This is a genomic window from Erythrobacter sp. (genome assembly GCA_019739335.1).
Lineage (GTDB): Bacteria > Pseudomonadota > Alphaproteobacteria > Sphingomonadales > Sphingomonadaceae > Alteraurantiacibacter.
In genome coordinates this window covers 2,939,518-3,051,472 of sequence record CP073261.1, presented here as the reverse complement: position 1 = coordinate 3,051,472, position 111,955 = coordinate 2,939,518, and the positions used below count along the sequence as shown (strand labels likewise).

Here is a 111,955-nt window from a genome sequence, read left to right as displayed (position 1 = left end):
TCTCTTGTCCGGCTCTGACGACATCGCGCGTTTTGTGAGGCAGGGCGATCGGGAGAATCTCTCCTTCCTCACCGCCGGACCCATTCCTCCCAATCCCGGCGAACTTATCGCCGGAGAGCGGGCAGGGCGCCTGCTCGACATGCTTGCCGAGCAATACGATCACATCGTCATCGATTCGCCGCCCGTTCTCGGTATGGCAGACGCTTTGGTCCTTTCGCTACTGGCGGATGGCATGGTCTTCGTTATCGAGGCCAACAATGTTCGCCTTCGCCAGCTTTCGAACGCGTTACAGCGCCTACGGGATGTCGATGCCGCAATTTTCGGTGCCATCGTCACCAAGCTCGATCAGCGCAATTCTGACTTCGGCTACGGCTACGGATACGGATACGGATACGGCTACGGGCAAAATTCAGAAAGCGAGAAGGAGTGAGGTTACCTCACGCCGAGCGATTGAGAATGCGATCAATCAGGACATTGTTGCTGGGATTATCCGGACTGGTCGTAGCGGCTGCTGCCTTGGTACATTCGGCTTCCGAAGCGATGCCGCTGGGTGCGGGGCTTGTCCTTCGCACGGATACTGCGCTAAGTGCCACGGCCAATGTGGAGGCTGCCAACCTCTTGTTCCGCGCGGAGCTGGTGGAGGGAGCGGCCAACGGACAAACCGTGCCACAATCGGCGTCGACAGGAGCGCTTGCCGCCGCTCGCATCGCCTTTGCTGTTGACCCGCTGGATTCAGAAGTTCTGCGCATCCTTGCGATCGGTGCGACGGTGGATCGTGCCTCTCGATCCGAGGCTATGTCCCTTGTCTGGGCACTAACAAAGCGCGACGAACTTGTTTCGTTGTGGCTGGCGGAGAATGCGGGTTCGCAAGGTGATCTAGACACGATGGTATCGCGTTTCGACGCAGTTATGCGGACCAATGAACGCGTGCGCGAGCAGGCGATGCCAACCCTGCTGAACGTCCTGACGATTGATGAGGGTATCGACGAAATTGGAAGGCTGATATCACGACAGCCAAATTGGGAGCCCGAATTCTGGCACGCCTTCGTGCGAAACCCGGTCTCTCTTTCAAGAGCAGCCTCGTTTTTTGAACGCAACGATATCGGACTGGATCGCCTGGGACAGGAGAACCGCCGTCGCCTTTACGCCAACCTTCTCGCCGCTAACGAGTATGCAGTCCTATTTTCGGTAGCTGCAAAGGATGAAACCCTTGGTAGTCCGGGATCAATGGCGGATGGGACGTTCGACGCTGCCCGAAATGGGCACCCGCTCGATTGGACGACCTTCGCTGAAGGCCGCTTTTCGGCGAGCATTTCCGCAGAAAACGAATTGGTGATCAATTCCGAGCCTGGCGGTTTCGGCCTTGCGGCGCAACGGATTGTTCCAAACACAGGCCCTGCACAGATTGGGCTTGCTCTTGCCCAACCCGTTCCGGATGGGGCCCAGGTTGTTCTCGAGGCAGTTTGCGCCGGGCAGAGGAATTCGTCCCCGCTGGCGCGCGTAACGCTGGACGCGGGGGGCACCGACGGAGTGGCAGCGATTGAGCGGGCCGATTGCTCGTACATCGAACTCAGACTGTCATTCACCGCCCCGGCCGGCAGGCGCCCTACAGACTTGCGGGTAAGGCAGATACAGCTGAGTTGACTGCTGCACTGGTGTCCTACCGTGGACTACTCGTACCGCGAGATGAACTCGCCGCGATTGTCCTAACCTACTCCAGATCTGCCGGAGATTCCCATTTCTATCCTCCAGGCGTTGTCTTACGCAGGGAGTTGGGCTGATCGCACTGGCAAGGAAGAGATCGAAAAATATAAGGAATTCAATTGCAAATGTGTGCCAGTCAGGGTGTTCTTCTTCACCGAAGAGTCCTGCGTGCACCATAACCGCAGCCCAGTAAGAAGCCGCCAATTCCAATTGAGCTATTGAATTAATTGGTCGGGGAAAGAGGATTCGAACCTCCGGCCCCTGCCTCCCGAAGACAGTGCTCTACCAGGCTGAGCTATTCCCCGACCGATGCTTTGCAAGGGCGAACCCCTGCGAGGCAGAAGCGGGCCTATAGGGAGCGCTGGCCATGCTGGCAAGCCTGACTTGGGCTAATCCTGAAAGTGCCTGTTTTCGCCCCTGACGACCATTGCTTGCACTGGCGGGCGCTGCCATCAGATGTCCAGATTAGGGCGGAGAACGGGTTGCAATGCGGGTTTTGGTGACAGGGGCGGCGGGGTTCATCGGCGCAGCGCTGAGCGAGCATTTGCTGGCGCGCGGCGACGCGGTGATCGGGATCGACAATTGCAACGATTACTACGATCCGGCGCTGAAGGCGGCGAGGATTGAGCGGGTGCAGTCGGCGGGGGGTGACTTTGCTTTTTACGAGATCGATTTTGCCGACATAGGTGCGCTCACTGCTGCGCTGAACGGCCAAAACTTCGACTCGATTGTCCATCTCGGCGCGCAGGCGGGGGTTCGTTATTCGCTGGAGAATCCGGCGGCCTACGTGCAGTCGAACCTCGTCGGCCATGCCAATATGCTTGAAGTCGCCCGCCAGCGAGGCGTGGCGCACATGGTCTATGCGAGTTCCAGCTCGGTCTATGGCGGCAACGACAAGCTGCCCTTCAGTGTGGATGACCGCGCGGATCATCCTGTCAGTCTCTATGCCGCTACCAAGCGCGCCGACGAGATGCTGAGCGAGAGCTACGCGCACCTGTTCCGCATCCCGCTCACCGGGCTGCGGTTTTTCACCGTCTATGGTCCGTGGGGTCGGCCCGACATGGCGATGTGGATCTTCACCCAGAAGATCCTCGCCGGGCAGCCGATCCCGGTGTTCAACAAGGGCGAGATGTGGCGCGACTTTACCTACATCGACGATATCATCGCAGGGGTGGTCGCGGCGCTGGATCATCCGCCCGCCGATGATGGCAATGTGAAGGCGGGCGGCTCCTCCAAGCCGCACGCGCTCTACAACATCGGCAATCACCGCTCGGAAAAGCTGATGCGGGTTATCGAATTGCTGGGGGATGCCTGCGGGCGCGAAGTCGCGATCGACTGGCAGCCGATGCAAGCGGGCGATGTCACCCGCACCTATGCCGATATCGACGCGATCCAGCGGGATCTTGGCTACGCGCCGACGACGAGCATCGATGTGGGGGTGCCGCGCTTTGTTGAGTGGTATCGCGGGTATCATTCCTGACTCGTCATTGCGAGGAGCCCGGAGGGCGACGCGGCAATCCATCTCCTGACGTTGCGACAGAGGGAGATGGCGGGTGATGGATTGCTTCGCCTTCGGCTCGCAATGACGAGGGATGGGTGCTAGCTGAGTTGCATGAGTGACACATCCCGCCACCCCGAATGGCAATACCTTGATCTGATGCGCCACATCTGGGAGCATGGCGACGAGCGGATGGACCGCACCGGCGTGGGTACGCGCTCGGTATTCGGCACCATGCTGCGGTTCGATCTCGCCGATGATCGCGTGCCATTGCTTACCACCAAGCGGGTTTTCTGGAAGGCAGCGGCAAAGGAAATGCTGTGGTTCCTCACCGGCAGCACCAATATCCGCCCGCTGCTGCAAGCGGGGGTGACGATCTGGAGCGACTGGCCGCTGAAGAAATACCGGCAGGCGAGCGGCGAGGACATCGAACAGTCCGATTTCGAAGCACGGATTGTTGCGGATGAAGCTTTCGCCGCCAACTGGGGCGATCTTGGTCCAGTCTATGGGAAGCAGTGGGTGGACTGGCCGACCTACCGCTATGGCCCGGATGGCAAGTACGAGGCTGGCCCCGGCATCAACCAAGTCGCGCAGGTAGTGGACAGCCTCAAGACCAATCCCGGCAGCCGGCGCCACATCATCGAGGGCTGGAACGTCGCCGAGCTTGACCGGATGGCGCTGCCGCCTTGCCACAAGACCTACCAGTTCCATGTTGCCGGGGAAGCGGAGGGCGCGCGGCTCAATTGCCTGCTCTACCAACGCAGCTGTGACGTGGCTCTCGGGCTACCGTTCAACCTGTTCGGAGCGGCGCTGCTGACGCGGATGATGGCGGCGCAGACGGGCCTGCTCCCTGGCGAACTGGTGTGGAGCGGGGGCGATACCCATCTCTATCTCAACCACTCCGAACTGGTCGAAGAGCAATTGCAGCGCGAACCAGAAGGTGCGCCCAAACTGGCCATCATGCGCGTGCCGCCAAGCATTTTCGACTTTCGCTTCGAGGATTTTACGGTGCATGATTATGAACCGCAGGGCGTGCTTCGCGCACCAGTGGCGGTCTGACAGGAGAGAGACTGGGCACCGGATTGACGGTTTCGTGAGAAACTAATATAATTCCGGAGGCGTAAAACATTGTTCCACGCCGAAACGATCATCGGGAGAGCGCGCATGGCATCGGCAAACGACGCGAAAGGGCACAACCGCCCGCCGCTGCGGCTGCATGTGCCCGAGCCGTTCTACCGCCCGGGCGATGCGGTCGATTTCAGCCATGTGACCATTCCCCCCGCCGGTGCGCAGCCGCGCCCGGACGAAGCCTGCCCCGCGCGCGATACCTATCCGCTGTGCGATGACCTGATCCGGGTGCTGGGCGAAGACAATCAGGCGCACGGCCCGTGGGACCCGCGACTCGCTCCGGAAACCTTGCGTCAGATGCTGCGCGAAATGGCCCTGGTGCGCGCCTTCGACAACCGGATGTACCGCGCCCAGCGGCAGGGCAAGACCAGCTTCTACATGAAATGCACCGGCGAAGAGGCGACCAGCGTCTGCGCCACCCACGCGCTCGATGCGGACGACATGATCTTCCCGTCCTACCGCCAGCAGGGCTGCCTGATCGCGCGCGGATACCGGCTGACCGAGATGATCAACCAGATCTACTCGAACCGGGCGGACAAGCTGAAGGGCCGCCAGCTGCCGATCATGTATTGCTCCAAGCGGCTCAACTTCTTCTCGATCAGCGGCAATCTCGCCACCCAGCTGCCGCAGGCGACCGGCTTCGCGATGGCGAGCGCGAGCAAGGGCGATTCGCGCATCGCCGCGACCTGGGTGGGCGAGGGAAGCACGGCGGAAGGCGATTTCCATTCCGCGCTCACTTTCGCCACGGTGTACAATGCGCCGGTCATCTTCAACGTCATCAACAACCAGTGGGCGATTTCCAGCTTCTCCGGATTCGCCGGGGCCGAGCGGGCCAATTTCGCCGCCCGCGCCATCGGCTATGGCGTGGCTGGGCTGCGGGTGGATGGCAACGACCCGCTGGCGGTCTATGCGGCGGAGCGCTGGGCAGCGGACCGGGCGCGTTCCAACGGCGGGCCGACGCTGATCGAGCATTTCACCTACCGCGCCGAGGGGCATTCCACTTCGGACGATCCCTCCGCCTATCGCAGCGCCGATGAAGGCAGCGAATGGCCGCTGGGCGATCCGGTCAACCGGCTGAAAAACCACCTGATTGCGATCGGCGAATGGTCCGAAGCGCAGCAGGATGCGCAGGATGCCGAACTCGATACCATGGTGAAGGAAGCGCAGAAGGAAGCCGAGAAGAACGGCATCCTCGGCCACGGCTTGCACCATCCTTTCGCCACCATGTTCGAGGACGTGTTCGAGGAATTGCCCTGGCACCTCAAGGAACAGAGCGAACAGGCGATCCGCGAGCGGCAAATCAAGTGGCCGGAGGACCCGGCGGAATGAGCGACGTGATCACCCAAACGCAGACCGAAGCGGCCGGCGAGACCCGGCACATGAACATGATCGAGGCGATCAATTCCGCACTCGACGTGATGCTCACGCGCGATCCCGACGTGATCCTGCTGGGGGAGGATATCGGCTATTTCGGCGGCGTGTTCCGCTGCACGGCGGGCCTTCAGGAAAAGCACGGCAAGACCCGCGTGTTCGATACGCCGATTTCCGAATGCGGCATCATCGGCGTGGCGGTGGGGATGGGGGCCTATGGCCTGCGCCCGGTGCCCGAAATCCAGTTCGCCGATTATATCTATCCGGGGCTGGACCAGTTGATCAGCGAAGCGGCGCGGCTGCGCTATCGCTCGGCGGCGGAATTCATTGCCCCGATGACAGTGCGCAGCCCGTTCGGCGGCGGCATTTTCGGCGGGCAGACCCATTCGCAAAGCCCGGAAGCGATTTTCACCCACGTTTCGGGACTGAAGACGGTGGTCCCCGCCACCCCTTACGATGCGAAGGGGCTGCTGATTTCCTGCATCGAGGACAATGACCCGGTCATCTTCTTCGAGCCCAAGCGCATCTACAACGGCCCGTTCGACGGCTATTACGACAAGCCCGCCAAGAGCTGGAAGGGCCGCGACGATGCGCAGGTGCCTGACGGCTATTACAAGATCCCGCTGGGCAAGGCGCGGATGGTGACCGACGGCGATGCGCTGACGATCCTCGCTTATGGCACGATGGTGCACGTGGCGCAGGCGGTGTGCGAGGCGAAGGGCGTCGATGCGCAGATCCTCGACCTGCGCACGCTGGTGCCGCTCGATATCGAAGCCATCGAAGCCTCGGTCAGGCACACCGGCCGCTGCCTGATCGTGCACGAGGCGACCCGCACTTCGGGCTTCGGCGCGGAACTCTCCGCGCTGGTGACCGAACGCTGCTTCTACCACCTCGAAGCTCCGGTCGAACGGGTGACCGGCTTCGACACTCCCTATCCGCACAGCCTCGAATGGGCCTATTTCCCCGGCCCCGTCCGCATCGGCGAGGCTATCGACAAGATTTTGCAGGACTGACGACCATGGCGCGATACACCCACCCCATGCCCGACATCGGTGAAGGCATCACCGAAGCCGAAATCGTGACCTGGAACAAGAAGGTCGGCGACCGGGTCCACGAGGACGAGGAAGTCGTCGACATGATCACTGACAAGGCCACCGTTCCGCTCGAAAGCCCGGTGACCGGCATCATCGTCGAGATTGCGGGCGAGGCGGGCGATATGGTTGCCATCGGCAGCCCGCTGTTCGTCGTCGAAGTTGAGGGCGATGTGCCCGATGACGTGGCGGAGGAAGTGTCTGCGCCGACGGCTGCGGTGGTTGAGGAGCGGATTGAAGCTGAGAACCCCGATGCGGGTGATGTTGACCGGGTTTTGCAGGTGGATAGGGAAGCTCAAGGCGCTTCGACAAGCTCAGCACGAGCGGAACCTGTGCCGGAACCAACCCCCGCTCCGCCTGAGCCTGTCGGAAGCGAAGCTGGGCCGGAGGCCCAACGCCAGCCACAACACCAGCCCAAAGTCCTCGCCAGCCCCGCCGTTCGCGCCCGCGCCAAGGACCTCGGCATCGACCTCGCGCAGGTCAAACCGCAGGAAGACGGCCGCCTCCGCCATGCCGATCTCGACGCCTTCATATCCTATTCCGGCGGCTACGCTGGCGCAGGCAAGGCGCGGGCGGACGAGACGATCAAGGTCATCGGCCTGCGCAAGCGCATTGCCGAGAACATGGCCGCAGCCAAGCGCAACATCCCGCATTTCACCTATGTCGAGGAATGCGACGTCACCGCGCTGGAGGAAACCCGCGCGCAGTTGAACGAGGGCAGGGGTGATCGACCGAAGCTCACCATGTTGCCGCTGCTGATCGCCGCAATCTGCAAGGCTATCCCTGATTTTCCGATGATCAACGCCCGCTTCGATGACGAAGCGCGCGTCGTAACCCGCCACGGCGCAGTACATCTGGGCATGGCGACGATGACCGATGGCGGCCTGATGGTGCCGGTGATCCGCGAGGCGCAGAGCCGCAACCTGTGGCAACTCGCCAGCGAGATCGGGCGACTGGCGCAGGCGGCGCGCGACGGCAGTGCCAGGTCGGACGAGCTTTCCGGCTCCACGCTCACCATCACCTCGCTCGGGCCGCTGGGCGGGATTGCCACCACGCCTGTGATCAACCGCCCCGAAGTCGCCATCATTGGCCCCAACCGGATTGTCGAGCGGCCGATGTTCGTGCGCGGGGCGGGCGGGGTCGAGCGGATCGAAAAGCGCAAGTTGATGAACATTTCGATCAGCTGCGATCACCGGGTTGTGGACGGCTATGACGCGGCGGCTTTCGTGCAGGAAGTGAAGAAGTTGCTGGAAGCTCCGGCGCGGATTCTGGCGGGCTGATCGGGACAAGAAAAACAAGGTTCAAAAAGCCGCGTGCAGTGTGTTGACAGCCTTCCGGCCCTCCACTAGATGCGCGGCTCCCAAGAGGCGCTAGCCGCTCAAATGCGCGGGTGTAGCTCAGTTGGTTAGAGTATCGGCCTGTCACGCCGAGGGTCGCGGGTTCAAGTCCCGTCACTCGCGCCACTTGGGAATTTTTCTTGTTTGCTCCGGGCTTGCCATGCCCCGTTCGATTGCGCACAGCCTCGCGCGTGAGTGATGCTTTCACCTTCCATTACGGCCCGCGCGTCGTTTGCGGCGTGGGTAGCAGCGGCGACCTGCAGCGGCTGTTGCCCGCCGGGTCCGTGCTGTTCGTCACTGATGCGAATCTGCGCAGGCTGGGGCTGTGCGATGCAGCGCTTGCAGGGCTGGCGGCGCGCGACGTGGCCCTCTTTGACGATGTGCAGGAGGACCCCTCCGAAGCCTCCGCGCTGGCGGCAGTGGCGCTCGGCCAGAAAATCGGCGCGACCTGTGTGGTCGGCTTTGGCGGCGGCAGTCCGATGGATGTTGCCAAGGCGGCGGCCTACCTGCTCGGCTCCGGCGAAGAGATCGATGCCATCTACGGCGTGGACAAGGCGCTGGGGCAGGGGCTGCCGCTGGTGCTGGTCCCCACCACCGCCGGGACCGGTTCTGAAGCCACACCGATTTCGATCCTCACCGTGGGCGAGACGAGCAAGAAGGGCATTGTCGCGCCAGCGCTCTACGCCGACTGGGCGGTGCTCGACGCCGCGCTCACCACCGGCCTGCCGCGCCATGTCACCGCCGCCACCGGGATCGACGCGATGGTCCACGCGATCGAGGCCTTTACGACCAGGCGGCTCAAGAACCCGATTTCGGACGCGCTGGCCAAGGAGGCGCTGCGCCTGCTCGCCGCCAATGTGGCCGCCGCCTGTGACGAGCCGGGCAATCTGGCGGCGCGCGAGGCGATGCTGCGCGGGTCCTATCTCGCCGGAGTCGCCTTCGCCAACGCGCCGTGTGCCGGCGTGCATGCGCTGGCCTATCCGCTGGGCGGGCATTTCCACGTGCCGCACGGGCTTTCCAACGCGCTGATGCTGCCGCATGTGTTGGCGCACAACATGCCAGTCGCGCAGGAAATGTATGTCGAACTGGCCGCCGAAATCGCGCCGGGGCTGGACCTGATAGATGCAATGCAAGCGATCATCGCCCGCACCGGCCTCTCCCCGCGCCTCTCCGATGTCGGCATCGCGCACGAACATCTCGATCTGCTGGCGGACGAGGCGATGCTGCAGGAACGACTGCTGGTGAACAACCCGCTGCCGATCACCCGTGCCGATGCCCGCCGGATGTACGAGGCCGCGCTTTGACCCGCGAGCCTCCACGCCCCCGCAGCATGTACCGCGCCTGGCACACGATCCCCACCCGCTGGGCGGACAACGATGTCTACGGTCACGTCAACAACGTGGTCTATTATTCGTGGTTCGATACGGCAGTGAACGGCGAACTGGTTTCGCGCGGGCTGCTCGATATCGAGCATGGAGCGATGATCGGTCTCGTGGTGGAAACACAGTGCCGCTATTATGCTCCACTGGCCTTTCCGCAGGTGGTGGAAGCGGGGGTGAGAGTGGTGAGGCTTGGCACTTCAAGCGTGCGCTACGAAGTCGGGATTTTCGCGCAAGGCTGCGAAGAACCAGCCGCCGAGGGGTATTTCGTCCACGTCTATGTCGATCGCACGACCCGCCGCCCCGTGGCCCTGCCGGAGGATTGGCGCAAGGTGCTGGGCGACCTCGGCTAGCCCCAGCGCCCGGTTTCCATCCAGATCAGGAACCGCCGAAGCGGCAGCAGCCACACCAGTCCCAGCGTGATATAGACCAGCGCCTGCACCAAGCCCGGCCAGCCTCCGATCACATCGGGGGCGTAGCGCGCGATCACCACCGCATAGATGATCAGCCCAGCTAGCAGCCCAAGCACGCCGACCGGAATGCGCCAGGTGGGTTCGGTTCTCATGCGAAAGGTCCGTAAATGCGGGTGGGAGTGATGACTGCTGTCAGGGGCATATCGTGCGCTTCGACCGGCAAGTCGTCGACCATCTGCATATCCCACGCAAGGCCGATAGCGATGGTCGAGGGATGCGCCGCCAGCCAGCGGTCGTAATAGCCGCCGCCTTGGCCGATCCGCTCGCCGCGCTCGGTAAAGCCGACCAGCGGCATGAACAGCACTTCGGGGACCACAAGCGGGGCATCGGCGGCAGGCTGCATCAGCCCCATTACGCCGGGGATCAGATCACCTTCGCCATAGGGATCCGTGTGCAGGTGAAACGCCATCGGCTGATCGAGGGTAGTGACGCGGGGCAGGGCGATGCGGTGCCCGGCTTCCATAAAGAACCGCGCATAGCTGCTGGCAGGAGCCTCGCCCGGATCGGCGCGGTAGAAGCCGATGGTCGCTCCCTCCGGCACCAGTTCCAGCACCGGCGCGGGTGGGCGGCGGAACACCAGCGCGCTCACTTCGGGAGGCAGAGCTGCGGCATATTCGCGCCGCGCCTTGCGCAGGGCGTTGCGGATCGCGGCTTTCTGTTCGGAAATATCGGTCACGCTGGCGCTCTAGCCGGATATGGTGAGTGGCGGAACCACCATGGGTCGTTTTCCGGGAAATCCTCTGACGCCTAACGTCAGGTGGGCGCCGTATATCCAGAACCGCCAGGACGAACCCGTGGCCCCGGTAGGGACAGCTCCCTAGGATTGCTTATAGCCTCAGGGATTTTCGTGCAGCTCGTGCCGGGCAGCCCCGCCAATTTCTATCTAGGCGTTCTCAAGCTGCATTGCGAGACCTTCCAGACGGTCCGCCAGCGATTCAAGCCGAACTGCGACCTTTTCGTCCGGTCCCGACGGTGCGGGAGCGGCCTTGCCCTTCGCTTCATGCAATTCGTCCGCCAGCAGCAGCGCGGCGTAGAGCAGGATGCGTTCGGGCGACTGGCCCGTCAGATTGTCGAGCTGCGCCAGCTTCGTATCGATCGATGCGCCCAGCATCTCGATATGCGCTTCCTCGCCCTCGGCACAGGCGATGGTATATTTGCGTGCGGCGATTTCCAGCGTGACGTTGCTCATCGTTCGAGCGTCCCCAGCAACAGGTCGAGCTGTTGTAGCGCTTCGCCCGCCTCGCGCTGGAGCGCCGCATAACGGGCTTCGAGCTCGGGATCGCTGCCGGGGCCGCCGGCCGCCAATGAACTTAAGGCAGCCGCGCGCGGAGAGGCCGCAGCGGCCTCGATCCGGCCAGCCGCCGCGTCGATCCGGGCCAGTGCCTGCGCGACCCGGTTGGCGATAGGGTTACCCTCCATGAGCGGTGAATTAGCCAGCTTTCGCGCTTTCGCAAAGCGTTGTCGCCGAAAGTTGTGAATAATCCTCGGCTGCGGGGTTCCTGTGCGTCGTGCGCGGGCGGGCGTGTCGCTTGACCTTGCGGGCGGCCATCACCACACAGCCCCCAACCGAATCGCCGCCGGAAAGCGGCGACCGCCTGGAGCAATTGATGAGCGAAGCCGACCCCCGTTTCACCCAGATGGCCAATGCCATCCGTGCGCTGTCGATGGACGCGGTGCAGGCGGCCAATATCGGCCATCCCGGAATGCCGATGGGCATGGCCGATGTGGCCGCGGTGCTGTGGTCGGATTATCTCAAGTTCGATCCCGCCGCGCCGAACTGGCCGGATCGGGACCGGTTTGTGCTTTCCGCCGGGCACGGCTCGATGCTGATCTACGCGCTGCTCCACCTGACGGGCTTTGCCATCCCGACGATGGATGACATCCGCAATTTCCGCCAGCTCGGCAGCCCCTGCGCCGGGCATCCGGAAAATTTCCTGATCGACGGGGTCGAGGCGACTACCGGGCCGCTGGGGCAGGGGCTGGCAATGGCGGTGGGCATGGCGATTGCCGAGCGGCACCTGAATGCCGGCTTCGGTGACGATCTGGTCGATCACCGCACCTGGGTGATCGCCGGTGACGGCTGCCTGATGGAAGGCGTCAACCATGAGGCCATCGGCCTGGCAGGCCACCTGAAGCTGGGTCGCCTGATCGTGCTGTGGGACGACAACCAGATCACCATCGACGGGGCAGTCTCGCTGTCCTCCTCGGAAGACATTCCCGCCCGCTACCGCGCCACGGGCTGGCACACAGTGGAGTGCGACGGGCACGATCCCGCCGACATCCGCCGCGCGCTGGACGAAGCGCTGGCCGATCCGCGCCCCTCGCTGGTCGCGTGCAAGACCATCATCGGCAAGGGCGCACCCAACAAGCAGGGCACCCACAAGGTCCACGGCTCGCCTCTGGGCGCCGACGAAGTGGCCGCAGCGCGTGAGTACCTGAACTGGCCGCACGCGCCGTTTGAGCTGCCTGCTGAAGTGCTGGCTGACTGGCGCGCGTTAGGCGCCAAGGGTGCTGCCGCTCACGCGGCATGGCACGATCGACTGATGGCAAGCGGGCAGCGCGGCGACTTTGAAAGCCGGATGATGCCGGTTGCCGACCTCGCGGCTCCGGCGCTCGAAGCGCATGTGGCCGCGCTCGCCGCCGAGAAGCCTGCCATCGCCAGCCGGGTCGCATCGCAGAGGGCGCTTGTCGCACTCACCGCCGCAATCCCGCAGATGATCGGCGGTTCGGCCGACCTTACCGGATCGAATAACACCGACACGCCCAGCACCCTGCCGTTCACGGCGGAGGATTACAGCGGCCGCTACATCTATTACGGCATCCGCGAATTCGGCATGGCCGCCGCGATGAACGGCATGGCGCTGCACGGCGGGGTGGTTCCTTATGGCGGCACATTCCTGATTTTCAGCGACTATGCCCGCAACGCGGTGCGCTTGTCGGCCTTGCAGCAGGTCGGCGTAGTCTACGTGTTCACGCACGACTCGATCGGCCTTGGCGAAGACGGGCCGACCCACCAGCCCATCGAACAGGTGATGAGCCTGCGGCTAATTCCCAATCTCAACGTGTTCCGCCCGGCTGACGCGATCGAAACCGCAGAATGCTGGGCGCTGGCTTTGCAAACGCCCAAAACGCCCTCGGTGCTGGCACTCTCGCGCCAGAACCTGCCTGCGGTGCGCGGCGAGGGGGACGAGAACTGGAGCGCGGCGGGCAATCGCAGCGCGAAAGGTGCCTATCTGCTCCGCCCCGCCGCCGCCGCGCGCAAGGTGGTGCTGGTGGCGACTGGGTCGGAAGTCTCCGTGGCACTCGCCACCGCCGATGCCTTGGAAGCGCAGGGAATCGGGGCCGATGTCGTCTCGATGCCGTGCATGGAACTGTTCGACGCGCAAAGCGCTGCCTACCGCGCGGAAGTGTTTCCCGCCGATGCTTTGGTGGTCTCCATTGAAGCCGGTGTTACGCTCGGCTGGCAGAAATACACCGGATTGAACGGACTGAATATCGGGCTCGACCGCTTTGGCGCATCCGCCCCCGCGGGAGTTCTATTCAAGCATTTCGGCTTTACTGCGGACGCCATCGTTCCGCAGATCATCAACAAATTGAACGGCTAAGCAGGAGTTATTGCCATGACGACCAAGGTATCGATCAACGGCTTCGGGCGCATCGGACGGCTCGTGGCGCGCGCCCTGCTGGAGCGGCAGGACCATGATTTCGAACTCGTCGCGATCAACGATCTCGCCGATACCAAGTCCAATGCCTTGCTATTCGGTTTCGACAGCACGCATGGCCGATTCCCCGGCACGGTGGAAGTCGACGGCAGCAACCTGGTGGTCAACGGCAAGACCATCGCCGTCACCAGCGAGCGTGAGCCTGGCAAGCTGCCGCACGGCGACATGGGTGTGGACATCGTGCTCGAATGCACGGGCTTCTTCCAGAGCCATGACGCCGCCAAGCCGCACCTCGATGCAGGTGCCAAGCGCGTGCTGATCTCCGCCCCCGCAAGCGGCGTTTCGGCGACGATCGTCTACGGCGTGAACCATGACGTGCTGACGGCGGAGGACGTGATTGTTTCCAACGCCTCCTGCACCACCAATTGCCTCTCGCCGGTGGCCAAGGTCCTGCACGAGACCGTCGGTATCGAGCGTGGGTTCATGACCACGATTCACTCCTACACCAACGACCAGCGGATGCTCGACCAGATGCATTCGGACCTTCGCCGTGCGCGCGGCGGGGCGCAGAACATGATCCCCACTACCACCGGTGCGGCGCGCGCTGTGGGGCTGGTGCTGCCTGAACTGGCGGGCAAGCTGGACGGCTCCTCGGTGCGGGTGCCGACCCCCAACGTCTCACTGATCGACCTGGTTTTCACGCCTTCGCGCGACACCACCAAGGAAGAGCTGAACGCGGCGCTGAAGGCGGCTTCGGAAGGCGCGATGAAGGGCGTCCTCGACTATACCGACCAGCCGCTGGTGAGCAGCGATTTCAACCACTATCCGGCTAGCTCCACCGTGGACTCGCTGGAAACGGCGGTTCTGGAAGGAAAGCTGGCGCGCGTGGTCAGCTGGTACGATAACGAATGGGGCTTCTCCAACCGCATGCTCGATACGGCGGGTGTCATGGCCAAGTTCCTGTAATCGCTATGGCGGCGTTCAAAACCCTCGACGATCTGCCGCAGGACCTGTCCGGCCAGCGCGCGCTGGTACGGGTCGATCTCAACCTGCCGATGAAGGACGGGCGGGCGAGTGATCTGACCCGAGTCACGGCAGTCGCGCCTACGATCATTGAACTGGCGGATCGCGGGGCCAAGGTGCTGCTGTTGGCGCATTACGGGCGGCCCAAGGGAGAGCGGCATTCGACCATGAGCCTGTCGATGGTGCAGGGCGATGTCGAACGAGTGACCGGGCGCGAAGTGATGTACATCCCCGAGCTCTTCGGGCCGGTGGCAGAGCAATCGATAGGCATTCTCGGCAACGGCGACATCGGGCTGATGGAGAACACCCGCTTCTGGCGGGGGGAGGAAGCCAACGATCCGGAGTTTGCCCGCGCCGTTGCCGCCAACGGCGATTTCTACGTCAACGATGCCTTCTCTGCCGCCCACCGTGCCCATGCCAGCACCGAAGGACTGGCGCACCTGCTGCCTGCCTATGCCGGTCGGTCGATGGAAGCCGAAATGAAGGCGCTTGAAGCGGCGCTTGGTACCCCGCAGACCCCTGTTGCTGCCGTGGTGGGCGGGGCCAAGGTTTCGAGCAAGCTGGCGGTGCTGGAGCATCTCGTTGGCAAGGTGCAGCACCTGATTATCGGCGGGGGGATGGCCAACACGTTCCTCGCGGCCAATGGCGTGGATGTCGGCAAGAGCCTTTGCGAGCATGAACTTGCCGATACGGTGCGGGATATCCTGGCGGCGGCGGACACGGCGGGTTGCACCGTTCACCTGCCGTATGACGTTGTTGTGGCGAAAGAATTTGCTGCCAATCCGTCGTCCTTACGCACCTGCAATGTCCACGAAGTCGCGGCGGACGAAATGATCCTCGATGTCGGTCCGCAGGCAGTCGAAGCACTGGGGGACGTGCTCAAGACCTGCGCTACTCTGGTGTGGAACGGTCCGCTCGGCGCCTTCGAAACGCCGCCGTTTGACGAGGCGACCGTGGCGCTGGCCCGGACTGCTGCCGCGCTGACGCAGGCGGGTGCGCTCGTCTCGGTTGCGGGCGGAGGCGACACCGTCGCAGCGCTTGCCCACGCGGGGGCGGCAAACGATTTCACCTATATCTCAACCGCGGGTGGGGCCTTCCTCGAATGGATGGAAGGCAAGGAACTGCCCGGGGTGGCGGCGCTTTCGCGCTGACTTAATCCGCTGCGCCCGCTTCGAAGGTGAAGCGGTAATTCCCCGGCAGCCCCTGTTCTTCGCCCGCCATCAGTCCCGGTTCGGCCGAGGTCAGATTGACAGTACGGCCGCGCACGCTTGCAGGCTCACCCATGGTCAGTGCGACCGTCTCGCGCCACCCGGCGCCATCCACGCGCGTTTGGACCACGATCTGGCCGGGCCAGATGCAGCGTGCATTGATCGGGCAGCGTGAATCTTCCGTCACCTCCATCGGTGTCACGACGAGATTGCTCGCCACTTCGACCGGCTGGCCCAGCGCGACTCCGCTTCCCACCGGGAGGGCAGGACCGTTGGAAACGATTGGCGCATCAGGCAGCGTGGCACAGGCAGAAAGCAGGGCGGCGGCGAGCGCGATTGGCGCATAGGCAAAGGCTGGTTTCATGCCTTTAGCCTGACAGGCAATTCGCTTTCGGGCAACTGAACGATGCGCTCAGCGATGCTCGGGATTGGGCCAACCCGGTTTGCGCCCATCGTCCCATTCCCTGCGGACATTTCCGACGGCGGGGAAGCCACCCACATCCTTCAGCATCCGCGCCGCGTGGAGAAGGTTGAAGGCCATGAAGGTGGTATTCCGCTGGGTGAACTCGTTGTCGAACCCGACCCTACGTTCGCTTCCTTCCTGCTCGTCGCCGTAGGAAGGGCCTGGACCTGCTTCACCAACCCAGCCGCAATCGGCCTGCGGCGGGATGGTGAAGCCGATATGCTGCAACGAATAGAGGACGCCCATGCCGACATGCTTGATGCCGTCCTCGTTCCCGGTGATGACACAGCCGCCGACCTTGCCGTAGAAGCGGTACTGCCCCTTCTCGTTCATTTCTCCTGAATGGGCATAAAGTCTTTCGATAAAAGCTTTGGCAACGCTGCTTTTTTCGCCCAGCCAGATCGGCGTGCCAAGCACCACGATATCGGCATCCCAGACGTCTTCGGCCAGTTTCGGCCAGTCGTCCCGATCCCAACCGTGCTCGGTCATGTCGGGATAGACCCCTGGTGGAAGTGTGTACGATGTCAGCCGGTGGCGCTTGACCGCTACTTTCTGGTTGTCGAAAATTTCCGCCACCACATCCAGCAGCGTATCGGTGTGCGATTGCTCCTCGGGGCGCTTGAGTGTGGCGTTGAAAATCACCGCCTTGAGGTCCGAAAAGTCGATGGTGCTGCCGGTGCAGATGTCCTGCTGCTTCTTGCTGAGAGCCATGGGGCGGGATAATCCTTCGTCTACGGGAATACCCAACCAACACGCGCGCTCCTGAATCGGTCCCGGTTGCCTTCACCGCGACAGCGCAATAGGAGCCTCAGGCATCAATCCAATTCGATAGGGAGCATCGAATGAACGCCGCCGAAATGACCGCCCGCATTGCCACCGGCCAGGGCTTTATCGCCGCGCTCGACCAATCTGGCGGTTCCACTCCCAAGGCCTTGCAGGGCTATGGCGTGGCGGACAGCGAATGGTCCGGCGAAGAGGAAATGTTCTCCAAAATCCACGAGATGCGCAGCCGTGTTATCACCGCGCCAAGCTTCGCCAGCGGCAAGGTGATCGGGGCGATCCTTTTCGAGCGGACGATGGACGGCATGGTGGACGGCAAGACCACGGCAGAGGCGCTGAAGGCGCGCGGCGTGGTGCCGTTCATCAAGGTCGATCAAGGCCTGGCGGACGCCCAGGACGGTGCACAATTGATGCAACCGCTGACCAAGCTGCCCGCGCTGCTGGAAAAGTCGCTGGCCGCCGGAATGTTCGGCACCAAGATGCGTTCGGTCATCAAGTCGGCCAACCCGGCGGGTATCGCCGCCGTGGTCGCGCAGCAGTTCGAAGTGGGCGAGCAGATCATCGATGCCGGGCTGATGCCGATCCTCGAACCTGAATATGATATCACCGCTGCGGACCGCGCCGAGGGTGAGGAGATTCTCAAGTCGGAGATTCGCAAACACCTCGATGCGATGCAGGAAGACCGGCAGGTGATGCTCAAGCTGTCGATCCCGGTGCAGGCAAACCTGTTCAAGGAGCTGGTCGAACACCCGCGCGTGCTGCGGGTGGTGGCGCTGTCGGGCGGCTATTCGACCGAGGAAGCCTGCGCCGAGCTGGCGAAGAACGAAGGCATGATCGCCAGCTTCAGCCGGGGCCTGTTGCAGGACCTGCGCAGCCAGCAGAGCGATGCCGAATTCGATGCCGCGCTGGGCAAGGCGATCGACGCCATCTGCACCGCTTCGGTCGGCTGATCCGGGATGAGCAAGTGCCAGCTTTACCTGATTTCCCCGCTCGACGTGGGCGGGGATTTCCCTGACCGCCTCGACCGCGCGCTGGCGGCCGGGGCTGGGCTGGCAACGGCGTTCCAGTTCCGCGTGAAGGGGTTGGACAACCACGATGCCGCCCGGCTCGCCGCGCCGCTGCAGGAAATATGCGTGGCGCGCGATGTCGGCTTCGTGGTCAATGATTCGGTGACGCTGGCCAAGCGGCTCAAGGCCGATGGCGTGCATCTGGGTCGGGGCGACGGGAGCTTGCGCGAGGCCCGCGAGGAACTGGGGCGCGATGTGCAGATCGGCGTCACCTGCCACGCCAGCCGCCATTTCGCGATGGAAGCGGGCGAGGGCGGGGCCGACTACGTCGCCTTCGGCAGCTTCTTCCCCAGCGAAACGAAAACCGAAGCTTTCAAAGAGGGCGAGCACCGGCCCGGTCTCGACCTGCTTGGATGGTGGAGCGGGCTATTCGAACTTCCCTGCGTTGCGATCGGCGGCATCACGCCCGACAACTGCAAGCCGCTGGTGGCTGCCGGAGCGGATTTCATCGCTGCAAGCCACTCGGTCTGGGGCGGGGATGAAGTGGCGGCGGTCAAGGCGTTCGCCGAGGTATTGAAGTGATCTAGCCGGAAAGGCTTACGTCTTACGGGAAAGAACCACGGCTTCGTGGATTGGGTAGGAAAGGGCGCAAGCCCGTCCCCCAAAAGCGAGACCTTCCCATGCGTTACCAATTCTTCGCCCTTATCGCTGCTCTCCCGCTGATTGCCTGCAGCTTCGAGAATGCGGACGATGACGAGGCCGAGACGGAAACCGTCGAAGCCGAGCCCAGCGAAGATTTTGGATATGAAACAATGGGCGAGGACAATCTTGCCGATTCGATGGCGTCGAACGATGCGGCTCATGGCGGCGACGGGGACATGGCCGGTGCCACCGCACCCGCCGGTGTCGCGGATTCGCAGGAACGCCCCGAAATGCAGTTGCAGGTGGTGCTCGACCGGCTTGGCTTCGGCCCCGGCGTGATCGACGGGCGGATGGGCACTTCCACTGCCAACGCGCTGAAAGGCTTTCAGGAAGCTAACGACCTGACAGTGACCGGCGAACTCGACACGGCGACGGAAGAGGCCCTGGCCGAATGGCAGCGCATTCCCGCCACCCGCGTCGTGACCATCCCGGCAAGCTGGGGCGAGCTGGAATTCGAGACAATTCCGGAGGGTGCCGAAGAGCAGGCGGCGATGGATAGGCTGGGTTACGAAAGCCTCGATGAAAAGATTGCCGAACGATTCCATACGACGGTGGAGGTGTTGCAGCAGCTCAACCCCGGCGGCAGTCCCGCGGGAATGAGCACCCCTTCACGGCGGACCGGCGCCAGTTCCACTCCCGCTCCGTCCGGCAGCGCATCAGCTTCTGGCGATGCGGACTATTTCACCGTCGGCCGGAAAATCCGCGTGCCGAACATCGGTGCGGACAGGATTGCACCCGCCGCTATCGAGAACCGCGAGTGGCAGCAGACACTGGCTTCGCTCGGAGTTGGTTCGGAGCAACCCGATGTCGCGCGGATCGTGGTCGATGAAAGCGAAGGCTGGCTGAAGGGCTACGATGCCGACGACAAGCTGGTCGCCATGTTCACCGTCACCACCGGATCGCAGAACGATCCATTGCCGATCGGCGAATGGGCGGTCAACGGCGTGGGCTACAATCCGACCTTCGCCTACCAGCCCGAACTGTTCTGGGACGTGCCCGACAGCGAGGACGAGCAGATGCTGCCGCCGGGCCCGAACGGGCCTGTCGGTGTAGTCTGGATCGACCTGACCAAGGAGCATTACGGCATCCACGGTACGCCTGAACCGCAAACCATCGGCCGGACGCAAAGCCACGGCTGCGTGCGGCTGACCAACTGGGATGCCGCGCGGCTGGCAGGAATGGTCAGCAATGCCACCGAAGTCATCTTTCAGGCCTGATGAAATCGCCGTTCCTCGAAAAGCTGCAAGTGGCTGTGGTGACTGCGACACTGGTTTCGGCGGGCTGGATCGTGGCCGGGCCGATCCTGCTCGACCGGATCGAGAGCAGTCCTGATGAAGAAAGCAATCCGGGACGGCCTGGAGCGGACGACGCAGGCGCGCCGCTCCATCCGGAAACCATTGTCGTGCCGAACGCCGCGCTACCTCGTGGGGACGCGGAGGCCATCGTGATCCCCGTCCTTGGCGTGCGCCCCGATGATCTGGTGGATTCATTCCGGGACGAACGCGGAGATGGCACCCGCATGCATCAGGGCATCGACATCATGGCGGAAACCGGAACTTCGGTGATCGCAGCCGCGCCGGGCTCGATTGCACGGATTTTCGCGAGCGATGCAGGGGGTAACACCGTCTATATCCGTTCACAGGACGGGCGGACGATGTTCTATTACGCCCATCTCGATGCCTATGCTCCGGGACTGCGCGAGGGGATGGAGGTCCGCCGAGGGCAGATGCTGGGCACCGTCGGATCAAGCGGCAATGCCGATCCCACTGCACCGCATCTGCACTTCGAGATCATGCGGACAGCGCCCGATGCCGAGTGGTCCGATCCAGCAACGTCGATCAACCCTTATCCGGTACTCTCCGGACAGCAGAACTGATCAGTTGCCCTGCCTGATGCAACGCAGACGGCCGGGTTCTCCGTTCTCGATCTTGCGCAGGAAACGGGTTCCGACAATCTCGTAGCTGTCACCGTTACGCGGGCCACTGGTCATCGTGAGCCGGTTCTCGCGACGCAAATAGGTGCCATTGCCCTGCGGCGAGGCATAGCGCGAGGCACTTTCGATCGTGAAGCTCTGCTCCGGCTGCGGCACGCCCACCGCGCCCGCAGCATTTCCAGGCAGTTCGCAAACATAGTGCCCGCGTTCAATGGTCCCGATCCGGTTCTGGGCCATGGCCGGCCCGGCCAGAACAACGCTGGCAGCGACAAGGGAAAGCAAGGTCCGATTCATGCGCGCGCCCTTAGCACGGCTTGTTTGCCGCGTCATGAACCTTGAACCCTTTCCAGCCTCCCACCTTGCCCAAGCCCCGCCTAACGTCTAGGGCGCAGCCATTCTCGCACAACCTGACAGCAAACGAGCATTCCCATGAAGATCAGCGGCGTGGACATCCGTCCCGGCAACATTCTCGAATACGAAGGCGGCATCTGGAAGGTCGCCAAGATCCAGCACACCCAGCCGGGTAAGGGCGGGGCCTATATGCAGGTCGAGATGAAGAACCTCATCGATGGCCGCAAGACCAATGTCCGCTTCCGCAGTGCCGACACGATCGAGAAGGTCCGGCTGGATACGAAGGACTACCAGTTCCTCTACGAAGACGGGGACATGCTGGTGTTCATGGACGGCGATACCTACGAACAGATCACCCTGCCAAGCGACCTGCTCGGCGATGCCCGCCCTTTCCTGCAGGACGGGATGCAGGTGAGCCTCGAACTGTGGGACGAGCGCCCGATCAGCGTGGAACTGCCCGGCCAGATCGAAGCCACGATCGTCCAGGCCGATGCCGTCATTAAGGGGCAGACCGCCAGCTCCAGCTACAAGCCCGCCGTGCTCGACAACGGCGTGCGGATCATGGTGCCGCCGCATATCGAGAGCGGGACGCGGATCGTGGTGGACGTGTACGAACAGGCTTACGTCGGCAAGGCCGGGTAAACGATCATGGCAGCCATTTCAGGCCTCATTCGCGTAATGGAAAAGGCTGCCCGCAAGGCGGGTGGCCGGTTGCGGCGCGATTTCGGGGAGGTCGAGCACCTTCAGGTCAGCCGTAAAGGGCCAAGCGATTTCGTGTCCAAGGCCGATCAGGTGGCCGAACGCATCCTGTGGGACGAGCTGAAAGTCGCGCGCCCAGGCTGGGGTTTCCTGATGGAAGAAGCGGGCGAGTTGGAAGGCGAGGAGGGACAGCCGCGCTGGATCATCGATCCGCTCGATGGCACCAGCAACTTCCTCCACGGCATCCCCCACTTCGCGATTTCGATCGCTGTGCAGGAGCGCAAGCTCGGCAGCGACGAGTGGGGCGATGTGACCGCAGGGCTGGTGTACCAGCCGATCACCGACCAGACCTTTTGGGCAGAGAAAACGCGCGGCGCGTGGCTTCAGGATGCGCGGCTGCGGGTTTCGGGGCGGCGGCAATTGTCCGAAGCGCTGGTCGCTACCGGCACGCCTTATCAGGGGCATGGCAACTTTGCCGAGTGGTCGCGGATTTTCGGTGCGCTCGGGCCGCAGATCGCGGGCGTTCGCCGTTTCGGCGCGGCTTCGCTCGATCTCGCTTGGCTGGCAGCGGGCCGGTATGACGGGTTCTGGGAAAGCGACCTGTCGCCGTGGGATACGGCTGCCGGGTGCCTGCTGGTGCGCGAGGCAGGCGGCTTTGTGACCGATTACCGCGGCCGATCACTGCCGATTTGCGACAGCCAGGTGATCGCCGGAAACGATCCGCTGCACTCGCGCCTGCACAAGGCGATTGCTACCGCGCTCAAGGATAGCTAAGCGCGCTTTCTCTCGCTTTGGGCCTCCGTGGCGGAATTGGTAGACGCGCTCGACTCAAAATCGAGTTTCTTACGAAGTGCCGGTTCGAGTCCGGCCGGAGGTACCACACCGAATGCGTTCGAGAGGGAGGATTTCGCTTGTATTTCCTCCCCTCCTTGTGAACCTTCGTTCCCGACGTGATTGATGTTCCCTCCTTTCACGCCATCGCGGCGATGCTGCTGACGATCGGGGTGTTCGTGGCCTTTGCGCGCGGGCGACCGGGGATCGAGATCGTTTCGCTGCTGACTATCGCGATCATCGCGGTGTTCCTTTATTTCTATCCGCTGCCCGATACTCAGCCGACCGACGGCATCGCGCTGGCTTTCGGCGGTTTCGGCCATCCGGCGCTGATTACCATCTGCGCGCTGATGATCATGGGGCGTGGGCTGGTAGTGACCGGGGCCCTGGAACCTGCGGCGCGGGTGCTGGAGCGGGTCTGGAAGCTCAATACGCGAATGGGGATGCTGGTATCGCTGGTGGTGGCGATGTTCCTGTCCATGCTGGTCAACGATACGCCGGTGCTGGTGTTGCTGATGCCGATCTTTGTGGCGCTGGCCCAGCGGGGAGCGATGCCCGCTTCGAAGACCCTGATCCCGCTCAACGCGGCGGTGCTGATCGGCGGCATGGCGACAACCATCGGCACCTCGACGAACCTGCTGGTGGTGGGGATCGCCGCCGACTTGGGGATGCCGCAGATGTCGGTGTTCCACTTCACCCCCATCGTGCTGGTCGCCGCGCTGGTGGCGCTGCCATACCTGTGGCTGGTCATGCCGCGGCTGCTGCCGGACAATTCTCCCGAAGAGGATCATGGCAAGCGCCGGTTTTTCAGCCATTTGCGCGTCGGACCCGAAAGTACTCTGGTAGGCAAGCATTTCGATGAGATCGTGAACACCCTGCCGGATGACTTCCGCTTCGAGGAACGGCCGAACGGCCCCTTCGACACTGGGCAGCGGCTGTTGATTTCGGGAACGCACGCGGGGCTGGAGAATGCAACACGGCTGCTGCGCGGGCAGGCGGCGCCGCTGTGGGTAGTCGACCGCATTACCGGGCAGTCGCAGATACGCGGTGAAGATATTCAGGTGGTCGAGATGGTGGTCACGGCGGACAGCCGGATCGTCGGGCGCACGCTGGCAAGTTCAGGTATCGCAGATCACTACGGCGTCGCCGTTCTCGGCGTCCACAGGCCCAAGCGCCTGCTGCCGGTTTATGCCGCTGCAGATGATCGCGAATTGCGCATGGCGGAAGGCGATGTGCTGCTGGTGATGGGCCTAGCCGACGGTCTGGAGGCTTTCGCTTCGGGCGACAGTCTGTTGCAACTGGAAGGCGTCCGCGAGATGCCGCGCCGCTCGAAAGCGGTGCTGGCGGCGGCGATCATGTTCGGAGCGGTGGCGCTGGCTTCGGTTGGCCTCCCGTGGTTCGGGTCGCAGGGCATCTACCTCGTCAAGGTGCCGATTGCGATTTCGGCACTGGCGGGGGCAATCGTGATGTTCCTGACCGGCTGCGTGAAGTTCGATCGGGTGGGCCGGGCGCTATCGGGCAAGGTGATCGTGCTGGTGGCGGCGAGCATCGCCATTGGCGAAATTGTCCTGCAAAGCGGTGCGGCGGGCTGGCTGGGTCAATCGCTGGCGGAGGGATTGCAACATTTTCCGCCTGCGGTTGTGCTGGCGGCTGTGATGCTGTTCGTAACCGTGCTCACCAACTTCGCCTCCAACGCCACCGCCGCCACAGTTGGAACACCGATAGCTTTCGCCCTCGCGATCGAACTGGGTATGCCGCCCGAACCATTGATTTTGGCAGTGCTGTTCGGCTGTAACCTCTGCTACGCTACGCCGATTGCCTATCAGACCAATATGCTGATCATGGCGGAGGGGAACTACAAGTTCGGCGACTATGTGAAGACGGGCCTGCCGCTGGTGCTGATCATGACTGTGACGCTCAGCGTTTTGCTGGTCACGACCTACCGAATGTAACTTATCCGGGCCCGTCGGAGCCTGACCCGCTTTGCCCGGCACGACGGGCGGAGGCGGCCTCCACCGCGGCGCGCTGCGCCGCGCGATCCGGAGTCATGTCCCGGCTGCCACGCATTTCCGGGGGCAAGGTCTGAAGGAAGGCGCGGTATTCTTCGTCGGTCAAGCTTTCGATGAAGGCCTGTTCGTAGCCAGGGACTGCGATCCTTCCGGGATTGCTGGCTGCACGCGAGCCGCCACTTGCTCTGCCCCCGCTACCGCCCCCGCTACCGCCCCCGCTACCGCCACCCCAGCCAGCCGAACCGCCATCTTCATCGCCGAACGAGGGCGGCGCTACGGTATCCCGACGCACGAGTTCGGTCGACGAGGCGATCTCCCTGCCAGCCCCGTTCGGTTCCTGCTGCTCCTGCTCGGCGATCTGCCCGGCCGCTGCCGCCCGGTTATCGCTATCGGCAAACATCGCGATGCACGCCGTCAACGCCACCGTGGAGACGGCGAAATGCTTGTACATTTTCAGCGGTATGGGTGGCTTGGAAATTTGCGCCATTCCAATTGCATAGACCGCAAGTTGTTAATCCGGACAGGCGGAAGCTGGTTAATTCCCGCTTACCAATTCGCTTTACCATCAGTGCGGGAACCGGGGCGGGCGCGGGGGATTTCTAGCGCAACCAAGAGGAGGAATATCATGGCCGAAGAACGCATCACCGAAATCAACACACCGGATGGCGATACCCATACGCGCACCACAGTCATCCGCGACGCGGAGCCATCTTCGGGCGGAGGAAAATGGGTTCTCCTCGTCATTCTGCTGGTTCTTGCAGCGGGCGCCCTGTTTATCTTCAGCCAGATGAGCGACGCGGAAGTTGCAAAGGACGGCGCCGTCGCCGGAGCGGCTGAAGATGTCGGTAATGCCGCCAGCCAGGTAGGCGATGCTGCCCAGGAAGCTGCCGACAGCATTTCGGAATAAAGTCGTTACCTGCCTTTGCAGGTGTAAAGTTTACCGACATTTCACTTATCGCCGTTAGCCAGACAGCACAGCGGGAATTTTCCCGCCATGCTTTCTGGCTGGAGCGATGATCCGTCTCTTCAAACATTACGTCCCGCACGCGGTGCTGCTGCTGGGCCTGCTCGATTTCGGGCTGCTGCTGATTGCAGCCGATCTCGCGTGGAGCCTGCGCACCAGCCAGATCGGCATTTCGCCCGGTCCGTGGAGCGAGCGGATCCTGCCGCTCCTGGGGTTCGGCATCGCCACAATGACCGCGATGATCGCGGTGGGTGTGTACGGGACCGAAGCGCTGCGTTCGCTGCGTTTTGCCGGGGCGCGGCTGCTGGTGGCGGTGAGCCTGTCGATCCTCGCGCTAGCGCTGCTCGATTTCCTGTTTCCGGGCTCTACCGTGTGGCGCTCGATCCTGCTCTACGCGATGGTACTGGCGATCGGCCTGCTGGTTGTAAACCGGATGGTCACCGGCGGCATTCTCGGCACTTCGGCCTTCCGCAGGCGGGTGCTTGTCCTGGGGGCGGGCCTGCGGGCGCAGCGGCTGAAAGAATTGGGCAACCGGGCCGACAGCGGCTTTGTAGTTGTAGGCTATATCAGCATGGCCGACAGCGCACCGCAGGTGGCCGAGGCGATTCCGCGTTCCGCAATCGCCGATCTCTCCGCTCATGTCGCCAATCTCGGCGCGACCGAAGTGGTGCTGGCGCTGGAGGAACGGCGCAATGCCCTGCCGCTGAAGGACCTGCTGCGGGTCAAGACTGCGGGAGTCCACGTCAACGATTTCTCCAGCTTTCTTGAGCGTGAGACGGGCCGGGTCGATCTCGATACGCTCAATCCAAGCTGGCTGATCTTCTCCGACGGGTTTTCCTCAGGGCGGGCGATTTCCAGTGTCGCCAAGCGGATTTTCGACATCAGCGCCAGCGGCCTGCTGCTGCTGCTCACTTTTCCGGTAATCGCCCTGTTCGCCGCCGTGGTGAAGCTGGACAGCAAGGGCCCGGCCTTTTTCCGCCAGCAGCGGGTGGGGCTCTATGGCGAGACTTTCGAACTCGTGAAGCTGCGCTCCATGCGCACGGACGCCGAGAAGGATGGCGCGCAATGGGCGCAGGAGCAAGACCCGCGCATTACCCGCGTCGGCGCTTTCATCCGCAAGGTGCGCATCGACGAATTGCCACAGGTCTGGACTGTGCTCACCGGTCACATGAGCTTCGTCGGCCCGCGCCCCGAAGTGCCGCAATTCGTCAATGACCTGGAACAGCACCTGCCTTTCTATGCCGAACGGCACATGGTGAAGCCGGGGATTACCGGTTGGGCGCAGATCAATTATCCCTACGGCGCCAGCATCGAGGATTCACGCCAGAAGCTGGAATACGATCTCTATTACGCGAAGAATTATACGCCCTTCCTCGACCTGTTGATCATGCTGCAAACGCTGCGGGTGGTGCTCTGGCCGGAAGGAGCCCGCTGATGGGCGTGGCCTGGGATCTAATCGCCTATCTTGGCTATCTGGTCACCGCCTGCGCGGCGGTTGCGCTGGCGCTGTGGCTGGCGACCAACAGCCGCGCGCAGGGGCCGGCAGTAAGCGCCAGCGCGGCTGCGCTTGGCATTGCAGCGCTGTGGTGCTTCGCCTTCGCCGGGTTCGGGCGCGACAGCGTGACCGAGGAATTGTTTCTTGTGGCGAGCAACCTGGCCTGGCTGTGGATGCTGTACCGGATGTTCTGGCATGACCAGCGGGACAAGAGCCTCGCTCCGATCCGCCCGGTGGTGGCCGCGTTGGCGCTGGTCGAAACGATGCAGTTCGCGCTGATCGCTGCGCGGTTGCAGTACGATGCGCAGCCCGCCGCGCAGGACCTGATCCTGCAATTCACCTTTACCTTCCGGCTGATGCTCAACATCGGCGCGCTGGTGCTGGTGCACAATCTCTATGTCGGCGCTTCGCAGCAGGCGCGGCTCGCGCTGCGCTGGCCGGCGGCGGGGCTGGGGGCGCTGTTCCTTTATGACCTGAATTTCTACACCATCGCCTATCTGGGCAGTGGCACGCCAGAATTGCTGGAGAACCTGCGCGCGGTGGCGCTGCTGGTGACGGTGGTGCTGCTGGCGATGGGGATGTTGCGCAACGAGAGCGAGCTGCGCTTCCGCCCGTCGCGCAGCTTTGCCTTCCAGTCGTTCTCGCTGCTGCTGATCGGTGCTTACCTCGCTGTGATGGTGGTGGTGGCGCAGGGGCTTTCCTATGTCGGCAGCGATTACGGACGGATCCTGCAAGCGGGCTTCGTGCTGCTGGCGAGCGCCGTGGCCCTGACGGTGCTTCCCTCGCGCAAATTGCGGGGCTGGCTGCGGGTCACGCTGTCCAAGAACCTGTTCCAGCATCGCTACGATTACCGTTCCGAATGGTTGCGCTTCACGGAGACGATCGGGCGCGCGGGGCCGCAATCCGCGCCGCTGCTCGAACGCGCGGTGCAGGCGGTGGCGGATATCACCGACAGCCCTTCGGGAATGCTGTTCACCCCGCGCGAGGAAGGCGGGCTGGCGCTGGCGGCGCGCTGGCAGTGGCCGCAGCTTGATGTGCCGGGGGAAGCGATTTCGACCGAAGGCGCGCGGTTCTTCGAGAGCAGCCAGTTCATTCTCGACATCGACGATCTGCGCCGGGGCAGCCAGCAGGGCATCCCCGCCGCGGCCTGTCCGCAATGGCTGCTGGAGGACGAGGCGAGCTGGGCGCTGGTCCCGCTGCTGCATTACGAGCGGCTGGTGGGCGTGGTGCTACTCGCGCGGCCGCCACTGGCCCGGCGGCTCGACTGGGAAGATTTCGACCTGCTACGGGTGATCGGGCGGCAGCTGGCCAGCTACCTTGCCGAACAGACCAGCCAGGATGCCCTGGGCGAAGCGCAACGGTTCGACGAATTCAATCGCCGCATCGCTTTCGTGATGCACGATATCAAGAACCTTGCCAGCCAGCTCTCGCTGCTGGCACGCAATGCGGAAAAGCACGCGGACAAGCCCGAATTCCGCGCCGACATGATCCTTACCTTGCGCAATTCCACCGACAAGTTGCAGGCGCTGCTGGCTCGCCTTGGTCGCTATGGCAGCATGGGCGGGCGCGAGCGGGAGGAATTCGCGCTCACGCCGCTGCTGGAGAAAATCTGCGGACTCTACAAAGGGCGGCATCAGGTGGTGCTGGTAGAAAACGAGGCGTGCCAGGTGCGCGCCGATGCCGAGGCACTGGAACAGGCGCTGATGCATCTGGTGCAGAACGCCGTGGAGGCGAGCGAGAGCCACGCGCCGGTGCAGATTGAACTGGGCCGTGAACCGGGCAATGCGGTGATCGAGATTGTCGATTCGGGCACCGGCATGTCGCCCGAATTCATACGCACGCGGCTGTTCAAGCCGTTCCATTCGTCCAAGCCGGGAGGCTTCGGCATTGGCGCCTACGAAGCACGTGAACTGGTTCGAGCAATGGGCGGGCGGCTCGATGTAGAATCGCGCGAGGGGCTGGGCACACGCTTTGTGATTCGAATGCCGCTGAGCGAGCAAAGCGATTTCTACCGCACCATGCAGAACTATTCCGATCAATCGAAAGAGGTGGCGTAATGGCCGAGAGCAAACCCCAAAGCCTGCCAAGATTGCTGATCGTCGAGGACGATGCCGGGCTGCAGGCACAGCTCAAATGGGCCTACGAGGACTTCGCTGTCACCATCGTCGGTGATCGGGCGAGCGCCATTGCTGCCCTGCGCGCGGAGGAGCCAGCGGTCGTCACGCTCGATCTCGGGCTGCCGCCGGACCCTGATGGCACCAGCGAAGGCTTTGCCGTGCTGGACGAGATCATGGCGTTGAAGCCGGACACCAAGGTGATTGTCGCTTCTGGGCACGGCGCGCGCGAATCCGCGCTGACCGCCATCGAGCGCGGAGCCTACGATTTCTACCAGAAGCCGGTCGATATCGAGCAATTGGGCCTGATCGTACGCCGCGCGTTCAACCTGCACCGGATAGAGCAGGAGAACCGCGCGCTGGCGGAAAAGGCAGGGGAGGGCAACCGCGTGCTCGGCGGGCTGATCACGTCCGCGCCGGAAATGGTCAAGGTGGCGCGCACGATCGAGCGTGTGGCGAACACCAATGTTTCGGTCATGCTGCTCGGCGCGAGCGGGACGGGCAAGGAACTGCTCGCCAAGGGGCTGCACGATGCCAGCACCCGCAAGCACGGCAATTTCATCGCGATCAACTGCGCGGCGATCCCGGAGAACCTGCTCGAAAGCGAGCTGTTCGGGCACGAGAAAGGCGCTTTCACCGGAGCGGTAAAGACCACCGAGGGCAAGATCGAGCTGGCGGCGGGGGGCACGCTGTTCCTCGACGAAGTGGGCGACATTCCCCTGCCTTTGCAGGTGAAGCTGCTGCGGTTCCTGCAGGAACGCACCATCGAACGGATTGGCGGGCGCAAGTCGATTGCTGTCGACACCCGCATCGTCTGCGCCACGCATCAGGACTTGGAAGCGATGATCGGCGATGGGCGGTTCCGCGAAGATCTGTTCTATCGGCTCGCCGAAGTAGTGGTGAAGATCCCGTCACTGGCGGAACGGCCGGGCGACGCGACGTTGCTGGCCAAGGCTTTCCTCAAGCGCTTCTCGCGCGAGATGAACCCCTCGGTCACCGGCTTTGCGCCCGATGCATTGGCGGCGATCGACGGCTGGGCCTGGCCGGGCAATGTCCGTGAGCTGGAAAACCGGGTGAAGCGCGCCGTTATCATGGCCGATGGCAAGTTGATCGGCGCGGGCGATCTCGATCTGGCGGAAGAGGAGGATCAGGACACCACCGTGCTCAACATCAAGAGCGCGCGAGAGAAGGCCGACCGCAAGGTGATCCGCCATGCATTGGCCCGCAGCGAGGGGAATATTTCGAGCACCGCCAAGCTGCTGGGGATCAGCCGCCCGACGCTCTACGATCTGCTCAAGCAATACGACTTGCAGCACTGAGCCTTAGCTTGCACAGCGCCGGGCCATGCCTGCCCGCCTGTTCACCCTCTTCGATCCGCTGGTGCGGCTGCTGTTGCTGGCGATCGTGCTGGCGAGTGTGCTGCCGGTGACGGGCGAGGGCAGGGCGGTGGCGCGGCTGGTTTCAGACGCTGCGATCTTCGCGCTGTTCCTGCTCAACGGCCTGCGCTTGCCGCGCGCGCAAGTGCTGCACGGCTTGCGCAACTGGCGCTTCCTGCTGCCGCTCGCGCTGTTCGTTTTTGGGGCGATGGGGCTCGCAGGGTGGCTGCTGGCTGGTCCTGCAGCCAGCGTCCTGCCCGCCAGCGTCGCGCTGGGGTTCTTGTTTCTCGGCGTTCTTCCATCCACTGTGCAATCGGCGACCGCCTATTCCTCGATTGCCGGAGGGAACGTGGCCAATTCGGTGGTGGCAGCGGCGGTGTTGAACATTCTGGGCGTATTCATCACCGCACCGCTGGTTGCGCTGCTGGCGAGCAGCAGCGGACCCGGGATTGACCTGGGCGGCCTGGAACGGATCGGGCTGATCCTGCTGCTGCCCTTTGCCATCGGACAGTTGTTGCAGTCGCGCTTTGGATCACTGGTGGCGGATCGGCGGCTGCTGTTCAGCTGGATGGACCGCATCGCCATCGCCATCGCCGTCTATGTCGCCTTTTCCAGCGCGGTCGAACAGGGAATATGGACGCAGATCGACCTGGGCTCTTGGGCAGCTCTTCTGGCGCTGGTCGGCGTGATGCTGGCGTTCGGCTTCATCGGGGCATGGTGGCTCGGCGGCACGCTGCGACTGGCCCGGCCAGACCGAATTGCATTCCTGTTCGCCGGAGCGCAGAAAAGCATCGCCATGGGCGCACCGCTCGCCAGCGTGCTGTTCGCGCCCGAAGCGGCGGGTCTCGTCCTCCTGCCGGTGCTGCTTTATCACCTGTTGCAGATGGTGATTTCCGCCCCCCTCGCCGGGCGGCTCAGTCGGACCAATCAGTCCTTGGGCTGATAGAGCTGGTCCGGGCCGGGGAAGCTCCGCTCACGCACCTCGGCGGCATATTGCGCGGCGGTATCGGCGATGGTTGTGGCGATGTCGCCGTATTTCTTCACGAAACGCGGCACCCGTTCGAACATGCCGAGCATGTCCTCGGTCACCAGAACTTGCCCGTCGCAGCGGGCTGACGCGCCGATGCCGATCGTCGGACACGCGACGTTCTCTGTCACGGCAATGGCAATGGGTTCCAGCACCCCTTCCACTACAATCGCAAAGGCGCCCGCCGCATCGAGCGCCTTGGCATCGCCGACGATCTTCTCCGCCTCGGCATCGCTTCGCCCGCGCGCGCCATAGCCGCCGAGTACGTTCACCGCCTGCGGCGTCAGGCCGACGTGGCCCATGACCGGGATGCCGCGCTGGACGAGGAATGTCACTGTCTCAGCCATTGCCGCTCCGCCTTCCAGCTTCACCGCCGCTGCGCCGCTGGCCTTGAGCAGGGCCGCCGCCGCCGCGAAAGCCGCCTGCGGCGAGGCTTCGTAGGCACCGAACGGCATATCGACCACCACCACCGAATGGTACGAACCGCGCACCACGGCAGCGGCGTGATTGGCCATCATGTCCATCGTGACCGGAATGGTGGAGGGGAGTCCATAGATGACCTGACCGAGAGAATCCCCCACCAGCAGGATGTCGCAATGCGGATCGAGCAATTGTGCCTGCCGCGCAGTGTAGGCGGTGAGCATGACGATCGGTTCCGCGGTCACCCCGTCTACCTTGCGCGCACGGATGCTCGGCACGGTGAGCCGCCGCATCGGCTGGGGGGTGGGATTGGCGCGGCTGGTCGCAGTGTCGAGCGTAAAGGTGGTGGACATGCCCCCCTTTACCAGACCCACCCCTCGACGCGACCCCCATTTCAATGCCATAGGGAGCCATCTTCCGGGTCGAGAGGAAAAATTTCATATGGCACTTACCCAATCGGGTTCGACCAGGGACGGCTGGTCTTCGCGTAGCGCATTCATTCTTGCTGCAATCGGATCGGCAGTCGGCCTGGGAAATCTCTGGCGCTTCCCCGCTGAAGCGGGAGCCAATGGCGGCGGTGCCTTCGTATTGTTCTATATCGGCTGCGTGATCCTGATCGGGCTGCCAGTGCTGCTTTCCGAAACGCTGATCGGTCGCCACGGCCAGTCATCCGCGCCTGAAAGTGTCCGCCGCGTTGCCAGTGCCTCGCGCGCCAGCCCGCACTGGGATATCCTCGCCAGCATCGGCGTCTTTTCCGCTTTCCTGATCCTTAGCTTCTACTGCGTGGTCGGCGGGTGGGTACTCTATTACATGGGCATATTCATCGGCGATATTTTCACCAGCGGCGTCGTCGGCGGTGCGTTCGAAGGCCGCCCTGCGGAAGAGATCGAGGGCCTTCTCCCGGCGCTGTTCGAGAATGGCGCGCTGATGGTGGGGCTGGACGCGGTGTTCCTTGGTGTATCGCTCTACTTCGTGGCGCGGGGCGTTTCCGGCGGGATCGAATTCGTCGCCAAATGGATGATGCCTGCCTTCTTCATCCTGCTGATCGCCATCACGATCTACGGCGCATTCGGCGGCGCTTTTTCACAGACGGTATCCTATCTTTTTACCTTCGAACCCGAAAAGCTGACCGGGGAAGTGATGCTGGCCGCAGTCGGGCAGGCTTTCTTCTCACTGTCGCTTGGGGTGGCCGGCATGATTACCTACGGCAGCTATGTCGGTCGCAACGTCAACCTGGCCGGCACTTCCACGATCATTTCCGGCGCCGATACCGCGGTTGCGCTGATCGCGGGGCTGTGCATCTTCCCCATCGTTTTCGCAGCGGGCCTGCCGGTCGGCTCCGGCCCGGGGCTGATGTTCCAGACCTTGCCGCACGCGTTCCAGGAAATGCCGTTCGGATCGGTGGTCGGTCTGCTGTTCTTCATCATGGTCGGATTTGCCGCGCTCACCAGTTCTGTTGCTTTGCTCGAAGTGCCGACAGCATGGGTTATCGAGAAGTTCCGGTTTGCCCGCCCGCTCAGCGCTTCGATCGTGGCCGCGGGGGCGATGGTACTGGGCGCGCTTTCGGCGCTTTCCTTCAACAGCTTGGCAGACTGGCATCCGCTCGGCTTCATCCCGCTGTTCGAGGGGCAGGGTTTCTTCGATGTGCTGGACGGGCTGACGGCGAAATTGCTGATGCCGATCGGCGCGATCCTTACCGCACTGTTCGTGGGTTGGTTCGCCGACCGCAAGCTGGTGGACATGGAGAACGGGTTGAGCGGAGGGTTGCACCTGTTCTGGCTGTTCCTGGTGCGCTACCTGTGCCCGGTCGCACTTACCGCTATCGTGATTGTGGGAATTTTCCCCAGCCTTTTCGAATAGCTGCATATGATTGCGCTTTTGCGTAATCATGTAACAGACTAGGAGAGCTAACCGGCGGCTGGGCAGGACATTCGCGCCTCGGGCCGGTGGGGCAATCACGTCCATGATCTTCGATCGCATCAAACCGCTCGACGCCATTCTGGCGACAGCGCAAAAGAAATCTCTGCACCGTTCGCTCGGTGCATTCCAGCTGATGCTGTTCGGCATCGGCTGCATCATCGGCACCGGTATTTTCGTGCTGACGGCCGCCGGGGCGCAAAAGGCCGGGCCGGGACTGATGCTGGCCTTCGTTATAGCCGGTCTGGTCTGTATTGTTGCGGCGCTGTGCTACGCGGAAATCGCCGCGATGATCCCGGTAGCGGGTTCAGCCTATACCTACAGCTATGCAACAATGGGCGAATTGCTCGCCTGGACTGTAGGTTGGGCCTTGATCCTCGAATACGCGATTGCCGCTTCGGCGGTGTCGGTCGGTTGGTCGGGGTATTTTACCGGAACAATTCTGGGCGATACATTCGGAATATCGATGCCCGCCTGGCTCACGGCAGGACCGCTGGCGCTCGGCGGGGCGCCGGGTGGCTTCATCAATCTTCCCGCGATGATCATCGCCTTGCTGGTGACGTGGCTACTGATGGTGGGCACATCCGAAAGCGCCAAGGTCAACGCCGTGCTGGTGCTGATCAAGGTGACCGCGCTGACCGCCTTCATCGCGCTTACCCTGACGAGCAGTGAATTCGATCCGGCCAATTTCAATCCGTTCCTGCCCGCCGGTGTGTTCGGCGGCTGGGGAACCGGCGTTGGGGCGGTTGGCGCTGCGGCGACGATCTTCTTTGCCTATGTCGGTTTCGATGCGGTTTCGACGGCGGCGGAGGAGACGAAGAACCCTCAGCGTAACGTGCCCATCGGTCTGGTCGGCTCGTTGCTGTTCTGTACGGTATTCTACATCCTTGTCGCAGCGGGCGCGATCGGCACCATCGGCGGCCAGCCGATCATGGGGCCGAACGGTATTCCGTTCCCGGCCGGTTCCGAGGAACTGGCGCGCCAATGCGCCATGCCGCTTTATGCCGATGCACTGGTGTGTTCGAATGAAGCTCTGGCGCATGTGCTGCGGCAGATCGGTTTCGGTGCGATTGGCAACATGCTCGGCTATGCGGCGATCCTTGCCTTGCCTTCCGTCATCCTCGTGCTGCTGTTCGCGCAGACGCGCATCTTCTTCGTGATGAGCCGTGATGGCCTGCTTCCTGAAGGCCTGTCCAAGGTCCACCCCAAGTGGAGGACGCCCTATGTCGTAACGGCGATCACCGGTGTGCTGGTGGCCGTGGGCGCGGCATTCTTCCCGGTAGGTCAGCTTGCCGATATTGCCAATGCCGGTACGCTCTATGCTTTCCTGATGGTGGCAGTGGCGGTGATGGTGCTGCGGCGGACAGATCCGGCGCGGCAGCGTTCGTTCCGGGTTCCGGCGCTGGCAATCATCGGCCCGCTGACGATCCTTGGCTGCCTGTTCCTGTTCCTCAACCTGCCGCTGGAAGCGATGCTTGTGCTTCCCATCTGGACGGTGATCGGGCTGGCGGTCTACCTTGGTTACAGTCGGCGGCACAGCCACCTTGGCAAGGGGATTGTGGAAGTGGTCGATGATATCGGCGGGCAGGAGCACGATTTCCCGATTGATACGCCGAGCAGTCACAAACCGGACTGATACGAAAAAGGCCGCGCTGTCCTGGGGCAGCGCGGCCTTTTCGTTTTGTTCGTTGCCTATCAGAGCACTGTTTCAGTGTGCTCTTTCTTCGCTTCGTCCCTGCTGTCGAAGCCGAGCAGCATTTTTACGTTATCGACAAAGCCTAGGTCGCTGTTCCAGATTTCGGCCTGGCCCAGATCCATTCGCAGCATCAGCAGGTTGGGATCGTCCTTCCCGCCCGGAAACCAGGCCTCGATGATCTGATTCCACTGCTTCTCCAGCCGCTCGCGGCTGCGCTCATGCGACAGGGTACCGGAAAAGCGTGCGAACAGCTGGTTGTCCTTGCCCGCGAATGTGGCGGTGGCGGGGCCACCCTTGGCCAAGGTGTGATCCTTGCGGGTGAAGAACCACACTTCGCTATCGGCATCCTTGTCCAATTGCGCGGTCATCGGCACGGCATTGTGCGGCTCGTTATCCAAATGAAGGAAGACGAAGGGGCTGGCGTTCAGCGCCTTCCAGAAGTCCTGCTTCAGTTCCTTGGTATCGCTCATGGGTAGTCTCCTTTGGCCATCAACGGCGCAGCGGGGGATAGGGTTCCAATCCTCCCTTGGTCTGGTTGCCAAAGTCCGCAAAACGGAACATAAAAGGAACAAAGGAGTCGATTCGCATGGACATGGCAGCTCTCCCGCGTGCGGCGGAACTGGCGCGTGCCGGTGCCAGTAAAGGTGCCGCCAATCCGCGCTGGCATCCCGGCAGCAAGTGCCCGCTGCACAGCGAGATTTTCGCCCCTGCCGATGACGCGAGCGGGACGGGCGCGGCGCTGGCACTGGCGCTCGATGGTCTGCGCGTGCGCGGCGCGGGCAAGTTGGGCCAAGGAGCGGAAGAAGGCGCAGTATTGTGGGTACAGGATGAAAAGGCGCGCAAGCTCTCCGGCAGGCCCTATCGCCCCGGCCTGCCCGAAGCACTGCGCCACCGGTTGATCCATGTTGCCGCCAAGACGTCCGAGGACGCGCTGTTCGCGCTGGAGGAAGGCGTGCGCTGCCGCGATCTGGCCTGCGTGATCGGCGAACTGGCGGGCAATCCGAAGGCACTCTCCTTCACTGCCTCGCGCCGCCTCAGCCTTGCGGCGGAGAAGCACAATGTGCCGCTGTTCCTGATCCGGCTCGACGCAGAACCTGACCTCAGCTCGGCACGGATGCGCTGGAAGGTGCGCGCCGCCCCTTCCGCTCCGCCGCTGTGGAACACTGCCGCGCCCGGTCGTCCGGCTTGGCACGCCGAACTGTTCCGCGCCCGCACCCACACTCCCGGAGAATGGATATTGCGAGATGGAAACGCCTTCCTCGCCGCCGAACGCGCCACTCCCGCCCATGCTCCCGCCGCGCCGGATCATGGCGATCTGGGCCTGCGAGCTGGCGCTCGATCGCTGGCGGCAAGCTGAACCCTGCAAGCGCGGGGAAGGGGCCGATGCGCAGCCGCTGGTCCTGATCGCCGAAACCGCGCACGGCCCGCGCATCGAAGCTGCCAATGCGGCCGGGCGCGCGGAAGGCGCCGCCCGCGGGATGATGCTCGCCGATGCGCGCACGCTGTGCCCGGCTTTGCAGGTCCGCCCTAGCGATCCGGCAGGCGATCTCGCTTTCCTTGAGCGGCTGGCGATCTGGGCGCAGCGCTGGGGGCCGTGGAGCGCGATCGACGCGCCCGATGGGCTGCTGGTCGATGTCACCGCCGTGGCGCACCTGTTCGGCGGGGAACGCCGCCTGCTCGCCGATGTCACCGCCCGCTGCGATGCGCGCGGGCTGGCAGTGCGCGCCGCCATCGCGCCCACCGCCGGGGCGGCATGGGCGCTGGCACATCATGCTCCCGCAGGAACGATCCTCGGCCCGGAAGAGGATATCGCCCTGCGACTGGCGGACCTGCCGGTGGCGGCGCTGCGGCTCGATGCCGACGTGCTGCTGGTGCTGCGCCGCCTCGGCCTCAAGCGGCTCGGCGATCTCACCAGCTTAGGTTTGGGCGTGGGCGAGGGCGCGAGCGGGCGCGATGCCATTCACCGCCGCTTCCGCAACCGCCGCTCCCCCGCCGCCAATCCGCTGATTCGGATGGACCAGCTTGCCGGACGGGTGCCCGAACCGCTGCTCCCGGTGATCCCCGTCAGCGCCCCGCTGGTGCAGCGGCGCCTGATGGAGCCGATCCGCCACCGCGAGCTGCTCGACCAGGTGGTGGCAGACCTCGCCGCCGATATGGCCCGCGTGCTCGAAGGGCGGGGCGAAGGTGCGCGGCGGCTGCAACTGGGGCTGTGGCGGGTAGATGGCGAAGTGGTGCTGCGCGATCTCGAACTGGCCATGGCCACTCGCGATCCCGCGCACGTGTGCCGCCTGTTCGCCGCTCGGCTGGACCACGTCGATGCCGGGTTCGGGATCGAGATGCTGCGGCTGCGCGCCTCATGGGCCGAACCTCTCGCGCTGGCGCAGGCCGATCTCGAAGCGGCGGCGGAGGAACACGGCACTTCGCTCGCCGCCTGTATCGACCGGTTGACGGTGCGGCTGGGCAGGGACGCGGTGCAACGCCCGGTGCTGCGCGCCAGCCACATTCCCGAACGCAGCGTGGGCTGGCAACCGCCGCTCGAACGCGAATCGGCGCAACAGGAGGAACTGGCCTTCCACGCGCGGCCGCTGAAACTGCTCGACCGGGCAGAGCGGATCGCAGTGCTCTACGCCAGCCCCGACGGCTACCCCCGCCGATTCCGCTGGCGCGGTTCGTTGTTCGACATAGCTCGCGTGGAAGGCCCCGAACGCATCGCTCCCGAATGGTGGCGCGAGAAAGGCGCCACCCGCCTGCGCGATTACTACCGCGTGGAGGACGCCACGGGCCGCCGCTACTGGATCTACCGTGCGGGCCTCGCCGGAGACGGGCGGGGCGGGGAGCCTGACTGGTTCTTGCAGGGGCTGTGCGGGTGAGGTGTGGACCCTCGACCGCCGGGGCACCTTACTTGGCCTCCCACGGCCAATCTCGCTCATCCTGAGCTTGTCGAAGGACAGCCACTAACTCTGCCTAAACGGGAACGTCGCGGCTACCCTTCGGCAAGCTCAGGGTGAGCTGAAGTGCGAAGGCACGAGAAGGTATGAGCAAGCGGGAACATAGGGCGTCCCCGAACTCACCCAGCCGCCGCCAACCTCGCCCGCCGGTTGCGCTGCACGATGTTGAGTATCTCCACCCCCACCGAGAAGCCCATCGCCGCGTAGATATAGCCCTTGGGCACGTGGAAGCCGAAGCCGTCGGCGATCAGCACCACGCCGATCATCACCAAGAAGGCCAGCGCCAGCATCACCAGCGTCGGGTTCTTCTCGATGAAGCCCGCGAGCGGGTCGGCGGCGAACAGCATGATGGTGACGGTGATGACCACGGCGGCAACCATGATCGGGATGTCGTCGGTCATGCCCACGGCGGTGAGAATCGAATCGACCGAGAACACCAGATCGATCGCCACGATCTGCGCGATCACTGCGCCGAAAGTGGCAGTGGCCGCTTTTGCCACGCCCGGGGTCTTGTCGAGCAGGTCGCCCGAATTGTCTTCCGGCTCCATCGAATGGTGGATTTCCTTGGTCGCCTTCCACAGCAGGAACAGCCCGCCAGCCAGCAGGATCAGGTCCCGCCCGGAAAAGGCGGTCTCGAAGCTCGGCTCGCCATAGTCGTTGGGCGTGCCTTGCAGGCCCAGATCGAACAGCGGGTTCTGCAGGGTGACGATCCAGCCGATCAGCATCAGCAGCCCGATTCGCATCACCAGCGCCAGCATCAATCCGATTCGCCGCGCCCGCTGCTGCTGGTGTTCGGGCAGCTTGTTGGACAGGATGGCGATGAAGATGAGGTTGTCGATGCCGAGCACCACCTCCAGCGCGATCAGGGTGAGCAGGGCCAGCCAGGCGGCCGGATCGGTAAGCAGGGCCATGATATCCATTCGGGTTCATTGCCCGAAGCTGCCGCGCGCCTCAACCGGGTTTTGCCGGATCAGCAGAACAGGCGTGGGGGTATATCCGCCGAACCGGGCGATGCAGTGCCCTGCGTGCTTTCTCGTTGTCCGGAATGAACGAGTCGCGGTCCGGCGGGTGCGGATTCAATCGTTTCGTTTAGCACGCGGGCCAGCAGCGGGCGATCGAAAGTCACCCCGCACATACCCGGTTTGACCCAGGTGATATGGCAGAACGCCTCGCCCCAGGGCCATTCGAGGATCGCCCCGCAGCCCATGCCGGGAGGGTTTTCCATGGACAGCCGCGCGCCGACATCGGAAATGTCGAACAATCTCCCGGCGACATTACCGCTCGGCATCACCAGCGTGGCCAGGCAATCCACCCGCACCCGCGGCGCGCCCCGGCGTTCGGGGGCCGGAATGGTTTTCTCGCGCCCGAACAATCTCATAGCAGTGCCCCGTTTCCATTCTTTTGCCGGAATGTGAAGGGCATTGGTAAAGCCGGGGTGAACGGACATGGTTAAAGCCTGAAGAATCCCCCGCGGAGCACGCGGGGTGGGTCGGCGCGGGAGATGTGCTCAAGGCAGATCGAAGAAGTCCACTTGCCCGTCGTTAAGGCCATAATACGCGCCGACAACCTTGAGGCGACCGGAACGCTGCGGCTCCATCATGATCGGATCGGTCTGCTCGCGCAGCTGGCGCACCACGCGGCGCACGTTTGCGCGTACCGAATTGTCGAGGAAATCGCCGTCCTCGCTGCGCGCGGCGAGCACGGCGGGTATGATCGGCTCGATCATCCGCCCGATCTGGCCGGGGAAGGTGGCATTGTCGTTGACCACGTCGGTCGCCGCTTTCACTGCTCCGCAGCTCTGGTGGCCCATCACCACCACCAGCGGCACTTGCAACACCGCCACCGCATATTCGATCGAGCCGAGCGCCACCGTATCGACGGTATTCCCGGCGTTGCGGATGATGAACAGTTCGCCCAGTCCGCGGCCGAACAGCAGTTCCGGCGGCACCCGGCTGTCGGAGCAGGAAACATAGGCGGCAAAGGGGTTCTGCCCGGTCGCCAGATCGAGGCGGCGCTGGGCGCTGGTGAGCACCCGCGTCTGCTCGCCGCGCAGGAAGGCGGCATTGCCTTCACGCAGCAGATCGAGCGCCTGATCGGGAGTGAGGTCGGTTGCGGGCGGGGCGGGGGTAAGTCCGCCGTCGCTGTCCTGCGCGGCAAGTGCTGCACCGCCACCGAGCAGGGCGCTCGCTCCCAAGGCACCAGTGGTTCCCAAAACGGTTCTGCGGGTCATCATGATCGTCTCCTCATATCGTGGGGGAGGCGATGTGAGTGTTCGGCCGCCCCTCTCTCTCACGTCCGACATCACGAGCAGTTGCTCGCCAGAGGGGCCCGGTACGCCCCCGTTCTTTATGCGAGCGCTTCGCAAAAGGGAATACGGATTTTGAGCGGTAATCGCTTTGCCGCAATCGCCTTGCGAATCGGATGCAAGAACATATAAAGAACAAATGCCTGTTCTCGAAACCATCCAGAAGCTGGAAATCCTTGCCGACGCAGCGAAATACGATGCTTCCTGCGCCTCCTCCGGCACGGCCAAGCGCAATTCGAAGGGCGGGAAGGGCATTGGCTCGACCGAGGGGATGGGCATCTGCCATGCCTATGCGCCCGATGGCCGCTGCATTTCGCTGCTGAAGATCCTGCTGACCAACCACTGCATTTTCGATTGCCACTATTGCGTGAACCGCAAGAGCTCGAACACGCGGCGGGCGCGGTTCAGCCCGCAGGAAGTGGCGGACCTGACGCTGACCTTCTACCGGCGCAATTATATCGAGGGGCTGTTCCTCTCCTCCGGCATTATCAAGAGCGCCGATCACACGATGGAACAGCTGGTAGAAGTGGGACGTATCCTGCGGGATGAACACGATTTTCGCGGCTACATCCACCTGAAGACCATTCCCGAAGCGGACCCGGCGCTGGTGCACCAGGCAGGGCTCTATGCCGATCGCGTCTCGATCAATGTCGAAATGCCGACGGTTGCGGGGCTGACCCGCCTCGCGCCGGACAAGAATGCCACCCAGATCGAAGGGGCGATGGGCGGGGTGAAAATGGCGATCATTCAGGCCAAGGACGAGAAGAAGCGCTTTCGCCACGCGCCGCGCTTCGCACCGGGCGGGCAATCGACGCAGATGATCGTCGGCGCGGATGCGGCCAGCGATGCCGATATCGTCGGTAAGGCCAGCCGGCTCTATGACCGGTTCCGCCTGCGCCGCGTCTATTATTCGGCCTTCTCACCGATCCCCGATGCCAGCGCGGTGCTGCCACTGAAGCGTCCGCCGCTGCTCCGCGAACACCGGCTGTACCAGTCCGACTGGCTGATGCGGTTCTACGGCTTCGCGCCGCAGGAAGTGGTGCAGGCGACCGGGGCGGACGGCAACCTGCCGCTCGACATCGATCCCAAGCTCGCCTGGGCGCTGAAGTTTCGTGAACATTTCCCGGTGGATGTGAACCGCTGTTCGCGTGAAATGTTGCTTCGGGTACCGGGGCTGGGGACGCGCGCAGTGGCGCAGATCCTCGCCAGCCGCCGCCACCGCACGCTGCGGCTGGAGGATGTGGCCAAGCTCACCGTCTCGGTCACCAAGGTGCGCCCGTTCATTGTCACCGCCGACTGGCGCCCGCTGCTGCTGACCGACCGCGCCGATCTGCGCGCGCTGCTGGCCCCGAAGCAGGAGCAGCTGGAGCTGTTTGCGGCATGACTGCCCTCCAGCACGTCAGGCTCGGCGCATACTACGTCATCAGCCTGCCCGAGCCCGACGATTTCACCTTCTGGCGCGAGCGGGCGCGGCTACTGGTGCAGTGCGATGTACCGCCCGACCGTGTAGCCTGGGTGGAGCCGGGCGGCACAGGATCGCTGTTCGCACATGGTGACCGCCGCGTGCCGCAGCCGGACGATCCCGCGCGGGTGGTGCGCGCGAGCAAGCGGTTCCTGCAAATTGCGCAAAGCGCCATGCATCATACTGATCCGGAACGCTTTGCCCTGCTGTACCGGCTGCTGTGGCGGCTCCAGTCTTCCCCAAGGATGATGGAGGACAAGGCGGATCCCGAGGTCCGCCGGGTGGAGGAATTGGAAAAGGCGGTGCGCCGCGATGCGCACAAGATGCATGCTTTCGTCCGCTTCCGGCGGGTGGAGGATGGCGACGAGCCCGAAGCGCCCGAGCATTACGTCGCCTGGTTCGAGCCGGAGCATCACATCCTCCGGCGCGAGGCGGGCTTTTTCGTCCGCCGTTTCGCCAATATGCACTGGTCGATCCTGACCCCGCGCGGCAGCCTGCACTGGGATGGCAAGGTGTTGTGCGAAGGCCCGCCCGCGCAGAAGTCCGATGCGCCCGGCGACGATCCGGCGGAGGACCTGTGGCGCAAGTACTATGCCTCCATCTTCAATCCCGCGCGGTTGAAGATCGGCGCGATGCTGAAGGAAATGCCGAAGAAATATTGGAAAAACATGCCCGAAGCAGCGTTGATTCCCGAACTGATCGCAGGCGCGCAAGCGCGCGAGGCTGCAATGGTGGCGGAAGGCAGGATGGAATACCAGGCGAAACCCGAAACGCTGGCGGCAATCGACAAGGCGATTCACGCCTGTCGTAACTGTCCCATCGGCGAACTCGACAATCGTGCGGTGATGGGGGAGGGGCCGCAACGCGCCACTCTGATGATCGTCGGCGAACAGCCGGGTGATCAGGAAGACCTTGCCGGTCGCCCGTTCGTCGGCCCGGCGGGGCAGGTGCTCGATGCGGCGCTGGCAGTGGCCGGGATCGACCGGAGCGCAGCCTACGTCACCAACGCGGTGAAGCATTTCAAGTTCGTGCAGCGCGGCAAGCGGCGGCTGCACCAGTCGCCCACCGCCAGGGAGATCGACACCTGCCGCTGGTGGCAGGAAGCCGAACGCGCGGTGGTGCAGCCGAAGCTGGTGCTGGCCTTGGGAGCGTCTGCGGCGCGCGGACTGCTCGGCAAGACGGTCAGCATCACCAAGGCACGCGGCGCGCCGATCCCGCTCGAAGACGGGAGCGAACTGTGGGTGACGGCACACCCATCCTACTTGCTGCGGCTCGACGGCGATGCGCGCGAGGAGCAGGAGCGGCTGTTCGCGGCCGATCTGGCGGCAGTGCGGGCGCGGCTGGCGGAATTGACGGCGTGACGTGCCCGAAAGCGATGTCCTCCCCAAGCGCACGATCGAGCTCGATCCGGACAGCATAGACGCGCCGCCGCGCGCGGCCTTTGTCGAGCTGGGTCTCGTCTCGTGCTTCAGCTTCCTGCGCGGCGCGTCGGATGCGGTGGACCTCGTGCTCACCGCCCGTTCGCTGGGTTACGATGCCGTGGGGATCGCCGATGCCAATAGCATGGCGGGGGTGGTGCGGGTGCATGGCGAGGCCAAGACGCTCAAACTGCGCCCGGTGATTGGCTGCCGGATCGAGACAGTGGAGGGCTTGGCGTTCCTCGCCTACCCGCGCGATCGCGCCGCCTATGGCCGCCTCTGCCGCCTCATCAGCAGGGGGCGGATGCAGACACTCGACGGCGGCTGGCAGGACAAGGGGGCCTGCGAGATCAGCCTGACGATGCTGGCGGAGCATTCGGAAGGGCTGCAACTGATCGCACTGCCGCCGCGCGATCTGGACGCGCGGTTTACGATTGTGGTGCCGAGCAATGTCATTCCCTTTCGTCATCCCGGTCCCCGAGCCGGGGTCCCGCTTGCCTCCGAACCGAGCGGGACCCCGGATCAAGTCCGGGGTGACGAACAGAAATGGGATCGGGTGACCGCCCCGTACCCCGATCTCCTGCGCCACCTCTGCGGCCAACTCCCCACCTTGGGCTATCTCGCCGCCAGCTATCTCTACAGCGGCGATGATATCGCCCGGATCGACCGGCTCGATGCTCTGGCGCGGGCGAATGGCTTGCGGCTGCTCGCCACCAACGATGTGCATTACCACGCGCCCGATCGTCGCCCCTTGCAGGATGTGATGACCGCCATCCGCCACAAGACCAAGGTGGCGAGCGCCGGGCACCTGCTCCACGCCAATGCCGAGCGGCACCTCAAGAGCCCGCAGGCGATGCAGGCGCTGTTCGCCCGCTGGCCCCAGGCGATTGCCGCCGCGCGCGCAGTGGCCGATGCCTGCGAGTTCAGCCTCGATGAACTGAAATACGAATATCCCGAGGAGATTTACCCAGACGGCATGACGCCGCAGCAATTCCTCGAAGCCGAGACATGGCGGGGGGCAGACCAGCGTTATCCCTCCGGTGTACCCGACAGCGTGCGGCAGACGCTGCACCGCGAACTGGCGCTGATCGGCAAGCTGGATCTCGCCCGTTACTTCCTCACCATCAAGGATATCGTCGACTATGCGCGCGGGGTCGATCCGCCGATCCTGTGCCAGGGGCGCGGCTCGGCGGCCAATTCGGCGGTGTGCTATTGCCTCGAAATCACCAGCGTCGATCCGGCGAAGCACGCGCTGCTGTTCGATCGCTTTATCTCGGAGGAGCGCAAGGAGCCGCCCGATATCGATGTCGATTTCGAGCACGAACGGCGCGAGGAGGTGATCCAGTACATCTATCGCAAGTACGGTCGCCACCGCGCGGGGCTGTGCGCCACCGTCATCCACTATCGCCCGCGCATGGCGATCCGCGAAGTGGGCAAGGCGATGGGCCTTTCCGAAGATGTCACCGCCGCGCTCTCGCGCACCGTATGGGGCGGGTGGGGGACCGAAATCGGCGAGGATCACGTTGCCGAAACGGGCATGGACCTGAGTGATCCGCACTTGCGACGGGTTCTCGCCTTGACCCGGCAAATGATTGGAATACCACGCCATCTCTCGCAGCATGTCGGCGGATTTATCCTGACCAAGGAAGCGCTGACCGAGACAGTGCCGGTGGGCAACGGGGCCATGCCCGATCGCAGTTTCATCGAATGGGACAAGGACGATATCGAGGCGCTGGGCATCCTCAAGGTGGACGTGCTGGCGCTGGGGATGCTCACCTGCATCCGCAAATGCCTCGATCTTCTGGAAAATCACCACGGTCGCCGCCTGCAATTGGCCAGCGTGCCGCGCGAGGACCCGGAAACCTACGAAATGCTGCGCAAGGGCGATTCGCTCGGCGTGTTCCAGGTCGAAAGCCGGGCGCAGATGAACATGCTCCCGCGCCTGCGTCCGCGCGAATTCTACGATCTGGTGATCCAGGTCGCGATCGTGCGTCCGGGGCCGATCCAGGGCGACATGGTACACCCCTATCTCAAGCGCCGCCGGGGTGCGGAGAAGGTGGTAATCCCCGCGCCCGCGCCCGAGCACGGCCCGCCGGACGAGCTTTCCAGCATTCTCGAGCGCACGCTGGGGGTGCCGATCTTTCAGGAGCAGGCGATGAAGATCGCGCTCGACGCGGCGAAGTTCTCTTCGCTGGAAGCCAACCGGCTGCGCAAGGCCATGGCGACCTTCCGCAGCCGGGGGATGGTGGACGAATTGCAGGACATGATGGTCGAACGGATGGTGGCGCGCGGCTACGATCGCGATTTCGCCCAGCGCTGTTTCAACCAGATCCGCGGCTTCGGCGAATACGGCTTCCCCGAAAGCCACGCCGCCAGCTTCGCACACCTCGTTTACGTTTCGAGCTGGCTGAAGTGCCACTTTCCCGCCGCGTTCGGCTGCGCGCTGCTCAATTCGCAGCCGATGGGGTTTTATGCGCCGGCGCAGATCGTGCGCGATGCGAGGGAGCATGGGGTGACGGTGCTGCCGGTTGATGTGAACTTTTCGGAATGGGACTGCACTCTGGAGGTGCTGGGGGATTTGGATTCTTCGCGTGATTCCGAATCCGAATCCGGTCGCCAGGACAAACACATCGCCCTGCGTCTCGGCCTGCGGCAGGTGGACGGTCTGCCCGAATATGTCGCTGCGCAACTGCTCGCCGCGCGCGCGGATCATGGCCCTTTTGCCGATGTCGCCAAGCTGCGCGACCGGGCGCGGCTGCCGGTGGCGCATATCGAGCGACTTGCCAGCGCCGATGCCTTCGGTTCGCTCGACATGACCCGGCGGCAGGCGCTGTGGGATGCGCGCAGCCTGGTGGGCGGGGCGGGGCTGCCGCTGTTCGCCCATGCCGATGAACGTGACGAGGGGGCCGAGCGCCGCAGGGCGATCCTGCCGCAAATGCCGCTTTCCGAAGAAGTGGTCGCCGATTACCAGACTATCCGGCTCAGCCTGAAGGCGCATCCGCTGGCCTTCCTGCGGGCAAGCCTTGCCGAACGCGGTTTCGTGCGCGCCTGCGATCTCAGGAACCGCAAGTTCCGTTCGATGGTTCAGGTGGCAGGCGTGGTGCTGATTCGTCAGCGGCCGGGCAGTGCCAAGGGTGTGTGCTTCATCACGCTGGAGGATGAGACGGGCACGATCAATCTGGTCGTCTGGCCCGATCTGAAGGAAAAACAGCGCAAGGTGGTGATGGGATCGCGGTTGATGGAAGTGCGCGGGCGGGTGGAATATGATGACGAGGTGATCCACGTTATCGCCCATTCGATGACCGACGCAACAGCGGAGCTGCATCGCCTGTCGGACGACCTGCTCAGCGCCCCGCTGGCGCGCGCCGATCATGTCAATTCGCCGCTGCCATCGGGCAAGATCAATCCCTCCAATGGCCTGCACGATGGCGAAGAACACGAGGCCATCCGCCCACGCGACCTGATCGATCAGTTGCCCAACACGCGTGGGCACCCGCGCAATGTCCGTATCATCCCAAAATCGCGTGATTTCCACTGATGGCGCCGAAAAAGCGAAATTGGCCGCGCATTGCCCCGATGGATACGGCATTGGCGGCGCTGCTGGTGGGTATCGCGCTGCTGCTGGCCGGACGCAGCTGGCTGGAGGAAAATCCGCAGCACAATCCCTGGGCGCCGCTCGACCTGCGCGATCCGCATGGAATGGCGACCGCGGGAAAACTTACCGCCCTGCGGGGCGATGTGCCTGCATGCCACGCGGTGCTGGACCGCAGCGAAATCGCTTTCACCGCGCTCCCCGCCGCTGGTGAAGCCGAATGTCGACGGGGGGATAGGCTGATTCCAGCCGATCTGCTTCTATCTCCCGCAGAACCGCAAATGACCTGCCCGGTCGCTGCGGGATTGGTCCTTTGGCTGGAACAGGACGTACAACGGCTGGCGGAGCAATATTTCGATTCGCAGGTTACGCAGGTGGAGCAGCTCGGAACTTACAGCTGTCGCCGAATGTATGGCGCAGCATCAGGGCGCTGGAGCGAACATGCAACGGGCAATGCCATCGACATAGCCGGCTTTGCGCTGGCCGACGGACGCCGCGTGAGCGTGCTCCGGGACTGGAACGGCGACGAGAGCGAAGCCCAGTTCCTGCGCGCGGTACGCGATTCGGCGTGCAGCAGCTTCGGAACAGTTCTCTCGCCCGATTACAATGCCGCCCACGCCGATCATTTCCACTTCGATCAGGGGCGAGGAGTGGGCCGGGGCGCCTGTCGCTGAAGCCGACCCTTCCAAGATCGAACAGGCAAACAAAAACCCCCGCCGAAGCGGGGGTTATCGTATTCGGTAATGCCGCAGCGCTTAAGGGCTGGTCGGCAGATCGTCGTCGTCTTCGCCCGATTCGATGGCGATGATGCCACCGGCAATGATGGCCGCAACGATCAGAACGATAAGGAGAGTGCTGGCCCCAGCCTCTTCGGACTGAGAGACAGCAGCGGCCTCACGGTCAAGCGCCTGAGCGGAGACGGCGGATGCAGTGGAGCCGAGCATGATGCTGGCGGCAACGGCGCTGGTGATGATCTTTTTCATAAGTCCCTCTTGTTGGGGTCGTTCAAAGTACAAAGCCGCCATAACGCGAGTGCGGCATGATGTGAACCCCCAAGCGTGTAAACTGTTCCGAAAGGAGGCAAACTTGCGATGAGTTGTTGCGCCGATGCCACAAATATCACTGCAATTCCGCTAATTATGCATTTGCAGCATGGAATGTTGCACCTGCGCAGTGCGTTGAATCGAGTTTACACGGGTTCGAGCGCATATCCTGCAGAACGAACTGTGCGGATTGGGTCGCGGAGATTGTCTACCGCAATGGCTTTGCGCAGGCGGCGAATGTGCACATCCACGGTGCGTTCCTCGATTTCGCTGCCTGTGCCCCAAACGGCGTCAAGCAATTGACCACGCGAGAAAACCCGGCGCGGGTGTTCCATAAAGAACTTGATCAGCCTGTATTCTGTAGGCCCGACCTGCAGTTCCTGGCCGCGCCGCTCCAGCCGGTGCGCCACCGGATCGAGTCGCAGATCGCCTACTTCGACGGTTTCTCCCGCCAGTGCGGGGCGTACGCGACGCAGGACTGCGGATACGCGCGCGAGCAGTTCACGAGGGGAAAAGGGTTTGGTTACGTAATCGTCGGCGCCGGTTTCCAGCCCGCGCACTCGGTCATCCTCCGCTTCCCGCGCGGTGAGCATGATGATCGGAACATGCGCAGTGGACTTTTCGCGGCGCAGACGGCGGCAAACTTCGAGGCCGCTGGTGCCTTCGATCATCCAGTCGAGGATCACCAGATCTGGGGCGTCTTCCGCCGCCATCATCATCGCTTCGTCACCATCGGCGGTGGAGCGTACGTCATAGCCTTCGCTTTCGAAACGGTATTCGAGCAGCTCGGCAAGCGCCTTGTCGTCTTCCACGAGGAGCAGCTTGGGTGCGGACATCGCCTGTTATTCCCTACACCTGCCCGGAGGGGCAGCGTTCAGAATGCCGGTATGACATTTTCATGGCAGTTTTGTTGCAGCCGCCACTCCGATGTCACTAATTCCCCTAGCGCTCGATATCGTTGGGATAGCCGCCGGTAGCCGCATAGTGAACCATTTCGGCGACATTGGTGGCGTGATCGCCAATCCGCTCGATGTTACGGGCGACGAACAGCAATTGCGCGGCGCTACTGATGGTGGACGGGTTTTCCACCATGTGGCTGACGACATTGCGGAAAATACTGTCATAGAAAGCATCCACTTTGTCGTCGCGGACGATCACCTCGCGCGCCAGCACCGGATCGCGCGCGGCGTAGGCGGTGAGAACATCGTGGACCATCTCGGCAGCAATCTCACCCATTGCCGGGAGCAGGGTGAGCGGTTCGAACTTGGCGCGGTTCTCGATCCGCCCGATCCGCTTGGCGATGTTCTTGGCGTAGTCGCCGATCCGCTCGATCACGCCGCTGATCTTCAGCGCGGCGACGATTTCGCGCAGGTCGTCCGCCATCGGTGCGCGCAGGGCGAGGATGCGCACCGCCATCGCGTCGACCTCGGCTTCCAGCTCGTCCAGCTTCTTGTCGCGCTTGATGACGTCCTTCGCCTTGTCCTCATCGCCCGAAACGAGCGCGGACAGCGCATCGCTGATCGCGAGTTCCGCAAGGCCGCCCATCTCCGCGATCAGGCCGCGCAGCCGGGTGATGTCCTCATCGAATGCCTTGACGGTATGTTCCATAGTCTATCCGTACCTGCCGGTGATGTAATCCTGCGTGCGCTTCTGCTTCGGGTTAGTGAATATGTCCTCGGTGTGTCCATATTCCACAATATTGCCGAGGTGGAAAAACGCCGTGCGCTGGGAAACGCGCGCCGCCTGCTGCATCGAATGGGTAACGATCACGATGGCATATCGGCCCCGCAATTCGTCAATCAGCTCTTCGATTTTTGCGGTGGCGATGGGGTCGAGCGCCGAACACGGCTCATCCATCAGGATCACTTCAGGATCGACGGCGATGGCGCGGGCGATACACAGCCGCTGCTGCTGGCCCCCTGAAAGCGCGGTGCCTGAATCGTCCAGCCGGTCCTTCACCTCTTCCCAAAGACCTGCGCGCCGGAGGCTCTTCTCGACAATCGCGTCGAGTTCGCCCTTGCTCTCGGCCAGGCCGTGGATCTTGGGGCCATAGGCAATGTTGTCGTAAATCGACTTGGGAAAGGGATTGGGCTTCTGGAACACCATCCCGACGCGCGCCCGTAACTGCACCACGTCCATTCCGCTGGAGTAGATGTTCTCCCCGTCCAGATCGATGGTTCCTTCTACCCGCGCCGAGGGAATGGTGTCATTCATCCGGTTCAAAGCGCGCAGGAAAGTGGACTTGCCGCAGCCCGACGGACCGATGAAGGCGGTGACATATTCGCTGAACACATCGACCGAAACCGCGTCGATCGCCTTCTTGTCCCCGTAATAGATCGAAACGTCCTTCGCGCGCATCTTCACTGCCGGCCCTTCGGCGGGCGCCTCAGCATTGGTCTGCGGGGCAGGGGTGGAGCTGTCTTGCATCACCATTTTTTCTCGAAGCGGTTGCGCAGATAGATGGCGAGGCCATTCATCAGCAGGAGGAAGGCCAATAGCACGATAATCGCCGCGCTGGTGCGTTCAACGAAGCCGCGGCTGATTTCGTCGGACCAGAGGAAAATCTGCATCGGCAGCACGGTGGCGTTGTCGGTAAATCCGTCTGGCGGGGTGGCGACAAAGGCGCGCATCCCGATCAGCAGCAGCGGCGCGGTTTCACCCAGTGCGCGGGCCATCCCAATGATGGTGCCGGTGAGGATACCGGGTAGGGCCAGCGGCAGCACATGGTGGAACACTACCTGCACGGGGGAAGCGCCGATGGCGAGTGCGCCGTCGCGGATCGAAGGCGGCACCGCCTTGATCGCGTTGCGACCGGAAATCACAATCACCGGCATGGTCATCAGCGCCAGCGTCATCCCGCCGATCAGCGGGGCGGAGCGATAGCTGGGGAACAACCAGAGGAAAACCGCCATGCCGAGCAGACCGAAAATGATTGAAGGTACGGCCGCGAGATTGTTGATCGAGACTTCGATCAGATCAGTCCAGCGGTTCTTCGGCGCATATTCTTCGAGATAGAGCGCTGCCAGCACGCCGATGGGGAAAGCCAGCAACAGGGTCACGACCATCGTCAGGATCGAACCCTTGAGCGCGCCCCAGATGCCGACCAGTTGCGGATCGGTGGCATCCGCGCGGGAAAGGAAGCCGGTGTCGAAGCGGTTGTCCAGGTTGCCTGCTTCGGCCAGTTCCTGCGCCAGCGGTTGCAATGCGATCTGGCCGTCACCTGCATATGCGCTGGCGAGGTCTTCGCTGGCGGGGAGCCAGAACACTTCCTCGCGCTGGAGCATTCCGGGGTCAATATAGATCGCCTCCGCAACCTGGCGCCATGCTTCGCCGTTGAGGTTCTGCGCGGCTTCCTCGCCCAGTGCTTCCTCGGCACTGAACTGCACAACTTCGCGCAAACCCTGTCCGCTCAGTCGCTGCACCGCTTCTTGCTCGCTGGCGATCTGCGCGTTCATGGAAAGACCCATTGAGGGGAAATCGATCGGCACTTTCATCTCGGTGCGCTGGAAGCCGCCGATACCGTTGATCGTCATCGTCGCCAGCAGAAACACCAGCACCGCTAGCGAGAACACGATCGCCGAAAGGCCCAGCGCCTTGAACCGGCGCTCGGAAGCATAGCGCTTCTTCAGACGCGCTTCGAACGCCGGCGTGCGGGTGGGGGCCACTTTGGCAGAAGTTTGGCGCTCACTCATAGGCTTCGCGGAACCTTTTCACGACGCGCAAGGCGATGAAATTGAGCGCCAGTGTCACGAGGAACAGCACGAAGCCGAGCGCGAAGGCGGCGAGCGTGGCCGGGTGATCGAAGCTGCCCTCGCCGGTGAGCAAGGCGACGATCTGCACTGTCACCGTGGTCATCGATTCGAGCGGATTGGCCGACAGGTTGGCGGCGGTAGATGCGGCCATAACCACGATCATGGTTTCGCCGATCGCGCGGCTGACGGCCAGCATTACCCCGCCGACGATGCCGGGCAGAGCAGCGGGCACGATCACCCGGCGGATGGTTTCGTTGGTGGTCGCCCCCATGGCCAGCGAACCATCCCGCATGGCCTGCGGCACAGCGGCGATGGAGTCATCCGCCATTGATGAGACGAAGGGAATGATCATGACGCCCATTACCAGTCCGGCGGCCAGCGCGCTCTCGCTCGATGCATTGGCATAGCCGAGCGAGTTGGCGACATCGCGGATGAACGGGGCGATGGTGAGCGCGGCGAAATAGCCGTAGACCACGGTCGGCACGCCCGCGAGAATTTCCAGCGCCGGCTTCACCCATGCGCGTACCCTGGGCGCGGCATACTGGGTGAGATAGATCGCGCTCATCATCCCCAGCGGGATAGCGACGATCATGGCAATAATCGCGCCGATGAACAGCGTGCCCCAGAACAGCGGGATGGCGCCGTAGCGGTCCCCGTCCGGATTGGGCGACGTGCTCATCGGATCGGGATTCCACTGAGTCCCGAACAGGAAATCGAGTGGCGAAACCATGCCGAAGAAGCGCACTGTCTCGAACACCAGCGTGACGAAAATGCCCAGCGTGGTCAGGATCGCGACAAGCGATGCGATGAGGAGAGTGGCCAGCACCAGCCGTTCCACCTTCGTGCGAGCGGCGAAGTCGGGCTTCAGGCGCAGGAAGGCCCAGGCGGCCCCGGCAGCAGCGATCAGCAGGCCAATTACAATGCCGATGATGTCGAACCGTGCCATCGCCTGCCGGAACGGCTCGGCCAGCGCATAGGACTCATCATTGAGAACGCGAGTTGCGCTGCCCTCTGCGATGGTTCGGGCTTCGATCAGGATCGCTTCACGGCGCAGGCCGAAGTCGGGCAGGGTGGCCGCTTCCGGGCTGGCGAGGACATAAGAAAACACCAGCTGCTGTGAAATAGAATCCCACAGCACGAACCAAATCAAGAGCGGTACGCCGATCCAAAGCGCGGCGTACCAGGCGTGATAGCTAGGCAGGGCGGCGATCCGCCCGTGTGGTGCGGTGCGTTTGAACGTCCACGCTCGCGCCCGGGCCACCAGCCAACCGGCGAGCCCGAGCCCGAGGGCAAGGAGAAGCGGTATGGCTGGCGACATCGGAAGGGTTCAAATTCCTATTGCAGGTCTTCGGCGGTCAGCACCGGCAGTTCGGTGGTCGCCGCCGTCATGCGTTCGAGCACCTCGCCACGATTCGTGACAAGGCCGATTTCCGCCAGTGGCCCACCATCACCCCAATTGGCAACCCAGGTGGCGAGGAATTCCTCAAGTCCCGGAATGATGCCGATGTGTTCTTTCTTGAGGTAGAGATACAGCGGTCGGGCCCCGGGATAGGAGAAGTTGGAAATATTCTCGTAGGTCGGCAGGACGCCGTTCATGGGCAGGCCCTGCACCTTGTCCGAATTGGCTTCGAGGTAGGAATAACCGAAGATGCCAACGGCATTGGGATTGCCCTCGATCTTCTGCACGATCAGGTTGTCCTGCTCGCCCTGATCGACATAGCGACCGTCAGAACGCACTTCCGTGCAAATGCGGTCGTGCTCGTCCTCGTTGCTCTCTGCCAGCGCTTCCATTTCCGGATTGGCGTCGCAGCCGACTTCGAGGATCAGTTCGGCCAGCGCATCGCGGGTGCCGGAGGTGGAGGGCGGCCCGTAAACCAGGATCGGCAGATCGGGCAGCGAAGGATCGACATCGCTCCAGGTCTCGGCAGTCTGCGGTTCGCCGTAAGGATTGGCGGCAATGGCACGATAGACCAGTTCCGGGGTCAGGTTCATGGTGATCCCGCCCTGCGCACTGGCCAGCGCGATGCCGTCCATGCCGACCTGGATTTCGACGATTTCGGTCACGCCGTTGGCGACGCAATCCTCGAACTCCTGCAACTTCATCCGGCGCGAGGCATTGGCGAAGTCGGGCGTGTCATAGCCGACGCCGCTGCAGAAGGTCGCGATGCCGCCACCCGTGCCGATCGATTCGATATTGGCGGCGGGAAAATCGGGATGCTCGCGGCTGAAGATTTCCGAGACGCGCGTGGCGAAGGGATAGACGGTGGAAGAGCCGACCGCGTGGATCGCGTCACGGCTGTTGCCGCCCGCGCTGTCTCCGGATCCGCAGGCAGTAAGGCTGGTCGCGGCAAGCGCGAGAATGGCAATGGAAAGCTTCTTCATGGTAACGTGCCCTGTTTCTAGGTGTTGAGCTAGTGGCCCCCTATTACCGTCATGCGACAGATTTGCGTCACATCGCGGTCTTATTTCGGCCGGGAGCAGGCCTGCATTTGCGTCAGAAATCAAGTTCGGCACGCATTCCGATCACATCGGCGCTGTAATCTCGCAGGCCGTTACCCACGGCCACGGCGGCATTGTCATATTCAAGCCTGCCGTAATTGAGCTGGAGCCGGGTGAAGTCGGTGGTTGTCCAGATCAGCGATGCGAACAGTCCGTTCTGGGTGCCGCCCGCAATCGGTCCGTCGTTGAGATCGAGGTAATCGTAGCGGAGGTTGACCTGCACCGCGCCGATGCCACCTTCACCCACCGGATTGGTAGGACGTGTACGGTTGAAGCGCCCGCCGCGATAACCGCGGCTGTCTCCAGGCGTGAGGAACATCCCCGCTTCGATATAGCCGCCCTTGAAAGCGACATCGTCCAGCCCGTGCCTGCGGGAGACTTGCTGCCGATAGCCTTCCGCCGCGACATGAAACGGCCCGCTGATGGCAGCCAATTCCAACCCGGCACCGAATTCGCTTTGCGCGCCGATGGTGCCGGTGTCGATCAGGCGGGTGGAGGTGAAGTGTACTAGCGGTCGCTGGCGATAGCGCACCGATGTCGGCGATTCGAGTTCGCGGTAATGTAGCGAGCTGCCGAAGTGCAGTTGGGTGTCGCCCAGCTTCGGCGCATAGACTGCACGGCCATCCACGCTCCAGCTGTCGTCGGGCAGATCATCTATGTTCGAAGTGAACAGGCCTCCCTGCACCAGCACGTCACCCGCACCGTATTGCGCCGAAATGCCCAGACGACGCTCGAAGCCGAAGGCGTCGGTAAAAGCGGCGCGTTCGATGAACGAAGAGAAGCGGCTGCTGGTCAATTCCTCAAGCGACTGGAAGCCATTGTGCTGGCCGAGCGTGACATCGACACTTCCGGCATCGTAAGTCACGATGGCATCGGTGATCTCGACTTCGTTGCCTGCGAAATCCAGTTCCAACTTGTAGCCGAAGCCACCGGGAATATCGCCTTCCACGCCCAGCCGAGCGCGGCGGAGTTCCTGGCCGAACCCGTCCTCCAGGCCGGAGGAGGCGGGCAGGGCTGACAAGCCTGCGTCGAACATCAACCTTCCGAAGGGCTTGAACGAGAACCCGTCCTCGCTCTCGACTTCAGGAGCCGCGCCCATCGTGATTTGGGTGGCTGTGCCGACCGGTACCGTGGGAGGGGGGACAACCGCTGTGATTGCGGCAACTTCGTTTTGCTCGGCCTCGTCGCTTTCCAGCTCGTCCAGCCGGGCGGACAGCACTTGCAGTTGCGCGGTGAGCTGCGAGACTTGCGCGCGCAGGTCCTCGACCTCGCTATCCTGCGCCTGCGCCGGAGCGGCGAGAGCGGTGGTTGCCAGCAGTAGAAAGGGGAGAGTGCGCAAAATATGTCTCGCGATTGTCACATGGTGTCCGAGTTGTGACCGCGGCCCCTAGATTTGTGACATTACGGTTTTGTGACAGCTGCGGATTTCCCTGTGGACAAGGTTAGCGCAACGGGCCGGAACAGTCGTCGGCTATTCCACCGGAGCCAGCGGCAAGCGAACCGAAACAGTCGTACCCACACCCAGCTGGCTGTCGATATCCAGCCGCCCGCGATGCCGCTCCACGATGTGCTTGACGATCGCCAGCCCTAGCCCGGTACCCCCCGCAGCGCGACTGCGACCCGGATCAGTGCGATAGAAACGGCGGGTGAGGTGGGGGAGGTGTTCGGAGGCAATACCTTCACCCCGATCGACGATCCGCAGCAAAGCCATCTCCCGCTCGCCGTGCGTCAGTTCCACCGTTACCGGGGCCCCGGCCGCGCCGTATTTCATCGCGTTGTCGACCAGGTTCCGGACCAGCTGCTCAAGCTGCTTTTGATCCCCGCGCACCGGCATGTCGCCCTCGGCGATCTGGAAATCGAGCCGGTCCAGCCGATCCGGTCCTGCGCCATCACGCGCCGCCTGCCGCACCAGGCGGGACAGTTCCAGCCGCTCGCGTGGATGATCGTGCTTCTCGGCCTCGACCCGGCTGAGCGACATCAAATCGTCGATCAGCGACTGCAGCCGCCGCGCCTCCCGCAGCACCGTGCCATAGAATTTGGCGGTCTGTTCCGGTGGCAGCTTGTCGCCCTCATCCTCCAATGTTTCCATATAGCCGATGATCGAAGCCAACGGAGTGCGCAGCTCGTGGCTGGCATTGGCCACAAAATCGGTATGTGCGCGGCTGACATCGGCTTCTGAGGTGCGGTTTATGAGTTCGACGAGGCTGTAGCGTTCATCGATTCGCTGGCAGCTCATCTGCCAGTTGCTCTTCGGCCCGGTCAGCCCCTGCACCGTGGCAGAGCCGCCGCGCGCGCGCGCCAGCAGTTCGATGGCGGCCGGATGCCGCAGCGCGACACGGGCGTCCTGCCCGACGACATGCTGGCCGATCTCCTCACGCGCCTGGGCATTGGCGACAATGATCCGGTCCTTGTCGAGCAGCAGCACAGGAAGACCTGAATGTTCGATCAGGTCACGCATTCCCGACTGTGTGATAGTCAACCCTTCGGGCCTGATTTCAGGTTCAACAGGAGGGGGAGGGGCGGCGATCCAGAAGGTAGCCACCCACACTCCGAGCGTTGCCAGTGCCAACCAAAGGTCGACTCCTGCAGCGAGCAAGGCTCCGGCGCAGAATGCGGCGATGACAATGCCCGCGACCGGAATGAAGCGCCCCTGCATGGGGAGCGGCTTAGCCACAGATGTATGACATTTTCCAGCACGTGCAGGAAATTATTTTGCCGCACAGGAAATGACGGATGGTGACCCCTACGGGAATCGAACCCGTGTTTCAGCCGTGAGAGGGCCGCGTCCTGACCGCTAGACGAAGGGGCCTCCTTCGAGGCAGATACTATCCGGTTGGAGAATGCGCCTGCGGCGCGCCAACTATGGTGACCCCTACGGGAATCGAACCCGTGTTTCAGCCGTGAAAGGGCCGCGTCCTAACCGCTAGACGAAGGGGCCACATGCTGTGGAGCGGCGCACTTAGGGGTGTCATGCGCGGCGGTCAAGCCTGTCGCTTTCGATTATTGCGGGCACACGAATTAATCGGCCCAGGCGGCATCCTCCAGATGTAGTTCCGCAGCAGGTCGGCTGCCCCAGTCGTCGATCTTCGCACGTCCAGCCAGCCACAGCCTGCGGCCCTTTGCGCCATGCAAAAGCGCCTGCCCCATAGAAGTCGAGGCCGCACGGAAGGCAATAGCCTTGAAGCTTGCGCCATCCTGTCCAGCGGCAATTACGCGCAGGTGGTCGTTGCCGACAATATCTGCCTTCACCAGATGCACCGGCCCCACCGCGACGCGCGGTCCCGGCCAGCCAACGCCGTATGGCCCCGCCGCGTCGAGCGTTTCGACCAGCGCGGGGGTCAGCCCGCCCGGTGCAAGCGCGAGATCGAGCAGCATATGCTGTTCCGCGCTGGCCCGCGCTACCGGCCCGGCCAGCCGTTCGCCGAGCCATTCCGAAAACTCCTCGAGCTTGTCGGGCAGGATTGTCAGTCCCGCAGCCATCGCGTGCCCGCCGCCCTTGACCAGCAGGCCCGCGGCGGTCGCCCCGATGATTGCCGCGCCGAGATCGACGCCCGCTATCGAGCGGCCCGAACCCTTGCCTTCGCCGCTTTCGCCATCCAGCGCGATGACAATGCTCGGCCTGCCCGATGCCTCCTTGATCCGCCCCGCGACGATTCCGATCACGCCGGGGTGCCAGCCATGCCCGGCGCAGATCACCACCGGACGATTGTGCTGCGCGGCGAGCTGTTCCTCGGCCTCGGCTTGCACCGCAGCCTCGATGGCCCGGCGATCCTCATTGAGGCGGGACAGCTGTTCGGCAATCGCGCGCGCTTCATCCGGGTCTTCGGTGGTGAGCAGCCGCACGCCCAGCGTCGCTTCGCCAACGCGCCCCCCCGCATTGATACGCGGCCCCAGCGCAAATCCGCAATCGCTTGCACCCGGCGCGGCCTTGAGCCGGCTGGCATCGATCAGCGCGGCCATGCCGGTGTTGGCGCGCTTCGCCATCACCTTAAGCCCTTGCGCTACGAAGGCGCGGTTGAGCCCGCGAATCGATGCGACATCGGCCACGGTGCCGAGCGCGACCAGATCGAGCAGCGACAGCAGGTCCGGCTCGTTTCTCTCCGAAAAGAAGCCCCGCTGGCGCAGGGTGCGGGTGACCGCAACTGCGAGCAGGAATGCAACGCCCACCGCCGCAAGGTGTCCGTGTGCGGCGGCCAGATCGCTTTCGTCCAGCCGGTTCGGGTTTACCAGGGCAAAACAGCGCGGCAGGTCCGGCGCGCACTTGTGGTGATCGACCACGATAACGTCGATACCCGCGTCATGCGCCATTCCCAGCGCTTCATGCGCCATCGCCCCGCAATCGACGGTGACGATCAGGCTGGAACCGTCCTGCCCGATCCGCAGCAAGGCCTCACCGCTGGGGCCATAGCCTTCCAGCAGCCGGTCCGGAATGTAATGCCGTGCATCGTGGCCGAGCATCCGCAGCAGCCGGATCAATAGCGCCGAGCTGGTTGCGCCATCGACATCGTAATCGCCATAAACCGTCACCGTCTCTCGGGCGATCACCGCTTCGGCGATCCGCTCGGCGGCGTGGTCCATGTCGGCGAAGGCGGAAGGATCGGGAAGGAAAGCGCGCAGGCTGGGCTGGCGGTGCAAATCCAGGTCCTTCCGGTCTACCCCTCGTGCCAGCAGTAACTGGGTGGTAATATCCACCTCCAGCTCGGCAATACCGCCTGCGCCGCCGCCAAGTTCCATATTGCCGCCGCGCCAGCGCCAGGCCTTGCCCGAAAGCGAATTCTCGATACCCAGCACTGCTATATTCGTTGCCATATTGATGACCTACCGCCGCACCGCAGCACTTGGAAGTATGGCTTGCAGAATTTCGACAGGGGCCGCGCGTCCGCGATGGTTAACGGCTTTGTAACCGAAATGGTGGCAATTGACGGTGCTAAGACTCGACGCAATCCGTGTTTCGGGCCATCAGCATTGCAGGGCAAGTGAAGGGTTGGGTTCGATCGCGATCGCGCAGAGCCTTGAATCGATTATTCCAATTTCGGCCGTCTCGCTGCTGTTCCCGGCGGGCGGGCGTCCTGCTGTGTCGGAAATCCGTGAGTTGGCGCAGAATTGCCCAAGCTTTTCGATCAGCTTCGATCCATCGGATGAGGGTGATGCAGAAAACGCGTGGGTGGAATTGCTGGCCAATGGTTTGACCTTCGACCTGACCGGGCTTGGCTCGTCCCCGGTCGGGCCGGTTCCCCGATGCGAACATCTCTTCGGCCTCCAACCGGATTTCCGCAATCGGCCACTTGAAGCGATCACGCTGCAACCCGGTCCGCACCTTGCAGCGGGCAGCACCATGTATCCCGTGGTCCGCTGCATGGCCTTGCTGGCGGCAGAACTGGCGGCACTGGCCCGAATTGAAGCAGTTGCCTGGCATCCTGCGCGCGCGTGCAGCGCGGCGGATCTGTTCCGGCGCGGGGTGCTAGGCTGGATCGGTGGAGGCGCGTTTCCCGGCCTCGGCCTGGCTGCTTTGGTCAGCATGTCAGACGGCAGCCTGCAAAGCGAAGGCCTGGCGACATTCACCGGACAGGAACTGCTGCTTCCGGCGGAGATGTGCCACGATCAGGCGCAGGCCGCCAAGATCGCGCTGCGCGTGCTCAACTGGCTTGTCGAACACGGGCGGGTTGAGGAGCAATTTTCCTTCACCGGTCCGGGAGGAGAAACATTGCTGCTTGAACCTGTGGGTAACTCCGGCATTGTTCGTCTGTGGAGGGTCGCGCAGTAAGCATCGGTGCCGCCGCGGCAGGCGCTCGAATGGCTTCCGGACATCGGAAGTACATCGGCTTTCGCATGGTCAATCGTCCGGGCGCCCCCGGATACCGCCCTTTCATGCAGCGCCATCACTTGCTGCCCAGGCAGTTGCTGGGCACGACCTGTTTTGCCCCCCTTTTTGCCACATTGGGATGCGAGTCGATCGGATTTGACGACTTCCGAACCAATGGTCTGCTGCTTCCCGCCAGCGCGGAAGCGGCACTGGAAACGGGGCTGCCGTTACACAGGGGGCCGCACCGGAACTACAACCAGATGGTTGCCGAGCGCGTAGGCCAGATAGAAGCGGGCTGGCGACGCAGTGGCCTGCGCAATCCGTCACTGGCGCGGGACGAAGCATTGGTGCGGCTTGCTCTCCTGCAAAATGGTCTGCGCAGGCAATTGCTGCAACGCGAGGGCCGCCTCGCCACGCTGAGTCGCAAAGACCCTTTTCGTGCGGGCCTCGACTTTACCGAACTGGATGCGCTGGCTGAAATGTTGTGGACGGAAATGATGCCGCAAACGTGACGGTTCAGACCGAACTTTCGAAGATGGGCCATTCGCGCCGTAACGCCCGGCGCACGGTTTCGAGCGGCTGCTTGCCGGACAATTCCAGCTCAAGCCGACGGGAAGCCTCGCCCAGTTCGGGCTCCCCGAAATTGGCTGCCACGCCTGCCAGCCGATGTAGCTGGCGGGCGATTGCTTGCCATTCGGGCTGACCAGGGGACGCTTCGATTATCCGGCGCAAATCATCAATCACACGCCGCTTGCGCTCCTGATAGCGAGCCTCGATCGAGTGGCTGGACGGATGTATGCGCGTCTGCGCAACTGGCGCGCCGGGGGCCAGCCAGCGGGCCAATTCGCGGGCGAGAGCCACCGTTGTCACTGGCTTTCCCAGATGCGACTGCATCCCTGCGGCGGCGCAGGCGGCGATATCGTCCTGATAGCAATTGGCCGTCAGCGCGATGATCGGCAAGTTTTCAGCGGTGAATCCGAGCGCGCGGAGGTGGCTGGTAGCTTCGAGCCCGTCCATGCCGGGCATCTGCATATCCATAAGCACCACCGCAAAGGGGATACCCGCCTGATCGCTTTCCAATACGGCCCGTACCGCTTCGGCGCCACTGCCGACCGTGTGCGCATCGAGTTGCAGCGCCTCGGCCATCGCCATGATGAGCTGACGATTGATGGCGTCATCCTCCACGATCAGGACATGAGTACCTCGCAGCGAGGGCAAGGTAGCCGGGGGAGAAGCGGGGGTCAGTTCGTGCGGCGCCTCAACATCAGTCTCTACTGTGACTAGCGGCAGGCGGACCGTAAATTGCGTGCCTACGCCGCACCGCGAATGGACACTGATCTGCCCGCCCATCATCGCCACCAGTTCGCTGCTGATCGCCAGTCCCAACCCGGAACCGCCAGAACGGATCGCGCTGGCACTGTTCTCCTGCCGATACGGAACGAATATCTCGTCAAGCTGGGATTCCTCGATGCCGATTCCGGTATCGATCACAGAGAGCAGCAGGTACTTGCCCTCGGACGAATTCTCCAGCCTCGCCTCGACATCGATGCCGCCCTTCTCGGTATAACGGATGGCATTTCCGATCAGGTTGAGCAGCACCTGCTGAATGCGAAGCCGATCAAGCTCTACCAGTTCGGGAACCGAGTTCTCGACCCATTGGCCGATGGCAAGATGCTTGGAACGTGCCGTGGGCTCCAGCAGCTTTATGCAGTGATCCAGTTTCTCCCGAATATCGAGCGGTTCGGGGTGTAGTCGCATTTCTCCTGACTCGATCCTGGAATGATCGAGAATGTCGTTTACCAGTTGCATCATCGCGCGGCCTGAATCGGCGATCAGTTGCACCTGGCCTCGCCTGCGCGGATCGAGATCGCTTTCCAGCAGCAATTCGGTGAATCCGATTACGCCGCTCATTGGCGTCCGGATTTCGTGGCTCATCGTGGCGAGGAAAGCGGTTTTCGACTCCGCATTTCGCTCCGCCCTGGCTTGCGCCAGCTGCAATTCGGCCTGCCGAAACAGCAACCGCTCTATTTCTGCCGCTTTCCAGCCAAGCTGCCGCCGCAATTTCATGCAGGACAGACAAAGCGCGGCTGTGGCGAACAGCAATGCGCCTATCGTCAGCGTCGCGATCAGTACGGGAAAGAGTCCGGTAGCCATCCCCCACGTCTAGTCGCAGGGTTCTACGGAGAGGACAGCAGCATTATCCGCAATAGTCCCTAGAAGCGTGGCGTGCCAGGCCCCTCCGAAGCGGCATTGGCCGCGCTCAGAAGTGCGCGAACGCCTGCAGTCGCCACATCCTCGTCCAGCCCGACGCCCCAGCCGGTGCGGCCATCGGGCAGGGCGAATTCGATATAGGCCGCCGCTTTCGAATCGACCCCGGTGCTGAGCGCGTGTTCGGAATAGTCGGTGACTTCGAAATCCAGTCCGAATGTTTCGCGCAAGGTCGCGAGGACGGAAGAGATCAGGCCTTTTCCGCGACCGGAAACCCGCTGTGCCTCGCCATCCACTTCAACTGTACCAGTGAAGATACGGGTTCCGTCCGACGCGCGGTTTTCTTCGTAGTCGACCAGCCGGAAACGGCGCTTATCCACCTTGAGGTAATAGGTCTGGCGGAAACATTCCCAGATGTCGGCCGCGTTGAGTTCGCGCCCCAGGCTGTCGGCCATATATTGTACGTGGCGGGAAAAATCGGCCTGCAAGCGCTTGGGCAGTTTCAGCCCCTGATCCTGTTGTAGCACCCAGGCAAAGCCACCCTTGCCGCTCTGCGAATTGACGCGGATCACCGCTTCGTAGCTGCGCCCGAGATCGGCGGGATCGATCGGAAGGTAGGGCACCCGCCAGTATTCGTCGTTACGCTGTTCCTGCGCTTCGAAGCCCTTCTTGATTGCATCCTGATGGCTGCCGGAAAAGGCGGTGAAGACCAGTTCGCCGCCATAAGGGTGGCGTTGGTGGACAGGGATCTGGTTGCAGTATTCCACCGTCTCGATCACCCGGTCGATATCCGAGAAATCGAGGCCGGGATCGATCCCCTGCGTATACATGTTGAGCGCAACCGTCACGAGGCAGCAGTTGCCGGTGCGTTCACCATTGCCGAACAGGCAGCCTTCCACCCGGTCCGCGCCCGCCATCAGCCCCAGTTCCGCCGCCGCGACACCGGTGCCGCGATCGTTGTGGGTGTGCAGGGAGATGACCGCCGCCTCGCGATTGGGCAGGTTGCGGCAGAAGTATTCGATCTGGTCCGCATAGATATTGGGCGTGGCCGCTTCCACTGTGGCGGGCAGGTTGAGGATGATCGGCCAGTCCTTCGTCGGCCTGACGACCTGCATTACGGCCTCACACACCTCCAGGCTGAAATCGAGTTCGGCGGTGGAGAAAGTCTCCGGGCTGTATTCGAAATGCCATTGCGTGCCGGGACGCTTGGCGGCTTCGTCCACCAGCATCTGCGCGCCGGAGACGGCGATCTGCCGCACTTCGTCCCGGCTCATGCGGAAAACGATGTCGCGCCATGCGGGGCTGAGTGCGTTGTAGAGGTGGACGATCGCCGAATGCGCGCCTTCCAGGCTTTCGAAGCTGCGCTGGATCAGGTCCGCACGGCTCTGCGTCAGCACCTGCACCACGACGTCATCAGGGATGCGGCCCGACTTCACGAGAGCGGAGATAAAATCGAACTCGGTTGCGCCCGCGGCGGGGAAGCCGACTTCGATTTCCTTGACGCCCACTTCCACCAGCAGATCGAAAAAGCGGTTCTTTTTCACCGCATCCATCGGATCGATGATCGACTGGTTGCCGTCACGCAGATCGGTGCTCAGCCATCGCGGCGGCGTAGTAATGGTGCGGCTGGGCCACTGCCGGTCTGGCAAGTGGACTTGCGGAAAGGGGCGATATTTCGCGCCCGGAGTACGGAGCATTGGCATGGCGAAACGGCCTTGTTCGACTTTGCGCCGCCGCGCAAGATGGGCGGACGGCGGATCAGCAACGATGTGGAATAGCCCTTAGGCGAGTCCCTGCGCAGGGCAGGGGCGGGTGCACGCCTAAGGGCGCGTAAGTCGAAGCAGCAGGGCAAGGCCGGTTGGCGTGTGCATCGCGAACAGTGTTAGGACCGAATGGTTAACAGGTAAAGTGCGAATGCGGCGCAGAAGACTGGTCCCCCGCGCCGCACCGGAATTACTGCTTTTCGAAAGCAACGGTGATGTCGAGTTCGACTTCGTCACCCAGGCCGAACTGGGTTCCCCAGCCCATGCCCCATTGCGAACGGGTGATGGTGGTGGTGCCGTGGAAACCGACGGTTTCCTTCTGGCTCATCATGTTGGTGCCCATCCCGGCCAGTTCGGCCTCGATGGTGACGGGGTGGGTCTGGCCGTTGAAGGTCAGGTTGCCCATGATGTGGGCGCTGGTTTCGCCGGTCGGGTGGACCATGGTGGAGACGAACCGTGCGGGTTCGGGCGAAGGGCCAAAGAAATCGGGCGCTGCACCATCGGTTCCGGCGCGCAGCAGGTGATCGCGCAGGCCTTCGCTGGCCACGGTGACGGAGGAAATCGGCACGGTGACATCGACGGTGCTGTTTTCGAGGTTCTCGGTATCGAGCACCAGAGTGCCAGCCGCGTCGCCGAAGATCCCGAAGTAATCGTTGAAGCCCAGGTGATCGAGCCGCCAGCCGACCAGCGAGTGCGCCGGATCGGTGGCATAAGTGCCCGAAGTAATGCTGCTGGTGTCCATCGCTTCCTGCCGCGGCGCATCGGCGAAGGCGCCGGTGGCGGTGAAGGCGGCCACGGCGCTGGTGGCGGTGAGGGCAAGCAAGGTCTTACGCATCGAAAGTTCTCCCGGTGGAAAGGCGAATTGATCTGGTTGAAGCAATTTGGGGAATGAGGGCCTCATTGTCCACCGCGTTTCCCTTTACCCCACCCCTTGAAAACCTTTCGTCCGTCGCTTAAAACCGATCTGCGGGCCGGGCCCCTCTGGCGCAATCGCTTGACGATCGCGTGATGTCGGACCGCATCGGGTGCTCCCCGGTGCGTCGTTCTTTAAGTTTCCCTGACGCTCCTGCCGGCACCCGATTGGATCAATCGTTCCAAGAGGAGTGCAGACATGAAGACCAATATTTTCCGTTTGCTGCAAGAACACCAGCGGCTCGATGAGAGGTTGCGGCTGGAACAGTCGCGCCGCTGGCCAAATTATGGCCGCATCAGCAAGCTGAAGAAGCTCAAGCTCGCAGCAAAGGACGCGCTGGTGGCGATCAGCCGCGGTCGCAATCCTTCACGCACCTGACCAACGACTGGCGGCTGCACGTCCTTAGGCGGGCCGGCTACGCCGTGGCCCGCCAGCACTATTCGGGCCACCGTCATGGTGGCCCGAGTCTCCAGGGATAATCCCAATTGCACCATCCCTGCCGATATCTTCATCGTCTACACTTTGAATATCGGGTCGCGCTTCTCAGTTCTTTGCCTTGTCGACCAGCTGGTTGGCCTTGATCCAAGGCATCATTGCGCGAAGCTGGGCGCCGGTCTGTTCGATCGGGTGCGCTTCGGCGCGCTTGCGGGCGGCCTTCAGCTCAGGCTGGCCGGCGCGGTTATCCAGCACGAAATTCTTCACGAAACGGCCCGACTGGATATCGTCGAGCACGCGCTTCATTTCCGCCTTGGTTTCCGCCGTGATGATCCGCGGGCCGGTGGTGATATCGCCATATTCGGCAGTATTGCTGATCGAATAGCGCATGTTGGCGATGCCGCCTTCATAAAGCAGATCAACGATCAGCTTGGTTTCGTGCAGGCATTCGAAATAGGCCATTTCGGGCGCGTAGCCGGCTTCCACCAGCGTTTCGAACCCGGCCTGGATCAGATGGGTGATGCCGCCGCAAAGCACCGCCTGCTCGCCGAACAGGTCGGTCTCGCATTCCTCGCGGAAATTGGTTTCGATGATGCCCGAACGCCCGCCGCCGACGCCGCTCGCATAGGCCAGCGCGACATCGTGGGCATTGCCGCTGGCATCCTGATGGATCGCGATCAGGCACGGCACGCCGCCGCCCCTGGCATATTCGCTGCGCACCGTGTGGCCGGGGCCCTTGGGCGCGATCATGATGACATCGATATCGGCGGGCGGATCGATCAGGCCGAAGTGGACGTTGAGGCCATGCGCGAAGGCGAGCGCCGCGCCCGGCTTCATGTGGCCCTTCAGATCGTTCTCCCAGATCGCCGCCTGATGCTCGTCCGGCGCGAGGATCATCAGGATATCGGCCTGCTCCGCCGCCTGCCGGTTGCTCAGCACTTCGAAGCCCGCATCCTGCGCCTTCTTCGCCGTGGCCGAGCCTTCGCGCAGCGCGATGGCGACGTTCCTGACGCCCGAATCGCGCAGGTTCTGCGCATGGGCGTGGCCCTGGCTGCCATAGCCGAGCACGACAATCTTCTTGTCCGTGATCAGGTTGAGATCGGCGTCGGCGTCGTAATAAACTTTCATTGCGGGTCCTATTGGGTCTGGATCGAATAGAAGGCGAGGAGCGTCAGCCCCCCGATGATGGTCATCAGCGGCCAGCCGATATGCTTGCCACGGGTGAGGATCGCGTCGGCAACGCCGAACACCAGATGTGCGGTGCCGATGGCGAAGACGAGCCACGGAGCGTCGATATCGCCGTAGGCGGAAAGCGCGAGGACGGCGGCGACCAGCAGCCACAGCACGGTGGTCCAGTGCCATGCGAAGCGCGTCACATTGCGCGCCAGCGGGCTTTCCATCACCCCGGTGTTGGTCGCCAGCAGCGGCCGGAGCAGGCGCTGTTCGCCCAGCACCGAATGCACGAGCGCAGTAATCGCGCACAGGGCAGCGGCCATCAGCAGCACAAAAACGGGGTTCACATATTCCATTGCGATCAAGCTCCTTCGCTGCCGCGCATCATCCCGACAATTCCGGTGCGGCCCACTTCGACCAGCCCGATTTCGCGCATCAATGCAATGAAGGAGTCGATCTTGTCCGGAGGTCCGGTCAATTCGAAGATGAAACTTTCGATCGTGGTGTCGACCGGGCGGGCGCGGAACACGTCAGCCAGCCGCAGCGCTTCGACGCGGTTTTCGCCCGTGCCCGTGACCTTGATCAGCGCCAGCTCGCGCTCGACATGCGGGCCGGCCTCGGTGAGATCGATCACCCTGTGGACGGGCACCAGCCGGTCAAGCTGCGCCATGATCTGGTCGATCACCTGCGGCGGCCCGCCGGTGACGATGGTGATCCGGCTGAGCGCGTGATCCTCGGAAATATCGGCCACCGTCAGGCTGTCGATATTGTACCCGCGCGCGGTGAACAGGCCGGTGATCTTGGCGAGGATGCCCGGCTCGTTGTCCACCGTAATGGTGAGTACGTGCCGCTCGGATTCGCGATGCTGGATTTTCATATCTCCCCTCCCGCTTGCGGGAGGGGCCGGGGGTGGGCCAGTCTAGGCGTGCCACTCAGGCCCACCCCTAGCCCCTCCCGCAAGCGGGAGGGGGACTTTTGCGCATTGATCGACAATCCACTCTCCATCACACCAGCGCCTTGGCTTCATCGTCCATCGTGCCGCCCACCATGTCGCCGTAAAGCAGCATGTCGGTATGCGCCGCGCCGCTGGGGATCATCGGGAAGCAGTTGGCATCTTGCGACACCCGGCAATCGACCATCACCGGGCCGTCATGCGCGATCATTTCCAGGATTCCGGCGTCGAGTTCAGCGGCGTCGGAAATGCGGATGCCCTTCCAGCCATAGCTTTCGGCCAGTTTGACGAAATCGGGCAGGCTGTCCGAATAGGAATTCGAATAGCGGCTTTCGTAGGTCAGTTCCTGCCACTGGCGGACCATGCCCATATATTCGTTGTTGAGGATGAACACCTTGACCGGCAGGCGGAACTGGCTGGCCGTGCCCAGTTCCTGGATGTTCATCTGGATGCTCGCTTCGCCCGCAACGTCGATTACCAGCGCATCGGGATTGCCGAGCTGCGCCCCGATGGCAGCGGGCAGGCCATAGCCCATCGTGCCCAGCCCACCGCTGGTAAGCCACTTGTTCGGCCCCATGAAGCCGAAATACTGCGCCGCCCACATCTGGTGCTGGCCGACTTCGGTGGTGATGATCGGATCGCGATCTCGCGTCAGCGCGAACAGCCGTTCCACCGCGAGCTGGGGCATGATCGTGCTGTCCTTGCTCGGCGGATAGGCGAGACTGTCGCGCGCGCGCCAGCCGGTGATGCGAGCACGCCATTCGCCCAGATCGCGAGCGGGTCGGTTCCCCCACCCAGCGATCAGCTGTTCGAGCACCTGCCCGCAATCGCCGACAATCCCCAGATCGACCGGCACCACCTTGTTGATGCTCGACCGGTCGATATCGATGTGGATCTTGGTGCTGCCGGGGGAAAAGGCGTCGAGCCGCCCGGTCACCCGGTCATCGAAACGCGCGCCCACGCAGACCATCACGTCGCACTGGTTCATCGCCATATTGGCTTCAAAAGTGCCGTGCATTCCCAACATCCCCAGCCAGTCGGGATGATCGGCGGGGAAGGCGCCGAGCCCCATCAGCGTAGAAGTGACCGGCGCACCGGTCAGCTGCTGTAACTGACGCAGCAGTTCGGAGGCGCGCGGGCCGGAATTGATGACGCCGCCGCCGGTGTAGAAAATCGGGTGCTCGGCATTGGCGATCAGTTCGACGGCTTCGGCGATCTCGTCCACCGCAGCCACGGTGCGCGGGTGATAGCGCTTGCGCCGCTGGGCCGGACCGTCGGCCATCATGGCCGTGGCGATCTGGACGTTCTTGGGAATGTCCACCACCACCGGACCGGGGCGACCCGTCGTGGCGATTTCGAAGGCTTCCTCGATCGACGCGGCGAGGACTTCCGGATCTTTCACAAGGTAATTGTGCTTCGAGCAATGCCGGGTGAGGCCGACGGTATCGGCTTCCTGGAAGGCATCGGTCCCGATCAGGTTGGTCGGCACCTGTCCGGTGATCACCACCAGCGGGATCGAATCCATGAAGGCATCGGCAATCCCGGTGATCGCGTTGGTCGCGCCGGGGCCGGAAGTGACGAGCACGACACCGGGCTTGCCGGTGGAGCGAGCATAGCCTTCCGCCGCGTGCGCCGCGCCTGCCTCGTGCCGGACGAGGATGTGCCGGATGCGCCGATCGGAAAACAGTTCGTCATAGATCGGCAGCACTGCACCGCCGGGATAGCCGAACACGAATTCGACTCCCTGCCGCACCAGGCTTTCCACCAATATCGCAGCCCCGCTGCGTTCTTCTGGCACTGTACTGCTCCTTGTTAGCACTCGCGATCCGACCATCGTTAAATGGGCCATCACGAAAAAAGGCTGGCCCGACAAGATCGCTCCTGCCGGGCCACATCCTCTCCTTACCGAGGGCGGCACTATGCGTTCGAATATATCCTGTCAACCGCTAATCGGAGAATAATCTTCCAAAATCATGCTCAATCCTGATACTTTCAGGTTGCGTCCGTTGCCATTCAGGCGGAGGTTGGTGGCGCAGCCAGGTGTACTGGCGCTTGGCGTAGTTGCGTGTGGCCTGCTGCCCGCGCGCGATTGCCTCTTCCTTCGACCAGTCTCCGCGCAGCCATCCGGCGACCTCCGGCACGCCGATGGCGCGCATCACGGGCAGGTCGGGTGATAGGCCACGCGACAGCAGCGCTTCGACTTCCTCCACCGCGCCGCATTCGAGCATCCGGGCGAACCGCGCATCGCAACGGGCGAACAGGGTTTCGCGATCGGGAAGCAGCACTAGCGGTACGAGATCGACAGCTTGGCCAATGCCGCCGGTCAATTGTGCCTGCCAATGCCCCAGCGTCCGCCCGGTAGAGCGCACCACTTCCAGCGCACGGGCAATCCGCTGGCTGTCGCCTGCATTGAGCTTGGCCGCGCGTTCCGGGTCTTCCACTTGCAAGGCCGACCATGCCTCAGGCGTGGGCAGGGCGCGCACTGCCGCGCGCACCGCCAGGTCGATCTCCGGAACCGGAGCGATGCCATCGAGCAGGGTGCGGATGTAGAGACCCGTCCCGCCGACCAGCACCGGCACCGCACCCGCATCGTGCGCCCAGGCGATCTCGGCCTTCGCCGCCGCCGCCCAATCCGCCGCCGAACAGGCCTGCGCACCGTCCCATGCGCCGAACAGCCGATGCGGCACGCCCGCCATTTCCACTTCAGTCGGGCGGGCAGAAAGCACCTGCAAGTCGGCGTAAACCTGCGCGCTGTCCGCGTTGACGATCACCGCCTCGCGCCCCGCCTCATGCAACGTAAGCGCCAGCCGCACCGCCAGATCGCTCTTGCCGCTGGCGGTCGGCCCTGCAATGAGCGCCACCTGTTTGCGCATAGGAGTGCCCGAATTGCTCATCGCCCGGCTGATAGCAGAGCCTTCCCATCTCGAAAGGGGGCTCGACGCACTGATGGCGGCGCTGGCAGGGTCGGGAGCGCCGGTGGCCCACGCGGCGATGCTCGATTTCTGCGGCGACGTGCTGCAGATCGAATCGCCGGGGGACGACCTGGCCGCAATCCGCGCCGCCATCGAAGCGCATTTCGGCCCCAGCGATGCGATCATTGCCCGCGATGCTATTCGGATTCCCGATGTGTTCGTCTCGGACATGGATTCGACCATGATCGGGCAGGAATGCATCGACGAACTGGCCGACTACGCCGGGATCAAGCCGCAGATCGCCGAAATCACCGAGCGGGCGATGCAGGGCGAACTCGATTTCGCTTCTGCGCTGCGCGAACGGGTGGCGCTGCTGGCGGGGTTGGACGAGGGCGCCGTCGCCACCTGCCTCGCCGAACGCATCCGCCCCACCGAAGGCGCGCGGGTACTGGTGCAGACCTTGAAGGCGCGCGGGTGTCGCACGGTGCTGGTGACGGGCGGCTTCCACCACTTTGCCGATGCCGTGTCCGAACAACTGGGTTTCGATGACGTGGCAGCAAACCGGCTCGAAGTCTCCGGTGGCAAGCTGACCGGCGGGCTGCTCGGCCCGATCACCGACAGCGCCACCAAGCGCGCGGTGCTGGAGGAGGAGATCGAGCAACGCGGTGCCAATGCCGTCAGCATGGCGGCGGGCGACGGGGCGAACGACATCCCGATGCTCGAAGCCGCCACCTACGGCATAGCCTACCGCGCCAAGCCCAAGCCCCGCGCAGCGGCGAACGGCTGGGTGGATCGCGGCGATCTTTCCAGCATCCTTTCCCTGCTCGACATTCCGCAGAAGGACTGGGTGCTCGGGAATGGATGAGGCCGCAGGTGAGACCGGTCGTGAATCCGTCTTCACTTTTCAAAGAAGGGAATCAGGCTTCAGTCCTGCTGGCGTAGCGCGATGTCGCTCATGAAGCGGGCATCGTCTCCCTTGGCGAGCCATGGCGCTTCAGCACCGATGGCGGCAAGCATGTCGGTGAGATCGTCGATTTCTGTCTTGGCGTAATTGCCCAGCACGTGGCCGTGGACCCGGTCCTTGTGTCCCGGATGGCCAATCCCGATCCGCACCCGGCGAAAATCGGGGCCGCAGTGCTTGTCGATTGAGCGCAGGCCGTTGTGCCCGGCTGTCCCGCCGCCGATCTTCACCTTGATCTTGAATGGGGCGAGATCGAGCTCGTCATGGAACACCGTCAGCGCTTCGATCGGGAGCTTGTAATATCGAAGCGCTTCGCCCACGCTCTGCCCGCTTTCGTTCATGAAAGTGGCGGGCTTGAGTAGCAGGATCTTTTCGCCAGCAATCTTGCCCTCTTGCAGCCAACCGGCGAACTTCTTCTGCACCGGCCCGAAATCGTGCATGTCGGCGATCAGGTCGCAGGCCATGAAGCCGACGTTGTGCCGCTGCATTGCGTAGCGCGGTCCGGGATTGCCGAGGCCGACCCACAGCTGCATGACGAAAATTCCTCCCCTATTGGGGCGTAGCGGCCTGTTCGCCGGTTGTCGCCAGCACGTTCATCACCGTGAGGTAGAAGTTGGCGCAGACATTGGCGAATTCGTCCTGCTGTTCGGGCGTTGCTGCAGCCACCGCCGCGTTGGCGGAACGGTACTGCGCAATCGCCTCGGCCGACGAATAGTGGCTGATGCGGCCCGCATAATAGGCCGAAATGATGGTGAGGTTGTTTACCACCTCCGCACGTGCTGCCGCGTCCATCTGCTGGTTCGCCAGAAACGTGTTGCGACGCTGCTGGAGCATCACGAAGCACTGGAAGTCCTGCGGATCGGCGGGCAGCACACCCTGAGCCGGTGGGGGCGCCTGCTGCGCCTGGGCCGTTGCCGAAAGAAAGGGGACCGGCGCGGCAATGCCGGCCAGTCCCGTTCCCAGAGCCGCAAACAGGGCGAGCGCCTTGCGAGCGGCCATCGGCATTACTCGCCTTCGCCTTCGTCTTCACCGTCGGCTTCGCTCGCCGCTTCGCCATCAGCGCGCTTGAGCGCGGACGGGGCGACGATGGTGGCGATGGTAAAGTCGCGATCCGTAATCGCACTTTCGCTACCAGCAGGCAGGGTAACGGCGCTGATGTGGATCGAATCGCCCACTTCGGTGCCGGTAACGTCGATTTCGATCTCGCCGGGGATCCGGTCTGCATCGCAGACGAGTTCCAGCTCGTGGCGGACCACGTTCAGCACGCCGCCACGCTTCAGGCCGGGGCTGGCTTCTTCGTTCACGAACACCACGGGGACGCTCACGGTAATTGTCGCATCCTTGCCAAGGCGCAGGAAATCGACATGGATCGGGCGATCGCTCACCGGATCGAACGCCACATCCTTGGGCAGCGTGCGATGCACCTTGCCGCCGATATCGATCATGACGATGGAATTCATGAAGTGGCCGGTACCCAGCCGCTTGACCAGTTCCTTCGCTTCGAGATGGATGGTGGTCGGTTCTTCCTTGCCGCCGTAGATCACGGCGGGGACGCGGCCATTGCGACGCAGTTCACGGGAGGCTCCCTTGCCAGCCCGTTCGCGCAGCTCGGCCGACAGTTCAAGAGCGTCGCTCATAAGACTTGCCTTTCGATTGCATGGTTGCTCCCTCCCGCCACACCTCCAGGGATGACCGTGACGAGGGGAGGCGCGCGTGTAGCAGCGCGCGCGCAAATTGCAACTATTGGATACGCCGAACGGCGTAGCCGCGCGCGGCGAGCAGGGCGGGTAGGCCCCTGTCGCCGAGCATGTGCGATGCGCCTACGGCAACCAGTGGTTGTTCACCTGCTTCAATAGCCCTCGCGATCGGTTCGATCCAAGCCAGATTGCGGGCATCGAGCAAGGCAGCGCGCAGTTCCGGGTCGGCAAGCAGGCTGTCCTGCGCCAATGCTGCCATTGCTTCCTGGTCGCCGCTTAGCCAAGCGTCAACACTGGCCTCGTCTCGACCGGCAGCGGTTTCGCGCGCCACAGCGAGCAGCAGGTCTTCCTGTTCCTCCTCCGGCAGTGCGTTGAAAATCCCTAACTGCGTCCGCGCCCCTTCCAGCGCGAAGACATTGTCGTGCTCCGCCATCAGGCTGCGGTCGGTGCCGTTGGCACTGTCTCCCGTGCGAATGGCGGAAGCAAGAAGTAGCGCCGCCCCCCATGTCTCGTAGTGAGCAAAATCCGACTCCGACATTCCGGCGCGGTCGAGCAGGGCAGAAACGACGGCGCGCTCGTCTGGATCGAAACGGATGAGCAGGGAGGGAAGATCGTTGCTGCGGGACAACTGGTCGAACACACTGCTGGCACTCGCGAGATCATCCGCCGTAGCTTCAACCAACAAGATGTTTGATTGGGCCAGCGCGTCGTTCAGCAAGGGGCTTCGCCATTCGACATCATCGGGCAGCGAGTGGATCGTGCCGAACAGCCAGCCCTTCTGGCCGCCCGGCGCAGTCACTTCCCAAAGGGCGGGCGATGGCTCCGGCCAGTCCCGCGCGGAATCGGCAGGGGCGCCGCAGCTTGCCAGCCACAGCGCCCCCAGTATCGTTACGAGAACCCGGATCAATACTCGATCCGCTCGGTCGTCAGCCCGCGCTCGGCGAGGAAATCCTGCACGCTTCCTTCTCCGGCGAGGTGGCCTGCACCCACGGCGATGAACACTGTGCCGGGCTGCGCCATCCGGTTCTCGATCCATTCGGCCCAGTTGGCATTGCGTCGGGTGAGCAGCACTTCGTAAAGCGCCGGATCACTCATTTCCTCGTTCATGATCGCGGCCAGGCCTTCGGGATCGCCCGCCATCCATTCGTCGATCATGCTTTGCAACATCGGCCCCATCTCGTCGAGACCCTCGGCGGTCTGGTCGAGCATCAGCAATTGCGCCTCCATCGGCAGGCTGTCGAAGAAGCCAAGCTGCTGCTCGACAGTTTCGAAAGCAGCGCGATCCTTGCCTTCGATCAGCCCATCGAAGGTGCGCTCTACTCCGGCAGTCGGGTCCATCCCTTGCTGCATCAACGCGACCTGCGACATGGTCATGAACGCAAACCATGGTTCCAATCCGTCGAATGCCTCAACGGGAAGGCCGAGTCCGGTCATGGCCGCTTCGTATTCGGCGCGATCGGTCTCGTTCATCAGGTCCCGCAGAGTGCCGCCGGTGGTCAGCTGCGCGAGTTGCATCTGCATCTGCGCCAGCGCCATCACTTCGGGCGGCGGGGCTTCGCCGGGGACCATTTCAGGAATGGCGCTGGTGTCGAGCTCGGAAACGAACTGATCGGCGCCGGTCAGGGCCTCGGCAATTGCGGGCTTGTACCAGTCCAGTCCTTCCGGAAGCACGTGGACAGTTCCGAACAGATAGACGGTCGTGTCCTCGTCGCTCACTTGCCACAGCGCCGGGCCGGAAGCAGCGACAGCTTCTTCCTGAGCCAGCGTGGTGGTGGGGAATGCACAAGCGGAGAGGGCAAGGGCAGAGGCGGTAAGGATCAGGTGGCGCAGCATTTCTGGTACTCCTCGATGGATATGGAGTTGAACTAAAAGACTCACCGCAGGCCGAGCTTGCGCAGGCCGTAGGCGATGAACATGACAAGCACGGTGGAGAAGTAGATCACGATGTGATCGGGTTCTGGAGCCAGGCCGAGATCGTTGAACAGCCACCAGCTCGGCATCGCCAAAACGTAGAAATAGAAGGCGATGATTGCGGCCCAGAGGTTGTCCATCAGGTCCAGCTCGTCCACCCGGCGGAAGTATTCCCAGGTAAACCAACTGAAGCCGGCCAGCGCCACGCCCCACAGGGCATAGATCGTCCAGCCGGGAAGGGTGCCACCCTCGTAGAGCGCTCCGGCGGTTCCGGTGAAGAACCCGATCGCCAGCGAAAGTGCAAAGCCGAGTGCCAGGAATGTCCAGAACTTGCGGGTGCGGGCCTTCAGCCGGGCCTCGCCGGAGAGGGCGGTTTGGTCAGGCCCAAAATCAGACTTGGTCATCGAAAATCTCCTCGATCGGCATTTCGAACAGGCGGGCGATGCGGAAGGCGAGCGGCAGCGAAGGATCGTGCTTGCCGGTCTCGATAGCGTTGACCGCCTGCCGCGAGACATCGAGCCGCCCGGCCAGCTCGGCCTGGCTCCAGTCACGCATGGCGCGCAGGACTTTCAGGCGGTTGTTCATGGCTATTTCTGGCGCATGCACAGCGGGGAAGGGATAGGCAGGTGCATAGTTGGCTCCGGCAATCGCGAATTAGTCTCGTCTACCTGTCATAATGTCAGGTATGCATGACTTTATGGAGCGATTCGCTGGCGATGTCAACACTACCTTACATAAAGTAAGGGTGGCGTGACTATCCAATGACTAACTGATTGCGATACATGGGTAAGGCGGGATCTAATCGATCCGCTCGGCCACCAGCCCGCGCCGTTCTATCATCGCCAGCAGCGATTCCTCGCCTTCGAAATGGCCGGAACCGACCGCGACCAGCGCCGTGCCCGGCACTGCAAGCCGCGCTTCCAGCCAGGCCGCCCAGTCAGCATTGCGCCGTGCGAGGAGGTTGAAGTCGAATGCCTGGCCAATCGGGCCATCGCCGAAGCCCATGTCGAAGTCATCGGCGACCACGCCGCGCGCCCAGTTGTGCTCTTCCACCCAGTAGGCGTCGCCCGTCTCTTCGACATAGTCGGTGTTGAAGAAGTGGCCGAGCGACTTGCCATCCCAGTCGCTGAGCTTGGCTTCGAGTTCGCCCACCAGCTCCGAATTGTCGAGCCGCAGCAGCGAATACATTACCCCACCCGAATCCTCGATGGTCAGGATCGGCCGGTCGCGGCTGAGGAATTCCCGTTCGAGCACGGTTTCCACGCCATAGAGAGGGGATGAGGTATCCGGCCCGCCGCCGGTCATCCCCATAGTTAGCAGACCCAGCAACAGCGGCATCGAATCGATGGAGACGAAATCGTGCCCGGACATGGCCACCAGTTGCCGCCAGCGCGCGGCTCCGGGGGCGGACAGGCGGCTGGAGGTGGGCAGGCGGCGTTGGAGCCGCGCGGTCAGCTTGGCATCGACATCGATGGCGTCCGGCTCCGCACCGAAATCGCTGCTTTCCACCACCAGCACGTCGGCTTCCTCGATGATCGCATCGAGCTGGGCGCTGCGCCATTCGAAACCGCGCGGCAGGGCGTGGAAGGTGCCGAGCAGGTAGAGCGTGGTATCTTCATCGCTCAGCCGCCACAGCGCGGGGGCGGGCTCGTAATCCTGGGTGAAGGCATAGAGCCCGTCGCCGCTGTCCTGCGCCGCTGCCGGAACGGCCAGCAACAGGGCGGCGAACAGCGGCATGGCGCGGCGGAGGAAGGGCTTGGTCATCCGCGCTAATTGGCCCTGCAAATGCGCTTTCTGTCAAGCGGGTTGCGCGAGGCGGCATTGACGCTCCGAAAGGCTTGCGCCATTGCGCCGCAGCATGGAACGCCAGCCCCAAAATTCCTTCCAGGACATGATCCTTGCGCTGCACGATTTCTGGAGCGCGCAGGGCTGCCTGATCCTGCAACCGCATGACATGCGCATGGGCGCGGGCACTTTCCACCCGGCCACCACCCTGCGGGCGCTGGGGCCGGAACCGTGGAACGCCGCTTTCGTCCAGCCGAGCCGCCGCCCGACTGATGGCCGTTATGGCGAGAACCCCAACCGCCTGCAGCATTACTACCAGTACCAGGTGATCCTCAAGCCGAGCCCGCCCGACATCCAGGAACTCTACCTGCAAAGCCTCGCCGCAATCGGCGTCGATCCGCTGGCGCACGACATCCGCTTTGTCGAGGATGACTGGGAATCGCCCACGCTCGGCGCCTGGGGGCTGGGCTGGGAAGTTTGGTGCGACGGGATGGAAGTCACCCAGTTCACCTATTTCCAGCAGATGGGCGGCTTCGATTGCAAGCCGGTGGCGGGCGAACTGACCTACGGGCTCGAACGGCTGGCGATGTATATCCAGGGTGTCGATAACGTGTACGATCTGGCGTTCAACAATGCTGGCGTGAGTTACGGCGACGTGTTTCTCGAAAACGAGAAGCAGATGTCGAAGTGGAACTTCGAGGTCGCGGAAACCGATGCGCTGTTCGACCTGTTCGCCAAGGCCGAGGCGGAATGCCGCAATGCCCTCGCGGCGGACGTGCCGATTGCCGCCTATGAACAGGCGGTCGAGGCCAGCCACATTTTCAACCTGTTGCAGGCGCGCGGCGTGATCTCGGTACAGGAACGCGCCAGCTACATGGGCCGCGTCCGCGATCTCGCGCGCGGCTCCTGCGAGAAATACGCCGAGGTAATGACGCCCAAATGGCAGGCCAAGTATCCGGAGTGGGTGCTGTGAGCGACTTCCTCCTCGAACTGCGCTGCGAGGAAATCCCGGCGCGAATGCAGGCGGGTGCGCGGGCGGAGCTGGAGAAGCTGTTCCGGCGCGAACTGGATGCCTCCGGGGTTGCCGTGAGCGATCTCACCGTCTGGTCCACCCCGCGCCGCCTCGCGCTGATCGCGCGCGGGCTTCCGCAAGCCACCGCAGCGGTGAGCGAGGAAGCCAAGGGGCCGCCGGTCGGCGCGCCCGATGCGGCGGTGGAGGGCTTCTGCCGCAAGCTCGGCATTACGCGCGACACGCTCGAACTTCGCGACGTGAAGGGGCGCGAGACCTATTTTGCGGTGATCGACAAGCCCGGCCGCGCCATGCGCGATCTGCTGGCCGAGGCGATCCCCGCCATCGTCCGCGATTTCTCCTGGCCCAAGTCGATGCGCTGGGGCGCGGCTTCGCTTTCCACCGAGAGCCTGCGCTGGGTGCGCCCGCTGTCCGGGATCGTCGCGATCCTTGGCGAGGATCTGGTCGACTGCGCCATCGACGGCATCCGGTCCGGCTATGCCACGCGCGGGCACCGGTTCCATTGTCGTGGAGCATCGCAGGGAAAAGTGGGAACCGGTTTTCCCGACCGCGATGCGACCATCAAAGAAGGCGAAATCACCATCGGTTCCGCCGCCGACTATCAGGAAAAGCTGCGCGCCTGCCACGTGATTGTCGATCACGAGGAGCGTGCAGTATTGATCCGCGAAGGCGCAGCGCAGGTTGCGGCTGAGGCCGGGCTGGTGCTGGTGGCGGACGAAGGGCTGGTGATCGAAAACGCCGGGCTGACCGAATGGCCAGTGCCGCTGCTGGGCCGGTTCGACGCCAATTACCTCGACGTGCCGCCCGAGGTGATCCAGCTTACGGCAAGGGTGAACCAGAAGTATTTCGTGTGTGTCGGTCCTCCCCTGCAAGGGGAGGGGGACCATGCGAAGCATGGTGGAGGGGTGTCCCCCTCTGCTGATGGCGATACCATTCCGTCACCGGCTGCGCCGGCGCCACCTCCCCTTGCAGGGGAGGACCGTCTGGCCAACGCCTTCGTCTGCACCGCCAATATCGACGCGATGGACCCGGCCGTGGTGGTGAACGGCAACCGTAAGGTCCTCGCCGCGCGGCTCAGCGATGCGCGCTTCTTCTGGGAGCAGGACCGCAAGGTTAAGCTGGAAGATCACGCGAAGAAGCTGGAACGGATTACGTTTCACGAGAAGCTGGGCACTGTGGCGGACAAGGTCGAACGCGTGGCCAAGCTGGCGCGCTGGCTGGTGGAAGAGGGGATCGTAACTCCCCTCCCGCTGGCGGGAGGGGCTGGGGGTGGGCCTGTCACCGCTATCGAGTCAGAAAACGAGGGCGTGGTCGTTCCCACCCCAAACCCCTCCCGCCAGCGGGAGGGGGAATTGGCCGATCTCGCCGAACAGGCAGCCCGCTTGTGCAAGGCCGATCTCGTCACCGAAATGGTCGGCGAATTCCCCGAATTGCAGGGGCTGATGGGCGGCTACTACGCCCGCGCCGAGGGGCTCGACCCGCGGGTCGCGGACGCGATCCGCGATCACTACAAGCCGGTCGGGCAGGGCGACGAAGTGCCGACCGCGCCGGTGACGGTGGCGGTGTCGCTGGCGGATAAGCTGGATACGTTGGTTGGGTTCTTCGTAATAAAGGAGCGCCCAACGGGTTCCAAGGATCCCTTCGCTCTCAGGCGTGCTGCGCTTGGAATCATTGAATTGGTCATCAAGAACCAATTGCGGCTAGAGCTTGATTATGCCGCAGCGAGGGCTGGCCATTTGATAGCCCGGTTCAATGAGCGGCGCGTCGGTGTCGAAATGAATGTAGCTTGGGTGCAGGAGCATCTTTCGGAGGAACTATATCGCGCGGTTCCTGCGTTCTTTGTTGATCGCCTCAAGGTGCAGCAGAGAGAAGCGGGAATCCGTCATGACATCATCGATGCGGTATTCATGCTGAACGTGAGGAAAGACGAGATTGTGGGAAATCTCAACCGCGTCCACGCCTTGCAGGCCTTCATCGCCAGCGACAACGGCGCCAATCTCCTCGCCGCCTACAAGCGCGCGGCGAATATCCTCAAGAAGGAGGACTGGCGCGGCATCGAGGGGGAAATCGCCAGCACCGGGGAAGAGGACCCGCTCGCCTTGGTGGACGATCCGATCCTGCGCCCGGTGATTGAAGCCAAGATGGCCGAACGCCACGCGAGGGAGCTTTCCTACACTCCCGAACCCGCCGAAAAGGCGCTGATCGACGCGCTCGACGCGGCCGAACCGCAGGCCGAGCAAGCCATCGCTGCCGAAGACTTCGCTGCCGCGATGGCTGCGCTCGCCAGCTTGCGTGCACCGATCGACGCGTTCTTCGAGGAGGTGACGGTGAATGACGCCAACAAGGACAAGCGCGCCGCCCGGCTCGACCTGCTTGCGCGGTTCCGTGGTGCAGTGCACAACGTGGCGGATTTCTCGCGGATCGAGGGGTAGGTTTTTCGCGCTCCTGAACTGGGCTCCAAGTGCTCCATAATTAGGCAGATGATATGACGAATACGGTCTACACCTTCGGCGGAAACGCAGCGCACGACGACCCGCGCCAGAAGGACAAGACCGTAACCGGCGGCAAGGGCGCGAACCTTGCGGAAATGGCGGGCATTGGCTTGCCGGTGCCGCCCGGCTTCACCATCACCACCGAGGAGTCGGTGCGCTACCTGAACCAGGGGGAGGCGTTCTCCGACAAGCTCCGCGGCCACGTTGCCGATGCGATGGCGCATATCGAGCGCACGGTTGGCAAGCGGTTCGGCGACGCGGCGGACCCGCTGCTGGTTTCGGTCCGCTCGGGCGCGCGGGTATCGATGCCCGGCATGATGGACACAGTGCTCAATCTCGGCCTCAACGATGCAACGGTGCAGGGGCTGGCCATGGCGAGCGGCCATCCGCGCTTCGCCTGGGACAGCTATCGCCGCTTCATCCAGATGTATTCGGACGTGGTGCTCGGCCTCGATCACGGGCTGTTCGAGGAAGCGCTCGAGGTGGCCAAGGAAGATCGCGGCTACTTCACCGATACCGAGCTGGAGACCGAGGATCTCCAGGAGCTGGTCGCCCAATTCAACGCCATCGTGCTGCGCGAACGCGGCGAACCCTTCCCGCAGGATGTCCACGAGCAGCTGTGGGGCGCGATTGGGGCGGTGTTCAGCAGCTGGGACAGCGAGCGGGCCAAGGTCTATCGCCGGTTGAATTCCATTCCGGGCGATTGGGGCACGGCGGTGAACGTGCAGGCGATGGTGTTCGGCAACATGGGCGATACCAGCGCCACCGGCGTCGCCTTCACCCGCGATCCCTCGACCGGCGAGCGCAGCTATTACGGCGAATGGCTGGTGAACGCGCAGGGCGAGGACGTGGTGGCGGGCATCCGCACCCCGCAATACCTCACCAAAGCGCGGCGCGAGGCAGCGGGTGCGGACCTGCCGAGCATGGAAGAAGCCATGCCCGAAGCCTATGCCGAACTGGCGCGCGTGTTCGACCTGCTCGAACTGCATTATAAGGACATGCAGGACATCGAATTCACCGTGCAGCAGGGCAAGCTGTGGATGCTGCAAACCCGTTCGGGCAAGCGCACCGCCAGGGCCGCGCTGAAGATGGCGGTGGACATGGTGGGCGAGGGGCTGATCGACGAGGAAACCGCGATCCTGCGCGTTGATCCGATGGCGCTCGACCAGTTGCTCCACCCCACGCTCGATCCCGATGCGCCGCGCGACGTGCTGGCGAAGGGGCTTCCGGCTTCTCCGGGCGCAGCTTCGGGCAAGATCGTGCTCGATGCCGATACGGCGGAACTGTGGGCCAAGCGCGAGGAGGCGGTGATTCTCGTCCGCGTGGAAACAAGCCCGGAGGATATCCACGGGATGCACGCCGCGAAGGGTATCCTCACCGCGCGCGGCGGCATGACGTCACACGCGGCGGTGGTCGCGCGCGGAATGGGGCGGCCTTGCGTTTCGGGCGCCTCGGCGGTGTCGATCAATCTGGCTGAACGCACTTTGCGGATCGGTTCGCGCGAACTGCGTGAAGGCGATGTCATCACGCTCGACGGGGCGAAGGGTGAAATCATGGCGGGGCTCGTTCCCACCATCGAACCCGAACTCGCGGGCGATTTCGGCGTGCTGATGGACTGGGCGGACAAGCACCGCCGCATGGGCGTGCGCACCAATGCCGAAACGCCGGAGGACTGCCGCACCGCGCGCGGCTTCGGCGCGGAAGGGATCGGGCTGTGCCGGACCGAGCACATGTTCTTCGACGCCGGGCGCATCAGCGCGGTGCGGGCGATGATCCTTGCCGATGACGAAGCCGGGCGGCGCGCGGCGCTCGAACGGCTGCTACCCGAACAGCGCGGCGACTTTGCCGAGATTTTCCGTACCATGGCGGGCCTGCCCTGCACGATCCGCCTGCTCGATCCGCCGCTGCACGAATTCATGCCCACGCGCGACGAGGAATTCGAGGAGCTGGCCGAGGGGCTTGGCGTCAGCATGGAGCACCTCCAGCGGCGGGCTGGGGAACTGCACGAATTCAACCCGATGCTGGGCCATCGCGGCTGCCGGCTGGGGATCACTTTCCCCGAAATCTACGAGATGCAGGCGCGGGCGATTTTCGAGGCCGCCTGTACGGTGACCGCCGAAGGCGGCGATCCGGTCGTGCCCGAAGTGATGATCCCGCTGGTGGCGACGCGCAAGGAACTGCAGATCCTGCGCGCTCTGGTGGACCGGGTGGCCGAGCAGGTGTTTGCCGAGCAAGGCGCGCGGGTTGAATACCTTGTCGGCACGATGATCGAACTGCCCCGCGCTGCCTTGATGGCGGGCGAGATCGCTGAGGAAGCGCGGTTCTTCTCGTTCGGGACCAACGACCTGACGCAGACAGCTCTGGGCGTTTCGCGCGATGATGCGGGGCGGTTCCTGGGGCCGTACGTGGAAAAGGGCATCTACGCGCGCGATCCTTTCGTCAGCCTCGATGTCGATGGCGTGGGGCAGCTGGTGGAAATCGCGGTGGAGCGCGGGCGCGCGACTCGCGGCGATATCAAGCTGGGCATCTGCGGCGAACACGGCGGCGATCCGGAAAGCATTGCCTTCTGCGAGAAGGTCGGCCTCGATTACGTCAGCGCCTCGCCCTACCGCGTGCCGATCGCAAGGCTGGCGGCGGCGCAGGCGGCTTTGCGGGCGGGGCGGGGCTAGCGCCAGCCCGACATGACCAGGATCTCGATGACTTCGGGAACCTTGCCTTCAGCGTCCCGCATGGCTTCGAATTCGGCCTCTGCCCGCGCGAGTCCGGCCTTGGTCCACGGCGGCGAAGGAGTGGCAAGCGCCCGTGTCAGCCCATGATCGCGCAGGTCACTGACCATGGTCGAGAAGGCACCGTAGCGCAGGTTGATGGGATAGCTGTCGACCACCTGCTTGCGGAACCCTGCGCGCTGCAGCAGCGCGGCGGCAGCCTGGTTGCCGATCAGCGGATGCATCCGCGGCGCGACCCGCTCGCCATCAGCCGCCATGGCAATCCGCCGCAGGGCGGGCAGGCTTCCGGCTCCGGGAAAGGCAGCGATGAACAGCCCGTCTTCGGCGAGGGCGTGGCGCGCGTGGATCAGCGCACCGGGCAGATCGTTGACATGCCCCAGCCCGCGCAGATGAACGATAAGATCGTATCCGCCCCTTTCGGCGGGTCGCTCCTCATCGAAGGCTCCGAGCAGGCCGATAGAGACCGCGGTATTCCGGTCGTGAAAGGTGGAAGTGAGCAAGCCAGTGAGATCACCGACAAACAGCGCCCGCTTCGGCTGCATCCGGATGAAATCGAGCCGTTCGAGCACATCCTCGGCCATCTCGTCCGACAGGAACGATGTGCCATTGTGGCAGGCATTGCGCTGCTGTGACCGCGCCCACTTTGCAGTGGCCTGGCGGCGGGAGAATATCGTCGGCGGTGGCTTGTCCATCGCGCTTGCCTAGCGCCGCCAACCGCGCCAGCATAGCCCCGCCCAATGACTAGCTCGCCCGCCAACCGTCTGCTTGCCGAGACCTTCGCCCCGCTGGTGGACCTTGTCTATCCCCCGCGCTGCCCGCTGTGCGGAGAAGGACTGGCGGCGCAGAAGGGGCTGTGTGTCGATTGCTGGGCCAAACTGGCGATTCCGGGGGAACCGTGCTGCGCCATGTGCCAGCGCCCGTTTCCCGATGGCAGCGAGCTGGATGGCATGACCTGCGGCCCGTGCATGGAAAGTCCGCCCAAACATGACGGGATCGCGGCGGGCACGCTGTACAACGACACCGCGCGGCAACTGGTCCTCAATTACAAGCACGGCCGCCGGATCGCCCTCGCGCCGATGCTGGCGCGGCTGATCGCGGCGCGGGTGCCGGTGCTCGAAGGCGAATGGCTGGCGATACCGGTTCCCTTGCACCGCTGGCGGCTGTGGCGGCGTGGGTTCAACCAGTCGGCATTGCTCGCGGGTGAAGTGGCGAAGCTCACCGGGTCGCAGGTGCTGGTCGATGGGCTGGTCCGCACCAGAGCCACGCCCACGCTAGGCGGGCTTGGGCGAATGCAGCGGGCCAAGGCGCTCAAAGGAGCAATTGCCGTGCATCCGCGCCGAGTCGCGCAGCTCAAGGGTGCCAACGTTTTGCTGGTGGACGACGTCCTCACCAGCGGCGCTACAAGTGGTGCTTGCGTGGCGGCGCTTACAAAGGCGGGCGCGGCGAAGGTCAGGATCGCCTGCTTTTCCCGCGTGCTGGACGAGGCCTTATGATCTGGTTCCAAAAGCAAAACGCCCGGAGGTTTCCCTCCGGGCGTTCGCGTGACGATTACTCTGGAACCTCGCGCCACCCCCCAGTGAGCGCGGCAGTTCCAAACCCTCATGAATCGGGCCGAGGCGAACTCTGCCCTTTTCCCCCCATTCCTTGGCACATTGCGTGACTACGAAATGAAAGCCGGCTCGTCAGGCCGGAACCCGTTCATTCCACTGAAAGGTTGATGGTGAAACCGCTTTCTAACGTGTGATAGAATTTGCCTCGCGATTGTGATTATCGTGCAACATTCTGGTATACAAAGAGCAACCGACTAACCCATTCGAAAAGGCGAAGCCGATTTCCACTTCTCTCCACGATACGGACAGGGAGCAGGGCTCAGCCTTCCTCCCCAAATTCGATGCAGCCGGCTTACTCAGCGCGGTCGTCCAGCACGCTGAAAGCGGCGAAGTGCTGATGGTCGCCTTTATGGATGCCGAGGCTCTGGCCGCGACTCGCGAGAGCGGGGAGGCGCATTTCCATTCGCGCAGCCGTGGGCGGCTGTGGAAGAAGGGCGAGACATCGGGCCATGTGCTGCGGGTGGAAGCGATGCTGGTCGATTGCGACCAGGATGCCGTGGTGCTGAAGGTTCGCCCCGCTGGGCCTGCGTGCCACACCGGAGCGCGATCGTGCTTCTACAGGCGGGTCGATGGTGACGGGCTGGCCCCGACGGGAGACAATTGATGACTGGCTGGAACGCGCCCTTGCGCGATACGATGTTCGTTCTGACCGAAGTGTTGCGGGTGCCGGAGGAGACCGCGCTCCCCGGCTATGACGCGCTCGATGCCGAAACGCTGGAGGCGCTCGTCGATGGCATGGGCACCTTCTGCGCCGATGTCCTCGCCCCGCTCAATCCGGTGTCAGACGCGCAAGGATGCACGCGCCATCCGGATGGCTCGGTAACGACGCCCGCAGGGTTCCGCGAAGCCTATGCGCAGTTGTGCGAAGCCGGGTGGCATACGCTGACCCTGCCGGAACAGTACGGCGGGCAGGGGATGCCGCACGTGCTGGGAACGGTGCTGGAGGAATACATGAATTCCGCCTGCCCCGCTTTCATGATGTATCCCGGCGTCCTCCCCGGCGCGACCTCCACGGTGATGTCGGCCGGGTCCGATCATCTCAAGGACGCCTACCTGCCCAAGATGGTCTCCGGCGAATGGCTGGCGACGATGGCGCTGACCGAGGCTCACGCCGGAACCGATCTCGGGCTGATGCGCACCAAGGCCGTGCCACAGGGCAACGGCACCTATGCGCTATCGGGCGAGAAGATCTTCATTTCCGGCGGCGAACACGATCTGACCGAAAACATCGTCCACCTGGTGCTCGCCCGCGTGCCCGATGCGCCCGCAGGATCGCGCGGTATCTCGCTATTCCTTGTGCCAAAAGTGCTGCCGGATGGCGAGCGCAACACGCTCGGCTGCGCATCGATCGAGCACAAGATGGGGCTCAACGGCTCGGCCACCTGCGTGATGACCTTCGACAATGCCACTGGCTGGCTGCTGGGCGAGGAAAATGCGGGGCTGGCGGCGATGTTCATCATGATGAACGCCGCGCGGCTGGGAGTGGGCGTGCAGGGGCTGGCCCATGCCGAACATGCCTATCAACGCGCCGCCGCCTACGCGACGGACCGGTTGCAGGGCCGCGCAATGGGGCCGCGAAAGGACCCTGCCGCTCCCGCCGACTCGCTGCTCGTCCACCCCGACGTGCGCCGCCTGCTAATGGATGCCCGCGCCTTTGCCGAAGGGTTTCGAGCGCTGGTGCTGTGGACTGCCATGCAGATCGATCGGTCGCACGGCGCAGAAACTGCGGAGGAGCGGGCAGAAGCCGTTGCGCTGGTTTCGTTCCTAACGCCCGTGCTCAAGGCCTATGGCACCGATCGCGGCTTCGAGACCACGGTGGACATGCAGCAGCTGTTTGGCGGTCACGGCTATGTCAAGGAATGGGGCATGGAACAGATCGTCCGCGATGCCCGCATCGGGATGATCTACGAAGGCGCGAACGGGGTGCAGGCGATGGACCTTGCCGGGCGCAAGCTGGCCAAGGATGGCGGCAAGGTGGCCATGCGCTTCGCCGCCATGATCGCGGCAGACCTTGCCGATGCTCCGGCGTGGATCAAGGCACCGATGGAAATTGCGCTGGCCGATACGCAAGCAGCGGCGCAGTCGCTCCTGCAAGGTGCTGCAAGCGATCCGGACCATCTGGGCGCGGGGGCCTATGCTTTCATGCAGATGATCGGCGTGCTGTCGGTTGGCTGGATGTGGGCGCGGATGGCGACAATTTGCGCAGGGCGGGAGGGCGATTTTACCCGCGCGAAAGTCATTACCGCGCGGCACTATGCTGAGTCGGCGCTGCCGCTGACGGCAACCTTGCGGCGGCGGATTGCGGCAGGGGCGGGCAACCTGATGGCGATGCCGGAAGAGGCGTTCGTGCGGGGCGGTTAGCTTTCGAGTATCTCGTCGAACAGCGCGTGCATTGCTGCCCAGCTTTGCCGGTCCGCGCTGGCATCATAGGCAGTGGCCGGGTTCGCGGTCGGCGCGGGGTTGGTGAAGCCGTGGCGCACGCCAGCGTAGGAATGGAAGTGCCAGTAGGCTCCGGCGCGGTCCATCTCCTCCCAGAACTTCAGCACCTGCGGGCGCGGGACCATCGGATCGGCATCGCCATGGCAGACGAGGACGCGGGCGGTGATGGCGCCCGGTTCGGCGGGCATCTGGGTGTCGAGCAGGCCATGGAAACTCACCACCGCCGCGACAGGCGCACCCTCGCGCGCCAGTTCCAACGCCGCCTGCCCGCCCATGCAGTAGCCGATGATGAAGATTGGTAGGCCCTGTGCTGCGTCCAGTGTTGCCAGCGCCCGGAGAGCAGCGCGCAGGCGCTGGCGATAAATTTCGACCGGTTCGCGGATCTCGCTCGCGAACATGCGCGCTTCATCGAAACTTGCGGGGGTCTTGCCGTAGAAGTCGGCCACCAATGCGAGATAACCTGCTTCCGCCAGTGCTTTTGCCTTGACCTCAACCGCAGGCGTGGGGTTCATGATCGTCGGGAACACAAGCACCGCCGCGCGTGGGGTTCCAGAGGGGCGGGCGAGCAGGCCGGTCAGCGCCGTGTCATCGTCGGCATAGGCAATTTGCTCGAACCCGCTCATGCAAACACACTCCGCATCCGGCTCAGCGCCCGCGCTGTCTCTGCCGGATCGGGCGTCTCGTCCGCCTCGCCATAGCCCCAGTCGTCGTTGGGGCCGAGATATTGCACCACCAGCCCGTCGCGCCGCGAGATTGCCTGCACCGCGTCGAAATAGAGGGCATAGCGCGCCTCTGGTTGCGGCATCAGCCAGCTGATCTGCCCCCGCACTGGCACCACGCTGGTATCGCCCCACAGTTCGCGCGCGCCATAGCCGGTGCAGTTGACCACCACCGGTTCCTCCAGCGCCAGCACGGCGGCGCGATCGGGAAAGTTGCGGCGCACCATCCGCCCGCCGCGCAGCAGCAGCATCCGGGTCAGCCAGCCGGAGTATTCCGCCACGTTGAATACCATCTGTTGCCCTGCCACCACCGTATGCCGGGGGAAGGGATTGGTTGCTTCCGCAAGTTCGGGCCAGCGGGGGGTGAGATCGCGCAACCGCGCGCCGAGGCGGGCAAAAGGCCGCGTCGCATCGACATCCGGCTCCTCCCCACCGGAGAGATTGTATTGGGTGAGGAATTCGACTGGATCACCGGAGAGCCCCAGCATCTGCTGATGCACCACCCATGATCGCCGCGCCCAAGCTTCCCAGCGGGCATTTGCACTCGCATCCATCGCGTCGGAAAGCCCGATCCGACTCGAGGGGGACCAAACCCCTGTAGCACGGGCGGAGCGGGTGTCCGGGGTGAACTCGGCAGCGTAAAGCGTCACCTGCGCGCCCATTTCGCCGAGGCGCAATGCGGTGGTCATGCCGATCACGCCCGCGCCGATCACAGCCACGCTCCGTGCTTCACCCGCCAATGCCAGCGCGGCGGCTTCCTCGGCACAGCCCCAGCTCAGCGACCAGCCAGACCCGCCGTGGCCGTAATTGTGCACCACCAGCATCTCGCCTACCCGCTCGGCTTCCAAGCGCGGCCCGGCGGCGCGGAACGGGCGAAGGCACACGGTGACGCGCATCAGCCGCGCGGGATCGAAGTTCAATGGGGGCAGAGTAGGGCCGACAAGCGCGCCCGCACTGCGCAGCGTGCCCACCGGAGCGCAGGCAGCGAGAAAACCCGCCGCTCCTCCGGCTACGAATTGCCTGCGCCCGAATTGCACCGCGCTCGGCCTATTCGGCCGGCAGGAAGTCCGGGACCGACAGATAGCGCTCGCCGGTATCGTAATTGAACCCCATCACCCGCGTTCCGGCAGGCAGGTCGCCCAGCTTGGCGGCAATCGCCGCCAGCGTCGCGCCGCTGGAAATGCCGACCAGCAGTCCTTCCTCGGTGGCGGAGCGGCGGGCCATCTCTTTCGCGGCGTCGGCACCGACCTTGATCGCGCCGTCGATCGACTGGGTGTGCAGATTGCCCGGGATGAACCCCGCGCCGATGCCCTGGATCGGGTGCGGGCCGGGCTGGCCGCCGGAAATCACCGGCGACAGTTCCGGCTCTACCGCATAGGCCTTCATGCCCGGCCAGACCTTCTTGAGTTCCTCCGCGCAACCGGTGAGGTGCCCGCCGGTCCCGACGCCGGTGATCATCACATCGATGGGGGAGTCGCCGAAGTCGGTAAGGATTTCCTGCGCGGTGGTGCGTGCGTGGACTGCGGGGTTGGCGGCGTTCTCGAACTGCTGCGGCATCCACGCGCCGTCGATCTCCGCGGTCAGTTCCGCCGCCCGTTCGAGCGCACCCTTCATGCCCTTTTCCTTCGGTGTCAGTGCGAAGCTGGCGCCATAGGCAAGCATCAGGCGGCGGCGTTCGAGGCTCATGCTTTCAGGCATGACGAGGACGAGTTTGTAGCCCTTCACAGCAGCCACCATCGCCAGCCCGATTCCGGTGTTGCCGCTGGTCGGCTCCACGATGGTGCCCCCCGGCTGCAACGCGCCCGATGCTTCCGCCGCTTCGACCATGGCCAGCGCGATACGATCCTTGATCGAGCCGCCGGGATTGGCCCGCTCGCTCTTCACCCAGACTTCGTGATCGGGGAACAGCCGCGAGAGGCGGATGTGGGGCGTGTTGCCGATCGATTGCAGGACATTGTCGAATTTCATGGCGTCAGATCCCTTGCTTGGCAGGTTCATGTTCCTGAGGTGTCGGCGAGTCTTCTAGCAGGTCTTCGGGCGGATCGAAGGTCCTTGTGGTGCGCAGCACGGGAAAGATTTTCGCCCAGATCGCCACAGTGGCGATGGCACCTGCGCCCCCCGCAACTACGGCAAAGACCGGGCCGAACAGGAAAGCGAGCCCGCCGGAGAAAAAATCGCCGAATTCGTTGCTGGCGCTGATGGTCATCTGCGATACGGCGGAAACGCGGCCGCGCTTGTCGTCCGGCGTGTGCAGCTGGATAAGCGACTGGCGGATATAGACGCTGAACATGTCCGCCGCGCCGATGATGAACAGCATGGCGAGGCTCAGCGGCATCGATTCAGAGAAGCCGAACACGACCGTCGCCGCGCCGAAAATCGCCACCGACCATAGCATCTTGGGGCCGACATTATGCTTCAGCGGGCTGAACGAAAACCACAGCGCCGTCAGCGCTGCGCCGATGGCCGGGGCCATTGCAAGCTGGCTCAGCCCGCTCGCGCCTACGTGCAAAATGTCGCGGGCATAGACCGGGAACAGCGCCGTCGCCCCGGCGAGGAAAACTGCGAACAGATCGAGCGAGATCGAACCGAGCACCATCTTGTTGCGCCAGACATAATCCAGACCGTCGCGAATCTGCCGCACCGGGTGATCGGTACTGCGCGGGCTGCCGCGCGGAACATGGCCGATGAAGGACAGCGCAATCATGGAAACCGCGAACAGGGCAGCCGATGCGGCATAGGGCAGGGCAGGCACCAACTCGTACAGCACCCCGCCCACCGCTGGCCCCACGATCATCCCCACCTGCCATGCGATGGAACTAAGCGCGATGGCATTGGGTAGGATTGCGGGCGGCACCAGATTGGGCGCCAGAGCGGAGAAGGCCGGTCCGGAAAAGGCGCGGGCTATCCCGAGCACCACGGCAACCGCATAAAGCACCGGCAGGGTGATGCCTTCCCGACATGTCACCAGCGCGAGCACCGCCGCGCAGGCCAGTTGGAGCAGCACCATCAGCCGCCCCAGATTGCGACGATCAAAGCGGTCGGCCGCCAGTCCACTGAACGGCGTAAGCAGGAACAGCGGCACGAATTGCAGCAAGCCGATCAGCGCCAGTTGGCCCGATGCCTCGCCGACGGTCATTCCGCCGTCGCGCGCCAGGTTGTAGGTCTGCCAGCCGATGATCAGCAGCATGGCGTACTGCGCGAGCGTCATCGTCAACCGGGCGAGCCAGTAGGCGCGGAAATTGGCGACGCGAAACGGATGGGTAGGGATGGACTCGGCTATGCTCACCGCCGCGCCATGACAGCGCGGCGGGCTATTGCCAAGTTAGCTAAAGTTGTTGTGCGGAAAGGCTAACCGCGACGACGCAACGCCGGATTGGGCTGCATCTCTGCAATCATCGCCTGGAAATCGTCCAGTCGGATGATCCGCTCGAACTGGAAGCCCGCGCGATCCTCCGCCAGCCAGATGCAATAGGCCTCGATCCGGCCGAGCCGGGGCAAGCGAATGATCAGTCGGTCCCCGCGACTGATGTTCTCCGCCTTGTCGATCATGAATCCGTGCGCGGAAATGTTCGATACGTGCAGGCGCACGTCACCGTGCAGCAAGTGCTCGGCGATTACGGGAAAATCGACCGGATGCCGCGATGCCCGCCGCAAATCGGTAACGGACAGTTGAGCGCCCCCTGCCATGTCTCGCCAATCTCCTTGTCACTGGTCGGACTCGGCCTTTCGCAACAATAGATGGAGATTTTGTAAAGTTAACCTTTGGGCCTAGCTGGCGCGTAGTATGGCGTGGCGCTTTTTCCCAAGGCTGAGGCGCAGTTCGTGGCCATCTTCCGGCTGGAGGATGAGCAGCGCCGGGTCGTCCACCGCAGCACCATCCAGTTTCACCGCACCCTCGGCAATCTTGCGCTTGGCTTCGCCATTTGAGGCGGTGAAGCCCAGTTCGGTCAGCGCTGCTCCTGCGCGAATGCCCTCAGCCGGAATCATCAGCACCGGCAAGTCGTCGCCGAGGCCGCCACCCGCAAAGGTCTGCTCGGCAGTGGTGCGGGCAGAACTCGCCGCATCCTCGCCCCGCACCAGTTTCGTCACCTCGTCCGCCAGCACGATCTTGGCAGCGTTGATCTCGGCACCCTTGAGCGCTTCGAGCCGGGCGATCTCGTCCAGCGGCAGATCGGTGAACAGCTTGAGGAACCGACCCACATCCCGGTCGTCGGAATTGCGCCAGAACTGCCAGAAATCGTATGACGGCAGCTGCGCTTCGTTGAGCCACACCGCCCCTGCGGCAGTCTTGCCCATTTTCGCGCCGTCTGCGGTGGTGAGCAGCGGCGTGGTCAGGCCGAACAGCTCGATCCCGTCCATCCGGCGGCCCAGTTCAACTCCGTTGACGATATTGCCCCACTGGTCGCTGCCGCCCATCTGCAGTCGAGCGCCCATTTCCAGCGCCAGATGGCGGAAATCGTAGCCTTGCAGGATCATGTAGTTGAATTCGAGGAAGGTCATCGGCTGTTCGCGTTCCAGCCGCAGCCGCACCGAGTCGAAGCTCAGCATCCGGTTGACGGTGAAATGGGTGCCGACCTTCTGCAGCATCTCGATATAGCCGAGCTGCCCCAGCCAGTCGTGATTGTTGACCATCACCGCATCGGTTGGTCCGTCACCGAAAGTGAGCAGCTTGTCGAACACGGTGCGGATTCCGGCGATGTTTTCCGCGATTGCTGCGTCGGTAAGCATCTGGCGGCTTTCGTCGCGCCCGGTCGGATCCCCGATGCGCGTGGTCCCGCCGCCCATCAGCACGATCGGCTTGTGCCCAGTCTGCTGCAGGCGGCGCAGCATCATGATCTGCACCAGCGATCCCACGTGCAGCGAAGGCGCGGTGGCATCGAAGCCGATGTAGCCCGGCACGGTCTGTCGCGCGGCGAGGGCGTCCAGTCCCGCTGCATCCGTCATCTGGTGGACATAGCCGCGATCATTCAGCAGGCGCAGCAAATCGGAATTGAACGTCGTCATTTCGGGGTATCGGGGCCTCTTTCCTGGGTGGCGGCGCGTAGCACGAGGAACCTTGCTTGCAAACGCATGAACTGGCCGCCCACCCAGCGCACCCCCCGCTGGCTGTCCGCAGCGTGGAAGCGCGCATCCTTTCCCAGACCGACAACTGGCTCCGCGTCCGCTGGCGGATCGACGGCCCCGGCAAGATGATAATCCCCAAATTCGCCGGGAAGGGCCGCGCGGACAACCTTTGGCAGACGACTTGCTTCGAACTGTTCATGATGCCCAAGGACGGCACGCCCGCCTACTGCGAATTCAATCTCTCGCCTTCGGAGCGTTGGGCCGCCTATGACTTCACCGATTACCGCGAGGGCATGACCCAGCGCCCCTTCGCGAGAGAGCCGGACTGCGCGATGCGGATGGGGCAGGCGATCGCGATCTTCGACGCCGCGCTGCCGCGTTCGCAGGTGCCGGAGGCTCCCTGCGCGATCGGGCTGGCAGCGGTTATCGAGGAAGTGGGCGGCGTCAAAAGCTATTGGGCGCTCTCGCACAGCAAGGATCAGCCCGATTTTCACGATCCCGCTTGCTTCACGAAGGCACTTGCGCGAACCCGCGCTGCATGAAATTCGGAATCGACCGGCTGCTTGCCGAACCTGACTTGAGGAAACCGCTCGAAGGCAAGCGGGTGGCGCTGGTCGCGCATCCCGCTTCGGTGACAGCGGACCTGACCCACAGCCTCGATGCGCTGATCGCGGCGGGGGTCAACGTCACCAGCGCCTTCGGCCCGCAGCACGGGCTGAAGGGGGACAAGCAGGACAATATGGTCGAGACGGCGGACGAGACCAATCCGCATTACAACATCCCGATTTTCTCGCTCTACGGCGAAGTGCGCCGCCCTACCGGGCAGATGATGTCCAGCGCGGATGTGTTCCTGTTCGACCTGCAGGACCTTGGCTGCCGCATCTATACCTTTGTCACCACCTTGCTCTATTTGCTCGAAGAAGCAGCAAAACATGGCAAAAGCGTGTGGGTGCTGGACCGCCCCGACCCCGCCGGCCGCCCGGTGGAGGGCACGCTGCTGTTGCCGGGATACGAAAGCTTCGTCGGCGCGGCACCCATGCCGATGCGCCACGGGCTGACGATGGGCGAAATGGGCCACTGGTTCATCCGTCACTTCGGTCTGGATGTGGATTACCGGGTGATCGAAATGCACCACTGGCTGCCCGAGGGCCCCGGCTACGGATGGCCGGACAGCCGGATATGGATCAACCCCAGCCCCAATGCCGCCAATGTGAACATGGCCCGCGCCTATGCCGGGACGGTGATGATCGAAGGTGCGACTTTGAGCGAGGGTCGCGGCACCACCCGCCCGCTCGAAGTGCTGTTCGGCGCGCCCGATCTGGATGCCAAGGCGGTGCTGGCGGAAATGCGCCGCTTAGCGCCGGACTGGCTGGCGGGCTGTGCCCTGCGCGAGTGCTGGTTCGAACCGACCTTCCACAAGCACGCCGGGCACTTGTGCAACGCGCTGATGATCCACGCCGAAGGAGCGTTCTACGATCACGATGCCTTCCGCCCATGGCGCTTGCAGGCGTTGGCGTTCAAGGCGATCAGGCGGCTCTATCCGGATTATCCGATCTGGCGTGGGAGCGAGTTCAAATACGAATATACCGAGGGGATGCTGGCCATCGATGTCATCAACGGTGGCTCGGCCCTGCGCGAATGGGTCGAAGACGCTGCGGCCATGCCGGGCGATCTCGAAGCACTGGCCGCGCCGGATGAAGCGCAGTGGCGTGACGAAGTGGCGGACCTGCTGCTCTACTGAGCCCGGTGCAGCAGCGACGCTCCGGGATCGACCCGCGGCAGGGGTCGCACATCGCCGTCACCCACCAGCAGTACGTCACAACCATCGACATTGTGGTCCACAGCCTTGAACAGGATCGGCGCATCGGGATCGGCGGTGTTGCGATCAAGTAGCGGCAGGCCGCGTTCCTCCCGAACAAGTTCGATGGTGTCGGTGCAATTGCGCTCTTCCGCCAGCCGCGGCGTTTCTGTTTCCAGTGGCGCTTCCTGATTGGCGACGATGATCGGCGCGACAATTATGAGTGCGAATACAGGCAGGGTGGTCTTCATGGCGGAGCCTCCTGGTTAAGCGTCACTTTACCAGATCGAGGCGGTTCGGAAAACACCCCGCAATTAACCCGGCCTTTTCGTTTGCTCGCTACATTTGCACACGATGGGCCAGCAATATTCCTTCGAAAACGCCACCGCATCGGGCCAGGTAGCGTGCAGTCTCTGCGGTTCCCGGCAAAGCTTTCCGCTCTTCACCAAGCGCGGCTATCGGCTGGTCCAGTGCAGTGACTGCCACCTAGCCTATATCGCCAATCCGCCCGACGCGGAGGGGATCAAGGCGTTCTACACTGCGAGTTCTTCCTACCACGACCAGTTGCTCGATACCGGCTCCGCGCAGTTTGCCCGCCAGCGGCTTGTCGCCCGCCAACATATGGACATGCTTCGGAAGTTCCGCCCACAGGCCAAAGGCTTGCGCGTGCTCGACATCGGCTGCTCGTCGGGCATCTTTCTCGACGAGGCTCGGGCGGCAGGCATGGCACCATTCGGTGCCGAACTCTCTCCCGAAACCGCCACTTTCGCCCGCGAGCATTTCGGGCTGGAGGTCCATCAGGGTGACTGGCGTGACGCCGGCTATGCCGAAGCGAGCTTCGACATCATCACCCTGTTCGACGTGATCGAACACCTGCCCGATCCGCTCGGCGAACTGCGGGCGATTCATCGCCTGCTCAAGCCCGGTGGGCTGCTGCTGCAATCGACACCCGACATCGACGGGCTGTTCCCGCGCCTGTCGCAGAAGCTGGCCAATCGGCTCGATTACTGGCCCCATCCGGAACCGCCGCACCACCTGTTCCAGTTCTCGCAAGCGACGCTATCGGCGATGGTCGAAAAGGCTGGGTTCGCCGTCGGGGGCGCACGCCATACCTCGATCTACCTCGCCTACAACTTCGGCACACCGGCAAGCTGGAGAGTCAGCCCGAAGATGCTCGCCTATGCCGCGCTGTTTGCACCGGTGGCGATTCTGGGCGAATGGATGGGGAAGGGCGACTGGCTGTACCTGGGGGCAGCCCGCGACTGAGCCTGCACTCGCCCGCACGGGAGGACCATATGCTCACGCTTTACAGCTTCGGCCCAGCTGCCAATTCGCTGAAACCCACCCTGGCGCTCTACGAAAAGGGGCTGGAATTCGAGCACCGGCTACTTAATTCCGCCCGGTTCGAGCACCTTTCGGACGAGTACAAGGCGATCAATCCGCGGGGGCAAGTCCCGGCGCTTGACGATGACGGGCAGATCGTCACCGAAAGCACGGTGATCTGCGAGTATCTGGAGGACGCTCATCCCACCCCGGCCCGGCTCCGCCCCGAAAGCCATTTCGACGTGGCGCAGATGCGCGTCTGGACCAAATGGGTGGACGAGTATTTCTGCTGGTGCGTCTCCACCATCGGCTGGCACCGCCACGTCAGCAAGATGGTGGCTGGACTTACCGATGCAGAGTTCGATGAGGTGGTGAGAACTATTCCTATCCCCGAGCAGCAGGTGAAATGGCGCCGCGCGCGCGAGGGCTTTCCGCAGGACCTGCTCGATGAAGAGATGCGAAAGATCGCGGTTTCCGTGCGGCGGCTGGACGATCATTTGCGCGATAACGAGTGGCTGGCGGGCGGGGTCTATTCGCTCGCCGACATCTGCAATTTCGCCATCGCCAACGGGATGCAGAAGGGATTCGTCGAACTGGTCAACACCGAGGATACCCCCGGTCTGCTGCGCTGGATTGAGCAAATCAACGCGCGTCCAGCGGTGCAGAAGATGTTCGCCAAGATAACCCGCGAGTTCTAAGGGATTGCCGGCACTGCGGTGCGGAAGGCGACGCGAACGAAGACTTCGCGGGATTGCGGCTCAAGCGGGGCTGCGATTTGGTCCGGACCGGTCTGCGCGGGGCCGATCCGCTGCTGTTGTTGCGCGTGGATGGTCAGGCCAGGTTCGGCGTTTGGCTCTTCCTCTGCAAACGGTTCGAACCGTGCGCGCTCGCTCAGGGCGCGGCAGATGCCCACGGCGGAGGGGCGGAGCATTTCGGCGGGTTCGACCTCGCTGCTCGAACCCACGGTGCAGCGCGAGACCGTGCCATCGGGGACGATTGTGAGATAGGCAGCGAGGATACCACGCACGTTTTCGCCGCGGAACAATTGCCGGGGCAGGTCTTCCTGCCGTACCCAACTATCGGGATCGATGGGCGTTGCTCCGGGATCGGGCGCGACAGAGGTGGCGATGGCGATGGCAGGTAATGCTTCGGGCAGATCGAGCGGAGGGATTGTCTCGCTGGGGAGTGGCAGAGGCGCGCTTGCAGTGGCGGTGGGGGAGGGCAGGTCCGGTCCACCGTCCCCCTGATCGGCAAAGGGGCTGGCAAATTCTCCAAGCGCCATCCCGGCGGCCACGGCAAGTGCAATCGCTGAGATCAGGCCCGAGGCGATCCAGCCAAGCGGAAGGTGACGGCGCTGCTCATCCTCTTCGTCCTCGTATTCCGCGTCATCTCGGGGGTACTCGGCTTGCGCTGGCTCTACCGCCGAAGTTCCGATGACGACTTGGGTGATCTCGTCGTCCTCGGCGGGTTCAGGTGCCAAGGCACCGCCCATCAACCCTACGGGCGCTGCGGGAGTCGGTGCGACAACGGTCGGCAGGAGCTCGTCGTCTTCCTCCCAGTTCGCCAGTTCGGCAAATATCGGCTCAGCCCGCGCCAGCACATCGTCCGCCGTACGAAGTCGATCATCGGGGTGACAGGCGAGCATATCCGCCAGAAGGGGCCGCATCGGCGCTGCAATCGGCGCGAGATCGGGTGCTTCACGCCGCATCCGGATCGCCGAACCCGGCGTATTGCCCATCGCGATGGATTGGCCGCGCGCCAGACCCAGGATCACCAGCCCAAGGCTGTAGATGTCCGTCCACGGTCCGATTGGGTAGTCCGGCTCGCCCAGCTGTTCGGGCGCGACGAAACCGTATTTGCCCGCAAAACCCGATCCGATGATGGTGGTCTCGCCCCCGGCGGTATCCTTGACGATGCCGAAGTCGATAATCTTGGGGCGGGAAATGTCGCCGCCTTCCAGCAGCACGTTGTCGGGCGCGATGTCCCGGTGGATGATCCCCGCCTTGTGCGCCGCGCGCAGACCGATGGCGAGTTCTGTCAGCAGCGAAAGCAGTTCCGTAGGCGTGAAGGAACGATTGCCGATCAGCGACTTCAGGCTTGGCCCGTCGATATATTCGGTGACGATGAAGCTCAGGTCCAGCTCCGGATCATGCGCGAAGGTGCGGTAGGCCACCAGATGAGGATTGTTCAGCCGCAGCATGGCTTTCACTTCCTTGCCGAACATCTGCCGGAAAACGTCGTCATCGGCCTGCTCGGTGCGGATCACCTTGATGGCGACGTGATCCTCTTCCATGAAGATGTTCTCGGCCAGCCAGACCGAGCCCATGCCGCCTTCGCCAATGCGTTTGAGAAGGCGGTAATTGTTGTTGAGGACGCGACCGGGTTCGAGCGATTTACGCGGTGGCTTTGGTCCTTCGGAAATGTCCGCCATGATGCCCCGCCGCTGCTCAGTTCCCGGCCATGCTAGACCAGCGCGATCTATCGCGCCAGCGCCACAGCTCGCATGGCGAGGAATTCGAAGCGCTGCTGGTCGATGCTGGCAGCGGGATTGTTCCAGCCCAGCGTGACCACCCGCCACACCCCGTCATCGCCTTGCAACAGCCAGCTGAGATTGAGCACGCCGGGTTCGGATCCGCCCTTGTAGCCCGCATAGGCCCAGCTATCCCGCGCGGCATCCGACATCGACGGGCTGACGCCCAAAATGCCGAGCGCCGTCTCGTCAGCGCGCAGGCGGTCAAACAGGACGGCGATATCGCGGGCGGAGGCGAACCATTCGATATCGATGTTGTTGGGTCCGCCTGCGAAAGCCGCTGTCAGGGCAGTCTCATCCCGCTCCACCACGCCTAACGCTTCGAGCGCAGCAAGCCGCTCTGCCGGATCGGCAGCAGCAAAGGCGGCGATTTCGGTGGCAGGGCCGGACTTGAGCACGAACAGTTCGCGCGTCGTCATGAACGGCCGCATCAGTTCGGGCGCGGAATGGCCCGATGCCGCGACTTCCGCTTCAATTGCATCGCGGCCGAGCAGCGCGATCAACTGATCGGTGGCGGTATTGTCGCTGATCGAGATCATCAGCGTCGCCAGCGTATGAACGGTCACGGGCGCACCCTGTGGCCATTCCTGCATCATCCCGCTGGGATAGCTACGCTCGGTGAGCGGCACGACCTCGTCCCAGGAGTGCTCCCCCGCAGCGATGGCTTGCACCAGCGCCGAGAGCACATAGAGCTTGAAAGTCGAACCCAGCGCCAATGGGGATTCGGCATTATGCGCGGCGACGGGCGGCGATCCATCGAGCCGCGTAATCAGCAGGCTGGTTTCGCCCGGCAGCGTTTCCATTTCATCGATCACAGACTGCGCGCTATCGTCGACAGGCTCTACGCCGGTCAGCAAGAAGCCGGACACGCGATTGGGCGGGGTGGGTTCCAGTTCGATAGAACCACTGGCGATCCCGCGCTCCATCCGGATGCGGATTTGCGCAGTTGTCGGCGTAACAGTGGTAACCGACTCAACCCCGATAATCGCGCCGAACTGGCCCACAAGCTGTGCCGTGATCGCCGCCATTTGCGCCTGCGGCACGGCTGTGCGGAACCCGTCCGAGAAGACCGCCTCGTAGGCCATCTCGTCGCGCAGCACCGAGACGATGTCCTCCGCGCGCTGTTCGATCATGGGCACGGGCGCTTCTGCTGCCGGAGATTCCTGCGCGACAACAGACATCGGCATCAGGGTGAGGGCCAGTGAGGCAAGCAACAGGCGTTTCATCGGCAAGTTCTCCAATGGCTCAGGCGTCGATCATATCGCGATCCACTTCGCCCGCGCGGTTCTGGATGAAGTTGAAGCGGTGTTCCGGATTGCGGCCCATCAGTTGATCGACCAGTTCCTTGACCGCGAAGCGCGCTTCGTGTTGCTCGGGAAGGGTGATGCGGATGAGGCTGCGGCTCGCCGGGTCCATCGTGGTTTCACGCAGCTGGCCGGGGTTCATTTCGCCCAGACCCTTGAAGCGGCTGACGTCCACCTTCTTGCCCTTGAACTGGTTCGCCTCGATCTCCGCGCGGTGTTCGTCATCGCGGGCGTAGAGGCTCTCCTTGCCAGCAGTCAGCCGGTAGAGCGGCGGCTGCGCCAGATAGAGGTGCCCGCGCCGCACCAGTTCGGGCATTTCCTGGAAGAAGAACGTCATCAGCAGCGTGGCGATATGCGCGCCGTCGACATCGGCGTCGGTCATGATGACCACCCGGTCGTAACGCAACTGCTCCGGGTCGCAGTCCTTGCGCATCCCGCAGCCCAGCGCCAGCGCAAGGTCGGCGATTTCGGAATTCGCGCGGATCTTGTCCGCGGTGGCGCTGGCGACATTGAGGATCTTGCCGCGGATCGGCAGGATCGCCTGCGTCTTGCGGTTGCGCGCCTGCTTGGCGCTGCCACCGGCGCTGTCGCCTTCGACAATAAACAGCTCGGTCTCGCCTTCACCGTCGCCCGAGCAGTCGGTGAGCTTGCCGGGTAGGCGGAGTTTCTTGCCGCTGGTGGCGGTCTTGCGTTTGATCTCGCGCTCCTGCTTGCGTTTGAGCCGTTCGTCCATCCGCTCCATCACCGACCCGAGAAGCGCCCGCCCGCGCTCCATGTTGTCGGCAAGGTAGTGATCGAAATGGTCGCGTATGGCGTTCTCGACCAGCCGCGTGGCTTCGGGGGAAGTGAGCCGGTCCTTGGTCTGGCTCTGGAATTGCGGCTCGCGGATGAACACGCTGAGCATGATTTCCGCGCCGGTCATCACGTCGTCGGCGGTAAGGTCCTTGGCCTTCTTCTGCCCCGTGAGCTCCCCGAATGCCCGCAGCCCACGGGTGAGCGCGGCGCGCAGGCCGGCTTCATGCGTGCCGCCATCGGGAGTGGGAACGGTGTTGCAGTACCAGCTGGTCGATCCGTCCGACCACAGCGGCCAGGCAACTGCCCATTCAACTCGGCCTTGTTCTTCCGCGAAATCCTGCCGCCCGGTGAAGAATTCGGCGGTAACGCATTCGCGGTCCCCCACCTGTTCCTTCAGGTGATCGGCCAGCCCGCCGGGGAACTGGAACACTGCCTCCGCGGGCACCTCAGGGGATGCGAGCGAGGGTGCGCATTTCCATCGGATTTCCACGCCAGCGAACAGGTAGGCCTTGCTCCGCGCCAGTTTGAACAGCCGTGCGGGCTTGAACTGGCGGTCTCCGAAAATCTCCTCGTCGGGCACAAAGGTGACGCTGGTGCCCCGGCGGTTGGGCGTATCGCCTACCTTGGCCAGGCCGCGCTGCGCCACGCCGCGCGAGAATTCCTGCGCAAATACCTGCTTGTTGCGCGCCACTTCCACGCGCGTGAAGCTGGAGAGGGCGTTGACCACGCTCACCCCCACGCCGTGCAGGCCGCCGCTGGTGGCATAGGCCTTGCCGGAGAATTTGCCGCCGGAATGGAGCGTGGTCATGATGACTTCAAGCGCCGACTTGCCGGGAAAACGCGGGTGCTCGTCCACCGGCATCCCTCGGCCATTGTCGGTGATCGTCAGGCGGTTGCCTTCCTCCAGCACCATTTCGATCCGGTTCGCGTGGCCCGCCACCGCCTCGTCCATCGCATTGTCGAGCACTTCGGCGGCGAGGTGGTGGAGCGCGCGCTCGTCCGTCCCGCCGATGTACATGCCGGGGCGGCGGCGAACGGGCTCCAGCCCTTCCAGCACCTCGATAGCGGAGGAATCATAATCGCCGCCGCCAGCGGGCAGGGCATCGAACAGGTCATCACTCATGGAGCAGGCTATAGGCGCGCGGATTCCATGCCTTCAAGCGGGGCGGGGAATTTATCCGCGCTCAGAAGCCTGTTGGTGCCGGGTCGACCACGGTAAACACGCCATTCCCGATCTGCCGCACTTCGAAAGCACGCTGGCCGAGGCCGTTGTCGAGGAAGCGGACCGGCCCGTCGAGGCCAAGGAAGCCGCCTTCGCCGGTCAGCAAGCCTGCCGGCAGTCGTCGACCAGGCTCCCAATCGCGGGTCATCCGCAGGGTCAACAGCACCGCGTCGTATCCCAGCGTGGCGATGCGATAGGGCTCGTTGCCGAAGCGCGACGAATAGCTTTCCGCGAACTGCCGATATCTTTCGTCCGCCACGGCGGCAAACCATGCCCCGCGCATCACGCTGCTGCGGGTCAATGCATCTTCGCGGCTCCACAACTCGGTGCCGATGATCGAAGGCAAGGCATCTCCCGCGTCCTTCAGTCGCAGGGTAGCCTGCACTGCGAGATCGGCGCTGTCAGCAATCAGCACCGTATCGTAACCGCCCGCCGCGCGCAGTCGATCTGCCGCACCGACAATCGAAGTGCCGGTGCGATCATAGCGTTCCACCGCCACCACGCGTCCGCCACCCGCCGCAACACTCGCTTCCAGTGAAGCCAGCGCGCGGCTGCCGTAATCCCCGCGCGGGGCCAGCGCGGCGAAATTGCGCGCGCCCTGAGCCATCGCGAATTGCGCTGCGCGCTCAACAGACTGTTCCGGAATATGCCCCATGACGAAAACGTCGCTGCGCGCGGCGGTGGTATCGTTCGAAAATGTAATCAGCGGGACATCCGCCGGGCGCGCCTGCGCCAGCACCGCGCCGACGTCGTCGCGCTGGAGCGGGCCGAGGATCAGGCGGTTGCCGTCGGAAACCGCGCGGCTTGCTGCGGCGCCGGCTCCCCCATTGGTGTCATAAGTGGTGATCCGAAGGTTCTGCGCCCCGGTATCGAGCAATGCCATCGTGGTGGCATTGGCGATCGACTGGCCGACATCGGCATTGGTGCCGGACAGCGGCACCAGCAGCGCGACGCGGTGGCGGCCGTCATCCGTGGGCAGCACGTCGGCGCTCGGAACATTGACCGGGGCCGGACCGGCCGCCGACCCACTATCCATCGGCCCGGCATCGCCGCCCGGTATCACCGCGCAGCCCGCCAAAAGCATAGAGCCCAAGCCCGCTACCAGCAGGCGCTTCCAATTACCGAACATGCTTGCCGTCTCCGCTCATACTGGTCCAAGGGTGCGCGCGTGACAGACGATGGCGCTCCCCTTCATCCCGGCCTCTATATAGTCGCCACCCCGATTGGCAATCTTGGCGACATCACCATGCGGGCAATCGAGACGCTTTCGCGGTGTAGCGGGATTGCCTGCGAGGATACGCGAGTGACGGGTAAGCTGTTGCGACATCTGGGAATTTCCAAACCGCTCTGGCGCTATGACGATCACGCTTCGGCCAGTGACCGGGCGCGCCTGCTCGATTCGATGCGCGATCAGGCGGTGGTGCTGGTCAGCGATGCGGGAATGCCCCTGGTGTCCGATCCCGGCTATCGACTGGTAAGGGACGCAAAGGCCGCGGGAATTCCGATTACCGCGCTGCCGGGAGCCAATGCACCGCTTACCGCGCTGGCGCTATCCGGCCTGCCCAACGATCGCTTCCTGTTCGCCGGGTTCCTGCCTAGCAAGGACAAGGCACGGCGCGAAATGCTGGAGGAACTTGCTCCCATCCGCAGCACCCTGATCTTCTTCGAAACCGCCCCGCGCCTGACCAAGAGCCTCGCGGCCATCGACGAAGTGCTGCCCGGCCGCGAAGTGGCGGTGGCGCGCGAATTGACAAAGATTTACGAGGAATGCCGCACTGGCAGTCCTGTCGAGATCACCGCGCATTACACTGCGCACCCGCCCAGGGGCGAGATCGTGCTGCTGGTCGGTCCTCCGCCGGAAGAACAGGCCAGCGATGCCGATGCCGAAGCGATGTTGCGCGAACTGCTGGTGACAGAAAAGGCCTCCAAGGCCGTAGCGCAGGTTGCCAAGGTCACCGGGCTGGATCGCAAGGCGCTTTATGCTCTGGCGATGGAGATCAAGGGCCAATGAAGCGCCAGCAGGCCGAAGCGCGTGGACGCAGCGCCGAGGATGACGCCGCCGAATGGTTGGCTGGGCAAGGCTGGGAATTGCTCGCACGCCGGGTCAAGATCAAGGGCGGCGAGATCGACCTGATCGCGCGGCGGGAAAACCTGATTGCCTTTGTCGAAGTTAAATGGCGCGCCAAGGCCGCTGATCTCGATTTCGCCATCGACGAATACCGCCTCCGCCGCGTGGCCGCCGCTGCCGAGGCGGTGGCGCACGACTACGCGAAGAATGGCGAAGATTTGCGCGTCGACGTGATCCTCCTTGCACCCGGCGCAGAGCCTCGCCACATCGAGAACGCCTGGATGCCTTGAGGAAATAGCATGTCACTTCGCGTTGCCGTCCAGATGGACCCGCTCGAGACCATCAAGATCGCCGGGGACTCCAGCTTTGCGCTGATGGAGGCGGCGCAGGCGCGCGGGCATTCGCTCTGGCATTATGACGTCAACACGCTGGGCTGGCACGATGGCAGGGTGACGGCATGGGCGCGGCCCGTCACCGTGCAGCGCGTGCTGGGCAATCATTTCACGGCCGGTGAACTTCGCCGCATTGATCTCGGCGCCGATATCGATGTGGTGCTGATGCGGCAGGATCCGCCGTTCCACCTCGGCTATATCACCGCCGCGCTGCTGCTCGACCGGCTGGAGGGCACCACGCTCGTCAGCAACGATCCGCGCGAGGTCATCAACGCGCCAGAGAAAATGTACGTCCTCGATTACGCGCATTTCATGCCGCCGACGCTGGTTACCCGCGTGCTCGACGACGTGCGCGAGTTCCAGCGCCAACATGGTGCAATCGTGGTGAAGCCGCTGCATGGGAACGGCGGCAAGGCGATCTTCCGCATCGACGAAGAGGGCACCAACATCTCCGCGCTGTTCGAGGTGTTCAACCAGACCTGGCCCGAACCCCACATGGTGCAGCCGTTCCTTCCCAGCGTCGCCGAGGGGGACAAACGGATCGTCCTGGTGGATGGCGAGGTGGCCGGCGCAATCAACCGGCGACCGGGGGCAGGCGAATTCCGCTCCAACCTCGCGCAGGGCGGCTCTGCCGAAGCGACCACGCTGACCGCGCGCGAAGAGGAAATCTGCGCGGCAATGGGCCCGGACCTGAAGCGGCGCGGGCTGACTTTCGTGGGCATCGACGTGATCGGCGGCGAATGGCTGACCGAGATCAACGTCACCAGCCCGACCGGCATCATGTCAATCGACGCGTTCAACGGCACCGACACGCCTGGCTTGATCTGGGACGCGCTGGAACGCCGCCACGCCGCGATGTGAAGTGAACCAAGATCACATCGGCGCGTTATCTCCTTCATGGACGAATTCATCATCAACCTGATCGAGCAGGGAGGGTATTTCGGCATCTTCCTGCTGATGGTGCTCGAAAACGTCATCCCCCCGGTACCGAGCGAAGTCATCATGGGCATCGGCGGGCTGCTGGTGCAGCGCGGGACGATGGATTTCTGGCCATTGCTGTTGATCGGCACCTTGGGCACCACGGTGGGCAACTATGCGTGGTACTGGCTGGGCGATAGCTTCGGCTATCGACGGCTCGAACCCATCATCGAGCGCTGGGGTCGCTGGCTGACGCTCGACTGGGAGCATATCGCTGCCGCGCAGCTGTTCTTCATCCGGCGTGGACACTGGGTGGTATTCTTACTGCGCTTCTCGCCGTTCCTGCGGACGATCATCTCGCTCCCAGCGGGATTGGCGCATATGCCCAAGCTGAAGTTCCTTGGTTTTACTTTCGCCGGATCGCTGATCTGGAACGCCCTGCTGATCCTGGGCGGCCAGTGGCTGGGGCATTACCTGCAGGATTCGCAGGACGTTCTTGGCTGGGTCATCATCGGGTTGGTAGTCCTGACAGTGATCGCCTATCTTTGGCGGGTGCTCACCTGGGTGCCGCGCGCGCAGCGAAAGCCCGATTAGGTGTTCTCGCGCGGATGGGCGGAGCGGTAGGCATCCAGCATCTTCGCCGCATCGACCTGCGTGTAGATTTGCGTTGACCCAAGGCTCGCGTGGCCGAGTAGCTCCTGTAAGCTGCGCAAGTCCGCTCCTGCACTGAGCAGATGAGTGGCAAAGCTATGCCGTAAGGCGTGCGGAGTGGCGGTGTCTGGAAGGCCGAGCGCCCGTCGCGCCCTCGCCATCGCCTTTTGCACCATGCCTTGCCCCAGCGGGCCGCCCTTTGCCCCGCGGAAAAGCGCGGTATCGCCAGCCAGCGGCCAGGGGCATGCAAGGGTATAGCGCGCCACCGCATCGCGGACGATCGGCAGCAGCGGAACGACACGTTGCTTGTTGCCCTTGCCGGTGACCACGAGCGTTTCGCACAGTGGCAAATCGCGCGCCTTCAATGACAGCGCCTCGGCAATCCGCAGCCCGCCACCGTACATCAGCAGGAGCACGGCGGCATCGCGAAGGCCGATCCATTCCTCCTCCGGGCTTTCGGCGACCTCGGCGACCATGTTGCTCGCTTCGTCCGGGGTAATGGGGCGGGGCAGGCCCTTCTTGATCCGGGGGCCGCGCAGGCGGGGAGCCGCTCCCGGCTCGGCTCCCGTCTGTTCATTGGCGAAGGCGATCAGCCCTTTGAGCGCCGATAACTCGCGTGCGGCGCTAGCGTTACCGATCCCTTCAGCCCTGCGAGCGGCGAGATGCCCACGAAGGTCGCGGGTGCCGATCGCAGAGACCCCCTGCCAGTCGGTGATGTCAAGCCGTGACAAGAGCCGCGCCGCCGTAGCGACGTAGGCACGAACAGTATGCGGCGAACGGCGTTGCGCCAGTGCAAGGTGCTGCTGCCATTGTTCGAGCAGATCGGCAGTTTCGCTCACGCGCTCACCAGTCCGTCCGCCACGAGCTTCGGAAGAAGCGCATCGAGCAGGGGCATTCCTGCCTCGGTTACTCCCACCCTTTCGCCCGCCTGCCAGACGAAACCAAGCTCGGCATGGCGGGCAATCTGGCGCGGGTCGAGCAGCGCATCGGCTCGCAGACCGAACCTTGTAGAGAGTGCGGAGAGATCGATCCCCTCACGCAACCGCAAGCCCATCAGCAGCGCCTCGGATGCCTGTTCGGACAGACCGAGCGCGCGCTCCTCCTTCACACCGCTGCCGTTGCGCTCGACAGCCGCCAGCCAGTTCTCCGGCTTCTTGTGCCGCACGGTCGCAAAACCACCGCGCCGCCCATGCGCACCTGGGCCGATGCCGATGTAGTCCTCGTAGCGCCAATAGGTGAGATTGTGCCGGCTTTCCTCGCCAAGACGCGCGTGGTTGCTGATCTCGTAGGCTGGCAACCCCGCAGCCGCCGTAACTTCGCGTGTGAGCGTGAACAGGTCCGCCGCCGCGTCATCGTCCAACGGCGTGAAGTCACCGCGCCGCACATCGCTGGCAAACCGGGTGCCCGGCTCGATGGTCAACTGGTAAAGCGAAAGGTGTCCGGTGCCGAAATCGAGGGCCTGCCGCAGCTGCGCTTCCCAAGCTGCGGGGGTTTGGCCGGGCAGGGCGTAGATCAGGTCGAAACTGACCCGTTTGAAGACCGCTTGACCCGTCTTTAGCGCAGCCAGCCCTTCTTTGACCCCGTGCAACCGTCCGAGAAACCGCAGTGCTTCATCATCCAGCGATTGCAGCCCCAACGACACCCGATTGACGCCGGCGGCGGCCAGTCCCGCGAAATTGGCGGCTTCGACTGAAGACGGATTGGCCTCCAGCGTGATCTCGATCTCCGGCGCAAAACCCCACAGCTTTTCAGCGTCTTGCAACAGCGCGTCCACCAATGCCGGCGGCATGAGCGATGGCGTTCCGCCACCAAAGAACACCGATTGAAGTGGTTCGCCACCAGCCAGTTCCGCCTCATGCCGCAGGTCCGCCAGCAAGGCCTGCTGCCACAGAGCGACTTCCACTCGCTCCCGGACATGCGAATTGAAATCGCAATAGGGACACTTTGCGAGACAGAACGGCCAATGGATATAAAGCGCGCGAGCCATCCCCGCTTTCAGTCTCCGTTAACGCGGCCAAGTCAAGGTGCAGACATGGGAAAAGGCAGGGTACTGGCGATTTGTGCGCTCGCAGCGGCGGCTGCAACACCTTTGCTCGCGCAGGATGGTGAAGGCATCAACCCCTTCGCAATGCGCCTGCTCCAAGAACACAATCATGCCCGTGACGATGTGGGAGTGCCCCGGCTCGCCTGGAGCAACCGACTGGCTAGCGAGGCGCAGGATTGGGCCGAGGAACTCGCCAGGCGCGGACGGATGGAGCATTCGACGCAGGAAGGCCGCCGCGGCGCGGGCGAAAACCTGTGGATGGGTTCCGCAGGTTATTATGGCCCGGAGGTGATGATCGGTGCCTTTGTCGATGAGCGGCGGATGTTCCGGGGGGGCACCTTCCCGCAGGTTTCCACCACCGGGCGGTGGAACGATGTCGGGCATTATACGCAGGTCGTCTGGCGCGAGACGCAGGAAGTCGGCTGCGCGGTGGCGCGGGGCGGGGGCAACGATTTCCTCGTCTGCCGCTATTGGCCTGCCGGGAATGTCTATGATCGGCAGGTATTTTAAGTTGAGAACTGATCTGCCACCAGCTTGGCAAAGGCATCGGCGCGGTGGCTGACCGCGTGCTTCTCTTGCGGCGGAATCTCCGCAAAAGTCAACGCGCTACCAGCGGGAATGAACACCGGGTCATAACCAAAACCCATTTCCCCGCGCGGCGGCCAGGTCAGCGTTCCATCGACCCGGCCCTCGTAGATCGCGTGCTCGCCATCGGGCCAGGCCAGCGCGAGCACGCAGGAAAACCACGCATCGCGCGGAACATCGGGGCCGATGGCATGCAGCATCCCCTCGACCTTGCCCATCGCCATGTACCAGTCGCGCCCCGGTGCCCCTTCGAACCACTGCCGCGCCGCCCAGTCTGCGGTGTAGACCCCCGGCCGCCCGTCGAGAGCCGCCACCGACAATCCGCTGTCATCCGCCAGCGCGGGCAGCCCCGAAGCCTCCGCCGCCGCGCGAGCCTTGATCAGCGCATTCTCGACGAACGTCTTGCCCGTCTCGGCAGGCTCAGGAAGACCGAGCGATCCCGCTGACAGGCAATCGAGCCTGTAAGGAGCCAGCAATGCACTGATTTCCTTCAGCTTGCCCGCGTTGTGCGTCGCGATGACGAGCTTGCCGGAACCCAGCCTGCGCGTCATTTTACCGCCGCTTCCTGCGCCCGGAAGATTTCCCCACAGCCCATCTGCGCCAATCGCAGCAGCCGCAGCAGGGCTTCCTCGTCATAGGTCGCACCCTCGGCAGTCGCCTGCACTTCGGCGATCTGGCCGCCTTCGATCAGCACGAAATTGGCGTCGGCATCGGCAGCCGAATCCTCGATGTAATCGAGATCGAGCACCGGGGTGCCCTGATGGATGCCGCAGGAGATCGCGGCGATCTTGGCAGTGATCGGATCGGCCTTGATTTGGCCCTCGGCGAGCAGCTTGTTGACCGCGATCCGCAGGGCCACCCACGCGCCGGAAATCGAGGCCGTGCGGGTGCCGCCATCGGCCTGGATCACGTCGCAATCGAGCGTGATCTGCCGTTCGCCCAACTTCTCAAGATCGACGACTGCGCGCAAGGAACGCCCGATAAGTCGCTGGATTTCCTGCGTCCGCCCGCTCTGCTTGCCCTTCGCCGCTTCCCGGCTGCCGCGCGTATGGGTGGCGCGGGGGAGCATCGAATATTCGCCGGTCACCCAGCCGGTGCCCTTGCCGCGCAGCCACGGCGGCACATTGCGCTCGACGCTCGCGGTGCACAGCACCCGCGTATCGCCGAAGCTGATGAGGCAGGACCCTTCGGCGTGCTTGCTGAAGCCGGTTTCGATGCTGATGGCGCGCATTTCGTCGGGCGCACGGCCGGAAGGTCGCATGGGAATCTCCAAGAGGTTGCGTGAGCGCCCCTAGCGGGTAGTGTGGCCGCTGTCATGGCTTCCCCACCGATTACCGAACTGACCGCCCGGGCGCGGGATATCTTCCGGCTGGTGGTGGAGGATTATCTCGCGAGCGGGCAGCCGGTCGGCTCGAAGGTCCTGGCGCAGCAGGGTGGGCTGAACCTTTCGCCTGCCTCGATCCGCAGCGTTCTCAGTGACCTGGAGCAGCTCGGCCTGCTCGCCGCGCCGCATACCAGCGCCGGGCGTATGCCGACCGACCTTGGCTTGCGGCTGTTCGTGGACGGGATCATGCAGGTAGCGGAGCCCACTTTGCAGGAGCGTGCCGCCATCGAGGCGCAATTGTCCGCTCCTGGCCCGATCGAGGCGGCGCTGGAGAAGACCAGTGCCATCCTCTCCGACATTTCCGGCGCGGCGGGCATGGTGATGGTCCCCCGCCGCGAGCCCCGACTGGCGCAATTGCGCTTGATTCCGCTGGACAACACGCGCGCGCTGGCAGTGCTGGTGGGGGAAGACGGGCACGTCGAGAATCGCGTGCTAGAACTGGGCGAGGGAGTCTCAGCCAGTTCGCTGAACGAAGCGGGTAATTACATCACGGCAAGGCTTTCAGGCCGCACACTGGCCGAAGCAGCGCAGGCAATGCGCGCTGAAATCGCCTCTGGAGAGAGCACGCTTGATGCAATCTCTGCGCGGCTGGTCGAAGCCGGGATTGCAGTCTGGAGTCAGGACGCAGGCCAGCGTCCGGTGCTGATTGTGCGCGGGCAGGCCAACTTGCTCGATGACAATGCGCTCAACGATATTGAACGGGTGCGGTTGCTGCTGGATGACTTGGAAAACAAGCAATCGGTTGCCGAACTCTTGGACTCGGCGCGCGAGGCGGAATCGACGCGGATTTTCATCGGCGCGGAGAACCGGCTGTTCGCGCTCAGCGGTTCGTCGGTGATTGCCGCGCCCTACCGCGACCGTGAAGGAAAGGTGGTCGGCGTGCTGGGGGTGATTGGGCCGACGCGGTTGAATTACGCGCGAGTCGTTCCCATGGTGGATTTCACTGCCCGATCCCTGGGCAAACGAATCGGTTAGACAGGCAGAAATGACAGACAACGGTAAGGATCGCGACGAAGCGATCGCAAAGGAACTGGAAGGCGTGCCCGAGGAATTTCTCGACGATGGCGATGGCGATGGCGAGTCCGAGGAGGACGCGCTCGAACTGCTGCGCGGCGATCTGGAAGCGGCGAAGCAGGAAGTGCTCTATGCCAAGGCCGAAACGCAGAACGTGCGCCGCCGGATGGAAAAGGACATTGCCGATGCGCGCACTTATGCCGCCACAGGCTTTGCCCGCGATATACTAAGCATCGCCGACAATCTCACTCGCGCGATCGACGCTGTGCCGCAGGAACTGCGAGACGACGAAAAGTTCAAGGGACTCGTGGCCGGGATCGAGGCAACCCAGCGCGAAATGGAAAAGGCCTTCGCCCTCCACGGCATCAGCCGCATTGCTGCCCTGGGCATGCCGCTCGATCCCAACCAGCACCAGGCGATGCTGGAAATTCCCTCCGACGATGCCGAGCCGGGCACCATCATTCAGGAAATGCAGGCCGGCTACATGATCCGTGACCGGCTGCTGCGACCGAGCATGGTGGCGGTGGCGAAGAAGCCGGAGTAGGTCTCAGGCGAGCGCGGGTTGGAGGGCGAGCATCCCTTCCAGCTCCGCCACGCTGCGCAGGTCGGCAAATATCAGCGCCATGCTATCGAGCGTCCCGGCGTGCGCCTCGTCGC

At 63.5% G+C, this 111,955-nt stretch carries 109 protein-coding genes and 5 tRNA genes (2 of these 114 running past the window's edge); 55 read left to right on the top strand and 59 right to left on the bottom strand.

Translation table 11 applies throughout. From position 1 onward, the window contains the following. Both JY451_14955 and JY451_14950 read left to right on the top strand, forming a co-directional pair. On the top strand, positions 1 to 430 hold the end of the coding sequence (locus JY451_14955; GenBank protein ID QZH74920.1) for a polysaccharide biosynthesis tyrosine autokinase. It extends 1,733 nt beyond the left edge of the window; 430 of the gene's 2,163 nt are visible here — the last part of the coding sequence; its start codon lies beyond the left edge, outside the window; the stop codon is at positions 428 to 430. 47 nt (positions 431 to 477) lie between these two features. Then, on the top strand, positions 478 to 1,644 hold the full coding sequence (locus tag JY451_14950; GenBank protein QZH74919.1) for a hypothetical protein: 1,167 nt from the start codon (positions 478 to 480) through the stop codon (positions 1,642 to 1,644). A gap of 288 nt (positions 1,645 to 1,932) precedes the next feature. Here JY451_14950 and JY451_14945 read toward each other — a convergent pair. Further along, positions 1,933 to 2,009, bottom strand: a tRNA-Pro gene (locus tag JY451_14945). 182 nt (positions 2,010 to 2,191) lie between these two features. Here JY451_14945 and JY451_14940 point away from each other — a divergent pair. The 8 genes from JY451_14940 to JY451_14905 all read left to right on the top strand — a co-directional run bounded on the left by JY451_14940 (position 2,192) and on the right by JY451_14905 (position 9,861). Continuing rightward, positions 2,192 to 3,184 (top strand): GDP-mannose 4,6-dehydratase, encoded by a 993-nt coding sequence (locus JY451_14940; GenBank protein ID QZH74918.1) that lies wholly within the window; start codon positions 2,192 to 2,194, stop codon positions 3,182 to 3,184. A 132-nt stretch (positions 3,185 to 3,316) separates the two neighbouring features. Then, positions 3,317 to 4,261, top strand: a complete 945-nt coding sequence (gene thyA, locus JY451_14935; protein QZH74917.1) for a thymidylate synthase — start codon at positions 3,317 to 3,319, stop codon at positions 4,259 to 4,261. Between the two features lie 105 nt (positions 4,262 to 4,366). Further along, a complete protein-coding gene (locus JY451_14930) occupies positions 4,367 to 5,659 on the top strand; it encodes a 3-methyl-2-oxobutanoate dehydrogenase (2-methylpropanoyl-transferring) subunit alpha (protein QZH74916.1) in 1,293 nt (430 codons plus the stop codon). Continuing rightward, entirely contained in the window at positions 5,656 to 6,714 is a 1,059-nt protein-coding gene (locus JY451_14925) for an alpha-ketoacid dehydrogenase subunit beta (GenBank protein QZH74915.1), read from the top strand. Before JY451_14930 ends, JY451_14925 begins: the two co-directional genes overlap by 4 nt. A gap of 5 nt (positions 6,715 to 6,719) precedes the next feature. Beyond that, on the top strand, positions 6,720 to 8,072 hold the full coding sequence (locus tag JY451_14920) for a 2-oxo acid dehydrogenase subunit E2 (protein ID QZH74914.1): 1,353 nt from the start codon (positions 6,720 to 6,722) through the stop codon (positions 8,070 to 8,072). A gap of 106 nt (positions 8,073 to 8,178) precedes the next feature. Then, a tRNA-Asp gene (locus tag JY451_14915) sits at positions 8,179 to 8,255 on the top strand. A gap of 65 nt (positions 8,256 to 8,320) precedes the next feature. Continuing rightward, the gene (locus JY451_14910) at positions 8,321 to 9,433 is read left to right on the top strand and encodes an iron-containing alcohol dehydrogenase (protein QZH74913.1); all 1,113 of its coding nucleotides are present in this window, start codon (positions 8,321 to 8,323) and stop codon (positions 9,431 to 9,433) included. 26 nt (positions 9,434 to 9,459) lie between these two features. Then, positions 9,460 to 9,861: an acyl-CoA thioesterase gene (locus JY451_14905; GenBank protein QZH74912.1), complete on the top strand. Its 402-nt coding sequence runs from the start codon at positions 9,460 to 9,462 to the stop codon at positions 9,859 to 9,861. On the opposite strand, the gene JY451_14900 is transcribed toward JY451_14905, so the two are convergent. The 4 genes from JY451_14900 to JY451_14885 all read right to left on the bottom strand — a co-directional run bounded on the left by JY451_14900 (position 9,858) and on the right by JY451_14885 (position 11,400). Then, complete coding sequence (locus tag JY451_14900; protein QZH74911.1) at positions 9,858 to 10,073, bottom strand: DUF2842 domain-containing protein; 216 nt, start codon at positions 10,071 to 10,073, stop codon at positions 9,858 to 9,860. The genes JY451_14905 and JY451_14900 overlap by 4 nt on opposite strands. Then, a complete protein-coding gene (locus JY451_14895) occupies positions 10,070 to 10,657 on the bottom strand; it encodes a 5-formyltetrahydrofolate cyclo-ligase (GenBank protein ID QZH74910.1) in 588 nt (195 codons plus the stop codon). Before JY451_14895 ends, JY451_14900 begins: the two co-directional genes overlap by 4 nt. A gap of 207 nt (positions 10,658 to 10,864) precedes the next feature. Further along, positions 10,865 to 11,170 (bottom strand): cell division protein ZapA, encoded by a 306-nt coding sequence (locus JY451_14890; GenBank protein ID QZH74909.1) that lies wholly within the window; start codon positions 11,168 to 11,170, stop codon positions 10,865 to 10,867. Beyond that, a complete protein-coding gene (locus JY451_14885) occupies positions 11,167 to 11,400 on the bottom strand; it encodes a hypothetical protein (protein QZH74908.1) in 234 nt (77 codons plus the stop codon). Before JY451_14885 ends, JY451_14890 begins: the two co-directional genes overlap by 4 nt. Positions 11,401 to 11,588: 188 nt before the next feature. Here JY451_14885 and tkt point away from each other — a divergent pair, with 188 nt between their 5' ends. From tkt to JY451_14870, 3 genes are read left to right on the top strand one after another with little or no spacing between them, the layout of a single operon-like run. Further along, positions 11,589 to 13,586 carry a transketolase gene (tkt, locus tag JY451_14880; protein ID QZH74907.1) on the top strand — a complete coding sequence of 666 codons (1,998 nt, stop codon included), beginning with the start codon at positions 11,589 to 11,591 and terminating at the stop codon, positions 13,584 to 13,586. A 15-nt stretch (positions 13,587 to 13,601) separates the two neighbouring features. Continuing rightward, positions 13,602 to 14,609 carry a type I glyceraldehyde-3-phosphate dehydrogenase gene (gene gap, locus JY451_14875; protein ID QZH74906.1) on the top strand — a complete coding sequence of 336 codons (1,008 nt, stop codon included), beginning with the start codon at positions 13,602 to 13,604 and terminating at the stop codon, positions 14,607 to 14,609. Positions 14,610 to 14,614: 5 nt separating this feature from the next. After that, positions 14,615 to 15,817, top strand: a complete 1,203-nt coding sequence (locus tag JY451_14870; GenBank protein QZH74905.1) for a phosphoglycerate kinase — start codon at positions 14,615 to 14,617, stop codon at positions 15,815 to 15,817. Position 15,818: 1 nt separating this feature from the next. Here the strand turns inward: JY451_14870 and JY451_14865 are convergent, their stop codons facing one another. Together JY451_14865 and JY451_14860 are read right to left on the bottom strand one after the other, a co-directional pair. Then, positions 15,819 to 16,238 carry a hypothetical protein gene (locus JY451_14865; protein QZH74904.1) on the bottom strand — a complete coding sequence of 140 codons (420 nt, stop codon included), beginning with the start codon at positions 16,236 to 16,238 and terminating at the stop codon, positions 15,819 to 15,821. Positions 16,239 to 16,286: 48 nt separating this feature from the next. Next, entirely contained in the window at positions 16,287 to 17,048 is a 762-nt protein-coding gene (locus JY451_14860) for a flavodoxin family protein (protein ID QZH74903.1), read from the bottom strand. 131 nt (positions 17,049 to 17,179) lie between these two features. On the opposite strand from JY451_14860, the gene JY451_14855 reads away from it, so the two are divergent. The 4 genes from JY451_14855 (at position 17,180) to JY451_14840 (ending at position 20,702) form a co-directional block, all read left to right on the top strand. Further along, a complete protein-coding gene (locus JY451_14855) occupies positions 17,180 to 18,067 on the top strand; it encodes a fructose bisphosphate aldolase (protein ID QZH74902.1) in 888 nt (295 codons plus the stop codon). 6 nt (positions 18,068 to 18,073) lie between these two features. Then, positions 18,074 to 18,706: a thiamine phosphate synthase gene (gene thiE / locus JY451_14850; protein ID QZH74901.1), complete on the top strand. Its 633-nt coding sequence runs from the start codon at positions 18,074 to 18,076 to the stop codon at positions 18,704 to 18,706. Between the two features lie 230 nt (positions 18,707 to 18,936). Further along, a complete protein-coding gene (locus JY451_14845) occupies positions 18,937 to 20,043 on the top strand; it encodes a murein L,D-transpeptidase (GenBank protein ID QZH76754.1) in 1,107 nt (368 codons plus the stop codon). Continuing rightward, positions 20,043 to 20,702, top strand: coding sequence for a M23 family metallopeptidase (locus JY451_14840; GenBank protein QZH74900.1), 660 nt, complete (start codon positions 20,043 to 20,045; stop codon positions 20,700 to 20,702). The genes JY451_14845 and JY451_14840 overlap by 1 nt, the downstream gene beginning before the upstream one ends. On the opposite strand, the gene JY451_14835 is transcribed toward JY451_14840, so the two are convergent. Then, complete coding sequence (locus JY451_14835) at positions 20,703 to 21,053, bottom strand: elongation factor P (protein ID QZH74899.1); 351 nt, start codon at positions 21,051 to 21,053, stop codon at positions 20,703 to 20,705. A 135-nt stretch (positions 21,054 to 21,188) separates the two neighbouring features. Here JY451_14835 and efp point away from each other — a divergent pair, with 135 nt between their 5' ends. The 4 genes from efp to JY451_14815 all read left to right on the top strand — a co-directional run bounded on the left by efp (position 21,189) and on the right by JY451_14815 (position 24,592). Then, complete coding sequence (gene efp / locus JY451_14830) at positions 21,189 to 21,752, top strand: elongation factor P (GenBank protein ID QZH74898.1); 564 nt, start codon at positions 21,189 to 21,191, stop codon at positions 21,750 to 21,752. Between the two features lie 6 nt (positions 21,753 to 21,758). Then, the gene (locus JY451_14825; GenBank protein QZH74897.1) at positions 21,759 to 22,583 is read left to right on the top strand and encodes an inositol monophosphatase; all 825 of its coding nucleotides are present in this window, start codon (positions 21,759 to 21,761) and stop codon (positions 22,581 to 22,583) included. A gap of 21 nt (positions 22,584 to 22,604) precedes the next feature. Further along, positions 22,605 to 22,689 (top strand) — tRNA-Leu (locus tag JY451_14820). 70 nt (positions 22,690 to 22,759) lie between these two features. Further along, entirely contained in the window at positions 22,760 to 24,592 is a 1,833-nt protein-coding gene (locus JY451_14815) for an SLC13 family permease (protein QZH74896.1), read from the top strand. Between the two features lies 1 nt (position 24,593). Here JY451_14815 and JY451_14810 read toward each other — a convergent pair whose 3' ends face one another. Beyond that, positions 24,594 to 25,136 (bottom strand): hypothetical protein, encoded by a 543-nt coding sequence (locus JY451_14810; GenBank protein ID QZH74895.1) that lies wholly within the window; start codon positions 25,134 to 25,136, stop codon positions 24,594 to 24,596. 138 nt (positions 25,137 to 25,274) lie between these two features. On the opposite strand from JY451_14810, the gene JY451_14805 reads away from it, so the two are divergent. From JY451_14805 to JY451_14785, 5 genes are all read left to right on the top strand, one after another. Then, a complete protein-coding gene (locus JY451_14805) occupies positions 25,275 to 25,556 on the top strand; it encodes a hypothetical protein (protein ID QZH74894.1) in 282 nt (93 codons plus the stop codon). 106 nt (positions 25,557 to 25,662) lie between these two features. Then, positions 25,663 to 27,048, top strand: a complete 1,386-nt coding sequence (locus tag JY451_14800) for a TIGR03013 family PEP-CTERM/XrtA system glycosyltransferase (GenBank protein QZH74893.1) — start codon at positions 25,663 to 25,665, stop codon at positions 27,046 to 27,048. Then, positions 27,048 to 29,165, top strand: a complete 2,118-nt coding sequence (gene prsK, locus JY451_14795; protein QZH74892.1) for a PEP-CTERM system histidine kinase PrsK — start codon at positions 27,048 to 27,050, stop codon at positions 29,163 to 29,165. Before JY451_14800 ends, prsK begins: the two co-directional genes overlap by 1 nt. Next, positions 29,165 to 30,541 (top strand): PEP-CTERM-box response regulator transcription factor, encoded by a 1,377-nt coding sequence (gene prsR, locus JY451_14790; protein QZH74891.1) that lies wholly within the window; start codon positions 29,165 to 29,167, stop codon positions 30,539 to 30,541. The genes prsK and prsR overlap by 1 nt, the downstream gene beginning before the upstream one ends. 25 nt (positions 30,542 to 30,566) lie before the next feature. Continuing rightward, positions 30,567 to 31,541, top strand: a complete 975-nt coding sequence (locus tag JY451_14785) for a bile acid:sodium symporter (protein QZH74890.1) — start codon at positions 30,567 to 30,569, stop codon at positions 31,539 to 31,541. Here the strand turns inward: JY451_14785 and panB are convergent. Beyond that, positions 31,526 to 32,398, bottom strand: a complete 873-nt coding sequence (panB, locus tag JY451_14780; protein QZH74889.1) for a 3-methyl-2-oxobutanoate hydroxymethyltransferase — start codon at positions 32,396 to 32,398, stop codon at positions 31,526 to 31,528. The genes JY451_14785 and panB overlap by 16 nt on opposite strands. Positions 32,399 to 32,486: 88 nt before the next feature. Between panB and JY451_14775 the strand changes: the two genes are divergently transcribed. Beyond that, positions 32,487 to 33,905 (top strand): sodium-dependent transporter, encoded by a 1,419-nt coding sequence (locus tag JY451_14775; protein QZH74888.1) that lies wholly within the window; start codon positions 32,487 to 32,489, stop codon positions 33,903 to 33,905. A gap of 103 nt (positions 33,906 to 34,008) precedes the next feature. Continuing rightward, positions 34,009 to 35,598 carry an amino acid permease gene (locus tag JY451_14770; GenBank protein ID QZH74887.1) on the top strand — a complete coding sequence of 530 codons (1,590 nt, stop codon included), beginning with the start codon at positions 34,009 to 34,011 and terminating at the stop codon, positions 35,596 to 35,598. A gap of 59 nt (positions 35,599 to 35,657) precedes the next feature. Here JY451_14770 and JY451_14765 read toward each other — a convergent pair whose 3' ends face one another. After that, positions 35,658 to 36,128: a pyridoxamine 5'-phosphate oxidase family protein gene (locus JY451_14765; GenBank protein QZH74886.1), complete on the bottom strand. Its 471-nt coding sequence runs from the start codon at positions 36,126 to 36,128 to the stop codon at positions 35,658 to 35,660. Between the two features lie 116 nt (positions 36,129 to 36,244). Between JY451_14765 and JY451_14760 the strand changes: the two genes are divergently transcribed. Together JY451_14760 and JY451_14755 are read left to right on the top strand one after the other, a co-directional pair. Beyond that, positions 36,245 to 37,015 (top strand): recA-like protein, encoded by a 771-nt coding sequence (locus tag JY451_14760; GenBank protein QZH74885.1) that lies wholly within the window; start codon positions 36,245 to 36,247, stop codon positions 37,013 to 37,015. Further along, positions 36,966 to 38,528: a DNA polymerase Y family protein gene (locus JY451_14755; protein QZH76753.1), complete on the top strand. Its 1,563-nt coding sequence runs from the start codon at positions 36,966 to 36,968 to the stop codon at positions 38,526 to 38,528. The genes JY451_14760 and JY451_14755 overlap by 50 nt, the downstream gene beginning before the upstream one ends. 197 nt (positions 38,529 to 38,725) lie before the next feature. Here JY451_14755 and JY451_14750 read toward each other — a convergent pair whose 3' ends face one another. The 3 genes from JY451_14750 to JY451_14740 all read right to left on the bottom strand — a co-directional run bounded on the left by JY451_14750 (position 38,726) and on the right by JY451_14740 (position 40,836). After that, positions 38,726 to 39,526, bottom strand: coding sequence for a TerC family protein (locus JY451_14750; protein ID QZH74884.1), 801 nt, complete (start codon positions 39,524 to 39,526; stop codon positions 38,726 to 38,728). Positions 39,527 to 39,576: 50 nt separating this feature from the next. After that, positions 39,577 to 39,984 (bottom strand): PilZ domain-containing protein, encoded by a 408-nt coding sequence (locus JY451_14745; GenBank protein ID QZH74883.1) that lies wholly within the window; start codon positions 39,982 to 39,984, stop codon positions 39,577 to 39,579. A 129-nt stretch (positions 39,985 to 40,113) separates the two neighbouring features. Further along, a complete protein-coding gene (locus JY451_14740) occupies positions 40,114 to 40,836 on the bottom strand; it encodes a carbonic anhydrase (GenBank protein QZH76752.1) in 723 nt (240 codons plus the stop codon). Positions 40,837 to 41,050: 214 nt separating this feature from the next. Between JY451_14740 and JY451_14735 the strand changes: the two genes are divergently transcribed. Genes JY451_14735 through JY451_14720 form a run of 4 tightly spaced genes read left to right on the top strand, consistent with a single transcriptional unit; the run spans position 41,051 to position 48,057 of the window. Further along, positions 41,051 to 42,295: a putative DNA modification/repair radical SAM protein gene (locus tag JY451_14735; GenBank protein ID QZH74882.1), complete on the top strand. Its 1,245-nt coding sequence runs from the start codon at positions 41,051 to 41,053 to the stop codon at positions 42,293 to 42,295. Further along, positions 42,292 to 43,734 carry a UdgX family uracil-DNA binding protein gene (locus JY451_14730; protein ID QZH74881.1) on the top strand — a complete coding sequence of 481 codons (1,443 nt, stop codon included), beginning with the start codon at positions 42,292 to 42,294 and terminating at the stop codon, positions 43,732 to 43,734. Before JY451_14735 ends, JY451_14730 begins: the two co-directional genes overlap by 4 nt. A gap of 1 nt (position 43,735) precedes the next feature. Then, positions 43,736 to 47,329 (top strand): error-prone DNA polymerase, encoded by a 3,594-nt coding sequence (locus tag JY451_14725; GenBank protein QZH74880.1) that lies wholly within the window; start codon positions 43,736 to 43,738, stop codon positions 47,327 to 47,329. Between the two features lie 38 nt (positions 47,330 to 47,367). Then, complete coding sequence (locus JY451_14720; GenBank protein QZH74879.1) at positions 47,368 to 48,057, top strand: extensin family protein; 690 nt, start codon at positions 47,368 to 47,370, stop codon at positions 48,055 to 48,057. 81 nt (positions 48,058 to 48,138) lie between these two features. Here the strand turns inward: JY451_14720 and JY451_14715 are convergent, their stop codons facing one another. The 12 genes from JY451_14715 to recJ all read right to left on the bottom strand — a co-directional run bounded on the left by JY451_14715 (position 48,139) and on the right by recJ (position 59,486). Beyond that, positions 48,139 to 48,366 carry a hypothetical protein gene (locus JY451_14715; GenBank protein QZH74878.1) on the bottom strand — a complete coding sequence of 76 codons (228 nt, stop codon included), beginning with the start codon at positions 48,364 to 48,366 and terminating at the stop codon, positions 48,139 to 48,141. A 206-nt stretch (positions 48,367 to 48,572) separates the two neighbouring features. Continuing rightward, entirely contained in the window at positions 48,573 to 49,262 is a 690-nt protein-coding gene (gene phoB / locus JY451_14710; GenBank protein QZH74877.1) for a phosphate regulon transcriptional regulator PhoB, read from the bottom strand. Positions 49,263 to 49,368: 106 nt separating this feature from the next. Beyond that, a complete protein-coding gene (gene phoU, locus JY451_14705; GenBank protein ID QZH74876.1) occupies positions 49,369 to 50,034 on the bottom strand; it encodes a phosphate signaling complex protein PhoU in 666 nt (221 codons plus the stop codon). A gap of 3 nt (positions 50,035 to 50,037) precedes the next feature. Further along, a complete protein-coding gene (locus JY451_14700) occupies positions 50,038 to 50,853 on the bottom strand; it encodes a phosphate ABC transporter ATP-binding protein (GenBank protein QZH74875.1) in 816 nt (271 codons plus the stop codon). Then, entirely contained in the window at positions 50,853 to 52,118 is a 1,266-nt protein-coding gene (pstA, locus tag JY451_14695; protein QZH74874.1) for a phosphate ABC transporter permease PstA, read from the bottom strand. The genes JY451_14700 and pstA overlap by 1 nt, the downstream gene beginning before the upstream one ends. After that, on the bottom strand, positions 52,111 to 53,496 hold the full coding sequence (gene pstC / locus JY451_14690; protein ID QZH74873.1) for a phosphate ABC transporter permease subunit PstC: 1,386 nt from the start codon (positions 53,494 to 53,496) through the stop codon (positions 52,111 to 52,113). The genes pstA and pstC overlap by 8 nt, the downstream gene beginning before the upstream one ends. Before the next feature lie 17 nt (positions 53,497 to 53,513). After that, positions 53,514 to 54,560 carry a substrate-binding domain-containing protein gene (locus JY451_14685; GenBank protein ID QZH74872.1) on the bottom strand — a complete coding sequence of 349 codons (1,047 nt, stop codon included), beginning with the start codon at positions 54,558 to 54,560 and terminating at the stop codon, positions 53,514 to 53,516. A 112-nt stretch (positions 54,561 to 54,672) separates the two neighbouring features. Continuing rightward, positions 54,673 to 55,776, bottom strand: a complete 1,104-nt coding sequence (locus tag JY451_14680) for a hypothetical protein (GenBank protein ID QZH76751.1) — start codon at positions 55,774 to 55,776, stop codon at positions 54,673 to 54,675. Between the two features lie 372 nt (positions 55,777 to 56,148). Next, on the bottom strand, positions 56,149 to 57,333 hold the full coding sequence (locus JY451_14675; protein QZH74871.1) for a two-component sensor histidine kinase: 1,185 nt from the start codon (positions 57,331 to 57,333) through the stop codon (positions 56,149 to 56,151). Positions 57,334 to 57,411: 78 nt separating this feature from the next. After that, positions 57,412 to 57,486, bottom strand: a tRNA-Glu gene (locus JY451_14670). A 54-nt stretch (positions 57,487 to 57,540) separates the two neighbouring features. Further along, positions 57,541 to 57,615 (bottom strand) — tRNA-Glu (locus tag JY451_14665). A gap of 80 nt (positions 57,616 to 57,695) precedes the next feature. Then, the gene (recJ, locus tag JY451_14660) at positions 57,696 to 59,486 is read right to left on the bottom strand and encodes a single-stranded-DNA-specific exonuclease RecJ (protein QZH74870.1); all 1,791 of its coding nucleotides are present in this window, start codon (positions 59,484 to 59,486) and stop codon (positions 57,696 to 57,698) included. Positions 59,487 to 59,661: 175 nt separating this feature from the next. On the opposite strand from recJ, the gene JY451_14655 reads away from it, so the two are divergent. Together JY451_14655 and JY451_14650 are read left to right on the top strand one after the other, a co-directional pair. After that, positions 59,662 to 60,441, top strand: a complete 780-nt coding sequence (locus JY451_14655; GenBank protein ID QZH74869.1) for a hypothetical protein — start codon at positions 59,662 to 59,664, stop codon at positions 60,439 to 60,441. 29 nt (positions 60,442 to 60,470) lie between these two features. Continuing rightward, the gene (locus JY451_14650) at positions 60,471 to 60,992 is read left to right on the top strand and encodes an AHH domain-containing protein (GenBank protein QZH74868.1); all 522 of its coding nucleotides are present in this window, start codon (positions 60,471 to 60,473) and stop codon (positions 60,990 to 60,992) included. Between the two features lie 4 nt (positions 60,993 to 60,996). Here the strand turns inward: JY451_14650 and JY451_14645 are convergent, their stop codons facing one another. The 3 genes from JY451_14645 to JY451_14635 all read right to left on the bottom strand — a co-directional run bounded on the left by JY451_14645 (position 60,997) and on the right by JY451_14635 (position 65,286). Continuing rightward, positions 60,997 to 62,547, bottom strand: coding sequence for a response regulator (locus JY451_14645; protein QZH74867.1), 1,551 nt, complete (start codon positions 62,545 to 62,547; stop codon positions 60,997 to 60,999). Positions 62,548 to 62,693: 146 nt separating this feature from the next. After that, positions 62,694 to 64,391 carry a 2-isopropylmalate synthase gene (gene leuA, locus JY451_14640; protein QZH74866.1) on the bottom strand — a complete coding sequence of 566 codons (1,698 nt, stop codon included), beginning with the start codon at positions 64,389 to 64,391 and terminating at the stop codon, positions 62,694 to 62,696. A 250-nt stretch (positions 64,392 to 64,641) separates the two neighbouring features. Further along, the gene (locus JY451_14635) at positions 64,642 to 65,286 is read right to left on the bottom strand and encodes a YceI family protein (GenBank protein ID QZH74865.1); all 645 of its coding nucleotides are present in this window, start codon (positions 65,284 to 65,286) and stop codon (positions 64,642 to 64,644) included. A 276-nt stretch (positions 65,287 to 65,562) separates the two neighbouring features. Here JY451_14635 and JY451_14630 point away from each other — a divergent pair, with 276 nt between their 5' ends. Further along, positions 65,563 to 65,742, top strand: coding sequence for a DUF465 domain-containing protein (locus JY451_14630; protein ID QZH74864.1), 180 nt, complete (start codon positions 65,563 to 65,565; stop codon positions 65,740 to 65,742). 165 nt (positions 65,743 to 65,907) lie between these two features. Here JY451_14630 and ilvC read toward each other — a convergent pair whose 3' ends face one another. The 5 genes from ilvC to miaA form a co-directional block, all read right to left on the bottom strand. Then, positions 65,908 to 66,927 carry a ketol-acid reductoisomerase gene (gene ilvC, locus JY451_14625; protein ID QZH74863.1) on the bottom strand — a complete coding sequence of 340 codons (1,020 nt, stop codon included), beginning with the start codon at positions 66,925 to 66,927 and terminating at the stop codon, positions 65,908 to 65,910. 8 nt (positions 66,928 to 66,935) lie between these two features. After that, the gene (locus tag JY451_14620) at positions 66,936 to 67,328 is read right to left on the bottom strand and encodes a hypothetical protein (GenBank protein ID QZH74862.1); all 393 of its coding nucleotides are present in this window, start codon (positions 67,326 to 67,328) and stop codon (positions 66,936 to 66,938) included. 5 nt (positions 67,329 to 67,333) lie between these two features. Next, positions 67,334 to 67,849 (bottom strand): acetolactate synthase small subunit, encoded by a 516-nt coding sequence (ilvN, locus tag JY451_14615; protein ID QZH74861.1) that lies wholly within the window; start codon positions 67,847 to 67,849, stop codon positions 67,334 to 67,336. Between the two features lie 127 nt (positions 67,850 to 67,976). Further along, the gene (gene ilvB, locus JY451_14610) at positions 67,977 to 69,722 is read right to left on the bottom strand and encodes a biosynthetic-type acetolactate synthase large subunit (GenBank protein ID QZH74860.1); all 1,746 of its coding nucleotides are present in this window, start codon (positions 69,720 to 69,722) and stop codon (positions 67,977 to 67,979) included. A gap of 148 nt (positions 69,723 to 69,870) precedes the next feature. Next, complete coding sequence (gene miaA, locus JY451_14605; GenBank protein ID QZH74859.1) at positions 69,871 to 70,818, bottom strand: tRNA (adenosine(37)-N6)-dimethylallyltransferase MiaA; 948 nt, start codon at positions 70,816 to 70,818, stop codon at positions 69,871 to 69,873. Between miaA and serB the strand changes: the two genes are divergently transcribed. Then, positions 70,775 to 71,701, top strand: a complete 927-nt coding sequence (gene serB, locus JY451_14600) for a phosphoserine phosphatase SerB (protein QZH74858.1) — start codon at positions 70,775 to 70,777, stop codon at positions 71,699 to 71,701. The two genes, miaA and serB, sit on opposite strands and share 44 nt — an antisense overlap. A 59-nt stretch (positions 71,702 to 71,760) precedes the next feature. Here serB and JY451_14595 read toward each other — a convergent pair whose 3' ends face one another. The 8 genes from JY451_14595 to JY451_14560 all read right to left on the bottom strand — a co-directional run bounded on the left by JY451_14595 (position 71,761) and on the right by JY451_14560 (position 77,169). Continuing rightward, complete coding sequence (locus JY451_14595; protein ID QZH74857.1) at positions 71,761 to 72,330, bottom strand: aminoacyl-tRNA hydrolase; 570 nt, start codon at positions 72,328 to 72,330, stop codon at positions 71,761 to 71,763. A 16-nt stretch (positions 72,331 to 72,346) separates the two neighbouring features. After that, positions 72,347 to 72,796, bottom strand: coding sequence for a hypothetical protein (locus tag JY451_14590; protein QZH74856.1), 450 nt, complete (start codon positions 72,794 to 72,796; stop codon positions 72,347 to 72,349). 5 nt (positions 72,797 to 72,801) lie between these two features. Continuing rightward, positions 72,802 to 73,434, bottom strand: a complete 633-nt coding sequence (locus JY451_14585) for a 50S ribosomal protein L25/general stress protein Ctc (protein ID QZH74855.1) — start codon at positions 73,432 to 73,434, stop codon at positions 72,802 to 72,804. A gap of 103 nt (positions 73,435 to 73,537) precedes the next feature. Then, positions 73,538 to 74,401, bottom strand: coding sequence for a TraB/GumN family protein (locus JY451_14580; protein ID QZH74854.1), 864 nt, complete (start codon positions 74,399 to 74,401; stop codon positions 73,538 to 73,540). Further along, positions 74,398 to 75,327 (bottom strand): TraB/GumN family protein, encoded by a 930-nt coding sequence (locus JY451_14575; protein QZH74853.1) that lies wholly within the window; start codon positions 75,325 to 75,327, stop codon positions 74,398 to 74,400. The genes JY451_14580 and JY451_14575 overlap by 4 nt, the downstream gene beginning before the upstream one ends. A gap of 41 nt (positions 75,328 to 75,368) precedes the next feature. Then, positions 75,369 to 75,809, bottom strand: coding sequence for a hypothetical protein (locus JY451_14570; GenBank protein QZH74852.1), 441 nt, complete (start codon positions 75,807 to 75,809; stop codon positions 75,369 to 75,371). Next, the gene (locus JY451_14565) at positions 75,796 to 75,990 is read right to left on the bottom strand and encodes a helix-turn-helix transcriptional regulator (GenBank protein QZH74851.1); all 195 of its coding nucleotides are present in this window, start codon (positions 75,988 to 75,990) and stop codon (positions 75,796 to 75,798) included. Before JY451_14565 ends, JY451_14570 begins: the two co-directional genes overlap by 14 nt. Positions 75,991 to 76,203: 213 nt before the next feature. Continuing rightward, positions 76,204 to 77,169: a TraB/GumN family protein gene (locus tag JY451_14560; protein ID QZH74850.1), complete on the bottom strand. Its 966-nt coding sequence runs from the start codon at positions 77,167 to 77,169 to the stop codon at positions 76,204 to 76,206. A 94-nt stretch (positions 77,170 to 77,263) separates the two neighbouring features. Between JY451_14560 and JY451_14555 the strand changes: the two genes are divergently transcribed. From JY451_14555 to JY451_14545, 3 genes are read left to right on the top strand one after another with little or no spacing between them, the layout of a single operon-like run. Then, a complete protein-coding gene (locus JY451_14555) occupies positions 77,264 to 78,163 on the top strand; it encodes a glycine--tRNA ligase subunit alpha (protein ID QZH74849.1) in 900 nt (299 codons plus the stop codon). Beyond that, positions 78,160 to 80,652 (top strand): glycine--tRNA ligase subunit beta, encoded by a 2,493-nt coding sequence (locus tag JY451_14550; GenBank protein ID QZH74848.1) that lies wholly within the window; start codon positions 78,160 to 78,162, stop codon positions 80,650 to 80,652. The genes JY451_14555 and JY451_14550 overlap by 4 nt, the downstream gene beginning before the upstream one ends. Before the next feature lie 53 nt (positions 80,653 to 80,705). Beyond that, positions 80,706 to 83,381, top strand: coding sequence for a pyruvate, phosphate dikinase (locus JY451_14545; protein ID QZH74847.1), 2,676 nt, complete (start codon positions 80,706 to 80,708; stop codon positions 83,379 to 83,381). On the opposite strand, the gene JY451_14540 is transcribed toward JY451_14545, so the two are convergent. After that, a complete protein-coding gene (locus tag JY451_14540; GenBank protein QZH74846.1) occupies positions 83,378 to 84,130 on the bottom strand; it encodes a methyltransferase domain-containing protein in 753 nt (250 codons plus the stop codon). The two genes, JY451_14545 and JY451_14540, sit on opposite strands and share 4 nt — an antisense overlap. A 45-nt stretch (positions 84,131 to 84,175) precedes the next feature. Between JY451_14540 and JY451_14535 the strand changes: the two genes are divergently transcribed. The 3 genes from JY451_14535 to JY451_14525 all read left to right on the top strand — a co-directional run bounded on the left by JY451_14535 (position 84,176) and on the right by JY451_14525 (position 87,409). Continuing rightward, the gene (locus tag JY451_14535) at positions 84,176 to 84,931 is read left to right on the top strand and encodes a ComF family protein (protein ID QZH74845.1); all 756 of its coding nucleotides are present in this window, start codon (positions 84,176 to 84,178) and stop codon (positions 84,929 to 84,931) included. A gap of 337 nt (positions 84,932 to 85,268) precedes the next feature. Further along, positions 85,269 to 85,652, top strand: a complete 384-nt coding sequence (gene hisI / locus JY451_14530) for a phosphoribosyl-AMP cyclohydrolase (protein QZH76750.1) — start codon at positions 85,269 to 85,271, stop codon at positions 85,650 to 85,652. Next, positions 85,652 to 87,409: an acyl-CoA dehydrogenase C-terminal domain-containing protein gene (locus tag JY451_14525; GenBank protein ID QZH74844.1), complete on the top strand. Its 1,758-nt coding sequence runs from the start codon at positions 85,652 to 85,654 to the stop codon at positions 87,407 to 87,409. Before hisI ends, JY451_14525 begins: the two co-directional genes overlap by 1 nt. Here JY451_14525 and JY451_14520 read toward each other — a convergent pair. The 6 genes from JY451_14520 to JY451_14495 form a co-directional block, all read right to left on the bottom strand. After that, positions 87,406 to 88,110, bottom strand: coding sequence for a dienelactone hydrolase family protein (locus JY451_14520; GenBank protein ID QZH74843.1), 705 nt, complete (start codon positions 88,108 to 88,110; stop codon positions 87,406 to 87,408). The two genes, JY451_14525 and JY451_14520, sit on opposite strands and share 4 nt — an antisense overlap. Beyond that, positions 88,107 to 89,243, bottom strand: coding sequence for an FAD-binding oxidoreductase (locus JY451_14515; protein QZH74842.1), 1,137 nt, complete (start codon positions 89,241 to 89,243; stop codon positions 88,107 to 88,109). Before JY451_14515 ends, JY451_14520 begins: the two co-directional genes overlap by 4 nt. A 10-nt stretch (positions 89,244 to 89,253) precedes the next feature. Then, positions 89,254 to 90,174 (bottom strand): cysteine synthase A, encoded by a 921-nt coding sequence (gene cysK, locus JY451_14510; GenBank protein ID QZH74841.1) that lies wholly within the window; start codon positions 90,172 to 90,174, stop codon positions 89,254 to 89,256. 4 nt (positions 90,175 to 90,178) lie between these two features. Further along, positions 90,179 to 91,492 carry an MFS transporter gene (locus JY451_14505; GenBank protein ID QZH74840.1) on the bottom strand — a complete coding sequence of 438 codons (1,314 nt, stop codon included), beginning with the start codon at positions 91,490 to 91,492 and terminating at the stop codon, positions 90,179 to 90,181. Positions 91,493 to 91,554: 62 nt separating this feature from the next. Continuing rightward, positions 91,555 to 91,893, bottom strand: a complete 339-nt coding sequence (locus JY451_14500; GenBank protein QZH74839.1) for a PilZ domain-containing protein — start codon at positions 91,891 to 91,893, stop codon at positions 91,555 to 91,557. Positions 91,894 to 91,974: 81 nt separating this feature from the next. Beyond that, the gene (locus tag JY451_14495; protein ID QZH74838.1) at positions 91,975 to 93,210 is read right to left on the bottom strand and encodes a tyrosine--tRNA ligase; all 1,236 of its coding nucleotides are present in this window, start codon (positions 93,208 to 93,210) and stop codon (positions 91,975 to 91,977) included. Positions 93,211 to 93,266: 56 nt separating this feature from the next. Between JY451_14495 and JY451_14490 the strand changes: the two genes are divergently transcribed. Both JY451_14490 and JY451_14485 read left to right on the top strand, forming a co-directional pair. Then, complete coding sequence (locus tag JY451_14490) at positions 93,267 to 93,812, top strand: DOMON-like domain-containing protein (protein ID QZH74837.1); 546 nt, start codon at positions 93,267 to 93,269, stop codon at positions 93,810 to 93,812. After that, complete coding sequence (locus JY451_14485; GenBank protein QZH74836.1) at positions 93,809 to 95,011, top strand: DUF1343 domain-containing protein; 1,203 nt, start codon at positions 93,809 to 93,811, stop codon at positions 95,009 to 95,011. Before JY451_14490 ends, JY451_14485 begins: the two co-directional genes overlap by 4 nt. On the opposite strand, the gene JY451_14480 is transcribed toward JY451_14485, so the two are convergent. After that, the gene (locus JY451_14480; protein ID QZH74835.1) at positions 95,005 to 95,319 is read right to left on the bottom strand and encodes a hypothetical protein; all 315 of its coding nucleotides are present in this window, start codon (positions 95,317 to 95,319) and stop codon (positions 95,005 to 95,007) included. The genes JY451_14485 and JY451_14480 overlap by 7 nt on opposite strands. Positions 95,320 to 95,422: 103 nt before the next feature. Between JY451_14480 and JY451_14475 the strand changes: the two genes are divergently transcribed. Then, positions 95,423 to 96,334, top strand: coding sequence for a class I SAM-dependent methyltransferase (locus tag JY451_14475; GenBank protein QZH74834.1), 912 nt, complete (start codon positions 95,423 to 95,425; stop codon positions 96,332 to 96,334). A gap of 29 nt (positions 96,335 to 96,363) precedes the next feature. After that, positions 96,364 to 97,089: a glutathione S-transferase family protein gene (locus tag JY451_14470; GenBank protein QZH74833.1), complete on the top strand. Its 726-nt coding sequence runs from the start codon at positions 96,364 to 96,366 to the stop codon at positions 97,087 to 97,089. On the opposite strand, the gene JY451_14465 is transcribed toward JY451_14470, so the two are convergent. The 4 genes from JY451_14465 to JY451_14450 form a co-directional block, all read right to left on the bottom strand. Continuing rightward, entirely contained in the window at positions 97,086 to 98,822 is a 1,737-nt protein-coding gene (locus tag JY451_14465) for a protein kinase (protein ID QZH74832.1), read from the bottom strand. The genes JY451_14470 and JY451_14465 overlap by 4 nt on opposite strands. Positions 98,823 to 98,869: 47 nt before the next feature. After that, on the bottom strand, positions 98,870 to 100,147 hold the full coding sequence (locus tag JY451_14460) for a serine hydrolase (protein QZH74831.1): 1,278 nt from the start codon (positions 100,145 to 100,147) through the stop codon (positions 98,870 to 98,872). A 19-nt stretch (positions 100,148 to 100,166) separates the two neighbouring features. Beyond that, positions 100,167 to 102,143, bottom strand: coding sequence for a DNA topoisomerase IV subunit B (parE, locus tag JY451_14455; protein ID QZH74830.1), 1,977 nt, complete (start codon positions 102,141 to 102,143; stop codon positions 100,167 to 100,169). 61 nt (positions 102,144 to 102,204) lie between these two features. Beyond that, positions 102,205 to 103,371 carry a penicillin-binding protein activator gene (locus JY451_14450; GenBank protein ID QZH74829.1) on the bottom strand — a complete coding sequence of 389 codons (1,167 nt, stop codon included), beginning with the start codon at positions 103,369 to 103,371 and terminating at the stop codon, positions 102,205 to 102,207. Positions 103,372 to 103,488: 117 nt separating this feature from the next. Here JY451_14450 and rsmI point away from each other — a divergent pair, with 117 nt between their 5' ends. From rsmI to JY451_14430, 4 genes are read left to right on the top strand one after another with little or no spacing between them, the layout of a single operon-like run. Beyond that, positions 103,489 to 104,253: a 16S rRNA (cytidine(1402)-2'-O)-methyltransferase gene (rsmI, locus tag JY451_14445; GenBank protein QZH76749.1), complete on the top strand. Its 765-nt coding sequence runs from the start codon at positions 103,489 to 103,491 to the stop codon at positions 104,251 to 104,253. Further along, positions 104,250 to 104,600 (top strand): YraN family protein, encoded by a 351-nt coding sequence (locus JY451_14440; GenBank protein QZH74828.1) that lies wholly within the window; start codon positions 104,250 to 104,252, stop codon positions 104,598 to 104,600. The genes rsmI and JY451_14440 overlap by 4 nt, the downstream gene beginning before the upstream one ends. Positions 104,601 to 104,609: 9 nt before the next feature. Further along, entirely contained in the window at positions 104,610 to 105,563 is a 954-nt protein-coding gene (gshB, locus tag JY451_14435) for a glutathione synthase (protein ID QZH74827.1), read from the top strand. A gap of 36 nt (positions 105,564 to 105,599) precedes the next feature. Further along, the gene (locus JY451_14430) at positions 105,600 to 106,214 is read left to right on the top strand and encodes a DedA family protein (protein ID QZH74826.1); all 615 of its coding nucleotides are present in this window, start codon (positions 105,600 to 105,602) and stop codon (positions 106,212 to 106,214) included. Here JY451_14430 and JY451_14425 read toward each other — a convergent pair. Together JY451_14425 and JY451_14420 are read right to left on the bottom strand one after the other, a co-directional pair. Continuing rightward, positions 106,211 to 107,110, bottom strand: coding sequence for a tyrosine recombinase XerC (locus JY451_14425; protein ID QZH74825.1), 900 nt, complete (start codon positions 107,108 to 107,110; stop codon positions 106,211 to 106,213). The two genes, JY451_14430 and JY451_14425, sit on opposite strands and share 4 nt — an antisense overlap. After that, on the bottom strand, positions 107,107 to 108,258 hold the full coding sequence (locus JY451_14420) for a coproporphyrinogen III oxidase (GenBank protein QZH74824.1): 1,152 nt from the start codon (positions 108,256 to 108,258) through the stop codon (positions 107,107 to 107,109). Before JY451_14420 ends, JY451_14425 begins: the two co-directional genes overlap by 4 nt. Positions 108,259 to 108,303: 45 nt before the next feature. On the opposite strand from JY451_14420, the gene JY451_14415 reads away from it, so the two are divergent. Further along, positions 108,304 to 108,825 (top strand): SCP-like extracellular, encoded by a 522-nt coding sequence (locus JY451_14415; GenBank protein QZH74823.1) that lies wholly within the window; start codon positions 108,304 to 108,306, stop codon positions 108,823 to 108,825. Here JY451_14415 and rdgB read toward each other — a convergent pair. Both rdgB and rph read right to left on the bottom strand, forming a co-directional pair. Then, positions 108,822 to 109,451, bottom strand: coding sequence for an RdgB/HAM1 family non-canonical purine NTP pyrophosphatase (gene rdgB, locus JY451_14410; protein ID QZH74822.1), 630 nt, complete (start codon positions 109,449 to 109,451; stop codon positions 108,822 to 108,824). The genes JY451_14415 and rdgB overlap by 4 nt on opposite strands. Further along, positions 109,448 to 110,161, bottom strand: coding sequence for a ribonuclease PH (rph, locus tag JY451_14405; GenBank protein ID QZH74821.1), 714 nt, complete (start codon positions 110,159 to 110,161; stop codon positions 109,448 to 109,450). The genes rdgB and rph overlap by 4 nt, the downstream gene beginning before the upstream one ends. A gap of 54 nt (positions 110,162 to 110,215) precedes the next feature. On the opposite strand from rph, the gene hrcA reads away from it, so the two are divergent. After that, positions 110,216 to 111,259 carry a heat-inducible transcriptional repressor HrcA gene (gene hrcA, locus JY451_14400; protein QZH74820.1) on the top strand — a complete coding sequence of 348 codons (1,044 nt, stop codon included), beginning with the start codon at positions 110,216 to 110,218 and terminating at the stop codon, positions 111,257 to 111,259. Between the two features lie 10 nt (positions 111,260 to 111,269). After that, the gene (gene grpE / locus JY451_14395) at positions 111,270 to 111,842 is read left to right on the top strand and encodes a nucleotide exchange factor GrpE (protein ID QZH74819.1); all 573 of its coding nucleotides are present in this window, start codon (positions 111,270 to 111,272) and stop codon (positions 111,840 to 111,842) included. Positions 111,843 to 111,845: 3 nt separating this feature from the next. Here the strand turns inward: grpE and JY451_14390 are convergent, their stop codons facing one another. Further along, positions 111,846 to 111,955, bottom strand: partial view of a cysteine hydrolase gene (locus JY451_14390; protein QZH74818.1) — the end only. 586 nt of this gene lie beyond the right edge of the window; the window shows 110 of its 696 coding nt (coding positions 587–696); the start codon falls outside the window, past its right edge — the gene reads right to left on this strand; its stop codon occupies positions 111,846 to 111,848.

What these genes read in the sequence shown, in the direction of transcription:
- JY451_14940 (QZH74918.1), top strand. Translation starts at nt 2,192, where the DNA reads ATGCGGGTTTTGGTGACAGGGGCGGCGGGGTTCATCGGCGCAGCGCTG.
- thyA (QZH74917.1), top strand. Translation starts at nt 3,317, where the DNA reads ATGAGTGACACATCCCGCCACCCCGAATGGCAATACCTTGATCTGATG.
- JY451_14930 (QZH74916.1), top strand. Translation starts at nt 4,367, where the DNA reads ATGGCATCGGCAAACGACGCGAAAGGGCACAACCGCCCGCCGCTGCGG.
- JY451_14925 (QZH74915.1), top strand. Translation starts at nt 5,656, where the DNA reads ATGAGCGACGTGATCACCCAAACGCAGACCGAAGCGGCCGGCGAGACC.
- JY451_14920 (QZH74914.1), top strand. Translation starts at nt 6,720, where the DNA reads ATGGCGCGATACACCCACCCCATGCCCGACATCGGTGAAGGCATCACC.
- JY451_14905 (QZH74912.1), top strand. Translation starts at nt 9,460, where the DNA reads ATGTACCGCGCCTGGCACACGATCCCCACCCGCTGGGCGGACAACGAT.
- JY451_14900 (QZH74911.1), bottom strand. Translation starts at nt 10,073, where the DNA reads ATGAGAACCGAACCCACCTGGCGCATTCCGGTCGGCGTGCTTGGGCTG.
- JY451_14890 (QZH74909.1), bottom strand. Translation starts at nt 11,170, where the DNA reads ATGAGCAACGTCACGCTGGAAATCGCCGCACGCAAATATACCATCGCC.
- JY451_14885 (QZH74908.1), bottom strand. Translation starts at nt 11,400, where the DNA reads ATGGAGGGTAACCCTATCGCCAACCGGGTCGCGCAGGCACTGGCCCGG.
- tkt (QZH74907.1), top strand. Translation starts at nt 11,589, where the DNA reads ATGAGCGAAGCCGACCCCCGTTTCACCCAGATGGCCAATGCCATCCGT.
- gap (QZH74906.1), top strand. Translation starts at nt 13,602, where the DNA reads ATGACGACCAAGGTATCGATCAACGGCTTCGGGCGCATCGGACGGCTC.
- JY451_14870 (QZH74905.1), top strand. Translation starts at nt 14,615, where the DNA reads ATGGCGGCGTTCAAAACCCTCGACGATCTGCCGCAGGACCTGTCCGGC.
- JY451_14865 (QZH74904.1), bottom strand. Translation starts at nt 16,238, where the DNA reads ATGAAACCAGCCTTTGCCTATGCGCCAATCGCGCTCGCCGCCGCCCTG.
- JY451_14860 (QZH74903.1), bottom strand. Translation starts at nt 17,048, where the DNA reads ATGGCTCTCAGCAAGAAGCAGCAGGACATCTGCACCGGCAGCACCATC.
- JY451_14855 (QZH74902.1), top strand. Translation starts at nt 17,180, where the DNA reads ATGAACGCCGCCGAAATGACCGCCCGCATTGCCACCGGCCAGGGCTTT.
- thiE (QZH74901.1), top strand. Translation starts at nt 18,074, where the DNA reads ATGAGCAAGTGCCAGCTTTACCTGATTTCCCCGCTCGACGTGGGCGGG.
- JY451_14845 (QZH76754.1), top strand. Translation starts at nt 18,937, where the DNA reads ATGGGCGAGGACAATCTTGCCGATTCGATGGCGTCGAACGATGCGGCT.
- JY451_14840 (QZH74900.1), top strand. Translation starts at nt 20,043, where the DNA reads ATGAAATCGCCGTTCCTCGAAAAGCTGCAAGTGGCTGTGGTGACTGCG.
- JY451_14835 (QZH74899.1), bottom strand. Translation starts at nt 21,053, where the DNA reads ATGAATCGGACCTTGCTTTCCCTTGTCGCTGCCAGCGTTGTTCTGGCC.
- efp (QZH74898.1), top strand. Translation starts at nt 21,189, where the DNA reads ATGAAGATCAGCGGCGTGGACATCCGTCCCGGCAACATTCTCGAATAC.
- JY451_14825 (QZH74897.1), top strand. Translation starts at nt 21,759, where the DNA reads ATGGCAGCCATTTCAGGCCTCATTCGCGTAATGGAAAAGGCTGCCCGC.
- JY451_14810 (QZH74895.1), bottom strand. Translation starts at nt 25,136, where the DNA reads ATGGCGCAAATTTCCAAGCCACCCATACCGCTGAAAATGTACAAGCAT.
- JY451_14805 (QZH74894.1), top strand. Translation starts at nt 25,275, where the DNA reads ATGGCCGAAGAACGCATCACCGAAATCAACACACCGGATGGCGATACC.
- JY451_14800 (QZH74893.1), top strand. Translation starts at nt 25,663, where the DNA reads ATGATCCGTCTCTTCAAACATTACGTCCCGCACGCGGTGCTGCTGCTG.
- prsK (QZH74892.1), top strand. Translation starts at nt 27,048, where the DNA reads ATGGGCGTGGCCTGGGATCTAATCGCCTATCTTGGCTATCTGGTCACC.
- prsR (QZH74891.1), top strand. Translation starts at nt 29,165, where the DNA reads ATGGCCGAGAGCAAACCCCAAAGCCTGCCAAGATTGCTGATCGTCGAG.
- JY451_14785 (QZH74890.1), top strand. Translation starts at nt 30,567, where the DNA reads ATGCCTGCCCGCCTGTTCACCCTCTTCGATCCGCTGGTGCGGCTGCTG.
- panB (QZH74889.1), bottom strand. Translation starts at nt 32,398, where the DNA reads ATGTCCACCACCTTTACGCTCGACACTGCGACCAGCCGCGCCAATCCC.
- JY451_14775 (QZH74888.1), top strand. Translation starts at nt 32,487, where the DNA reads ATGGCACTTACCCAATCGGGTTCGACCAGGGACGGCTGGTCTTCGCGT.
- JY451_14770 (QZH74887.1), top strand. Translation starts at nt 34,009, where the DNA reads ATGATCTTCGATCGCATCAAACCGCTCGACGCCATTCTGGCGACAGCG.
- JY451_14765 (QZH74886.1), bottom strand. Translation starts at nt 36,128, where the DNA reads ATGAGCGATACCAAGGAACTGAAGCAGGACTTCTGGAAGGCGCTGAAC.
- JY451_14760 (QZH74885.1), top strand. Translation starts at nt 36,245, where the DNA reads ATGGACATGGCAGCTCTCCCGCGTGCGGCGGAACTGGCGCGTGCCGGT.
- JY451_14755 (QZH76753.1), top strand. Translation starts at nt 36,966, where the DNA reads ATGGCGATCTGGGCCTGCGAGCTGGCGCTCGATCGCTGGCGGCAAGCT.
- JY451_14750 (QZH74884.1), bottom strand. Translation starts at nt 39,526, where the DNA reads ATGGATATCATGGCCCTGCTTACCGATCCGGCCGCCTGGCTGGCCCTG.
- JY451_14745 (QZH74883.1), bottom strand. Translation starts at nt 39,984, where the DNA reads ATGAGATTGTTCGGGCGCGAGAAAACCATTCCGGCCCCCGAACGCCGG.
- JY451_14740 (QZH76752.1), bottom strand. Translation starts at nt 40,836, where the DNA reads ATGACCCGCAGAACCGTTTTGGGAACCACTGGTGCCTTGGGAGCGAGC.
- JY451_14735 (QZH74882.1), top strand. Translation starts at nt 41,051, where the DNA reads ATGCCTGTTCTCGAAACCATCCAGAAGCTGGAAATCCTTGCCGACGCA.
- JY451_14730 (QZH74881.1), top strand. Translation starts at nt 42,292, where the DNA reads ATGACTGCCCTCCAGCACGTCAGGCTCGGCGCATACTACGTCATCAGC.
- JY451_14720 (QZH74879.1), top strand. Translation starts at nt 47,368, where the DNA reads ATGGATACGGCATTGGCGGCGCTGCTGGTGGGTATCGCGCTGCTGCTG.
- JY451_14715 (QZH74878.1), bottom strand. Translation starts at nt 48,366, where the DNA reads ATGAAAAAGATCATCACCAGCGCCGTTGCCGCCAGCATCATGCTCGGC.
- phoB (QZH74877.1), bottom strand. Translation starts at nt 49,262, where the DNA reads ATGTCCGCACCCAAGCTGCTCCTCGTGGAAGACGACAAGGCGCTTGCC.
- phoU (QZH74876.1), bottom strand. Translation starts at nt 50,034, where the DNA reads ATGGAACATACCGTCAAGGCATTCGATGAGGACATCACCCGGCTGCGC.
- JY451_14700 (QZH74875.1), bottom strand. Translation starts at nt 50,853, where the DNA reads ATGCAAGACAGCTCCACCCCTGCCCCGCAGACCAATGCTGAGGCGCCC.
- pstA (QZH74874.1), bottom strand. Translation starts at nt 52,118, where the DNA reads ATGAGTGAGCGCCAAACTTCTGCCAAAGTGGCCCCCACCCGCACGCCG.
- pstC (QZH74873.1), bottom strand. Translation starts at nt 53,496, where the DNA reads ATGTCGCCAGCCATACCGCTTCTCCTTGCCCTCGGGCTCGGGCTCGCC.
- JY451_14685 (QZH74872.1), bottom strand. Translation starts at nt 54,560, where the DNA reads ATGAAGAAGCTTTCCATTGCCATTCTCGCGCTTGCCGCGACCAGCCTT.
- JY451_14680 (QZH76751.1), bottom strand. Translation starts at nt 55,776, where the DNA reads ATGGGCGCGGCTCCTGAAGTCGAGAGCGAGGACGGGTTCTCGTTCAAG.
- JY451_14675 (QZH74871.1), bottom strand. Translation starts at nt 57,333, where the DNA reads ATGCAGGGGCGCTTCATTCCGGTCGCGGGCATTGTCATCGCCGCATTC.
- recJ (QZH74870.1), bottom strand. Translation starts at nt 59,486, where the DNA reads ATGGCAACGAATATAGCAGTGCTGGGTATCGAGAATTCGCTTTCGGGC.
- JY451_14650 (QZH74868.1), top strand. Translation starts at nt 60,471, where the DNA reads ATGGCTTCCGGACATCGGAAGTACATCGGCTTTCGCATGGTCAATCGT.
- JY451_14645 (QZH74867.1), bottom strand. Translation starts at nt 62,547, where the DNA reads ATGAAATTGCGGCGGCAGCTTGGCTGGAAAGCGGCAGAAATAGAGCGG.
- leuA (QZH74866.1), bottom strand. Translation starts at nt 64,391, where the DNA reads ATGCCAATGCTCCGTACTCCGGGCGCGAAATATCGCCCCTTTCCGCAA.
- JY451_14635 (QZH74865.1), bottom strand. Translation starts at nt 65,286, where the DNA reads ATGCGTAAGACCTTGCTTGCCCTCACCGCCACCAGCGCCGTGGCCGCC.
- JY451_14630 (QZH74864.1), top strand. Translation starts at nt 65,563, where the DNA reads ATGAAGACCAATATTTTCCGTTTGCTGCAAGAACACCAGCGGCTCGAT.
- ilvC (QZH74863.1), bottom strand. Translation starts at nt 66,927, where the DNA reads ATGAAAGTTTATTACGACGCCGACGCCGATCTCAACCTGATCACGGAC.
- JY451_14620 (QZH74862.1), bottom strand. Translation starts at nt 67,328, where the DNA reads ATGGAATATGTGAACCCCGTTTTTGTGCTGCTGATGGCCGCTGCCCTG.
- ilvN (QZH74861.1), bottom strand. Translation starts at nt 67,849, where the DNA reads ATGAAAATCCAGCATCGCGAATCCGAGCGGCACGTACTCACCATTACG.
- serB (QZH74858.1), top strand. Translation starts at nt 70,775, where the DNA reads ATGAGCGCCACCTGTTTGCGCATAGGAGTGCCCGAATTGCTCATCGCC.
- miaA (QZH74859.1), bottom strand. Translation starts at nt 70,818, where the DNA reads ATGAGCAATTCGGGCACTCCTATGCGCAAACAGGTGGCGCTCATTGCA.
- JY451_14595 (QZH74857.1), bottom strand. Translation starts at nt 72,330, where the DNA reads ATGCAGCTGTGGGTCGGCCTCGGCAATCCCGGACCGCGCTACGCAATG.
- JY451_14590 (QZH74856.1), bottom strand. Translation starts at nt 72,796, where the DNA reads ATGGCCGCTCGCAAGGCGCTCGCCCTGTTTGCGGCTCTGGGAACGGGA.
- JY451_14585 (QZH74855.1), bottom strand. Translation starts at nt 73,434, where the DNA reads ATGAGCGACGCTCTTGAACTGTCGGCCGAGCTGCGCGAACGGGCTGGC.
- JY451_14575 (QZH74853.1), bottom strand. Translation starts at nt 75,327, where the DNA reads ATGCTGCGCCACCTGATCCTTACCGCCTCTGCCCTTGCCCTCTCCGCT.
- JY451_14570 (QZH74852.1), bottom strand. Translation starts at nt 75,809, where the DNA reads ATGACCAAGTCTGATTTTGGGCCTGACCAAACCGCCCTCTCCGGCGAG.
- JY451_14565 (QZH74851.1), bottom strand. Translation starts at nt 75,990, where the DNA reads ATGAACAACCGCCTGAAAGTCCTGCGCGCCATGCGTGACTGGAGCCAG.
- JY451_14560 (QZH74850.1), bottom strand. Translation starts at nt 77,169, where the DNA reads ATGACCAAGCCCTTCCTCCGCCGCGCCATGCCGCTGTTCGCCGCCCTG.
- JY451_14555 (QZH74849.1), top strand. Translation starts at nt 77,264, where the DNA reads ATGGAACGCCAGCCCCAAAATTCCTTCCAGGACATGATCCTTGCGCTG.
- JY451_14545 (QZH74847.1), top strand. Translation starts at nt 80,706, where the DNA reads ATGACGAATACGGTCTACACCTTCGGCGGAAACGCAGCGCACGACGAC.
- JY451_14540 (QZH74846.1), bottom strand. Translation starts at nt 84,130, where the DNA reads ATGGACAAGCCACCGCCGACGATATTCTCCCGCCGCCAGGCCACTGCA.
- JY451_14535 (QZH74845.1), top strand. Translation starts at nt 84,176, where the DNA reads ATGACTAGCTCGCCCGCCAACCGTCTGCTTGCCGAGACCTTCGCCCCG.
- JY451_14525 (QZH74844.1), top strand. Translation starts at nt 85,652, where the DNA reads ATGACTGGCTGGAACGCGCCCTTGCGCGATACGATGTTCGTTCTGACC.
- JY451_14520 (QZH74843.1), bottom strand. Translation starts at nt 88,110, where the DNA reads ATGAGCGGGTTCGAGCAAATTGCCTATGCCGACGATGACACGGCGCTG.
- cysK (QZH74841.1), bottom strand. Translation starts at nt 90,174, where the DNA reads ATGAAATTCGACAATGTCCTGCAATCGATCGGCAACACGCCCCACATC.
- JY451_14500 (QZH74839.1), bottom strand. Translation starts at nt 91,893, where the DNA reads ATGGCAGGGGGCGCTCAACTGTCCGTTACCGATTTGCGGCGGGCATCG.
- JY451_14495 (QZH74838.1), bottom strand. Translation starts at nt 93,210, where the DNA reads ATGACGACGTTCAATTCCGATTTGCTGCGCCTGCTGAATGATCGCGGC.
- JY451_14485 (QZH74836.1), top strand. Translation starts at nt 93,809, where the DNA reads ATGAAATTCGGAATCGACCGGCTGCTTGCCGAACCTGACTTGAGGAAA.
- JY451_14480 (QZH74835.1), bottom strand. Translation starts at nt 95,319, where the DNA reads ATGAAGACCACCCTGCCTGTATTCGCACTCATAATTGTCGCGCCGATC.
- JY451_14475 (QZH74834.1), top strand. Translation starts at nt 95,423, where the DNA reads ATGGGCCAGCAATATTCCTTCGAAAACGCCACCGCATCGGGCCAGGTA.
- JY451_14470 (QZH74833.1), top strand. Translation starts at nt 96,364, where the DNA reads ATGCTCACGCTTTACAGCTTCGGCCCAGCTGCCAATTCGCTGAAACCC.
- JY451_14465 (QZH74832.1), bottom strand. Translation starts at nt 98,822, where the DNA reads ATGGCGGACATTTCCGAAGGACCAAAGCCACCGCGTAAATCGCTCGAA.
- JY451_14460 (QZH74831.1), bottom strand. Translation starts at nt 100,147, where the DNA reads ATGAAACGCCTGTTGCTTGCCTCACTGGCCCTCACCCTGATGCCGATG.
- parE (QZH74830.1), bottom strand. Translation starts at nt 102,143, where the DNA reads ATGAGTGATGACCTGTTCGATGCCCTGCCCGCTGGCGGCGGCGATTAT.
- JY451_14450 (QZH74829.1), bottom strand. Translation starts at nt 103,371, where the DNA reads ATGTTCGGTAATTGGAAGCGCCTGCTGGTAGCGGGCTTGGGCTCTATG.
- rsmI (QZH76749.1), top strand. Translation starts at nt 103,489, where the DNA reads ATGCGGGCAATCGAGACGCTTTCGCGGTGTAGCGGGATTGCCTGCGAG.
- JY451_14440 (QZH74828.1), top strand. Translation starts at nt 104,250, where the DNA reads ATGAAGCGCCAGCAGGCCGAAGCGCGTGGACGCAGCGCCGAGGATGAC.
- gshB (QZH74827.1), top strand. Translation starts at nt 104,610, where the DNA reads ATGTCACTTCGCGTTGCCGTCCAGATGGACCCGCTCGAGACCATCAAG.
- JY451_14430 (QZH74826.1), top strand. Translation starts at nt 105,600, where the DNA reads ATGGACGAATTCATCATCAACCTGATCGAGCAGGGAGGGTATTTCGGC.
- JY451_14420 (QZH74824.1), bottom strand. Translation starts at nt 108,258, where the DNA reads ATGGCTCGCGCGCTTTATATCCATTGGCCGTTCTGTCTCGCAAAGTGT.
- JY451_14415 (QZH74823.1), top strand. Translation starts at nt 108,304, where the DNA reads ATGGGAAAAGGCAGGGTACTGGCGATTTGTGCGCTCGCAGCGGCGGCT.
- rdgB (QZH74822.1), bottom strand. Translation starts at nt 109,451, where the DNA reads ATGACGCGCAGGCTGGGTTCCGGCAAGCTCGTCATCGCGACGCACAAC.
- rph (QZH74821.1), bottom strand. Translation starts at nt 110,161, where the DNA reads ATGCGACCTTCCGGCCGTGCGCCCGACGAAATGCGCGCCATCAGCATC.
- hrcA (QZH74820.1), top strand. Translation starts at nt 110,216, where the DNA reads ATGGCTTCCCCACCGATTACCGAACTGACCGCCCGGGCGCGGGATATC.
- grpE (QZH74819.1), top strand. Translation starts at nt 111,270, where the DNA reads ATGACAGACAACGGTAAGGATCGCGACGAAGCGATCGCAAAGGAACTG.